Raw genomic sequence first — 115,343 nt, 5'->3', positions numbered from 1 at the left:
GGGGTGAAATGGTAGCGACTCGCGCCGGTGCATCACCACGTGCTCGCGGTGGTCGAAGGAGATCTCGTGCGTCCCCAGAAGGCGCAGCTTCAACGTGGAGCGGATTTCCGCCTCGCGATCCTGCGCGACGAAGGGATCGATCCGAGCTGGGTGGTTGCCCTCCAATCCGAGCATCACGGCTTTGTCGCTGCCGTGCCCCTTTCCGGTGGCGCCGAGCGACCCGTACAACTCCGCGCGCACCGAGGCGGTGCCGGCGAGCAATCCGTCGTCCGAGAGTCCGGTGACGAACATCAGCGATGCGCGCATGGGCCCGACGGTGTGAGAGCTCGAGGGGCCTATTCCGATCTTGAACAGATCGAAGACGCTGATGGGCATGTCGGGGTTCTCATTATCATACCGCGGTTAACGCGGCAGGTTGGATTGGACGCGTTTCGACTGCAATGTATTGGCGCGCGCGCCAATGTATTGGCACGCCCACCACTTCATCGGCGTTTTGCCTTACAACGCGACCTGTCCGCGATCGAACCACCAGAGGCCGTCCGCCTCGCATGTCACGCGAAGTTCATGGAATCGTTCGTCTTGCCATAGCAGGCTGTAGGGAAATTCGTCGGTCCAGGAGGAGCCTTCGAGCTTCCAGAAATGGTCGTCTTCCGCGAGCTCCCGTGCCGCTGCCGTCTGGCGGAAGTGCGCGAGCGCGTGACGCGCTCCGTCGTTCAACCGATGTTCGGGGGGCCATTGGATCATGCTGCGGGTACACGCAAAGCGAGCGCCAAAGTGCTAGCGTGCTCGTCGTGCGCTTCGGTCTCGGTGCCATTCTTCTCCTGGCGGCGTCTGCTTTCGCGATGGTCGCCTTGAACCGCACGCGTGCCGATGTGATCGACATCCAGCCGCCATTCCTCGTGTTCGTGCAGCCGATCGACGCGGAGACGGCCAAGTCGATGGACGGCGTGTCGTGGCGACCGGGCTGCCCCGTGCCCATGGAGGACTTACGCGCCATCGATATGACGTACTGGGGCTTCGACGCCAAGCCGCACGCGGGGCGTCTGATCGTTCACCACGAGGTGAGTGCCGCCGTGGTGCGCGTGTTCAAAAGCATGTATAGCGCACGCTTCCCCATACGCCGCATGGAGCCCATCGACAAATACGGGGGCAGCGACGAGGCGGCGATGGAGGCGGACAACACGTCGGGCTTCAACTGCCGCCCCGTCACCGGCGGCACCGCGTGGTCCAATCATTCTTACGGGCGGGCTATCGACATCAACACCGTCGAGAACCCCTACATCAAAGGCGAAATCGTGCTTCCCGCCGCCGGCGTCCCCTTCGTCGACCGCACCAACGTGCGTCCCGGCATGATCCTCGAGGGCGACGCCGTCACCCGCGCGTTCGACGCCGAAGGCTTCACCTGGGGCGCCCGCTGGAAGACGCGCCAGGACTACCAACACTTCGAAATCCCTCCGCCCGGCGGCCACGCGGCCGGCGATTCCCCGCCGAATTAGCTCCGCACGCGGTCCCAGAGCTCCCGGACCTCGAGCTCGTCGAGCCATTGCTCGATGTACGCGAAGTCCAAGGCATTCCCTTGCGTATCGAGGATGCCGCGCACATCCCGAAGCTGCCGCTCCGACTCGCCCAGCTTGGCCCACTCGAGCTTGGAAAGAATCGTGTCTTCGGCGGAGGCGGCGAACATGCTGACGCCCAGGATGTTCATGGGAACGCGGCGCGCGAGTTCCGTTCGGCTAAAAGGCCGCGATTTGCGGAAGATAAAATCGACCTTCCAGCCACTGGCCTCGTCGATAACGTTGAACTGACTGTGCCGGCGAAACTCGTCGCGAGCAACGTCGGCGTCGACGTAGCATTCGTCCCGCGCCAACAAGGCCAAGAGCGCGTTCAGGCTATCGAATGTTGGTGCAATGACGATGTCGACGTCCTGCGTGGCGCGCGGGATGCCGTAGATTGAGCTTACGAACGAGCCAGCGACCATGTATGGAACGCCCGCCGTTTCGAGGGCGCTCTTCAGTCTGGATAAGAATGAAGCCGGTTCACTCACGGCGAGGGGACGGGATCGCCGGGCCAGAGTCGCTGGGCAAGGGCCGACCCGTAGATGAGCGCGATGAGGGCCCGACGAACTTCCTCGTTCGAATACTCGGGGTGGCGTTGGCGAATGCCCTCGCGCGCGAGACATCGCACGCTCTCACTGAGGTCGCGCACGATGCCGGATTTTCGCTCCGGGCTCATCCGCCGGTAGACCTCGAGCTGTGCCTGGTAAGCGGCAGGATGCGTGTCTTGGGGACGCATGCCTATGCTTTACCTCGGGGCCTACGAAATTCTAGCCGCCAGGAAAACCCTCTCGGGGTTTCGGGCGTGCAGGGCCCCTCGGACAAAACCCCTCTCGGGTTCTTGGGACGGCACGGCCCCTTGGACGAAACCCCTCTCGGGTTTCTTGGGCCTGCAGAGCCCCTTGGACGAAACCCCTTCTCGGGGGCTTGGGGCGGCGGAGCCCCCCAAAACCAGAAGAGGCGTGGATGGGATTCGAACCCACGTATGATGGTTTTGCAAACCATTGCCTAACCACTTGGCTACCACGCCATCGCTGTCTTCGCGGGAACCGACACTAGCGTACCGGAAGGGCCCGCGTCGATAGCAGATTTTGGGAAAACCTCCTCCCCTTATTTCCCGCCTCGCTCCAGTTTGGTGCGGCCGTTCATGTAGGGGACCAGCGCCTTGGGCAGGGTGATCGAGCCGTCGGCGTTCTGGTGGTTCTCGAGCAGCGGAATCAGGATGCGCGGGCTCGCAATGGCCGTGTTGTTCAGGGTGTAGGGGTACACCAAGGTGCCGTTCGCCAGGCGCAGGCGGATGTTCGAACGGCGCGATTGGAAGTCCCCCAACGTCGAGCAGGAGTGGGTCTCCGAGTAGGCCTTGCGGCTCGGCATCCAGGACTCCACCTCGTGTTTGCGCGTCTGCCCCAGGCCGATTTCGCCCGTGCAGGCCAGCGCCACCCGGTACGGGATCTCCAGCGCGTGGAGCACCGCCTCGGCGTTGTCGAGCAGCTGGTAGTGCTCTTTCTCCGCCACCGCCTCGTCCGGCAGACAGAAAACGACCTGCTCCACCTTGGTGAATTGGTGCACGCGGTAAAGGCCGCGCGTGTCCTTCCCGTAGGCGCCCGCCTCGCGGCGGAAGCACGACGAAAGGCCCGCGTAGCGAATGGGCAGCTGCGCCTCCTCCAACGTGTCGTCCGCGTGCAGCGACACCAACGCCACCTCGCTGGTTCCCACCAGGTAAAGCTCGTCGGCCGTGATGGCGTACGCTTCCTCGCGTCCGAGCGGGAAGAAGCCCGTGCCCTGCATCGCGCGCTCTTTCACCATCACCGGCGGAAGGACCATGGTGAGTCCGCGCTCGACCAAAATGTCCGCGGTGAGCCGCGTCAGCGCCATTTCGAGCAGCGCGCCCATTCCGGTCAACGCGAACGAGCGACCGCCCGCGAATTTGCGCGGCCCGTCGAAGTTCACCATCCCGAGGCTCTGCATCAGATCGAGATGGTCCTTCGGCTCGAAGTCGAACGTGCGCGGCGTGCCGACCTTGCGGATCTCGACGTTGTCTTCCTCGCCGGCACCCACAGGCACCTCGGGCCGCGGCACGCTGGGGATGCGCAGCATGAGGTCGTCGTAGACGCGCGTGATCTCGGCCAGTTCAGGCTCGAGCTTCTCGATGGCGCCCTTGACCTCCTTGCCCTCCTCGATGAGCTTCGGGCGCTCCTCCTTGGAGGCCTTCGGGATCAAGGCGGCCACCTGGTTCTTCCGGGCGCGCTTTTCGTCGAGCAAAGTGATGACCTCGCGGCGGCGCTTGTCCGCGGACAGCAGCTCGTCCAAATCAAGGTCGAAGCGCTTGTTGCGAATGGCGGCGCGAACGAGGTCGGCATTCTGGCGAATGAAGGCGATATCGAGCATGCGGGCCCCTTCTATATCACCCGCCGAGCCGGCCGCGTTCTCCAAGACACACCGGCGCCACGGTACGGGCTGGCACCTCGGAATGGCCGCCGTCAAACCTTGTGCTACGGAAATTCCTCCACATGCCGAAACCGCGCTCTTCTTACTTGCTTCCCCTACTCGCGGCCGCTCTGACGGCGGCGTACGCTTCTTCCTCCAACGCCGAGGAAGATACCGGCTCCACCTCCCAGCCGATCATCTCGGGTTCTGCGTCCCCCGCGTCGCAAAATTCGGTCGTGATGCTCGTGCACCTCGCAAATGGAGGTGGTGGCGAGACGTGTACGGCCACCTTGGTGGCGCCCAACCTGCTCGTCACTGCGCGCCACTGCGTTTCCGCGACCGGAAAGCAGCCGTTCTATTGCGATAAGAACGGCAAGGTGCAGAACGACGGAAACGGCGGTGGGGAGGTTGGCGCCGACCACAAGCCGTCCGATTTGTACGTCTTCACGGGGACATCTCGGCCGGTCCTCAATGGCACGGCGCCCGCGCAACCCAGCGCCCGCGGGAAAAAGATCTTTCACGATGACGCCACCGCGGTGTGTGGTCACGACCTCGCACTGCTCCTGCTCGAGAACAATGTGTCGGCGCCGCTCGCGACCATCCGGCTCGATTCGCAGGCGGGCAAGGGCGAGAAAATTACCGCCGTGGGGTGGGGTGTCACACTCGACACGCAGCGCCCGTCGCAGCGTCAGCAGCGCACCGGCATCCCGATTTTGCAGGTGGGGCCTTATTCGGACGATCGGGTCGACGTTCCTGGCAACGACTTCCTCGTTGGCGAGTCGACATGTTCCGGTGACAGCGGCGGCCCAGCCTTCTCGGAGGACACCAATGCGCTCATCGGCGTCGTCTCCCGGGGAGGTAACGGCAAGGATGCGACGAATCCGGCCGACGGCTGCACGAACGCCGACAACGACTACACGCAGACATCGCCGTTCAAGAGCCTCATCGAACGTGCATTTACCGAATCCGGCTACAGCGCCCAGGTCGAAACGGGCCGGCCGACCAACAATGGATCGGGTGGTGACGGCGGCGGCGGATGCTCAGCCAGTCCCCTTTCATCATCGCGGTCGATGGGCGCCGCTGTGGGCTTGATGGCATTGGGCATCGCGTCCGTCATGGTTCGTCGCACACGCCGTCGCCAATCGTAGAAGAGCGTCCTACGTTTGGCTCCGTGACAATGCGATCACGGCGGTTTTGTCATTGTTCGGATATCGAAGCCGGATAACGTGGGCGGCCATGTCCCGCTCGAGAATCCTTGCTTCGATGTTGGTCCTTTCCGCCCTTGCTGGCGGTGCCTATTTGATGGCGTGCGGCTCGGACTCCTCGGAGTTCGACGACACCAAGAAAGACGACGGCGGTGGCGTTCGCGGTGGCGACGCCGATCTCGGGGGCGGCTTCGGCGATGGTAGCCTCAATCAAGAGGGTGGCAACGGCGGTGGCGACGCCGGGCCGTGCAACCGCACCGTCAAGGCGATCATTCGCGACTTCAAGCCGTGCTCCGAGACGTTTGGTGGGAGTTGTTCGACCAGCATCGGGCATCCGGATTTCGAGCATTACACGGGAGAAGGACCGACGGAGGGGATCGTCGAAGAGGTCCTCGGTGCCGATCTCAAGCCCGTATTCGTGGATGGTCCTCACTATTACAACAACGATCAAAATAGGCCGCAGACCACCGACAGGAATCGCTTCAATGAGTGGTACCGCGACACGGCCGGGGTCAACATTGCCATCGAGTACCCGATTACCCTCGAGGAGACGTCGACCCCGGGGCACTATCGCTTTGCGCCGAATCAATTTTATCCCGTCGACGACAAAGGCGGCGTGAAGACGGGTTGGGGCAACGCCCCGGCGGACAAGAATGGCAACCGCCCGCACAACTACGGATTCACGACCGAGGTCCACCTGACCTTCGTGTACCGAGGCGGCGAAGTCTTTACGTTCAACGGCGACGACGACCTTTGGCTCTTCATCAACAAGAAGCTGGTCATCGACCTGGGTGGCCTTCACCCGTCACGGCGTGGCGAGGTCAAAGTGGACGACTTGGGTCTCACGAAGGGGCAGCGCTACCCCATGGATTTGTTCCACGCGGAGCGTCACACGGACCTGTCCAACTTCGTCGTCGACACGACCATCGAGTGCCTCGACAACGAGCCGCCCGTTCACTGAATTGGGGTCTGATCACCCAAGTTGGGGTCTCGCGCCTGGACGGCGTTTCGTTCGTAACGGTTGGTTGCGGCGACGCCGTCCTACTCTGGCACCGTGACAATACGATCACAGCTATTTTCTCGTTGTTCGGTTATCGAAGCGCGATAACTTGATCGGTTATGTACCGCTCGAGAATCTTGGCTTCCGTGTTGTTCATTTCCGCCGTCGGTGGCGGCGCGTACTTGATGGCCTGCGGGTCGGACGGGTCGGAGTTCGACAATACGAAGAAAGATGGTGGCCTGGGCGGCGATGGATCCGATAACGGCGGGGGCATCGGCGACGGGGGCATTGGCGGAGATGGCGGCGGAGGTGGCGACGGTGGGGAGTGCGAGCACGTCATCCAGGCGGTGATTCGCGACTTCAAACCGTGCAATGCTCAAATTACGGGAGGCGAGCAGGCGGACCTGGACGGGTGCAAAGACAACCCCGCGGGCCATCCGGATTTCGAGCATTATCAGGGAGATGAGGCCACGACGGGCATCGTGGCCGCGGACCTGAGTTTGCCCGATCGCAAACCGGCGTACGTGGGCGACGGACCGCACCACTATCCCAACCAGCCGAACAAGTTCGAGACGACGTCGAAGGTGGCGTTCGAGTCCTGGTACCACGACGTGGACGGCAATGGCCTGAACGCCAACAAGCGCATCACCGTTCCTCTCGAGCTCAAGGAAACGGTCACCGACGCCGGGGCGAAACATTACGTCTTCGACGATCGAACATTCTTCCCCATCGACGGCAAAGGTTGGGGAAATGGCCCGAAACCGCAAAACGGAAGCGCCGACCACAACTTCGCCTTCACGACCGAGGCGCACTTCTCCTTCGTCTACAAAGGCGGCGAGGAATTCACCTTCCGCGGCGACGACGATCTCTGGCTCTTCATCAACGACAAACTCGCCATCGATCTCGGCGGCTTGCACCCCGAGCTGTTGGCCACCGTGAACCTCGACGACGAGGCGGCGCGGCTAGGGCTCGTCAAAGGGCAGCGCTACCCGATGGATCTTTTCCACGCCGAGCGCCACACCACCGCATCGCGTTTCCGGATCGATACGACCATCGAGTGCGTCTCGAACTCGCCCGTTCACTGAGACATCATTGCATCCCAGAGCCCACGATGCGCAGCAGCGCTTCGCGGGCTCTCGCGTCTGCGGGGAACAGTGTCTCGATGCGCAGCTCTTGCAGCGTGATGTCGAGCGGCGTGCCCAACGTCGTGATCGTCGTGAACAAGTCGAGCGCGACGTCGCCCTTGCGCATCTTCATCGAGACCAGGATCGAGGGGGCGCGTGCCGGCTTTCCGTCGCGTCGCAGCTCGGCCTCGGCGGTGACGAGATCGCGGAGCAAAGCCTCGTCGGTCTCGTCGCGGGTTTGACTCGAGGCGAGCTCGTTGCGCGTGCGGTGCACCACGTCGGTGGCGATTTCGTGCCAGTTCTGCACGTAGGGGCGCAGGCCATCGGGCGCGAGGAGCATGCGGATGATGTTCGGCCCCCCACGCCAATCGGGCACGAAGAACGATGTGAAGCGCTGCGCGGCGTCGTTGGCCATCAGCAGATCGTAGCGGCGGTTCACCACCAAGGTGGGATTGGGCTCGCTCGCGCGAAGGATGTGCGACAGCGCCTCGCGCACGTCGTTCATCACCGGCGCATCGAGCGGCGTCTCACGATAGACCGCGGCAAATCCTGCCGCGGTGAGCAAGGCATTGCGCTCGCGCAAAGGGACCTCCAACGTCTCGGCGAGGGTGAGCACCATCTCACGGCTCGGGCTGGAGCGCCCGGTCTCCACGAAACTCAAGTGCCGGGAGGAGATGCCCGCCTCCAGCGCCACCGCCAGCTGACTCTTGCCCCGCGCCGTTCGCCACGCGCGCAGCAGCGTTCCCACCGTGCTTTCTTCGCTCGTCACCGCCATCGCCCGAGAACGTAGCCGCCCCGGGGAACGCTGGCCATGACCTCCGAGGTAATGGCGAAGCGTTCTCGGGTGCGCGGCCCGCCGCTGCGGTGAGTCAGCTCGCCTTGAACCGCATGGGCATGTTCACCATGCCGTGCAAAAGGTAGCCCGGCACCGGTGCGAGCTCCGTACCTTCGACGAGTGCGAGCTCCGGCAGGCGCCGCAAAATGGCGGGCAGCGCAATGCGTGCTTCGAGCCGGGCCAGCGGTGCGCCCAAGCAGTAGTGGGCGCCGTGGCCGAACGACACCTGGCGCGCGGCCTTGCGTGTGAGATCGAGCCGGTTCGGATCGGGGAACGCGTCCTCATCGCGATTGGCGGCGCCGAGCCAACAAATGACGCGCTGCCCGCGTTCGAGCTTCTTGCCGCGCAGCTCGTAGTCGTGGCGAATCCATCGCGGTGCCGCGAGGACCGGTGAGTCGTAGCGAAGCAGCTCCTCGATGGCGCCGGGCATCTGGGCAGGGTGGGCGAGGAAATGCGCTTGCTGCTCCGGATGCTCGAGCAGAGCGCGGATGCCATTGCCGATCATATGGGTGGTGGAGATGTTGCCGGCGATCAAAAGGAGCATGCAGAAGGCCACCAAATCGGGCTCCTCCAGCGACTGCCCATCGATTTCCGCCGCCAGGAGGCTGCCCATCAGATCGTCTTTGGGCTGCTTCCGGCGCTCCGCCACGGCGCGCCGCACATAGTCCTCCATGGGGGAGAGTGCGTCACTCAAACGGCGTACACCGTTTTCCGGATCGAGCACCAGGGCGTTGGCCCGCTCGCCCACTTCGTCCGACCAGCGGCGGAATTGCTCTTGGTCCTCGGCGGGAACCCCCAGCATTTCGGCAATGACGATGGTGGGCAGGGGGCCTGCGATGTCCGCCACCAGATCCAACTGGCCCGTTCCAGCGACGGCGTCGATCAACCGATCGACGATGGTGGTGATGTGATCTTGCAGGCGGGCGACGGCCGCCGGCGTGAAGGCCCGCAGGGCGAGGTTGCGAAGGCGCGTATGATGAGGAGGATCGAACGCGTTGATGCTGAAGAGGCGCCGCCACTCGGGGGCGGGCAACACGCCCTCCTCGATGGTCGACGTGGGGAAGTTTTGATGGTCGCCGAGAATGGCCGTCACGTCGGCATGACGGTAGACGGCCCATAGGCCCGCTTGCTCGTCGAAGGCGACGGGATGATTCCGCCGCATCTCTTCGAAAAAGGAATATGGGTTCAAAAGCTCGGAGCCCGCCGGGAATGTGCGCATGGTGTGGTGACATAACGACGACGTGGTTTGTCTGCAAGGTCGCCCCCTATCGTTGATTGGGATTTCCGTGTCGCGCGTTCGGACGACTACCGCGCACGTCCCGTGCCGCGTAGCTTACGAGGCGGCAGTGCACGAGCGATTCTCCTTCCGATGTTTCCCATGTTTCGAGCGGGCTTTTCCACGTCGAACGATGTCCTTGCGACGCGGACGCTTGCCCGGCAGGTAGCAACGGCAGATGGGATTGAGGACTCCGGTTGCCTAGGCAACAGTGGTCTCCGGTAGCCGTGATCGATGTCATCAGGATGGGAAAATGAATTTCCCATTTTTGATTTGACTTCATGTGTCAAAAATAGAAAAAGTCGAACCCAAGTACCTAAGTTCGAATTCGATTCATCGTGCTTCGTTCTTTGGATTGCACGAAGAGAAAGCCTCTACGGGGAATGAGCGGAATTCTCGACAAGTTGGACAAGCTCGATCCGGCCAACCGACGATTGCTGGCGGAAAAACTGCGCCAGACGAAGGAGAAACACGCGACGCGTGCGGGACACATCGAGCCCATTGCGGTGGTGGGTATCGCTTGCCGTTTCCCCGGAGGGGCACGGAACCCCGATCGGTTTTGGGAGCTCTTGATGCAGGGGCGAAGCGGCGTTTCGCGCGTGCCTGCCGATCGTTTCGACATCGACCATTACCACGATGAAGACCCCGCGGCGCCGGGGGCGATCCTCAGCGATCGAGGAGCCTTCATCGACGGGGTCGATGCCTTCGATGCCGCATTTTTTGGCGTATCGCCGCGTGAGGCGCGGCGCATGGATCCGCAACACCGTCAGCTACTAGAGGTGGCGTGGGAAGCGCTCGAGAATGCCGGTTTGACCCAGGCCTCGCTTCGTTCGGATGACGTGGGCGGTGTCTTCATTGGCCTGATGGGCAACGATTACTTTGCCACCGTGCAAGAGAGTCCGGCGAACATCGACGCTTACGCCAGCACGGGCACCCATTATAGTTTTGCGGCCAATCGCCTGTCGTTCCATTTGGACCTCAAAGGTCCGAGCATGGCCATCGATTCGGCCTGCTCCTCGTCGCTCGTGGCCGTGCACCAGGCCTGCCAAAGCCTTCGCGTTCGCGATTGTGACTTTGCGCTCGCCGGGGGGGTGAACCTCGTTTTGTCCCCCACCTTGAGTATTTCCTATTCCAAGTGGGGAATGCTCAGCCCCGATGGCGAATGCAAAACGTTCGATGCCTCCGCCAATGGATTCGTGCGCGGCGAAGGCGCGGGCGTCGTCGTTTTGAAACGATTGGACGATGCGCTCGCCCATGGCGATCCCATCCTCGCGGTGGTGAGGGGGTCGGCGGTCAATCAAGACGGTGCGACCAGCGTCATTACCGCGCCCAATGGCCTCGCGCAGCAGACGCTCATCCGCCGCGCATTGAAGGTGGCCGGCGTCGATGCGGGCGCCGTCGGATACGTGGAGACGCATGGGACGGGGACCTCGTTGGGCGATCCCATCGAAGTCGAGGCGTTGAACGAGACGTACGGCAAGGCAGCGGGCGAGGGCGCCTGCGTACTGGGGGCCGTGAAAACCAACGTGGGCCATTTGGAAGGCGCCGCGGGCATTGCCGGTTTCATTAAGGCGGTATTGGCCGTGCAGCATGGCCAGATTCCGCCCAATCGCAATTTCCGGCAGCTCAATCCCTTGATTCGACTCGAAGGGTCGCGGCTTTGCCTGGCCGGCGAGGTCACGGATTGGACGACGCCCAAGGATCAGCGCTTTGCCGCGGTCAGCTCATTCGGCGCGGGGGGAACCAATGCGCACGTGATTGTGCAGGGGGCCCCGGAGCCGGCGCCCCGCACGGAGAATGCGCCGGCGGGGGCTTCGTTCGTCTGCGTATCGGCCAAGAGTGAACGCTCGTTGCGCAAACAAGTGGAGCGGCTGGGGGGCTGGCTGCGTCGCGAGGGATGCCATTCGCGCATCGAGGATATGGCCTACACGGCGTTCCAACGGCGCAATCACTTCGAGCACCGGGCCGCCTTTACGGTGGATTCGCCCGAGGGGCTGCTCGAGGCGGCGGAATCCTTTTTGGCAGGGCGCGCGGGTCCGAGTTGGAGCCGCGGTGTGGGGACGGCCCAGTCCGAGCGGCCCGTGTTCGTGTTTTCCGGCCAGGGATCCCAATGGCGCGGCATGGGGCGCGGCTTGATGGCGCATTCGCCGCGGTTCGCTGCGGAGATTGCGGCGATCGATCGCGACTTCCTCGCGCTCGCCGGCTGGTCTATCGCGGAATGCCTGCAGAGCGGCCGCGAGCTCGATGCGACGGAGATCGCGCAGCCGTGCCTCTTTGCCGTGCAGATGGCCCTGGTGGCGTGCCTCGAGGAGATGGGCATCCGGCCAGCGGCGGTGGTGGGCCATAGCGTGGGCGAAATCACCGCGGCGTGCGTGGCTGGCCTGATGGATCGCGCCGCGGCGACGGCGCTGGTGTTCCACCGTGCCCGGTTGATGCAGCGGCTGACGGGCGCGGGGAAAATGGCGGCCATCGGCCTTGCGCCGGAGGATGTAGAGGCGCGCCTCGGCGTGGAGCTCTCCGTGGCCGCGGTGAACGGTCCGCGCTCCGTGGTGGTGGCCGGCGAGGCTGCGCCGCTCGAAGCCATGGTGCAGACCCTTCGCGCCGAGGGCGTGTTCACGCGGATGTTGCCCGTGGACTATGCGTTTCACAGCCCCCAGGCCGATGCGATCCTCGAGGAGCTCCGGCGCGCCGTGGACGGCATTTTCGGTGCGGGCGTGCGCATGCCTGCGCCCCGTCTTCCCATTGTTTCCACCGTCACGGGGGCGGAGCTCTCCCCGGGCACCGCGCACGGCGATCACTGGACCCAGAACGTGCGGCGGCCCGTGGTGTTCGCGCAGGCCGTGGCGCAACTGATCGGGCAGGGCCATGACGCGTTCCTCGAGGTGAGCCCGCACCCGGTGTTGAATGTCGACCTGCGGGAGTCCTTTCAGGCGCACGATGCGCACGCCCAGGCGGTGGCCACGCTTCGCCGCGAGCAGGACGAAGCGCTGTGCCTGCGCGCCGTGCCGGCGGCGCTCTACACGGCTGGCCTATCGCCCGACGTGCTTTCCGGCCCGCGGCAGGGCAGCCTGATCGCGCTTCCGAACTACGCGTGGGAACATCGGCGCCATTGGCTCGATACGGCCAAATCTGCCCGGTGCAGCTGGGTGCACGCGCTCGATTGGGACGATGTGCCCGTGCCCCCGGCCTCGCCGCGAAAGGCGTCGTGGTTGGTGGTGGGCGCGGCCACGGAGTTCGTCGAAGCTTTGTGCGCGCACTTGCACGCGCATGGGCACGCCGTATCGCGTGCGACGCCGGATGCGGTGCGCGCGGTCGTGGCGGTCTCCGAGTTCGATCGGGTCGACTTCGTCGTGTACGTGCCGGAGAGCGACGAAGAGAGCCACGTCGCGTCGAGCTGCCTTTCGCTGCTGCGCCTCGTTCAAGCCTTGGAAAAGGCGTCGTCGCCGTCCAAGGTGTGGGTCGTCACGCGCGGGGCACAAGCCGTGGTGCCGGGGGATGCCGTTCGACCTTTCGCCGCGCCCGTGTGGGGCCTCGGGCGGGGGCTCGCGCTGGAAGCCCCGCGGTCCATGGCAGGGCTCATCGATCTGTCGCACGACGAGGTCGCCCCGCTGGTGGAGGCGATGCTTCATCCGGGCGGGGAGGACCAAATCGCCCTGCGCGGCGATCGGCGGTATGCGCTGCGGCTGCGCCCTCGTTCGGAGGATGCGGGCCATTCCGCACAGCCCTGGGAGCTGGATGCCGCGGGCCTCTACCTCGTGACCGGCGGCACGCGAGGCCTCGGGCTTCTCGCGGCGAAGCGCTTGGCCGAGCGCGGTGCGCGGCATCTCGCGCTCGTGGGGCGCCGAGCCCCGGGGGCGGACGCGATCCGCGAGCTGGAGGACCTCGGTGCATCCGTCTCGGTCCATGCCGCCGACGTGAGCGATCCCGCGGCCATGCGGGCCCTGTTCGAGTCCTGGAAACGGCCGCTCAAGGGCATCGTGCACGCGGCCGGTGTTTCACGCGACGTGCCCTTCGCCGAGGTAGACCAGGTGCTGCTCGCGGAGACGTTGGCACCCAAGGTGGCGGGCGCGTGGTGCCTACACCAGCTTTCGCTCGAGCACCCGCTGGACTTCTTCGTCATGTACTCGTCGGCGGCCTCGGTGTGGGGTTCCTCGGGCTTGGCGCCGTACGCGGCGGCGAACGAGTTCCTCAATGCCTTGGCGGCGCACCGGCGTGGGCTCGGCCTGCCCGCGCTCAGCGTGTGTTGGGGCATGTGGGACGCAGAAGGCATGACCACCGCGGAAAGGCGCCAAAGCTGGACCCGTCTCGGCTTGCGTGCGATGGCGCCCGAGCGCGCGCTGGATGCCCTGGAGGACCTTCTCGCCTCGCGCGCGACCGTCGCCGCCGTGGCCGACGTGAAATGGGCCACGTTCCGGCCCATCTACGAGATGAACGGCCGCCGCCCGCTCCTGGCGGCTCTCGCCGAGGGCGCGCCGGCGCCGGCGCCCCCTCGCGAGGTCGAGCCGCCGGTCTCGCTCAAGGACCAGTGGCAGCGCGAGCCCGTCGCGCAGCAACGCGAACGCGTGCTGGCGCTTCTTCGCGAGACGGCGGCGCAGGTTCTCGGCCTGGATGCGCGCACCACCATCAGCGCCGAGCAAGGGCTCTTCTCCATGGGCTTCGATTCGGTCACCGCGGTGGAGTTCTCCATCCGACTCAATCGGCTCCTGAGCACGGGCTATTCCGCGACCATGGTGTTCGATCATCCGACGCTCAAAGAAATTTGCGACCTCGTCCTGCACGACTGCTTCGGATGGACGTCCGAGCCGGCGGATGAGACGCAGGGCCACGACTTGGAGGCGCTCCTCGCCTTCGTCGAAAACGTGAACGACGACGACGCCGAGCGAATGCTCGCTCAACCGACATGAATTCCATCGACGACCGCATCAAGAATCTGTCCCCCCAAAAACGCGCCCTTCTCGAACGGCAACTCGAACAGAGCAAGGCCGCGGCCGTGCGCGAGCCCATCGCCATCGTGGGCATCGGTTGCCGGTACCCCGGCGGCGTTCATGATCTCGCGAGCTTCGGACGCCTGCTCGACGGCGGGGTCGATGCCGTGGGGGATGTCCCGGCCGATCGCTGGGACGTGGACGCGCACTACGCGCCGGATCCTTCCGCGAAGGGAAAGATGGTCACCAAGCGCGGTGGCTTTCTCCCTGACGTGAAGACCTTCGATGCCGACTTTTTCGGTATCTCGCCGCGGGAGGCCGAGAGCATGGACCCGCAGCAACGGCTCCTCCTCGAGGTGTCGTACGAGGCCTTCGAAGACGCGGGCATCCCCACGACGAGCTTGGGCGGTTCGTCCACTGGCGTCTACGTGGGCATCACGCTCTCGGAGTACGCCGCCCGCGTGGCCGAAGATCCGCGAGCGTTGGACGTCTATTCGGGGACGGGTAGCTACTTGAACGTCGCGGCGGGCCGCCTGTCGTACGTCTATGGGCTGCAGGGGCCCTGCATGGCCGTGGACGCCGCGTGTGCGTCCTCGTTGGTGTCGGTGCATCTCGCGCTGCAGGCCCTGCGCAACCGCGAGTGCCACCTGGCGCTCGCCGGGGGCGTCAGCTTGATGCTCGCGCCGGAGACCACGATTTATCTCTCGCAGACCGGCGCCTTGTCGCCCGACGGTCGCTGCAAGACGTTCGACGCGCGCGCCAACGGCTACGTGCGCGCGGAAGGCTGCGGCCTTCTCGTGTTGAAACGGCTCTCCGATGCCCTGCGCGACCGCGATCGCATCCACGCGCTGCTCCGCGGCTCGGCGGTCAGCCAGGATGGGGCTTCCAGCGGCCTGACCGTCCCCAACGGGCGCGCGCAGCAGAAGGTGATCCTCGCGGCGCTCAAGGATGCCGCCGTTCGAAGCGAGGACGTCTCCTACGTCGAAGCGCACGGCACGGGCACACCGCTGGGGGATCCCATCGAGCTGCACGCGATTCAGGCGGCCTACGCCGCGTCGCCGCTTTACGTCGGCTCGTTGAAGACCAACTTCGGCCACGCCGAGGCCGCGGCGGGGGTCGGGGGAATCATCAAGACCGTGATCGCACTTCGCGAGAAGCGCATCCCGCGGCATCTGCACTTCGAGAAGCTCAATCCGGTCATCGCGATCGATCCCGCGCGCGTCGTCATCCCCACCGCGCCGGTGCCTTGGTCCGTGGCCGCGGATCGCAAGCGGCTCGCGGGGGTGAGCTCGTTCGGCTTCAGCGGTATCATCGCCCATGCGGTGCTGGAAGAGGCTCCGCCTGCGCCGGTCGATACCGTGCCGTCTCCGTCGGTGGGCGTTCTGCCCGTGACGGCGAAGCATCCGCGCGCGCTCGGGGCCTTGCTCGCCTCGGTGCGCGCGAGCGTGGCGGCCTTGGACGAGGCTCGCCTTCCCGACGTGAGCTTTACCGCGTGCCGCCGCCGCACGCACCACGGCCAGCGCGCGTGGTTTGCCTTTCGCAACAAGGAGGAGCTGCTCCAGCAGCTCGACGCCGCGGCGCGCGGTCATGCGTTGCCCGGCGCGGTGCTTCTCGGGCGCGAGGCGCGGGATGGCGTGAAGGTCGCCATGGTGTTCCCCGGCCAGGGCTCGCAGTGGGTGGGCATGGGGCAGCAGCTCATGAAGAGCAGCGCCGCCTTTCGCGAGGCGATCCACGAAGTGGAGCGCGCCTTCCGTCCGTGGGCGAACTTCTCGCTCTTGGAGGTGCTCGATGCGAAGCCGGGGACCGATCCGTTCACCGAGGTGTCCGTGGTGCAGCCCACCTTGTTCGCGGTGCAGGTGGCGCTGGCGAAGCATTGGGAAGCGTGGGGCATTCGCCCGCACGCCGTGATCGGGCACAGCATGGGCGAAGTGGCCGCCGCGTACGTGGCCGGTGCACTTCGTCTCGAGGATGCGGCCGCGGTGATCTGCCGCCGCAGCCAGCGCGTGCAGGCGACGCGCGGGCGTGGGGCCATGGCGCTGGTGGAGTCGAGCGCCGCCGAGGCGGCCGAGGTGCTGGCGCCCTACGGCGATGCGCTCTCCCTTGCCGCGTACAATGGCCCGTCCACGGTGCTCGTGTCGGGCGAGCCTTCGGCCATGGACGCGCTGCTCGCGACGCTGGATGCCCGCGGCGTGTTCTGCCGCAAGGTCAAGGTCGACTACGCGTCGCATTGCGCGCAGATGGCCCCGTTGCTCGATGGCATCCGCGCCGATCTCGCGCACGTGCGACCGCAGCGCGGGCACGTGCCGATCTACTCCACCGCGCGCGGTGCGATCCTCGACGGTGCGCAACTCGACGCCGAATATTGGGCAGAGAACCTGCGCCGTCCCGTGCTCTTTCACGAGCGCCTGGAAGCGTTGCTCGCCGACGGCGTGCAGGCCTTTCTCGAGATCAGCCCGCACCCGGTGCTCCTGCCGGCGATTCAAAAGACCATCGACGCCTTCGAGGGCGAGGGGCCGGTGGCCTTGCCCAGCCTGCGCAGGGACGAGGACGAGGTCGCGAGCCTGGCGACGTCGCTGGGTAGCCTCTTCGCGATGGGCCACGCGGTGGACTTCTCCCACGTGTGCCCGCCCGCGGGAACGCTCGTCGATGGCCCATCGTACCCGTGGCAGCGTCGCGAGTTCTGGCTGTCCAAGTCGCGTCCGCGGCGCCGCGCCGAAGGGCATCCGTTGCTCGGGACTGCATTTCGTCCGGCGGCGGGGCCGGAGGCTCACTATTGGGAATTCGACGTCGATGAGGATGGCCTGGCATTCGTCACGGACCACCGCGTTCGTGGCATGACGGTGCTGCCCGGGACGGCGTATTTGGATTTCGCCCTTTCGGCGGCCAAGAGCGTGTGGGGGCTCGGCGCCGTCTCGCTGGCGGACGTCTCGTTCCGCGAGGCGCTTACGTTGTTGCCTGGGCAACCACGTCGCATGCAGCTCGGGCTGGTGTGCGGAGACGGCGTGCAGGGGACCCTTGCAAGCCGCGATGCCTCGGCAGCCGACGAATGGACGGTGCACGCGACCTTCCGGGTGCAGGTGCATGAGTCCGCCCACGCGGAACGAACGGTGTTCGTCGTGCCCCCGGCCGGCGCCGTGTTGCGCGACGGCAAGACGCATTACCGGCTGATGAACGAGGGCGGCCTCGGTTACGGACCGCGTTTTCAGGGGCTTGCCGAAGTTCATCTCGCCCCGGGCGAGGCATGGGGACGGTTGCGTGCCAGCGAGGAGCTCGACCCGGAGGCGCACGTCTTTCATCCCGCGTCGTGGGATGCCGCGCACCAAGCGGTGGCTGCGCTGCTGACGCAGAGCGAGCATGCCTCGCATACCTGGATCCCGCTGGGCATCGAGCACGCGACCGTGTTCGACGCTGCGGGGACCGCGGCGTGGGTTCGTGCGACGGCGGAGGTCGTCGAGGATGGCACCACCGCCCGGGGCAACGTGCTCGTGCTCGACGCGTCGGGGCGGGTGCTCGTGGAGACGCGCGGTTTGACCTTGCTTCGCAGGGATGCCGATGGCCTCGATGACGTGGGCCAGTGGTTCTTCGAGCCGTCGCTGCGGGAAGTGCCTCTCGCGGGCGAGGGGACCGCGGAGGCCGGAGCGTGGGCCGTTCTCGGTGCGGCCGATGCGCTGCACGCGCAGGTGGTCGCCCACCTGAAGGAGCGCGGTGCACGCGTCGTCGACTCCGCGAAGGAGCCATCGCTCGGCGTGATCGATCTGCGCCCCTTCCAGCGCGCGGACGCGCCACTTTCGGAGTTGTACCTCGAGGCCGTCCAGCAGGCGCGGCTCCTTCAGGGAACCGAGGGGCGTGAGCCCAAGCTGGTCCTCGTCACGGCCGCGGGATCGCTTGCCGCTGCATCGCTGCAGGGGGTCGGCCGGGTCATCGCCACGGAGTTGCCCAGGCTTCGCTGCGTGCGCATCGAGCTTTCGGGCCCCGAGGACACGAAGGCGCTGGTGCGTGAGCTCTATGCCGGCGACGACGAAGACGAGATCGTGCTGCGTGAAGGAAAGCGCTTCGTGCGGCGGCTCGCGCGCGCTTCCTCCGCGGCCGCAAAGGGGGCGGCGATCCACGGGGACGGGGCCTATCTTCTCACCGGAGGCCTCGGCGGCTTGGGCCTCACCTTTGCCGATTGGCTCGTGGACCGTGGTGCGCGCACCCTCGTTCTCGTGGGCCGGCGTGCGGCGTCGCCCGATGCAGAGGCTCGCATCGAGGGACTGCGCGCGCGCGGCGCGGAGGTGTGGGTCCGCCAAGTGGACATGGCCCAGGCCGACGCGGTCACGGGGCTCTTTCGCGAGATGGACGGCGCCCTTCCGCCGCTTCGAGGCGTTCTGCACATGGCTGGCGTTCTCGATGACGCCACCTTGTACCAGCAGGACGCGCGGCGCTTTGCCAGCGTGGCGGGGCCCAAGGTCGTGGGTACGCAGCTTCTCCACGAGCACACCCGTCATCGAAGCTTGGACTTCTTCGTTCTGTTCTCCGCGGGCGCGGCCTTGCTCGGGGCGGCCGGGCAGGCGAACTACGCTGCCGCCAATGCTTTCATGGATGCCTTGGCGGTGCAGCGCCGGGAGGCAGGCCTTCCCGCGCTGTCGATCAACTGGGGCATCTGGGACGAGGTGGGCCTCGCCGCCTCGAGCGCGCAGCGCGGACAGCGCCTGCAGGAGCAAGGGCTCGTGTCCATCTCGCCCGCCCTGGGCCTTCAGGCCTTCGAGCGCGCGCTTTCCCAGACGCGCCCCAACCTGGCCATCTTGCCGATTCGCCTGGCGCGCTGGTTCGCGCACCACCCGGAAATGGCGCGCGCGTCGTTGTTCAAGGATCTCGTGCGCGGCGCGCTCCAAGCCGGTGCCGAAGCCGAGGTGCCGATCCTCGAGCGACTCCGCGCGATGACCGATGCGCGCGAGCAGCGTGAGGCGTTGCGCCACTGGGTGCAGAGCCAGATGGCCGCCGTGCTGCGCCGCGATCCTGCCTCGATGGATCGCCAGCAGAACTTCAGCGCGATGGGCGTCGACTCGCTGATGGCGTTGGAATTCCGCAACCGCTTGGAGCGAGCCCTCGGCGTGCGGCTCCCTCCGACCATGGTGTTCAACCATCCCAACCTGGATGCGCTCGGCGGCTTCATGGAGACGAAGCTCTCGCTCGTCGCGCCCGCCGAGGCGGCACCCGCCGAGGTGGCGCCGCCCGCCCCCCGCATCGACGCGCACGATGGCGCAGCGTTGCTCGGTGCTCTGTCGCGTTTGAAGCGTTTGAAGCCTCCCTCTCCCAGGAACCAGGCCGATGTCGATGCTGAATGAGCTTCAAGAGGTGGTGGAAAGCCTCACCCCCGAACAGAGAACCCTCCTCGCGGAGCTGCTCGCAGGGGCGGCAAGCACGGCCGACGAGCCCATCGCCATCGTGGGCATGGCCGGCCGCTTTCCCGGGGCGCCCGATGTCGATGCATTCTGGCAGCTGCTCGTCGAGGGCCGCGACGCCATCTCGGAGATCCCTCGCGGGCGCTGGAACGCGGACGCGTTCTATCACCCCGACAAGGAGACGCCGGGGAAGATGGCCACCCGATGGGGAGGCTTTCTCGAGGACGTCGAGCGCTTCGACGCGGAGTTCTTCGGCATCACGCCGCGCGAAGCGGCGGCCATGGATCCGCAGCAGCGTCTCTTCCTGGAGACGGCGTGGGAGGCGCTGGAAGATGCCGGGCTGCCCACGGCGTCGCTGCGCCGAACGGCGACCGGCGTCTTCGTCGGCGTGTCCAACTTCGACTACGTCTGGCACCAGTTCCGCAGCCTTCGGGACGTGGACGCCTACGCGAGCTCGGGCTCCGCGCACTGCATCATCGCCAACCGAATCTCGTACCTGCTCGACCTCACCGGCCCGAGCGTGGCGGTGGACACGGCGTGTTCGTCGTCGCTCGTGGCGGTGCACTTGGCCTGCCAGAGTTTGCGCGCCAAAGAGTGCGATCTCGCGCTGGCCGGCGGTGTGAACCTGGTGCTCACGCCGCACCTCACGGTGAGCCTTTCGCGCTGGGGCATGATGGCGAGCGATGGCCGCTGCAAGACGTTCGACTCCCGCGCTGACGGGTTCGTGCGCGGCGAGGGGAGCGGGGCGGTGGTGCTCCAGCGCCTCGTCGACGCCGAGCACGGTGGCGCACGCATTTTGGCGGTCATCCGCGGGAGCGCGATCAACCAGGATGGGAAGACCAATGGCCTGACGGCGCCGAACGGAGCGGCCCAGCAAGCCGTGATCCGCCAGGCGCTGGCCCGCGCCGGTGTGAGCCCCGCCGACGTGTCCTTCCTGGAGACGCACGGCACGGGCACCTCGCTGGGCGATCCCATCGAGGTCGAGGCCATCCACGAAGTCTTCGGCGGGCACACGGCGCATTGCGTGCTCGGCGCGGTGAAGACGAACATCGGGCACCTGGAGCCGGCGGCGGGCATCGCGGGGCTCATCAAGGTCGTGCTGGCGCTCCGCCATGGCACCATCCCGCGCAATCTGCATTTCCAGGCGCAGAATCCGCATCTCACCCTGGCACCGGGCATCGAGCTCGCGAACGAGACGCGTCCCTGGGCGGGACCGCGCATGGCCGGTGTGAGCGCGTTCAGCTTCGGCGGAACCAATGCGCACGTGGTGCTCGAGGAGGCGCCTGCGCGCGCACTCGAGGCGACGGAGGTTCCCGCATCGCCGCACCTGCTTGCGCTGTCGGCACGCGATGCGGAGGCGCGGCGCCAGATGGCCGTACGGCATGCTCAGGCTCTCGAGACCGCGAAGGACCCTGCGCTCACCGTGGAAGGTGTCGCCGCGCTGCGGGCCCTTCACCGCGATCACCTCGACGAACGACTCGTCGTGCTCGCCGACGGTCGCGCCGGTGCGGCGGAGGCGCTGCGCAGCTTCGCGGAAGGGCGCCCGCACCCCGACGTGGTGTACGGGAGCAAGCGCCCGAACGCGCGATGCGTGTTCGTCTACACGGGCCAAGGACAGCCCTGGCTGGAGATGGGCCGCGAGCTCTGGCGAACCGAGGCCGTCTTTCGCGAGGCCGCGGCGGAGGTGGACGCCGCCTTTCAGCGCGTGTCGGGCCGGGCGTGCGCCGAGGGACCGCTCGAGCGGACCGACGTGGCGCAACCGGCGATCTTTCGGCTGCAGATCGCGCTGACGAAGACGCTCGCGCACTGGGGGATCCGCCCCGACGCGGTCGTGGGGCATAGCGTCGGCGAGGTGGCCGCGGCCTGGGCGGCGGGCATCTTGACTTTGGACGAGGCGGCCCGCGTGGTGCACCACCGTGCGCGCTTGATGGAGCGCACGGCGGGCCTGGGCGCCATGGCCTCCGTGGCATGGCCGCTCGCCGAAGCCGCCGCCTTTCTCGAAGCGCACCCCTCGGTGGTCATCGCCGCGCACAACGGCGCACGTGACGTGGTGCTCTCGGGGTACCCCGAGGCCCTGGAGAAGGTGCTTCGCGCGCTCGAGGCACGCGGTGCGCGATGCAAGAAGCTCGCGGTGGCCTATGCCTTCCACAGTCCGCAGATGGACGCGTTGCAAGGCGAGCTCGTTGGCGAACTGCAAGGACTGCGGCCCAAGGCGCCGCGCATTCCGTTTTTCTCGACGGTCACCGGCCAGCGCGAACGCGACGCGGTGGGCACGCCGGAATACTGGGCCAAGAACATGCGCGAGCGGGTGCGCTTCGCGGAGGCCATTGCCGGCGCGCACGCGGACGGTTGCTCGAATGCGTTTCTCGAGCTTGGACCGCACCCGGCGCTCACCCCGTACATCACCGATGCACCGACGGCGTATGGCATGCGTCGCGGGCAGGACGATCGGCGCGGGTTGCTCTCGGCGGTGGCATCGCTCTACGTCCACGGCATCGAGCCGGATTGGTCGCGACTCGTAGGCAGGGCGGACCGGCGTTGGTCGCTTCCCGCCTATCCCTGGCAGCGACAACGCCACTGGCTCGCACTTCACGAGACGGCCTCCACGTACCGCACCGAGTGGATCCCCGATGCGACGCCGTCGGCGGCGGTCGCGCCAAAACGCTACCACCTCGTCGCGGACGATGGCGCGCTGGCCGAGCACCTTCGCGCGGCCATTCAGGCTTCCGGTGGCGTCTGCGCGGCGGGCTCCTTCGACGTCGACGAAGTGCTTCTCGCGCTTCCCTCGCTTCAGGCCGCGCGCGCCTTCGTGCAACGGCTGCTCGACACGGAGCACCGTCCCCGTGTCACCTTCCTCACCCGTGCCGCCATGCACCTGGACGGCGACGCGGAGGTCTCTCCCGAACTCGCCGCGCTCTGGGGCTTCGGTCGCGCGCTCGCGCACGAAGAGCCAAGCCTCGGCGCGACCTTGCTCGATCTTCCCGCGTCGCCGCACGACGGTGAGGCCACCGCCGTTCTTGCGCGGCTCGCCGGTGCGCCGGCGGAGCGGCAAGCGGCGTGGCGAAAGGGTCAATGGCACGTTCCACGGCTCACCGCGTACGCGCTGCCAAGCCCCGCGCCCCTCGATGGCGAGGGCACCTTCCTCGTCACCGGTGGGCTGGGCTCTCTCGGTCTCGCCACAGCCCAACGGCTCGTGTCCTCGGGCGCAAAAACGTTGGCCCTCGTCGCACGGCGCGCACCCAACGCCGAGCAGCGAAGCGCGATCGCCGCACTGCAGGCGAAAGGCGCACGCGTGATGACCGTGCAGGCGAACGTCGCCGACGCGGGCGATCTGGCCCGGGCGCTCGAGGAGCTGCGCGCATCGGCGCCGCCGCTTCGAGGCGTGTTCCATGCTGCGGGCGTGCTCGAGGATGGCTTGCTCGCGGGCTCGAGCCGTGAAGCGTTCGACCGCGTTCTGTCGCCCAAGGTCGAGGGCGGATGGAACCTGCACCGGCTCACCAAGGACATGAACCTGCAGCACTTCGTTCTGTACTCGTCGGCCACCGCGGTGCTGGGGGCGGCGGGGCAGACGAGCTACGCGGCGGCGAACGCCTTTTTGCAAGGCCTCGCCGAACATCGCCGGGCCCTCGGGCTGCGTGCCGTGTGCGTGCATTGGGGCGCGTGGGCCGAGAGCTCCATGGCTTCCGATGCGGTGATGGCCCAGCTTCGAGGCCGCGGGTTCGACACCATGGCGCAGGAGCTCGCGCTGGACGCCCTCGAGGGCGCACTTCGCGACGGCGCGACGGACGTTACGGTGGTGGACGCGAATTGGAAAACGGTGCTCGAACGGCATCCGCTGCTCGAGCGCTTTCTCGAGCGGCTTGCGCGTGCCGAAGAAAAGAAGCCGAGCGCCGTCGATCCCATCGTCGCCGTGCTGGCGGCCACGCCCGCCGGACAGCGCGCCAAGGTGCTCTACGGGCACGTGCGCGCGGTGGTGCTCTCCGCCATGGGCATGCACCCCGGCACCGACGTACGGCCCGACCAAGGTCTCGTCGAGCTCGGGCTCGACTCGCTGCTAGCCGTCACCATCGCGAACCGCTTCTCGCGCGATCTCGCCCAGCGGCTGCCCAAGACGCTCATTTACGATCACCCTACGTTGCAGCGGCTCACCGAGCACCTGCTCGGCGTCCTCTTTCCGCCCGGGGACACCGTGCAGACCGCGCGCGCCGAGGCCAACGCGCTTGGCGCGCTCGCCGGTGCGAGCCACGAGACCATTCAGAGCCTTCTCGACGAGGAGCTCGCCAGCCTTCTGCCCTCCGCGGAGTTCGTTTAATCGTGGATACGACTGCCCTTCTCGAACAGAACAAAAAAGCCCTCGTCGCCATCAAGGACCTCAAGGCACGGCTCGCGCGTGCCGAGTCCGTGGCGCGTGCACCGATTGCCGTGGTGGGCATGGCGTGCCGATTTCCGGGAGGCTGCCGCACGCCCGACGATCTGTGGGCCCTCTTGCGTGAAGAACGCGATGCCGTGGGGGAGGCGCGGTGGCCCGACGCGCTGTTCGACGCCGGTGCCATCACCACCCGCGCCTTGGGGCGCATCGACCACGAGGCCGATTTCGATCCGGAGTTTTTCCACGTCTCACCGCGCGAGGCGGCGAGCATGGATCCGCAGCACCGGCTCTTGCTCGAGGTCGCGTGGGAGGCCTGCGAAAATGCAGGGATATTGCCGGAGAAGCTGCAGGGAAGCCGCACGGGTATCTTCGTCGGAATTGGCAACAACGATTACGGCGATTTCGAATTACGCAATGCCGATTTGAATGCCGTGAGCGCACACGCGGGAACGGGAAACGCCGCATGCCTCGCGGCGGGGCGGCTCTCGTTCTTCCTCGGGACCAAGGGCCCGGCGCTGGTCATCGACACCGCGTGCTCGTCGTCGCTCGTGGCCATTCACCAAGCGTGCGCGAGCCTTCGGCAAGGGGAGTCCGAGGTGGCACTCGCCGGCGGCATCAACCTGGTCTTGAGCCCCAACGGCAGCGTGTTCCTCACGCGGTTCGGCGCGCTCTCCCCCACGGGGCGGTGCCGCGCCTTCGCGGAGGCCGCCGACGGCTACGTGCGCGCGGAAGGTTGCGGCGTGGTCGTGCTCAAACGGCTCGACGACGCGCAGCGCGACGGAGACCCCATTTGGGCGGTCATCCGCGGCTCCGCGTTGAACCACGATGGCCGCAGCGGCGGGCTCACCGTTCCCAATGGTGCGGCCCAGCGTGAGCTCCTCCTGGCCGCACTCGCCAACGCGGGGGTCGCGCCGCAGCGCATTGGCTACCTGGAGGCCCACGGAACCGGCACACCCCTGGGCGATCCCATCGAAATGGGCGCCATTGCCGCCGTCTTCGGCAGCGCACCGCGGCCCGACGCCCTGCGCGTGGGCTCGGTGAAGAGCAACCTGGGGCACACGGAGGCGGCCGCCGGTATCGCGGGGTTCATCAAGGCGGCCTTGTGCCTGCGGCATCGCGCCATTCCCGCGCATCTGCACTTCGAGACGCCGAGCTCCCGCATCGATTGGAACATGCCCGTGGCGGTCCCCACGCGCCTCGAGCCTTGGACGGCCGAGGGACCTCGCATGGCCGGGGTGAGCTCGTTCGGCTTCAGCGGCACCAACGCGCACGTCATTCTGGAGGAAGCTCCGCCCCGCGAGGCCCGCCGTGCCTCGCGTTCGGGCACCCAGCTTTTGTGCCTGTCCGCGCACCATGAGCGCTCGCTGGTGCAACTCGCGGCAGCCTACCGCGATCGTCTCTCGGAAGAAGACGGCGTCGCAGACGTGTGCCACACGGCCGCGCGCCGCCGCGTGCACCATCGCAACCGGCTCGTCGTGCAGGGCACGACCGCCGACGATCTGCGCCGTGCCCTGTCCGACTTCCTCGAGGAAACGCACCACCCGGCCGTGGTGCGGGGCGAGACCGTGCTGGATGGCATGTCGAAAACGGCCTTCGTCTTTTCGGGGCAGGGGAGCCAATGGATCGGCATGGGGCGCGAGCTCCTGGCCAGCGATCCGGACTTCGCGAGCGGCCTGCGCTTCATGGACGTGCCATTTCGCGAGGAGTTCGGCTGGTCCCTGGTGGACGCGCTCCTCGCGGAGCCGTCGCAGTTGGACCGAACGTGCATCGCGCAGCCGGTCATCGTTGCCCTGCAGATCGCGCTCGCGGATCTCTGGCGGCGTTGGGGCGTGGTGCCCGATGCGGTGCTCGGCCACAGCCTGGGCGAGCTCACGGCCGCGTACCTCGCCGGTGTGCTCCCCCGCACCGAGGCGCTGCACCTCGCCGGGCTGCGAGGTCGCTTCATGGACGAGGCCACCGGTCGCGGAAAGATGGCCGAGCTCTCGTGCAGCGAAGCGGACGCGCGGCGCTACGTCGAGGGCCACGAGGACGAGGTGGCCATCGCCGCGCTCAATGGCCCCGAGACCACCGTGCTCGCCGGGGCGACGGAGGCGCTGGGCCGGATCCTGGAGCGCGTGGCCAGCGATGGCATCAAGCATCGCCTCCTTCGCGTGGACTACGCCTTTCACTCGCCGCAAATGCGCGCCTTCCGAGAGCCCTTCGAGGCCGCACTGCGCGGGTTGAACCCCCGCCGCGCGGAGCTTTGCCTCTACAGCAGCGTCACCGCCGCCCCGGTGCGTGGCGAGGACCTGACCTCGGGCTATTGGGGCAGAAACCTCACCGACGCGGTTCGTTTTCACCCGGCGCTCGTGGCGATGCTGCGCGACGGCTACCGCGCCATCGTCGAAATTTCGCCGCACCCCGTGCTGTTCGCGTCCATCCAGGAGACCCTTCGCCGCGAAGGCGTCGCGGGGGCGGCCGCCTACTCACTGCGCCGTGGCGTGGCGGAGGCCCCGACGCTTCTCGCGAACGTGGCCGCGTTGCACGTCGCCGGTTACCCCATCGACTGGAGCGCCATCTACCCGGGTGAGGCGGACGCCGTGTCCTTGCCCGCGTATCCCTGGCATCACCGCCGCTTTTGGCCCGCCTCTTCGGAGCTTGCCTCTTTGGAGAACGCACCCGCCAAGGCGCCCGCGCAGGAGCCCTCGTCGAAGCTCTGGAACGAGCTCCAGGCCCTGGGGACGCTCGCCCGTCCCCCGCGCATCGAGCGGCACGTGCGCGAGCAGCTGGCCCGCGTGCTCCACCTGGCGCCTGATGCCGCACCGTCCAAGCGCACTTTGTTGAGCGACTTGGGCATGGACTCCGTGGGCGCCGTCGAGCTCTCCAAGGCCCTGCGGCTCACACGCGGGCACGAGCTCACGCCAGCCGTGGTCTTCGAGCGACCGACCATCGAGGGCCTGACCGACTACCTCGCGCGCGAGTTCGACCGCCTTCGCGGCGTCGAGGTTGCGGTGGCTGCACCCGAGGCGACCGTGTCCGTGGCGTCCTCGTCGGAGCCCATCGCGATTATCGGAATGGGCTGCCGCTTTCCCGGCGGCATCGACGACCCGGAGTCCTTCTGGCAATTCCTCGAGGAAGGTGCAAACGGCGTTCGGGAAGCGCCCAAAGAGCGTTGGGACCTCGCCCGCTATTACGATGAGGAACCCGGCACGCCGGGCCGCATGTACACGGCGCACGGTGGCTTCTTGACGCGCGTCGATGGTTTCGATGCGGAGTTTTTCGGCATCTCGCCGCGCGAGGCCCAGAGCATGGACCCGCAGCAGCGCATCTTCCTGCAGACGTGCTGGGAGGCCCTGGAGAATGCGGGCATCGCGGCCGAGACGCTGGAGGGCACCCGGACAGGCGTCTACGCAGGCATCGTCAATCAGGATTACGCGATGATGCAGATGAAGGACACCGCGCACGGCGAAATGGATACGTATTTCGCCACGGGCCACCCGCACTGCGTGGTGAGCGGGCGCGTGTCGTACCAGCTTGGCCTGCGCGGGCCGACTTTGTCCGTGGACACTGCGTGCTCGTCGTCGCTGGTGGCGTTGCACCTGGCCTGCCAGAGCTTGCGGCTCGGGCACAGCGATCTCGCGCTGGCCGGGGGCATCAACCTGCTGCTGATGCCGGAGATCTACATGATCCGCTGCCAGGCGCGGATGCTCTCTCCGAGCGGGCGTTGCGCGACCTTCGATGCGTCGGCCGACGGCTACATCCCGGGGGAGGGCAGCGGCGTGGTGGTGTTGAAGCGCCTCGGCGATGCACTTCGCGACGGCGATCGCATCGACGCGGTTCTGCGAGCGACCCACGTGAACCACGATGGACGCAGCAACGGCATGACCGTTCCCAGCGGCAGCGCCCAGCGCGAGTTGATGCTCGCCGCATTGAACGAAGCGGGGCTCGAGCCGCACCGCGTGGGCTACCTCGAGGCGCACGGTACGGGCACGAAGCTGGGCGATCCGATCGAGATGGCCGCGATCCAAGACGTCTATTGCGCGGATCGCCCCGCGGAGACGCCGCTTCTCATCGGCTCGGTGAAGACGAACTTCGGCCACCTGGAGTCGGCGGCGGGCATCTGCGGTCTCATCAAAGCGGTGCTCGCGCTCCGGCACGGCGCCGTGCCGCGCAATTTGCACTTCACCGAGCTCAATCCGCACATTGAATTGCACGCGGCCACGCGCATTCCCACCGAGCTTACGCCGTGGCGCGCGGCCGGTCCGCCGCGGTGCGCGGCGGTCAGCTCGTTTGGCATGAGCGGCACCAACGCGCACGCCATCCTGGAGGAGGCCCCGCCGCGCGCCCCCAAGTCTCAATCTGCAACGACGGACGTGCGGCTCGTTCCCCTCAGCGCGCACCATCCCGAAGCGCTGCGCGCGCACGCGGCGCGGTTGAAGGCGCACTTGGAGGCAAGGCCCGAGCTCTCGCTCGACGACGTGCTGCACACGTTGCACAAACGCACCCCGCATCGCCAGCGCGCCGCCTTGCGTGCGGGCTCCTTGGCGGAGTTGCACGAGCAGCTGGCAACGGTGGCCGCCGGCGAAGACGACGCGCGCTGCGTTCGGACCGACGAGGTGGCGCTGGGCGATCCCAAGGTGGTCTTCGTGTTTCCCGGGCAAGGCTCCCAATGGATCAAGATGGGGTGCCAGCTTCTGGAGCGCGAGCCCGAGTTTGCCGCGGAGTTGCAAGAGGTCGACACCTGGATTCAAACGTACGCGGGTTGGTCGGTGCTGGCGGAGCTGCGCGCCGATGCGGAGGCCTCCCGGTTGGATCAGGTGGACGTCATTCAGCCGTGCATCTTTGCGGTGCAAGTTGGTCTGGCGCGGCTATGGCGCTCCTGGGGCGTCGTTCCGAGCGCGGTGATCGGGCACAGCATGGGCGAGGTGGCGGCGGCCTACGTCGCCGGGGTGCTCTCGCTCGAGGATGCGGTGTGCATCATCACGCGGCGCAGTCAAATCGTGAAGCGCACGCGCGGTAACGGCGCCATGGCGCTGGTGGAGCTCGGCCGCGAAGAGGCCGAGCGCGCCCTTACAGGACAGCCCGAGGTCGCCGTTGCCGCCGAGAACGGCCCGCACACGGTGCTGCTCTCGGGGGCGCCGGGGCCCATGGAGCAGGTGCTCGAAGAGCTGCGGCGGCGGGACGTCTTCTGCCGCGCCGTGAAGGTCGACTACGCGTCCCACTCCCCGCAGATGGACGCCCTTCGTCCCGTGCTGAACGATGCGCTCGGCCAGGTGCGAGCGCGCGAGGCGAAGGTCGCTTTCTACTCCACGGTGACCCATCGCGTGGAGGACGGCCTCGCGATGAATGCGTGCTATTGGGCCGACAACCTGCGCGAGCCGGTGCTTTTCTGGCCGGTCCTTCGGAAGCTGGTCGAGGACGGACACAACGTCTTTCTGGAGATCAGCCCGCACCCGGTGTTGGTGCCGGCGATGACGCAGGGCTTGCAGCACCTCGAGGCCAAGGCGCTCACCCTGCCGTCGTTGTACCGCGACAAATCCGAGAGCGACTGCCTGCTCGAGGCGCGCGCCCGGTACTTCTGCGCGGGCGGGCGGCTGGCTTGCGTCTCGCCGGAAGGTGCCGAGGTGCTCGCGCTGCCGAGCTACCCATGGCAGGAGCAGCGTTTCTGGTACACACCGAGCGCGCAGGCGGCAGGCGCCAGTGCGGTGGGCCGCATGCTCGAGCGGGTCGCGACGACGGCGGATGGGCGGCGCATCTGGGAGAGCGCCATGAGCCCCGCCATGATGCCCTCGCTGGCGGATCACCGCGTGAATGGCATGGTGCTGTTTCCAGGTGCCGGGTACGTCGAGTTGGTGCTGGAGGCAGCCGCCGAGCTCGGGCTGTCCGGCGCGACGCGCATCGACGCGCTGGAGATCCGGGCGGCGCTGGTGCTTCGCGAGGACGGGGCGCGCACCGTGCAGGTGGAGCTCACCCCGCTCGACGAGCGGACGTTCGCGTTCGCCATCGGCAGCCGGGACGACGACGGCGCCGTATGGACGCGCCACGCCGATGGCCTCGTGACGCGTGAGGCGGGCGAGGCCGTCGGATCGACGGAGCCGCTCGAGGCTCTGCGCGGGCGTCTTTCGCAGCGCGTTTCCGCGGAGGACCATTACCTGCGTACGCGGGAGCGCGGCCTCGAATATGGCGCGGCGTACCAAGTCGTGGGGAGCCTTTTCTGCAGGCCCGGCGAGGTGCTGGCGGAGCTCCAGGTGCCGGCCGCCGTTCAGGGGGAGCTTTCGGGATGCCAGGTGCACCCAAGCTTGCTCGATGGCGCGTTCCAAGTGATCGACACGGCGCTTTCCGGGTTGGATCGCGTGGACGAAGGTGCGGTGTACCTTCCGTCCGCCCTTCATGGGGTGCGCCTTCATCGCAAGCCGGGGGCGCGCATCGAGGGGCTGCATGCGCACCTGAAGCTGCTGGAGACGGCCGCCCGGGATCCTGCGACGGTGGAGGCGCAGCTTTGGCTTCGCGACGCCGACGGAGCTCCGGTGCTCAGCGTCGAGCGGTTCGTCATCCGCCGCGTGGAAGGCCAATCCGAGGTTCCGAGCGAGTGGTTTTACCAGCTTCACTGGCAACCGCTGGAGGCATCACCCCGGCCTGTGGCGAAGCGCGATGAATCGTGGCTCGTGTTCGCGGACGCGGGAGGTCTCGCGGCGGCCGTTGCCGATCGGCTGGCGCCGGTGGGCGTGAAGACGACCCTGATTCGCAAAGATACCAAGGTCGCATTTCGCGAGCTCTTCGAGCAGCATCCACCGAGCGCGTTCACGCGGGTGCTCTATTTCTGGGGCCTGGATGCACCGTCGCTCGAGGCGGAGCCCGACGTTCTGCCCGCGGAGCTCCCCGAGACCGAGTCGCTGCTCGAGCTGGTGCAGGCCCTCGCGGCGACCGATCCGCAGCCTTGCCCGCGCCTCTGGGTGATGACCTCGGGCACGACCCCGCGGCAAGCGCCCCTCTGGGCCATGGCGCGCGTGCTGGACTACGAGCATCCCGAGTTCAAGACGGTCTCGTGCGAGCTGGATCGGCGCAGCGTGGACCTGTTCGTCGCGATGCTCTGCGCCGAGCAGGTGCCCGACCAAATGCGTCTGCGCGCTGGCATCGCCCACGAGGCGCGCCTCACGCGCTACGTGCCGCCTGCCGCCCCATCGGCCGCGCCCGAGATCGATCTTGCGCAGACCTTGACCTTGCTGCGCCGCCTGGCCCCCTTCGAGCGGGGTCGCACGTGGCTCGTCCTCGGCGCCGAGCCGCGACTGCACGAAGCCATCACGCGCGAGGCCGCGTTGCATGACACGCGCGTCCTCGCCCACGCGGAGGATCCCGTCGACGTCATCGTGAACCTCGCCGCGCCGGCCACCGCCGCCCGCATGGGCTCCTTGCTCGACGCCCGCGGAACCTTCATCGATTTCTCGGCCTCCAAAGCGCCTCCGACGCTCCCATCTTCGGCCACCTTCATGTCATTGCGCCTCCCTCGTCAGCCCGTGGCGGAGGAGGGCCAGGGCTGGGGAGACGCATCCGGCAGCTACCTCATCACCGGCGGCCTGGGGGCCCTCGGCCTCCGCGTGGCAAGCTTCCTCGTCGATCGCGGCGTACGCCATCTCGCCCTGCTCGGCCGCTCCGCCCCCGACGCGCGAGCCCAAGAGGCCATCCGCGCCCTTCAGGCCCGGGGCGCCCACGTCCGCATCTTCGCCGCCGACGTCGCACGCCGCGACGATCTCCAAGCCGCCCTCCACGTCATCGCCCAAGGCGGCGCCCCGCTCCGCGGTGTCGTCCACTGCGCCGGCATCCTCCGCGACGGCGCCTTGCTCCAGATGGACCGCGCCAAGTTCCGATCGGTCCTTGACAGCAAGGTTGCCGGTGCCTGGAACCTCCACGCGCTGACGCGCAACCTGCCCCTGCAGCACTTCGTCCTCTTCTCCTCCGTCGCCTCCATGCTCGGGTCCCCGGGCCAAGGAAACTACGCCGCGGCCAACGCCTTCATGGACGGCCTTGCCGCCCACCGTCGTGCGCGCGGCCTTCCGGCCCTGGCCATCCAGTGGGGCGCCTTCCGCGACATCGGCCTCGCCGCCAACGCCGAGCGAAGCGGCATCGCAGGCATCGCACCCGAGAAAGGCATGAAGGCCCTCGAGCTCGCCCTGCGCGGGGGCGAGACGACGCTCGGGGTCTTTCCGTTCCCGTTTCTTCTCTGGCGCAAACTCAATCCGCAGATCGCCAAGAACAGCCTCTTCGCGACCATCCGCGCCGAGAGCCGCTACCGCGACGACGAGACCTCCCGTGATGCTTCCATCGCCGAGGCCCTCGCCGCCGCCGCCCCCCGCGCGCGCCGCGACCACCTCGACGGCTTCCTCAAGCAGAATCTCTCGCGGGTCCTCAAGGTTCCCGTCGAGCACGTCAGGCCTCAGCTCACCTTCAAGGAAATGGGCTTCGACTCCCTCATGGCCATCGAGCTGCGCAACCGCCTCGAGGCCGGCCTCAGCGTCTCGCTCTCCTCCACCTTGATCTGGCGCTACCCCACCTTGGACGAGCTCGCGACCTTCCTGCTCGAGCGCGTCGCAGGCCACGAATCCACCGCAGCACCGGCGCCCTCCGCGGGCCGCTGGCTCGTGCGCGAGCGGCCGAACCCATCGGCCAAGCTGCGTCTCCTCTGCTTTCCCCACGGCGGCGCCGGAGCATCGGCCTTCCAGGGATGGTGGCAGCAGTTTCCCGAGGACGTGGAGATCCTCGCCTTCCAGCCCCCGGGTCGTGAGGAGCGCCTTCAGGAAGAACCCGAGCGCAGCATGTCCGCGTACGCGTCCGCCATCGTGGACGAGCTCGAGCCGCTCCTCGACACGCCGTTCGCCGTCTTCGGATACAGCCTGGGAGGGCTCACCGGCTTTGCCACCCTCGCGGAGTTGCGCCGGCGCACCGGGCGCACGCCTCGGCACGTGTTTGTCTCTTCGTGCTTCGCCCCGCACATCCCCTTTGCGGAGACGACCTTGAGCCGCGTCTCCACGCAGCAGTCCGCGCTGAAGGCGATGGCCTTCTACCAATCCACGCCCGATTCGGTGTTTCGCGACCCCGAAATGCAAGCACTTTTGGCGCGATCCATGGACGCCGACAACTCCGTCGTTGAGTCCTACCACTTTGGCGACGAACGCCCGCTCGAGTGCCCCATCACGGCATTCGCGGGCCGCGCGGACGACCTGGCGCCGCTCGAAGAGCAACAGCGCTGGCGCGAGCTCACCACGGGTCGCTTCGACCTTCTGCCCTTCGAGGGCGATCACTTCTTCTTCCTGCGCGACAAGCGCGCCGTCCTGACCGAGCTGCAACGTCGCCTGCTCCCGCTTCGATCGAAATGAGAACGTCCACCATGTCCGCTTCCGTACTCTCCCGCGATGCCCTTCAGGCCTGGATCGCCGCCTGGATTGGCGAGCAACTTGGTCTCTCCACCGCCGCCGTTTCCGTGCACGCGCGCCTGCGTGATCTCGGCCTCGACTCGGCCCGCGCCACGCAGCTCGTGGGCGAGCTCTCCGCGCAGGTGGGCCGGCCGCTGGCACTCACGCTCCTATGGGATCACCCCACCATCGCCGAGCTCTCGACGCACCTCACCGAACCACGAAGCCCCGCCCCGTATTCTCCTCCCACCCTGCAGCGAGGGGTTGGGGAGGGAGCCAATCTTTCGGTGGCCATCATCGCGATGGCCTGCCGTTTCCCGGGCGGCGCGGAGACGCCCCAGGCCTATTGGGACCTCCTGGTGCAGGGGCGCGATGTCGTGGGGCCCGTGCCCGCGGATCGGTTCGACGCCGAGGCGTTCTACGATCGCGATCCGTCGGTACGCGGCAAGGCCGTGACCAAGTGGGGCGGCTTCCTTGAGCGCAGCGACACGTTCGATCCGTACCTCTTCGGCATCTCGCCGCGGGAGGCCGTCGAGATGGATCCGCAGCAGCGCATCCTCCTCGAGCTGGCCTGGGACGCGTTCGAGGGCGCGGGCATCGCCAAAGAGGCACTTCGCGATCGCGCGGTCGGAGTCTTCGTCGGGTCGATGTGGAACGACTACGCGCGCCTTGGGCGCGGCGGCCCTCGCGCCATCGAGCCGTTCACCGCGACGGGGCAGGACGATAGCATCATCGCCGCGCGCATCTCGTACGTCTTCGGACTGCGCGGCCCCAGCATGAGCCTCAACACGGCCTGCTCGTCGTCGCTCGTGGCGGTGCACCTTGCGTGTCAGAGTTTGCTCGCGGGCGAGTCCGAGCTGGCGCTCGCGGGGGGCGTCAATCTGATCTTCGGCCCGGACAGCACGCTCGCCATGTCCAAGTTCGGTGGCATGGCCCCCGATGGCCGCTGCAAGGCCTTCGATGCGCGCGCCAATGGCTACGTCCGCGGCGAAGGCGCCGGCGTGGTGCTGCTCAAACCCTTGCAGCGCGCGCTCGCCGACGGCGACGTCGTTCACGCGGTCATCCGCGGCTCGGCGGTGAACAATGACGGCTTCTCCAATGGCCTCACTTCCCCGAGCCCCGCCGCGCAGGCGGAAATGCTGCGCCTCGCGTACGCGCGGGCCGGCGTCAGCCCTGGGGACGTGCACTACGTCGAGGCGCACGGAACGGGGACCATGCTCGGCGATCCCATCGAGGCGGGCGCCTTGGGCGAGGTGCTCGGGCGTCATCCGGATCGCAGGCAGCCGCTGCGCATCGGGTCCGCCAAAACGAACCTCGGTCACCTCGAGGCGGCGGCCGGCATGGCAGGCCTCATCAAGACCGTGCAGGCGTTGAAGCACCGCCGGCTGCCACCGTCGCTGCACTTCGAGACGCCCAACCCGAACATCGCCTTCGACGCGCTGAACCTCGCGGTGCAGACCGCGCTGACAGCCTGGTCGCCGGAACCGGATAACGCAGATAGGCCGCTTCTCGCAGGCGTCAGCTCCTTCGGCTTTGGCGGTACCAATGCGCATGTGGTGTTGGAGTCGTTCCGCACCGACCCGAGTCCGGTCTGCGCCGCGAAAGGGGAGGGGACCCGGCCGGTCTTCGTGTTCACGGGCAATGGCTCGCAATGGCCGGGCATGGCGCGCGACCTGATGCAGCGCGACGCCGTGTTTCGCGCGGCCGTGCAACGATGCGACGAAGCCTTGCACGCCCACGGTTGCGAAGGTGTGGCGCGAGCCTTGGAGAGCGGGCGCTTCGACGTGCAGCAGGTGGACTTGGTGCAGCCGCTGCTATGGGCCGTGCAAGTCGGCCTGGTCGCCATGTGGCGGGGCTGGGGAATCGAACCCGCGGCGGTGGTCGGGCATAGTGTCGGCGAGATTGCGGCGGCATGGGCCGCGGGCGCGCTGGACCTCGACGAGGCGGCCCGCGTGGTGGTGCATCGCAGCCGATTGCAGCAGCGATGCGCCGATCAAGGCGGCATGGTGCTCGTGGAGGCGCATGTCGGGGCGGCGCAGGAGCTCATCGACGCGAGCGCGCCCGGGCGCCTGGCCGTGGCCGCACACAACGCGCCCGCGCAAACCGTCGTGAGCGGCGAGCTGGCTGGTCTTCGCGACTTCGTGGCGGAGGCCACGAAGCGCGGCGTGTCCGTGAAAACCGTGCGCGTGAACGTGGCGTACCACGGCCCGCAGATGCATCCGCTGCGCGACGAACTGCACCGCGCCCTCGAAGGCATCGCCCCCATCGCTCCGCGTATTTCGATGGTCTCGACGGTGACGGGCTGCCCGATCGACGGTCCGCTGGACGCCGCATATTGGGGCCGCAACATGTGCGATCCGGTTCGCTTCGGCGAGGCGATCAAGGCCCTGATCCGCGACGGGCACCGCATCTTCCTCGAGGTGGGCCCCCACCCAACCCTGGCCAAAGCCATCGAGGCGCAGCTCCATGATGGCTTCGTGGGGGCGAGCCTGGAGCACGAGCGCGAGAGCCGCACCCGCTTGCTCGAGACGGCGGCGCACTTGTTCCAGCACGGGGTGACGCCGGTGCCGCCTTCGCCGCGTCCGCGCCTCCTGCCGCTCTCCGCCCACACCGAGGCGGCGCTCGAGCAACGGCTTTCCGACGTGGGCCGCCACATCGAGGCTCACCCCGACGTCGATGTCGAAGCCTTGGGCCGTACGCTCGCGCGCGGGCGAAGCCATTTGCCCCACCGTGCCGCCTTGGTGGCGTCGTCGGTCACGGAGATGGCGGAGCTTTTGCCGCTCCGTGCCTCGGCCTCGCTCGAGGGACGTCCGCGCATCGCCTTCGTCTTCCCGGGGCAGGGATCGCAGTGGGTTGGCATGGGGCGGCAGCTCCTGGAGACGGAACCCGTCTTTCGCAAGGCCATCCATCGATGGGAGCCTCTGCTGGGCGAATTCACCGATTGGTCCCTCCTCGAGCAGCTGCAGGCCGACGAGACCACCTCGCGCCTCCACCAGGTCGACGTCATTCAGCCCGCGATTTTCGCCATTCAGGTGGCCCTGGCCGTGCTTTGGCGCTCCTGGGGCGTGCACCCGGACGTGGTCATCGGCCACAGCATGGGCGAGGTCGCTGCGGCCTATGTCGCCGGGGCGCTCGATGCGCGCGACGCCGCGCGCATCATCTGCCTGCGCAGCCGCATCGCTCAGAAGACCAGCGGGCGCGGGGGCATGGCCATCGTCGAGCTTTCGCCCGAGGAGGTGCGCACCGTCCTCGCGCCGCACACGGCCACGGTGAGCCTTGCGGCGTGCAACGGCCCCACGTCCTGCCTGCTCTCCGGCGACGTCGAGGCCTTGGAGACCATCGGCGAGGCGTTGCGTGCGCGCGACATCTTCTTCCGCCCCGTCAATGTCGACTACGCATCCCATAGCCCGCAGATGGACGCGATCAAGGACGAGCTCGAGCAGGCCCTGCGCGAGACGCGTCCTCGCGCCCCCTCGGTGCCGTTTCACTCCACCGTGGATGGCACCCTCGTCGACGACGCGCGCTTCACCGCGGCGTACTGGGCGCGGAACCTTCGCGAACCCGTTCTCTTCCACCAGGGCATCACCGCCCTCGAACAGGGCGGCTTCAACGTCTTTCTGGAGATCAGCCCGCACCCCGTGCTCACGTACTCGATCGCCAAGACGATCGCCGAGAGAGGGCGCGCGGAGAGTTCGCTCATCCTTGGCTCGCTCAAGCGCGACGAGGACGAGCTGCGCGCGCTGCTGACGTCCCTGGGGACACTCTTTGCCGCCGGCGGAACCGTGGATTGGTCCGCGCAGTATCCGCACACTGGCACACCGCTCGATCTGCCGGGGTACCCCTTCCAGCGTGAACGCTATTGGTTCGACCCGCCGCGCGAGCAGGCGGCGACGGGGACGCGGGGCCATGCGCTGCTGGATCGCTTCGTCCGTTCCACCTTTCCGCGCGAGCGCCTCATTTGGGAGGCCGACGTGGGCCTCGAGCGGTTCCCGTACCTCGCGGATCATGGCGTGGGTGGCGTGGCCGTCTTCCCAGGCACGGGCTACATCGAATGCGTCCTTGAGGCCGCGCGAGAGCTTCACGCCGGCGCCCCCGTCGAAATCGCGCGCATCGTCTTCGAGAAGGCGCTGTTCCTCGAGGCCGACGCGAAGACCTTGCAGCTCTGCATGGAGGCCGAAGGCGCCGGCCACCGCTTCGCGCTTTCGAGCTACGATCCGGCCACCGATGCATGGACGCGCCACGTCACCGGCGAACTGCATCGCAGCGCTTCCTCCTCCGAGGGCGACGACGCCCCCTTCATCGCCACGGGCGAACCCGTCGACGTGGCGACGTTCTACGGGAACCTCGAGCGCGCAGGCAACGGCTACGGTCCCCGCTTTCGCGCCGTGCAGAGTCTGCACGCGCGGGGCGACGGTGTCGTCGGCCGCATCGTTCTCGACGACGCGCTGAGCACCCAGGGCGCGCGCATCCACCCCGTCGTCTTCGACGCCTGCTTGCAGGTGATGGCCACCCCCATTGCCCTCCGCACCGCCAACGCCGAGGGGCGCGAGAGCGCGTTCATGCCCACCCGCGCCGAGCGCATCCGCGTCTTCCACGACGCAGGCCGCGCCGTCCAGAGCCATGTGCGCTTTCTCGGGCGCGGCCCCATCGCCGACGACGCCGGCGATCTCTACGCCGACATCGACGTCATCGACGACACCGGACGTCTTCTCGCCCGCGTCGAGCACATCTGCTTCCACTTGCTGGAGCACGCCACCTCCGCGCCGCGTCCTTCGAGCGAGCTGCTCTACCGCGTCAGCTGGGAAGAGGCGCCAGCGCCTCCGCGCGACCCCGCGACGAAGCGGCAACGCTGGTTGATCGCGGGCGATCCCGGCGGCCTCGCGGACGCCGTGGCCGATCGCCTCCTGGCCGCGGGCCATGTCGTTCGCATCCGCCAGCCGGACGACGACCGCGCGTGGACCGAATCCGTCTCCGGCATCGTCCACCTCGGGAACATCGATCTGAGCGAACCGTCGACCTCCGGGTGCCGAAGCGTCGCGCAGCTTCTGAAGACCCTCGACCACCTGCCGACGGCACCGCGACTCTGGCTCGTGACGCGCGGCGCGTGGGGCGCTTCCCCTGCGCAAACCCCGATATGGGGCCTCACGCGCGCCATCGCGCAGGAGCACCCTGCGCTGTGGGGCGGCATCGTCGATCTCGATCCGGAGGATGCGCTCGAGCTCCAGGCGGAGCGGCTCGTCGCGGAGCTTCTTGCAAAGGCTCCCGGCGAGGATCGCATCCTCTATCGGGACGGGCGTCGCCACGTCGCACGTTTGCTCCGCGACAGCACCCCGGGCCACACCCCTGCGTCCTTCCGCCCCGATCGCGCCTACCTCGTGACGGGCGGACTCGGAGCCCTCGGCCTGCGCCTCGCGGCCTGGATGGTCGCCCACGGTGCACGCCACCTGATCCTGCTCGGGCGCACGCCGCTCCCGCCCCGTCGAACCTGGTTGCACGAAGGCCACCCCGCGGACCTTCGCGCGAAGGTCGACGGCATCCTGCACCTCGAGCGCCTCGGTGCCCACGTTGCCACGCCCGCGCTGGACATTGGCGATGCGGCGGCGTTGAACGCGTTCCTCGACGGGTACGCCCAGGAAGCGCGTCCGCCCATCGCGGGCATCGCGCACCTGGCGGGCGTCATCCGCCCCGAGCTCTTGACCGCGTTGCGCGAAGACGCCCTCGAGGAGGCGTTCCAATCCAAAGTGCACGGCGCCTGGAACCTGCATCGCGCCTTCCCCGGCGACACCCTCGAGTTCTTCGCCCTCTTCTCGTCCGCCTCCGCGGTGCTCAACTCCCCGCTCTTGGGAAGCTACGCCGCCGCCAACGCCTTCCTCGACGGACTCGCCGCGTTCCGGCGCACCCGGGGCGAGCCCGCGCAGTCCTTCAACTGGGGCTTCTGGGCCGAAGCCGGCATGGCCACCCGCGATCTTCACTTCGACGGCGAGTCGCAAGGCATGCGCAGCTTCAGCCCGGCCACCGGCTTGGATCTCTTCGGCGCGCTCCTCGCCCGCAACCCGGCGCAGACCGTCATCATGGACGTCGACTGGCCCGTGTGGAGCCGTGCCTACCCCGACGCGGCCGCATCGCCACTCCTGCGAACCCTCCGAGCCGACTCCAGCGCACCCACCGAAGCCGCGCCGCGAGAGCCGGCTCTCCCGAAGCTCGCCGAACTCGCCCCCGACGAGCGCAAAAAGCTCGCCGAAACCCTCCTTCTCGAGGAACTCTCCGCCGTGCTCAAAATGCCCGCGTCCAAGATCTCCCGAACGGCGCGGCTCGGAAGCATGGGTCTCGATTCGATGCTCTCCCTGGAGCTACGCAACCGCCTCGAAAAGCGCACCGCCCTCACGCTTCCCGGAACCCTCGCGTGGAACTACCCGTCCGTGGAGCGCCTCACCGGCTTCCTCCTCGAAAAGCTCGTGACCAAGGAGCCAGAGGTCGTCGAGGTCAGCGAAGCCGCCCCGACGGACATCATCCAGGCCCTGATGCAACTGGGCGTCCTCGAGGTCGACGATCCCGTCCTCCAGGATCCCGTCGCGCTGCGGAGCCTCATCCAGGAAGCGCAACACTACTTGGAGGCGTAGCGCTACGTCTTCTCCGAGGCCACCGGCCAGCGTGTCGTGGCCCACAAATAGAGAAGCAATGTCGTCGACTCCAATCGAGCGTCCACCTTGTCCGCGGGGGTCATGGCCCTCGCGAGGCTGGCCAGGCGCGCGATGCGGGTCAGATCGCACAGGGTGGCCGCGAGCGACGGAAGCTCGAGCAGCAGGTGCGCGCGGAAGGCCAGCGCGAACACCAGTCCGTCGTTCGCCGAGGGCACCGGCTTCGGGTGCGGCTTGCGCAAGAGGCCCTCGGCGAGCTTCGCGGCCCAACGTGCGCCTTTGGGCTGCGGCCCCGCGGGATCCAAATAAGTCTCCAGGCGCGCGGCCTCCGACGTCATGCGCGTTTGCAAGGTTCGCAGCCAGGCGTCGGTCAGTGTTCCGCCTGGAACGCGAAGGCTCGTCGTTGCGCTTTCCAGAATGCGCACCGGATCCATGCCCGGCACGGTCAACACGTCCGCCAAGGCGCGTGCCCATTCCAGATAGCCCGCGCGCGGCAGGCTCCGGGCATCGTCCACGCGGACCTGCGGCGGGACCTGCGGAACGGTGGTGAGCCCTTGCAGCGGATTGGTCGGCCACTCGTCGGCATCCTCGGAACGGTGCACCGTGCGCGCGGCGCAGGCGCATTGCGGAAGGATGCTCACTTCGAACTGATTCCCGCAGTGAACGACCTGCAGCGGATACTGCCGGCACGTCCAAGGCTTTGCCGCGGCGCCGGCCAGCTTGTGAATGCGGCACCCTTCGCCCGTCAGAAATGTGCACCCATCGCCCTCGAGAATGGGCGTCAAAAGGTCGCGCCGGCCGAGCGTCGACGGTGCAAATCCGTCCTCGGGCTTCATCGGAGGCTTACCCGGCTCGAACCGCTTCAAGGCATCCACGGCGCGCCGGCTCTCCTCCGGCGTGGCGGGAATCACGGGGTACTGCGAACAGCACGCGCCCGAGAGATCGCAATCCACCGCCAGCGCGCCCGTCACCACGGGCAGCCCCGGCCGTCCTCCCTTGCCGCGTTCGTTCGCCGTGAGCGTGTGCTCCACGAACTGTGGCGTGCGCGGCGCCAGATCGCGCGCGGCGTCGTACGCGGGCAGCTCCGGCGGATGATCCATGTCGTCGAACTCGAGGGCAGGACCGAAGGGCCGCAGGACCAAGAACCGCCGCAGCCGTCCGCCTTCCCGTCGATGCACCAGCTGGGTATAGGCCTTTTCCGCCATGTCCAGCCGCGTGCTTAGCACGCGCGCCCTCGCGACGGAAAGCCTTGGTTCTTGCAGGCTCGTTAGCCGATTTGCTTTCGAAATCGCCATGACGCCCCCGCGAGCAACCCCACGCCGAGGATCGCGAGCGATGTCAGTGCTCCGAGCACATCGCCCAACGACGCGCGGCGCAAGAGAACGGAGCGGCAGATGTCGACGAAGTATTTGACGGGGTTGATCCAGGTGATGGGCTTGATCCAACCCGGCATGGCATCGACCGACGTCAGAAACCCGGACAGCAATATCGCCGGCAGCAGGAAAAAGAAGCCGCCCATGAGCGCCTGCTGTTGCGTGCGGGCGATCGTCGCAATGAACAGACCGATGCCCAACGTGGCCACCAGGTACACGGTAGTCGCCAGAAAGATCAGGCCCACGCCGCGAAGGGGCACATCGAACAAGAGATTGCCCGCGAGCAGAATGAGCATCTCGTCCACCAAGCCGAACATGGCATACGGAATGGTTTTCCCCACCATGAGCGTCACGCTCGACATGGGCGTCACCAAGAGCTGCTCCATCGTTCCCACCTCGCGCTCGCGCGTCAGCCCCATCGCCGTGACGATGGACGTCACAATCACGAGAACCGCCGCCGCCGTGCCGGGCACCATGAAAAGCCGGCTCTTGAGGCCCGGATTGAAGAAGAACCGCGGCTCCAGCACCATGACGGGGGCTGGGCGCATGGACGGTGCGGCCTGCATCGCGACGAATTGCTCCAGCGCATTCATGGCCGACTGCGCCTGCGAAGGATCCGATCCGTCGACCAGCGCCTGCACCCGCGCGCTCTCCCCCGTGCCCAGCTTGCGTGAAAATTCTCGCGGAATGACCAGCGCCATCGACGCTTCGCCATCGCGAAGCGCCGCTTCCGCATCGCGGACAGCCTTCACGTGCCGCAGGTGAAAGGTGCCCTCCGCCCCGAGCGCCTCGGTGAACTCCGTGCTTTCGCGCGAGCGGCTTTCGTCGACCACGACCCCCGTGACGCGCGTGAGCTCCAGGTTGGCGGCGTACCCGAAGACGGTGACCTGGAGCACGGGGACGACGAGCAGCACGGCGAGCATCCGCTTGTCGCGAAAGACCTGGATGAACTCTTTCTTGATCAAGGCCACCAGTGTGTACGGACGGATCATGCGATGACCTTTCGGAACGACTTGGTGGACATGGCCAGCATGGCCAGCGCAAACAGCGCGAGCGCACCCGCGTCGGGAAGCATCGACACGAGCGAACCATCGCGCAGGAGGATGGCCCGCAGCGCGCTCACGAAATGCCGCGCGGGCAGCACCTGCGTGAGGATCTGCAGGACGCGGGGCATGTTGTCGATGGGGATGATCAACCCGCTGAGCAGCGCCGCCGGCAGCATGGAGGTGACCGCAGCGAGCTGCGTAGCCACCATTTGATTGCGCGTGGCCACGCTGATGAGAAGCCCCTGGCCCAGGCACGCGGCAAGAAACAAGGACGAGACGGCGAAGAGCACCAGCAGCGATCCGCGAATGGGGACGTCGAAGAGCCACGTTCCGACGGTGAGGACCAGGAGCATCTGGACCATGCCCACGCCGAAGTAGGGAAGGAGCTTGCCCACCACGATCTCCAGCCGCGAGACCGGCGTGGCGAACAGCTGCTCCATGCTGCCGCGCTCCCATTCGCGCGCGACGGTGAGGGCGGTGAGGAGCACGCCCATCATCGATTGAATGAAGGCAATGAGCCCGGGCACGAGGAACACCGTGGAGCGCAGCTCAGGGTTGTACAGCGCACGCACCCGTGCCTCGATGCGTGCCGGCTCGTCGCCGAGCACCTCGAGCCTCCGCGCGCGGTTCGTATTCTCGGCAAAGCGCGATACGTAGCCGACGGCGGTGCCGGCCACCACGTTGTCCGCGGCATCCACGAGCACCTGCACGCGCACGGCTTCGCCCCGGGCCAAGCTCGCGCTGAAGCCCTTGGGAATGACCAAGGCCATCTGCGCCTCGCGCCGTCGGAACATCGGTTCCACGTCGGCCTCGTGCTCGAGGTCCGCGGTTCGATCGAAGGTCTTCCCCGAGAAAAGATGTTGCGCGAGCAACCGGCTCTCCGCCGAGTGATCGCGGTCCACGATGACCGTGCGAATGTGGTCCAGATCGAACGAGACCGCGTACCCGAAGAGAACGAGCAGCAGCAGCGGCATCACCAGCGCGAAGTACAAGGTCGCGGAGTCGCGCCCGATGTGCATCCACTCCTTCTGGGCCATGGCCCACGTGCGGCGCAGCGCTGCGAGGTTCACGGCGCCGCCTTTCGTGTGACCACGGCGAGGAACACGTCCTCCAAGGTCGCCGAAATCGGTTCGATGGTGGCCTCGCCTGCGCCGGCCGACCCGAGTGCTCGCGCAATGGCGTCGGCGTTCAGCCGTGCGTCGCCGCCCACGTGAAGCCCTGCGCCGAAGGGCTCGACCCGTGTGACACCGGGCAGGGCGCGCAGCGGCTCCTGCGGCAATGCCGGGCCGCGTATCTCGTAGATGACGCCGGGGACGTACGTCTCTTTGAGGCGCGACGGCGTGTCCAGCGCGACCAGCTCGCCGTCCACCATCAGCCCGACGCGATGGCAGGACTCGGCCTCGTCCATGTAGTGCGTCGTGACGAAGATGGTCACGCCCGACTCGGCGATGCGGCGAATCGTGCGCCAGAACGTGCGCCGCGCCGCCGGATCGACGCCCGCCGTGGGCTCGTCCAAAAAGACGATGCGCGGCTCGTGAAGAAGCGCCGCCGCCAGCGCCACCCGCTGCCGCGTGCCCCCGGGCATCGCGCCGGTGAGCGTCGCATCGCTCGGATCGAGTCCCACTTCGTTCATCAAATCGCGCGCGCGTTTTCGGCGCTGTGCGGGCGGCAGGCGGTAGGCGCCGCCGAAGAAGTCCAGGTTCTCGAACGCCGTCAAATCGGGATAGAGCGAGAACTTCTGCGACATGTACCCCACGGAGAGCCGCACGCCCTCCGAGTCCGTCGCCACGTCGTGCCCCGCCACGATCGCCGTTCCGCCCGACGGCACGAGCAGCCCGCACAGGATGCGGATGGTCGTCGACTTCCCCGCGCCGTTCGCCCCGAGGTACCCAAAGATCTCCCCCTGCTCGACGTGAAACGACACCCCGCGCACCGCACGAAAGTCGCCGAACCTCTTCTCGAGCCCACGAACCTCAATGGCGGGAGCACCGGTCCCATGGGGCATCATGGAAGCACCTCTGGTGCTCCCTCCCCCCCCGCCGGAGGTCCGTCGCTTGCGGCGGCCGACTTTCCACGCAGAGGGCTCGGGGAGGGGGAGTCTACGACGCTCAGGTAGAAATCTTCGAAATCGTGCCGGGCACCCGGCACGTGCTCGAGCGAGGCCACCAGGGCTGCTGGCGCCCCCTCGGCAAGCACCACCCCGTGCGAGAGCAGCACCACGCGCCCGCACCGCGCAGCTTCGTCCATGTATGGCGTGGCGATGAGCACGCCCATGCCCTGGCCGACGAACTCGTAGAGCAGCGCCCACAGCTCGCGCCGGCTCACGGGATCGACCCCGTTGGTCGGCTCGTCGAGCACCAGCGCCCGCGGTCGATGCAGCAGCGCACACGCCACCGCCAGCTTCTTGTACATGCCGCCCGACAGCTTGCCCGCTGGCCGATCCCGTGCCCGATCGAGCAAGGTCATGGTGAGCAGCTGCTCTCGCCGCTCCTCGAAGACATGGCGCTTCAAGCCGAACAGCCGCGCGAAGAACGTCAGATTCTCCTCCACCGACAAATCGGGATACAGGCTGTACTGCTGCGGCATGTACCCGAGCGACTCGCGTGCATCGCGCCCGGCCCCGTCCCACGTCGCGCCGCCCACGGTCACCGTGCCGCCATCGATGGCCACCAGGCCCACGAGCGCGCGAATGAGCGAGGTCTTCCCCGCGCCATCGGCCCCGACGAGCCCCAAAAGCTCACCCTCGCGCAGCGTCAGCGACGCTCCCGAAAGCGCCCGCGTGTCGCCGAAACACTTTGTAACATTGAGCGCTTCGAGCAACGTCTTGGCTCCCTCCCCCGCAGGGGGAGGGCTGGGGTGGGGGACGGTCACGGCAGCGTGACCTCCGCCGGCATCCCGGCGCGCAGCGATCCGTCGTCATTGTCGATGTGCACCTCCACGGCGTACACGAGCCGATCGCGGTCCTCGCGCGTTTGCACGTTGTGGGGCGTGAACTCCGCTTCGCTCGCCACGCGCTGCACGCGCCCTTCGAACACGCGTTCCGGATAGGCATCCACTCGCGCCACTGCGCGCACCCCGATACGTGCACGTGCGAGCTCCGCATTGGGCAAGAAGAACACGACCTTCGCCGTCGACAGGTCGATGGTCCCTGCCACCCGGCTGCCTGGCGCCACCACCGCGCCCGGCTCGAGGAACCGATCCGTCACGACGGCGTCGCGTGGGGCGAGCAAAGTGCACTCCGCCACGCTCGTCTCGGCGCGCGTCACCTCGGCCCGCGCCGACTCCACGGCGGCCCGTGCGGCCTCCACCCGCGTCCTTGCAGCCTGTGCCGAACTGCGGGCGCTTTTGGCGGAGAGCACCGTGGTTTGCAACGCGGCGAGCGCAGCCCTTCGCTGCGCATCGAGCTGCTCGCGCTGCGTGTCCGTCCGCTCCCATTCGACGGCGGCCACCACCCCTTCGCGATGCAGACGCGACGTGCGATCCGCCTCGCGAGCGGCCTGCTCCGCGGCCGCCATGGCCGACGCTCCTTCGGCCCGCGCCGATGCCGTCTTCGACGCCACCACCAATGCGTTGTCGTGTGCGTCGAGCGATTGCGCCTCGGCGACATCGACATTCGACTCCGCAACGCGAAGTTGCGCCTGCGCGGAGCGAAGGCTAGCCTCTTGGTCGATGCAATCGAGCCGTGCAATCACCTGCGATCGCTTCACGGTGTCGCCGGCCTGCACGAGCACTTCGCGGATGCGCCCTTGCACGCGCGAGCTTACGACGACCTCCGTGCCCTCCACCGTTCCCGAACCACCGGAGGGTTTTCGAAGGTCGGCCTGCTGTGCATGCACGCGCCACCCGAGCGCCCCCGCAAGTGCTATAGCGCCGAGCACCGCCGCAACCGCACGTTTCGGTGGCGCGAACCGACTTCGCTCTTTCATCGCCCCGTCCTCTGCAAGTTTCTCTGCAGGTTTCTCTGCAAGTTCGCGACGCTGAGCCGTCGCCCCACCAGGTTTTGGTGAGCACTTACTTACCAACAAGTACTTACTTACCAACCCACCATCTGTCAAGATAGAGTCGTGACTGCAACGAACGAGACCCGTCAGCGCATACTTGCGGCCGCGCTCGAGCTGTTTGCCGAGCGAGGCTTTGCCGCAACCACCACCGCCGCCCTGGCACAACGTGCCGGCGTTGCCGAGAAGACCCTCTTCTCGCAATTCAAGAGCAAGGAGAGGCTCTTCGAGGAGACCGTCAGCCCGGCGGTGCTCGAGCTCGTAGCTCCTCAAGTTCTATCGAGCGTGGCCGACACCATGACGATCCCATGGGATCGTCTCGAGGACTTCCTGCGCGCGTTGTTCCTCAACCGCCTCGAGTTCGCGAAGACCCATCGCGCCAAGCTCAAACTGATCGTGCAAGAGGTGCTCTTGCGCCCCGAGCTCTTCGATCGGTTCTTCGAGCGGGGCCAGCGCGACATCTATCCGCGCTTCATCAAGCTCGCGGAGCACTTTCAGGCGAAGGGCGAGCTTCGCCAGATGCCGCCCGCAGCGCTCCTTCGCATGGTGCTCTCCGTCGTCGGTGGATACCTCGTCACGCGCACCATCCTGATGCCCAACGCGCAGTGGGACGACCCGGCCGAGATCAACATGATGCTCAACGTGCTCACCGAGGGCCTACGTCCGCGGGCCCGTGCCTCGACGGAGCGCCTGGCCACGCCGCTCCCGAGCAAGAGTCCCCTCAAGACGCCCCTCCCGACGAAGGCGGAGCGCCTCGCCACACCGCCGCCCTTCAAGGCCACGCGCATCCCCACGCCCTCCCCATCGAAGGCGCCGCGCATTCCCACGCCGCCGCCCTCCAGGGCGCCGCGCATTCCCACGCCTGCACCGTCGAAGGCCCCGCGCATCGCCACGCCGCCGCCCTCGCCCGCGAAGCGCTTTCCGAGCAAGCCCTGAAACGGCAGAAGAATTCACAGCGAGGCGGGGAGTTTCGTGGTCCGAGTCGCGTAAATTGTCGGCGCTCGAACCCCTGAAAATCTCCCCGTCTCCTCGTCCTCGTGGTCTCTTCTCTTCGCAGTGCTTGACACGACCCGCCCAACGCGCTACCGGTGCGCACCTTGGCAAGAGTCCCCTGGCGTCCGTCTTGCTTGCGGATTCTTGTCTCCTGAGCTACTTTGCGCGGCCCGTCGTTCAAACGTGCTGACGTAGCTCAATGGTAGAGCACCTGTTTTGTAAACAGGTGGTTAGGGGTTCAACTCCCCTCGTCAGCTCTCCAGACCCTTCTCGCAATCGGATTTGAAGCACCCCCTACTCAAGAGAAAGTTAATCGCGTAAGAAGTCCAAAAATTCTGGAGGGTTGCCCGAGCGGCCAAAGGGAGCAGACTGTAAATCTGCCGGCTATGCCTTCGATGGTTCGAATCCATCACCCTCCACTCCCGTTTGCTTCAAGTTCGCAGCAGGTCAAGGTTTTCGCGGGAGTAGCTCAGTTGGTAGAGCGTCAGCCTTCCAAGCTGAACGTCGCCGGTTCGAACCCGGTCTCCCGCTCCAACTGGTTTCTTCATCGATCGTTTCTTCTTCATTCTTTTCTTTTGAGGCCCTCGATTTCGGATCCCCTATCCCCGACATAGAGACCTCACCCTGGCAACCACCAGGGTTGATGGGTCGAAAGATCCATCAAAAAGCCCACCTAGCTCAGTGGTAGAGCACTTCCTTGGTAAGGAAGAGGTCACGGGTTCAAGCCCCGTGGTGGGCTCTCGTCGTAGTCCCCCGCAGCACCGCCTTTTGGCCGCCTCAAGCGTTGCCCGTTTCGAATCGTTTCTCGGAGAAAGTCATGGCGAAAGAGAAATTCAACCGAAGCAAGCCCCACGTGAATGTGGGCACCATCGGCCACATCGACCACGGGAAGACGACCTTGACGGCAGCACTCGTGAAGGTTCAGTCCAAGAAGAACCTGGCCAAGGTCATCAGCTACGCCGACATCGCCAAGGGCGGCACGGTTCGCGACGCGACCAAGACGGTCACCATCGCGGCTTCGCACGTGGAGTACGAGAGCGAGAAGCGCCACTACGCCCACGTCGACTGCCCCGGCCACGCCGACTACATCAAGAACATGATCACGGGTGCGGCGCAGATGGACGGCGCCATCCTCGTGGTGAGCGCGCTCGACTCGGTCATGCCGCAGACGCGCGAGCACGTTCTCTTGGCCCGTCAGGTCGGTTTGAACCACATCGTCGTTGCGCTCAACAAGTGTGACGCGGTCGACGACCCGGAAATGCTCGACCTGGTCGAGATGGAAGTCCGCGAGCTTCTGACGAAGAACAAGTTCGACGGCGACAACGCGAAGGTCGTCCAGGTGGCGTCGTTCCCGGCGCTCAACGGCGAGCCGAAGTGGGAAGAGTCGATCGGGAACCTGATCAACGCTCTCGACGAGGCGATTCCGGAGCCGCAGCGTGACGTCGACAAGCCGTTCCTGCTCGCGGTCGAGGACGTGTTCTCGATCAAAGGCCGCGGCACCGTCGCGACGGGCCGCATCGAGCGCGGCGTGATCAAGGTCGGCGAGGACGTCGAGATCGTTGGCTTTGCCGATTCGCGCAAGGTCACGGTCACGGGCGTCGAGATGTTCCGCAAGCTGCTCGACCAGGGCCAGGCAGGCGACAACGTCGGCCTCCTCCTGCGCGGCATCGAGCGTACGGACATCGAGCGCGGCCAGATTCTCTGCAAGCCGGGCTCGGTTACGCCGCACAAGAAGTTCGTGGGCGAAGTGTACGTCCTGAAGAAGGAAGAGGGCGGCCGCCACACGCCGTTCTTCACGAACTACCGTCCGCAGTTCTACATGCGCACGACGGACGTGACGGGGACCTGCGAGTTGCCGGAAGGCACCAAGATGGTCATGCCGGGCGACAACATCACGATGACGATCAGCCTGATCACGGCGGTGGGTCTCGAAGAGCAGATGCGCTTCGCGATCCGCGAAGGCGGCCGTACGGTCGGCGCCGGCATCGTGACGAAGATTCTCGAGTAAGGGAATCTTCGGATGGGTGCACGCGTCACGATGACGCTCGTTTGCACCGAGTGTTCGTCCCGAAATTACAAGACGAACCGAAAGGTGACGCAGAAGGGGCAGCTCGAGCTGAAAAAGTTCTGCCCCTCCTGCAAGCGCCACACGGTTCACAAGGAAACCAAGTAGGGCTTCCGAGGCAGAAGCAGGCAGAAGCAGAGAAGAGCCGAAACAAACGCGACCGTTTAGGGGTTTAGCTCAGTTGGTAGAGCAGCGGATTCCAAATCCGCAGGTCGTGGGTTCGAGTCCCCCAGCCCCTGCCCATACCGCACGCCATGCTGTTTGAGCACGTGCGTTGCTGAGAAAGCTGGCGTCTTCCGCCACCCGTGCTATGGCACGGTCCCCGCAGGGCGCATCGCTCTGCCTCCCGAACCTCCCCCCAACCAAAAGGGGAGGTGGCTCTTTGAAACCACCATGTCGATCACGCAAAAGTACAAGGAAAAGGACGGCGATTCGCCGGAGGAAGGGCAAGAAAGCTCGGAATCCGAAGAAACCTCCCAGTCCGAGAACGTGGAAGGCGCTGAGTCCTCGCCGTCAGGTGCGGCCCGCCCGACCGGCATTGGTGTGCGTAAAACGGATGAGCTCGCCAACGGCAAGACCGACGCGTTGGCCACATCCGAAGAAGAAGAGGACGACGAAGACGAGGGAGACGAAGCCGTTGCCCCGGCCCAATTTGGGACGGCTCGGTTCGTCTTTGCGGCCTATTTTGGGGGCGCGATCCTCATTGCCTTCATCGTCTCGAAGGTGCTTGGCGCCGCTTGGTTCCGGCTCTCGCAGTACAAGCCGCAGATCGGCGAGCCCCACGACGAGGTGGTGATGCCGGTCGCCGGCGCCGTCGGATTGGCAACCGCCATCTACTATTGGAAGAGGACGCGCGCGCGGGAGCTTGCCGAAGAAGTCGCGGATGAGCTTTCGAAAGTCACTTGGCCGAGCAAGCAGGAGGTAACGAACTCGACAGCGGTCGTTCTGGTGACCACCGCTCTTGCCACCATCTTTTTCGCGCTGATGGATCGGTTCTGGGGTTTCGTCACCAACCTCGTCTACGGAACGTAACGCGATGGTGTCACACCAAGCAAGAGGCCGGTCGCCTGACAGCGCCGTCCAAACCGTCGCCAAAGGGGCGCCTGAAGAGGCCTCAAGTCACGTGAAGGCATCAGCCATGTCCAAGAAGTGGTACGTCATTCAGACCTACTCCGGCTACGAGAACAAGGTCCGCGAGGCCCTGCTTCAGCGCATCAAGGAACACGGAAAGGACGCTCAGTTCGGTGAGATCCTGATCCCGACCGAGACCGTGCAAGAGCAGCGCGCCGGCGGCAAAGCCCGCGTTCGTCAGAAGAACAGCTTCCCGGGCTACATCTTCGTCGAGATGGAGATGAGCGAGGACGCTTGGCACCTCGTCAAGGACACCCCGAAGGTCACCGGCTTCATCGGCAACCAGCGCCCGCAGGAGGTCAAGCCTCCGCAAATCGACGATCTTCGCAAGATCATCGTGGAAGGCGCCGTCAAACCCAAGCCGCGCGTCTCCTTCGAGGCGGGCGACGAGATCCGCGTCATCGACGGAGCATTTGCCAACTTCAGCGGCACCGTCGAAGAGGTCAAACCCGACAAGCAGAAGCTGAAGGTCAAGGTTTCCATTTTTGGTCGCGCCACCCCGGTTGAACTCGATTTCAGCCAAGTCGAAAAGCGCGTCTAAGTCTCCCCTAGGTTTCCGTTTCCCTAGTTTTCCACCAACTGGGGCCGTTTCCCCGCGGCTCCCATGCGCACTACGGACTTTCGCTTCAGGTCCCCAAATAAAGGGACCCGAAACCCGAGAACACCCGTAGGAGCAAACGAAGAGTCATCCCATGGCGAAGAAGGTCACTGGACAAATCAAATTGCAGCTCCCCGCGGGCAAGGCCAACCCGGCCCCCCCGGTGGGCCCGGCGCTCGGCTCGCACGGCGTGAACATCATGCAGTTCTGCAAGGAGTTCAACGCCAAGACGGCCGGCGGCGACATGATCATCCCCGTGGTGATCACGGTCTACTCCGACCGTTCGTTCTCGTTCATCCTGCGCACCCCGCCCGCCAGCGTCCTCCTCAAGAAGGCCGCCGGTTTGGCCACGGGCAAGAAGCCGGGCAGCGGTTCCAAGGAGCCGAACAAGAACAAGGTCGGCAAGGTGACCCGCGCGCAGGTCAAAGAGCTCGCCCAGCAGAAGATCGGCGACATGAACTGCACGAGCCTCGAAGCGGCCGAGCTCACCATCATGGGCACCGCGCGCTCGATGGGGATCGACGTGGTTTGAACCCGTAAACGTGCCCGTGCCCATGCCCGATTCTTCGGGGAAACGGGCAAGGGCACGGGCACGGGGCAGGTTTGACAAAGACTTGAATCAACCACCGCGCCGCGATGCTCGCGGCCAACGGTGGGAGGTCAGAAGGACCGCAAAGGAGGAAAATGCCCAAGGTACCCAAGAACCGCGCAAAGGCCGAGTCGGTAGTCGACCGGTCGCGCAAATACACGACGAATGAGGCGTGTGCGTTGGTCAAGCAGGCCAAGTACGCCAAGTTCGACGAGACGGTCGATCTCGCCGTCAGGCTTGGCGTGAATCCAAAGCACGCCGACCAGATGGTGCGCGGAGCGATCGTTCTTCCCCACGGCACCGGACAGGCTGTCCGAGTGCTCGTCTTCGCGAAGGGCGAGAAAGAGCGCGAGGCCAAAGAGGCCGGCGCCGATTTCGTCGGTAGCGACGACATGGTGGCGAAGGTTTCCGAAGGGTTCATGGACTTCGATCGCGTGATCGCGACGCCCGACATGATGGGCGCCGTCGGTAAGCTCGGTCGTATCCTCGGCCCCCGGGGACTCATGCCGAACCCCAAGGTCGGCACCGTCACCTTCGATGTGGGCAACGCCGTTCGCGAAGCCAAAGGCGGCAAGATCGAATACCGCGTCGAGAAGGCTGGCATCGTCCACGCCCGCATCGGCAAGGTTTCCTTCGAGGAACTCGCCCTGGCCGAGAACGCGGCCGCCCTCATCAATGCGCTCGTGCGGCAGAAGCCGTCGACCGCCAAGGGGACGTACCTTCGGAGCATCTCGGTCTCTTCGACCATGGGCCCCGGAATCAAGATCGACCCGGCTCAGTACATCGGCCGGACGGAGGAGGCGTGATCATGGCTACGGAAGCTGGTGCGACCGTGAAGAGCCAGATTGCCGAAAAGAACGCGGAAATCGCAGAAGTCCGCGCTCGTTTCGACAAGATGACGGCCGCCGTTTTCCTCGACTACAAGGGGATGACGGTCGAAAACGTAACGAGGCTCCGCGCGCAGTTCCGCAAAGCGGGCGTCGAATACAAAGTCGTCAAGAACACGCTGGTCAAGCAAGCGCTGAAGGGTGAAGCCTACAGCGACAAGCTCAAGCCCGTCCTCGTCGGGATGACCGGTATTGCGTGGAGCTACGAAGAACCCGGTGCCGCCGCCAAGGTGGTGAAGGCTTTCCGCAAGGACGGCCCCCTCGGGGAAAAACTCCAGATCAAGGCGGGCCTCATCGAGGGTTCCGTGATCGACGCCGCGGCGGTCGAGAACGAACTCGCGACGATGCCTGGCAAAGACGAGCTACGCGCCAAGCTGCTCGCGACGTTCCAAGCGCCGCTCCAGCAGTTCGTTGCCCTGCTCAATGCTCCTGCACAGAACTTCGTCTACTTGCTTTCGGCCAAAGAGCGCCAGGCAAACGGCGAGTGATTGGGCTCGAGCTCCTCAAAGTTTCTAAAAATTTCAAAGTTTTAATATCGAATACGGAGAATTGAAAAATGGCAGATCTCAACAAAGAGCAGGTCGTCGAATACCTCTCGAACCTGCCCGTCATCCAGATTGCAGAGCTGATCAAGACCCTCGAAGAGAAGTGGGGCGTCAAGGCAGCTCCGGCAGTCGTTGCCGGTGTCGCGGGTCCGGCTGCGGCCGCGGCCGCTCCGGCTGAGGAGAAGACGGAGTTCACCGTCGAGCTGAAGGAAGCGGGCGCGAGCAAGATCAACGTGATCAAGGTCGTGCGCGAGATCACCGGTCTCGGCCTCAAGGAAGCCAAGGACCTGGTCGAGGCAGCGCCCAAGCCCCTAAAGGAAGGCGTGTCCAAGGCCGAGGCCGAGGACTTCAAGAAGAAGCTCGAAGAGGCTGGCGCCAAGGTCGAGCTCAAGTAATTGATTTCACACGCTTTTTATCTGTAGTGCCGACAACGGGACGGTGCGACGGGAGAGATCTCGTCGCATTCGTCCCTCTCGGCGTTTCGGCTTTTAGACGACGCTTATCTTAGTGGCCTCCAGGTAGTCACCCGGCAAGGAGCAGCGATGGCGAACGCTATCCAATCCAACTTCCGCATCCGTAAAGACCTCGGGCGCGTCCCGCGCTTCATCGAGGTGCCCAACCTCATCGACATCCAGAAGTCGTCTTACGACAAGTTCCTGCAGGCGACGGTGCCGCAGCCGGACCGGGTCGAGGTGGGCCTCCAAGCGGTCTTCCGCTCTGTTTTCCCCATTAAAGACTTCAACGGGACGAGCGAGCTCGTCTTCGTTAGCTACAACCTGGAGAAGCCGAAGTACGACGTCGAGGAGTGCCGACAGCGCGGCATGACCTACGCGGCGCCGATCAAGGTGACCACCCAGCTCATGATTTACGACACGCGCGACGGTGGCGACCGCATCGTGCGTGACATCAAGGAGCAGGAGGTTTACTTCGGCGAGATTCCGCTGATGACGGACACCGGTACGTTCATCATCAACGGGTCCGAGCGCGTCGTCGTTAGCCAGCTCCACCGTAGCCCCGGCGTCTTCTTCGACCACGACAAGGGCAAGACGCACTCGAGCGGCAAGCTCCTCTATTCCGCGCGCGTCATTCCGTACCGCGGTTCGTGGCTCGACTTCGAGTTCGACCCGAAGGACATCATCTACGTCCGCATCGACCGCCGCCGGAAGATGCACGCGACGGTGCTTCTGCGCGCCCTCGGCTACTCGACGCAGGACCTGCTCAACTACTTCTACAACACCGAGACGGTGTACCTGGACAAGGGTGGCAAGATCGCCAAGAGCGTCGAATACGAGCTCTTGAGTGGTCAGCGCGCCACGCGCGACATCAAGGTCGGCAACGACGTCATCGTCAAGAAGAACACCAAGTACACCAAGGCCGCCATCCGCAAGCTGCGCGACGCCAAGGTGGACCGCCTCCAGGTCGACGTCGAAGAGATCGTCGGCAAGGTGGCCGCGCACGACATCGTCGACAAGGAGACCGGCGAAGTCCTCATCGAGGTGAACGAAGAAGTCACCGAGGGCAAGATCGAGAAGCTCCGCGAGGCCGGTGTCGAGCAGTTCCGCGTGCTCTTCATCGATGGTCTGAACGTCGGCTCCTACCTCCGCGACACGTTGCTCGCCGAGAAGGTGAAGACGACGGAAGACGCGATCATGGAGATCTACCGCCGCCTGCGCCCGGGTGATCCGCCCACGCTCGAGACGGCGAAGACGCTCTTCAACAACCTGTTCTTCAACCCGGAGCGCTACGACCTCTCCAAGGTCGGCCGCCTCAAGTTGAACTACAAGTTCTACCGCGACCTGCCCGAGGATCAGCGCCCCGCGCTCGATACCCAGGTGCTCACGGCCCAGGACATCCTCGAGACGGTTCGCCACCTCATCGAGCTGAAGAACGGCCGCGGCTCGGTCGACGACATCGACCACCTCGGCAACCGCCGCGTGCGCGCGGTCGGTGAGCTCATGGAGAACCAGTACCGCATCGGCCTGGTCCGCATGGAGCGCGCCATCAAAGAGCGCATGTCGATGTCGCAAGAGATCGACACGCTCATGCCGCACGACCTGATCAACGCCAAGCCGGTCAGCGCCGTGGTGAAGGAGTACTTCGGCTCCTCGCAGCTCTCGCAGTTCATGGACCAGACGAACCCGCTGAGCGAGGTCACGCACAAGCGTCGTCTCTCCGCACTCGGCCCGGGTGGTCTGACCCGCGAGCGCGCAGGCTTCGAGGTCCGCGACGTTCACATCACCCACTACGGCCGTATTTGCCCGATTGAAACGCCGGAAGGTCCGAACATCGGCCTCATCGCGTCGCTGTCGACGTTCGCCCGCGTGAACGACTTCGGCTTCGTCGAGACTCCGTACCGTAAGGTGGCCGACGGCCGCGTGACGGACGAGTTGGGCTGGTACTCGGCGCTCGAGGAAGAGGGCAAGTACATCGCCCAGGCCTCGGCCGACGTCGACGAGAAGGGGCGCTTCCGCGAGTCGCTCGTCTCGGCGCGTATCAACGGTGACTTCCACTTGGCCACGCCGGACATGGTGCAGCTCATCGACGTGGCGCCGAACCAGATGGTGTCGGTCGCCGCGGCGCTGGTGCCGTTCCTCGAGCACGACGACGCAAACCGCGCGCTCATGGGCGCCAACATGCAGCGTCAGGCCGTGCCGCTCATCCGCTCGCACGCGCCGTACGTCGGCACGGGCATGGAGGGCAAGCTGGCCCGTGACTCGGGCGTCTGCGTGGTCGCCAAGCGCGAAGGCATCATCGAGAGCGTCGACGCACAGCGCATCGTCGTCCGCGCCGAAGGTGACAAGGCGGAAATCCCGGACATCTACCACCTCAACAAGTTCCAGCGCTCGAACCAGTCGACCTGCTTCAACCAGAAGCCGATCGTCCGAGCCGGTGAGCGCGTGAAGGTGGGCGACGTTCTCGCCGACGGCCCGTCCTGTGACATGGGCGAGCTCGCGCTCGGCCAGAACGTGCTCGTCGCGTTCATGCCGTGGCAGGGCTACAACTTCGAAGACTCGATCCTCGTGTCGGAGCGTATCGCCAAGGACGACGTGTTCACCTCGATCCACATCGAGGAGTTCGAATGCGTGGCCCGCGACACGAAGCTCGGCAAGGAAGAAGTCACGCGCGACATTCCGAACGTCGGCGAGGAAGCCCTCAAGGACCTCGACGAGTCGGGCATCGTGCGCATCGGCGCCGAGGTGAAGCCGGGCGACATCCTCGTCGGCAAGATCACGCCGAAGGGCGAGACGCAGCTCTCTCCGGAAGAGAAACTGCTCCGCGCCATCTTCGGTGAGAAGGCCGGCGACGTTCGCGACAGCTCGCTGCGCGTCCCCCCGGGCGTGGGCGGCATCGTCATCAACGCCCGCATCTTCTCCCGCAAAGGCACGGAGAAGGACGAGCGCGCGAAGGACATCGAAGACCACGAGCGTCAGCGCCTCGAGCGCTCGCGCGACGAGGAGATCAAGATCCTGCGCGATTCGTTCTTCCGTCAGATCAAGCGCCAGCTCGTCGGTCAGACGACGAACGGCAAGCTGGTCGACGACAAGGGCAAGGTCCTTCTCCAGAAGGGCGCCGTGCTCGACGAGGCTTCGCTGTCGGAGATCCCCCAGAAGTACTGGGGCGAGCTGCCGGTGGAAGGCGCCGAGGAGCTCGCGGAGAAGCTTCGCCAGCTGGAGGAGATCATCCAGGTCCGCGAAGAGCACTTCCGCGACAAGATCGACCGTCTGTCGAAGGGCGACGAGCTCCCGCCGGGCGTCATCAAGATGGTGAAGGTCTACATCGCCATCAAGCGCAAGCTGCAGGTCGGCGACAAGATGGCCGGTCGCCACGGCAACAAGGGCGTCATCTCCCGCATCATGGCGGAAGAGGACATGCCGTACCTGCAGGATGGTCGCCCCGTCGACATCGTGCTCAATCCGCTCGGCGTTCCCTCGCGTATGAACGTCGGTCAGATCCTCGAGACCCACCTCGGGTGGGGCGCGCGGGTTCTCGGCTGGCAGTTCCAGTACATGCTGGAGACGAAGTTCAGCCCACAAGCCATTCGCGAGCACATTCTTCGGATCTTCGAGGGCGACTCCCAGCTGCACAAGTGGCTGAGCAAGTTGTCCGACGACGAGATGAAGAAGGTCGCGCAGAAGCTCCGCGGCGGCGTTCACTACGCGAGCCCCGTGTTCGACGGCGCTCCGGAGCGCGGCATCAAGGACGCGTTGGCCCTCGCGGGTCTGCCGGAGAGCGGCCAGGCGGTGCTCTTCGACGGCCGCACGGGCGAGGCGTTCGATCAGGAGGTGACCGTGGGCGTGATGTACATGCTCAAGCTCCACCACTTGGTCGACGACAAGATCCACGCGCGTTCGATCGGACCGTACTCGCTCGTCACCCAGCAGCCGCTGGGCGGCAAGGCGCAGTTCGGTGGGCAGCGTCTCGGAGAGATGGAAGTGTGGGCCATGGAAGCGTACGGCACCGCCTACGCGCTCCAGGAGTTCCTCACGGTCAAGAGCGACGACGTCATGGGCCGCACGCGCATGTACGAAGCGATCGTCAAAGGCGAGCACACCCTCGAGCCGGGTCTCCCCGAGAGCTTCAACGTTCTCATCAAGGAGCTCCAGGCTTTGTGCCTCAACGTCGAACTCGTCGAGCCGGGTGCACTCGGGCGCACGAGCGACCACGCGGCAGAGGAGTAGCGGAACGGCCCCCCCCACCCCAGCCCTCCCCCTCCGGGGGAGGGGGCCCTTGCGGGCGGGGGGAGCAGGTCGCCGGGCCCAATGGATTTTCGATTTTCGTCTAGGTTTTTAGAGAGATAGGAACCACCAAATGCGCGACATTTTCAGCTTCTTCGAGAAGCCCAAGGATCCGCTTTCGTTTAGCGCGATTCGTATTTCGCTCGCGTCGCCCGAGAAGATTCGTGAGTGGTCGCACGGCGAGGTCAAGAAGCCGGAGACGATCAATTACCGCACGTTCAAGCCGGAACGGGATGGTCTGTTCTGCGCCAAGATCTTTGGACCGGTGAAGGACTACGAGTGCAACTGCGGCAAGTACAAGCGCATGAAGCACCGTGGCATCGTCTGCGAGAAGTGCGGTGTCGAGGTCATTCAGAGCAAGGTGCGCCGTGAGCGGCTCGGTCACATCAACCTGGCCACGCCGGTTGCGCACATCTGGTTCTTGAAGAGCTTGCCGAGCCGCATCGGCAACATGCTCGACATCACCTTGAAGGACCTGGAGAAGGTCCTCTACTGCGAGGCGTACATCGTCATCGATCCGAAGGAGACCGGCCTGGCGCGCGGCGACCTTCTGAGCGAGGAGCGATACCTCCAGCTGCTCGAAGAGTACGGCGACGACAAGTTCGCGGCCGGTATGGGCGGCGAGGCCGTACTCGAGATGCTCAAGCAGGTCGACGTGCACAAGCTCTCCGAGGAGCTGCGCCAGGAGATGCGCGCGGCGACGAGCGAGGCAAAGCGCAAGAAGATCGTGAAGCGCTTGAAGGTGTGCGAGGCGTTCCGCGAGAGCGGCAATCGTCCGGAGTGGATGATGCTGACGGTGATCCCGGTTCTTCCGCCGGATCTGCGTCCGCTCGTTCCCCTCGACGGCGGCCGGTTCGCGACCAGCGACTTGAACGACCTTTACCGCCGCGTCATCAACCGCAACAACCGTCTGAAGCGCCTCCTAGAGCTCAACGCCCCGGAGATCATCATCCGCAACGAGCGGCGCATGCTGCAAGAAGCGGTGGACGCGCTCTTCGACAACGGCCGTCGCGGCAAGACCATCACCGGTCCGAACAAGCGCCCCCTCAAGTCCCTCAGCGACATGCTCAAGGGCAAGCAGGGCCGCTTCCGTCAGAACCTGCTCGGCAAGCGCGTCGACTACTCGGGTCGTTCGGTCATCGTCGTCGGTCCGCAACTGAAGCTGCACCAGTGCGGTCTGCCGAACAAGATGGCCCTCGAGCTCTTCAAGCCGTTCATCTACAACAAGCTGGAAGAGCGCGGGTACGTCAACACCATCAAGAGCGCCAAGAAGATGGTCGAGAAGGAGCGTCCCGAGGTTTGGGACATCCTGGAAGAGGTCATCAGCGAGCACCCGGTTCTCCTGAACCGCGCTCCGACCTTGCACCGCCTCGGCATCCAGGCCTTCGAGCCGGTCCTCATCGAGGGCAAGGCCATCCAGCTTCACCCGCTGGTGTGCGCGGCGTTCAACGCCGACTTCGACGGCGACCAGATGGCCGTCCACGTGCCGCTCTCGGTCGAAGCGCAGATGGAAGCGCGCGTGCTCATGATGAGCACGAACAACATTCTGTCGCCCGCCAACGGCAAGCCGATCATCAACCCGACGCAGGACATCGTGCTCGGGCTGTACTACGCGACCCGTGAGAAGAAGTTCGCCAAGGGCAGCTACCGTGAGGGTGGCCTGTATCTCGACAAGAAGGAAGAGCACTTCGAAGGCTGGCTGCGGGGCGTGTACTCGTCGCCGGAAGAAGTGCGCATGGCGTACGACAACGACGAGGTCACCATCCACACGGGCATCCGCGTCCGTGTCATTGATCCGGAGACCAACCAGCGCCGCGTGGTGAACACCACCGTCGGCCGCTGCCTCATCTCGGAGATCCTCCCCGAGGGTCTGAGCTTCGACCTGGTCAACAAGACGCTCGACAAGAAGGCCCTCTCGGCCCTCATCGACGCGTGCTACCGCAAGCACCGCAACAAGGCGACGGTTCTTCTGGCCGACCGCCTCCGTTCGCTCGGCTTCGAGCACGCGACCCGCGCCGGCGTGTCGATCTGCATGGATCACATGACCATCCCCGCCGCGAAGCAAGTGCTCCTCGGCGAGGCGCAGGACGAAGTGCAGCGCGTCATCGATCAGTACCAAGAAGGTCTGATCACCGACGGTGAGCGCTACAACAAGATCGTCGACATCTGGGCAGGCGTGGCCGACAAGGTCACCCAAGTCATGATGCAGGAGATCGGCAAAGAGAAGGTCATTGACCCGGAGACGGGCAAGGAATCCATCGAGCCGAGCTTCAACCCGATTTACATCATGGCCGACTCGGGTGCCCGCGGTTCGACCCAGCAGATTCGCCAGCTCGCCGCCATGCGCGGTCTCATGGCCAAGCCCTCGGGCGAGATCATCGAGACGCCGATCACGGCGAACTTCCGCGAAGGTCTCAGCGTGCTCCAGTACTTCGTCTCGACGCACGGTGCGCGTAAGGGTCTCGCGGACACGGCGCTCAAGACGGCCAACTCGGGTTACCTCACGCGCCGTCTCGTCGACGTCGCGCAGGACGCGATCATCGCGGAATTCGACTGCGGCACCTTGGACGGTATCCGGGTGACGAAGCTCGAGGACGCGGGCGAAGTCATTCAGCCGCTGGGCGACCGTATTCTTGGTCGCGTGGCCCTGGAAGACATCGTCGATCCGCTCACCGGCGAGGTCCTCGTTCCGCAGAACACGGAGCTCGACGAGCCCACCGTGGTCTCCATCGAGGAAGCGGGCATCGAGGAAGTGGTCATCCGCTCGGTGCTCACCTGCCAGAGCAAGCGCGGCGTGTGCGCCAAGTGCTACGGGCGTGACCTCGCCCGCGGCTACAAGGTCAACATCGGCGAGGCGGTGGGTATCATCGCGTCGCAGTCGATCGGCGAGCCCGGTACGCAGCTCACGATGCGCACGTTCCACATCGGTGGTGCGGCCGCCCGCGGCAAGATCGAGCAGAGCTCGGTCGAGGCACGCAGCGAAGGCTTCGCGCGCATCCGCAACGCGAACCTGGCGAAGAAGCACGATGGCGTGGTGACGGTCATGAACCGCCACGGCGAAATCGTCATCGTCGACGACACGGGCCGCGAGCGCGAGCACCATCGCCTCGTGTACGGCGCCGTCCTCAAGGTCAACGAGGGCGACAAGGTCAAGGCGGGGCAGCTCCTCGCCGAGTGGGACGCGTTCGCGATGCCGATCCTCACCGAGCGCTCCGGCGTGGTGAAGTTCGGCGACATCGTCGAAGGCGTCACGATGGTGGAGAAGCTCGACGAGGTTACTGGCCTCTCGCGCAAGGTCATCATCGAGTCGCGTGCGGCGGATCTCCGTCCGCGCGTCACCATCAAGGACCCGAAGACGGGTGAGACGCTCAAGCTGCCGAACAGCCAGCTCGAAGCGCGTTACCTGCTCCCGGTCGGCGCGAACATCGTCGTCCAGGACGGCGACATCATCGACGCCGGCGAGGTTCTCTCGAAGATTCCGCGCGAGACCACGAAGACGCAGGACATCACCGGTGGTCTCCCCCGCGTGGCCGAGCTCTTCGAGGCACGCAAGCCGAAGGACCACGCGATCATCGCGGAAGTCGACGGCGAGGTTTCCTTCGGCAAGGACACCAAGGGCAAGCGCAAGGTGCTCATCACGCCGTTCGACCAGAACGGTGTGCAGCAGACGGACCAAGCGCGCGAGTACCTCATCGCGAAGGGCAAGCACATCCAGGTTCAGCCGGGCGACCGCGTTCGCGCGGGCGAGCCTCTGATGGACGGCCCGGCGAACCCGCACGACATCCTTCGCGTCAAAGGCGAGAAGGAGCTCGCGGCGTACCTGGTCAACGAGATCCAGCAGGTTTACCGCCTGCAGGGCGTTGCCATCAACGACAAGCACATCGAAGTCATCGTTCGCCAGATGCTGCGCCGCGTGCGCATCAAGGACGTGGGCGACACGAACTTCCTCACCGACGAGCAGGTGGAGAAGCACATCTTCGAGAAGGAGAACGAGCGAGTCATCGAGCGCGGCGGCCGTCCTGGCATCGCCGAGCCGCTGCTCCTCGGCATCACGAAGGCGTCGCTCTCGACGGAGTCGTTCATCAGCGCGAGCTCCTTCCAAGAGACGACCAAGGTGCTCACCGAAGCGGCCATCTCCGGCAAGACCGACCATCTGCGCGGTCTCAAGGAGAACGTCATCATGGGCCGCTTGATCCCGGCTGGTACGGGTCTCCCCGCGTACAAGCAGCTCCACATCGTCATTGAAGGCGATGCGGAGCATCGTGCGCCGCCCGTCGCGCCGCCGCGCCCCCCGGTGGCGGAGCCGCTGTCCGCGGTGAACGAGGAATAGCTGTAATCTGCAGCTAAGCGCGAAAAGGCGCGGACCCTACCGGGTTCGCGCCTTTTTGCTTGTGGGGTGGCGCTCGGGGTGGATTCCGATGGCGAATCGGATTCCGATGCCGATGTCGAGTCGGACGCCGACGCCGAGTCGGCATCGGATTCGGCGTCGGCATCGGCGTCGGCATCGGGTTCGGTCTCGGATTCGGATTCGGGGCCCTGACCCGGTGCAGCGCTCCACCGCCCCGCTCGTTTTCAGGTTCTCGAGCTCGCCCTTCAAGCCATTGAGGTCCTCCGGCCCGTCGTGGTACGTGTCCGCCGTCAGGACCGCGATCTCGGCGAACAGTCGCCGCCCGGCTCCGGCCGTCCCTCGACGTGCCACTAGCGAAAGGCCACGCTCGCTGCACCGTTTGCCTGTGTGACGCTTACCGTAAACAGTTTACTCGTGGCGTCCCACGTCAGCGGGCCCACGGCGCCGACGGAGGCCACCGCTGTGGGGGCGGTTGGCGCGTAGCCTCGCAATGTCACCGGGCCTTCGCTCGCGGCGAAGGCGAGATCCACCGCGAGAGTGCCGTCGTCGGCGACGTGCGTGACGCGCTTCTTTCCGAGGGACACGTACTTCCCGGCGTCGCCCACCAGCGCGATGCCTGACGGTCCTACGGGCACGATGATGTAGTAGCTGCGAGGGCCGTCGCCACTGAAGCTGAGATCCTCGGTGAAGGCGGTGCCGGCGTCCTGCACGTGGCCCTTTCCGCGGAACCAGTTGTAGACGAACACGTTCCCCGTGTAGCCGAGGGTGGCGGGCGCGAAGGTGAGCGGGCGGTTCCCTCCCACCTGCGTGTACGCCCACACGTACGACGCCCGCATCGCCGGCGAACCTCCGAAATCCGTGTAGGTTGCAGCCACAGTGGGGGCGTCCGAGCGTCTCGCGCTGTTTACGAAGGTCGTATCCAGCGGAACGAGTGGCATGTCCGGCTTGACGATGACGCCGTCGCTGCGAATGGACCGTGAAATGTTCGCCTTGTTCACGCTGCCGATGGCGTCGCCCGCGCCGAGCATGCCCGCGGACAACGTGGCCATGATCAGGTTGTTCTCTTCGCTGCTCATGAACACGTCGGTCCACGGCCAGATGCCGAGCGCGCTCACGAAGCGGGAGCCATACAGCTCGTCGGCCCATTTCTCGCGGCTGAATCGATCTCCGCTGACCCGCGACGTGACGAGATTGTCGTACTTCGTACCCTGCAGAACATGCCGCGGAAGCTGCAAACAGTATTGCATCGTGATGCCCTTCGCGGCCATCGCGTGCGCCATGTTGTCCATGAATGCGTCCTGGTCGTGCAGGTTGTTCGTCAGCGGTAGCGCATTGATGTTGAGCCAATCCTGCTCGTAAACCTCCACCCCATTCGCCGACAGGTATTCGGCCACCGCCTTCCAGAAGGCGGGATCCGTCGAAACGTTGTTGGACATCGTGTACCGCTGGCGATACGGACTCGCCGGATCGATCCACCGCGAATGCGTGACGAACGGCAGCCCGAGCTCCGTTCGAAACGGCCCTAAATCGTTCGGGAAGAGCGTCTTGTCGGCCACGTACTCGTAGATGCCGCCCGATTTGTCCCTCCAATCCACGTTGGGACCCTTGGGGTACCACCAGCTGTCGAGCTGCATGTAGGCCAAAGGAATGCCCTGCTGTTCGAAGTAGTTCCTTACATCGAGAAGCGTGCCCTGGTAGCCCTTGGCGGCATCATAATTGTAATAGTACGTGGCGCCATTGTCGGTCCAATAGCCAAAACGCTCCAGCGAAGGGACAGCATCGCTTGATGGCAGGTTCTTTCCCGACCAACGCGTGAGCGCCCGGCCCCATGTTTCGTAGGCGGCATTGATGCCCGGCTGCGCCACGAGCACCGTTTGGAATGAAAAGCCCGACGGGATGCTCGTGACCGCGGGATCCACACCGGTGGTCATGGCACCCCCCGCGAGCTGCGTCGATGCATTCATGAAATGGTTGGCGGCGGAAAGCACGAATGCATTCGCGTCGTCATCGAAGAAGACCCACGGGCTGTCTGCGGCAAGTTCGGTAAAGGAGTGCCGCGAGAACTTCCCGTTGTACGTGAGGTGATTCGGCACACTCGGGAATTTCGTGAGCTTCGGAAACGACGTCTTGTTCGGCGAGTCCTCCCGATAGTCGACGGTGAAGAGCACCACCGGCACATCCTCGTAGGCACGAATGGCCGCGCTTTTGAGCCCGAAATCCGCGTACACGAACCCGAGCTCCGTGTAGCTGCCCAGCGAATCCGAGCCTTTGATACCGGTGTCAATTCGCAGCGGACGGACGCCGAGGCTACCTCCGAAGGACCACCCCGGCTGCTGGAACGTCACGAGGTAGTCGCCGCGGCTGGACATCGAAACCTTCGTCCGCGCACTCTCGATTTCGCCACCGGCCAACGTGGCATTGGGCTCGCCCCCCGCGACCGAGCCATCCTCGACGCAGGCCGTGAGGGAAAAGGCCGTGAACATGCCCATCGTCATTTTGTGGAAGATACGCATCTTGGCGATTGTGGCCGATGCCCCGCGTCGGTCAATTCGCCGGCGCCGCCATATTTCGATATTTGCGATGTCGAAAGGCGCGGTTTGCGCCAATGGCGATAAGCGTCGCTAATGGTCTATTCAGAACATGCCTGCGGCGTCGGTCGTCAAGCCTCCCTGGGGCGGGGCAATGCCCATGCTGAAGCTCGACGGGCGTGGGCGGGACGCTCGGGCTGCTCAGCCTCGGACCAGACCGTATGAGCTCGCCTGAACTGTCGCGACGCCACGAACAATTCGGCCCGCGACATTTGCATCTCGATGCAGCGTTCGGATGAATGGTGAAGCATGAAACGCTTACCGTTCGTTGCTTCGCTTTTCGCGGTTGTCGCACCCGTGATCGCCTGCCTCGGAGACTCTGCCATGTCGCCTTCGCAGCCTCCTCCGAAGGATGGGGGGTTGCCAGAGGATGGAGGTCCTCCGAAGGACGGGGCCCCGCCGACGGATCGAGACGCGTCGGGTTGCGTCGATCTCGCCGCGTTGCCCGTCTGCTCTCCAGGTGGATGGTGTTGGGTCGACCCACTGCCACAGGGTTCTCTGATCTCATCGATCCACGGGCTCGCACCGGACGACGTATACGTGGCCGCCCAATCCATCCTCCATTGGGACGGGAAAGGATTCTCGCCCGTCCACTCCGATGCGACAGTGCCGTTTGTTCGGGTCTACGAGGCCGCACGTGGCGAAGTCTGGGCCGTGGGCAATCGGACCATGGATTACTCTCCCGGCGGTCGCATCGTGCGCATACGTGACGGGGTTGCCGAAACGATGCGCGAAACGCCGGCCAGTTTCGTTGCCGGAACAGGGCCGAACGATATCTGGTTTGTACATGGCAATACGGCCACGCATTGGGATGGCAGCACGTTCACTGATTCTACGGTCGCCCCCACCCCTGACGCCACCGCAACTTCACTCTCCGTGGCCGGAGGCCGTGCGTGGATCACGGTGGGCATCGAATACAGCACGAAGTCTTTGCTCTATTCATTCGCAAATGGAGTCTGGTCCTTCGAGACCAACGCGGATTTCGTGCACGCTTTCAATGCGAATGACGTGTGGATCTCCAACAAGAACCGCGCGGGTAGGCTCGGTTCGACGCTTCTCGAGAGCGAAGACCCTTACGACCGCTTTTACGAAATCGCGGGGGCCTCGCCGACCGACGTCTGGCTGCATCGCTTCACCGGAAAGTCGTTGGTGCACTCGGATGGCACATCGCTTCGTCCTGTTCCCGGACTCAATGATAGCTTCACGGATCTGTTCATTGGCGGCACGGATTGGGGATTCATAGGGGGGCCGGGCGGAGGATTCCTGAAGCGTGATGGAGCAGAGTCGTTCGTGCCGACGAGCCCCCCACCACTTCCTGGCATCATGAACACGAGCATGTGGGGGACAGGGCCTGCCGACGTGTACAGCGTCGGGAGTAACGGCTCTGTGGGCGTCGGTTTGGCCAAACATTGGGACGGGTGCCAGTGGAGCGTCGTGGACTTTGGCCGTAAGATCGGAACCCTTCGGGGCGTGTGGGCGACGGGCAGCGACGTCTGGATCACGGGATACGAAGAGCTGCCCGGCGACAGGAAGGATGGATTCCTGCTTCACAAGGACGCGTCGGGCAAGTGGACGTATCTCCCACAGGACCCCCATTCCTACTACGTCGGGGTGTGGGGCAGCGCCGCAAACGATGTCTGGTTCGCGGGCCCAAACTTCATGCATTGGGATGGCTCGACGTTCACCAAGGTGCCGCTACCCGACGAGCGTAGACCCACCGCGGACCTGCTATCCGGCTCCGCAGCGGACGATATTTGGGCCGTGCACTTAGGCAAGTCGAATCCGCTCTTTCATTACGATGGCCGGGCGTGGACGGCCCAGCCAGGGCCAGAGGTCAACTTCATCCGGTCCATTGCGAAGAATGACGTTTGGGCGACCAGTGCGGACGGCTCGGTTCATCACTACGACGGAGCGACGTGGAGGTCCGTCGGGCTTCTTCCCGGTAAGCGGTGGTCGTCGATCGGCTCGATATGGGCCAACGGTCCGAACGATGTATGGTTCGGCGAAAACGCGCACTGGGATGGTTCGGCCATCCAGTTCGTGCATCCGATCAGCAGCAGCGAGGATTTCATGAACCACTCGATGTGGGGTGACGGGACTCTCGTCTGGACGTCCACGGGTCATGTTCATGGAACACGCTGAATCATGAGCCGTCCTGGTTCGGCGAAAGCCTGCGCTGGGATGGCTCGGCCATCCGTCTCGTGTCTCCGATCCGGGGTCGGCAGCGGATGACGCTGCCTGACACCTCGCGCGCCTCGTAGAAGCCGCCTCGTTCCCGACAAAGGAAACGCGGCGGACGTTACGCGGGAAGGGCGGCCGCGGGTCGGTTGTCGTAGAACGAACCGATGGCACGCATCGACAGCATTCTCGCGGTGGTGGTTCAACAAGGGGCGAATGAGCTGCGGGTCGGCACGGATCGCGAGCCCAAAATGCTCGCGTACGGGACGGCGAAGCGCTTTCACATGGTGTCCACCTCCGAGCAGGAGCTGCGCGAGCTCCTCGGGGAGATTCTCTCGGACGAGCGAAGCGAGGCGCTGCGGAGTGCGCGCCGGCTCGACGTTTCGTACGAGGCGGGGGAGCTCGGGCGCTTCCGCGTCACCTTCACCGGGCGGCAAGACGGCGGGTTCGACGCCGTGTTCTTGCGCGATCGCAGTCGCCCAGCGCCTGCCGCGGCCGTGGCACCGCCTCGCGACATCCCCGCCGTGCGCGAGCGCGACATCGCACCGATAGCAGCGCCCGAGATGGCAGCGCCCGCCGAGGCACCGCCGCGTCTTTCCGTGGTGCGCTCCGCGGCCCCCACCGCGGGCGCGACGTCGGGGCCGCTGCCCTGCGAGCCGCTGCTTGCGCGTGCGCTAGGCATGCGTGCCAGCGATCTTCACCTCGTCGACACAGATGTCCCCGTCGTTCGGGTCGATGGCCAGCTGCATCGCCTGGAGGACGAGGGCATCGAGGACGTCGGCACGCGCCTCGGCCTCGATGCCACCACGCTCGGCGCCGTGACCTCGGGGCGCTCGCTCGACTTTGCCCTCGAAACGGCGGAGGGTGGGCGCGTGCGCGTCAACGTCTACCGCACCTCGGACGGCACCGCGGCCGCGCTTCGCTTTCTCGCGCGCAGCGCGCCGGCGGTCTCCTCGCTCGGTTTTCCTCTGCCCATCGACGATCTCGTGGACGGCAATCACGGCCTCGTCCTGGTCTGCGGCGCAACGGGCTCGGGCAAATCGACGACCTTGGCCGCCCTGGCGCAGGCCGCGCTCATGCGCCGGTCCATCGTATTGCTCACGCTGGAGGACCCCATCGAGTACACGCTCGCCGCTGGCCCCCGCGCGCTCGTTCGCCAGCGGCAAATCGGACGCGACGTCCGCGACTTCGCAAGCGGCCTGCGCGATGCCCTGCGCGAGGATCCCGACGTGCTCGTCCTCGGGGAAATGCGCGATCCCGAGACCATCTCCCTGGCGCTCACCGCGGCGGAGACCGGCCACCTGGTGCTGACCACGCTCCACTGCGGCGGGGTCGCGTCGGCCGTCCAGCGCATCGTGGACGCGTACCCCGCGGAACGGCAGCTCCAAGTGCGCACGCAGCTCGCCGACGTGCTCCGGGGCGCCATCGCCCAGCGCCTCGTCCCGCGTGCACGCGGAGGGAGCGGACGCGTCCTCGCCGCCGAAGTCCTTCGCGCGACGCACGCGGTCACCAACTTGATCCGCGAAGGCAAGACGGCACAAATGGCCAGCGTTCTCCACTCGGGCCGGCGCGAGGGCATGATCGCCCTCGAGCGCCACCTGGCCGACCTCGTGCGCAACGGCGAGATCCGCGGTGAAGACGCACGCGCCGTCGCCGGGGATCCCGATTCGCTCGCGATGTTCTTACGCAGCGCTACCTAGCGACCATCACGCGGCGCTTTCGACCAGGCCGAACGCGGCGACGCCATGGCGTCGGAGCTCGCGTTTGAGCCACTCGAACTTCGCCGGTGCCCCGATCATGCGCGCCAGAAAATCGGCAGACCACTCGTCGAACGTGCGCGCACCGCACTTGGAGAAATCGCCGCCCTCGCCGGCGAGCACGCGGCGCCATTCGGCGGCGACCCGCAGGAACGCGGCGGTGGCGAGGAGCTCCTCGCCGTCGAGGCGCGCGATGTTTCCATCGGCCAAGGCGGCTGCCGCGCTGGTCGGAAACGCCGCATACGGCGCGCGTCCCTCGTTGATGAACACGCGAAGCGCCTCGAGATGAATGAAAATGCTCGCGCTTTCGGCGGCACGAACCAGCGCTTCGAGCCACCCGTTGAACGGATCGTCGTCCGCCATCTTCGCGGTATCGACGACCTCGATCAGGAGCTCGATCGTCTCGAGCTCCACGGTCTCGGGCTCGCGCCCTTCTTCCACCATGGCTACTGGGGCATCGATCCACGTCGCATCGTCGCCGGCGAGCACCACGACGTCGGGGGACGAGTCGCTCTCCACCAAATGATTTTCCAGCGCGGTGGCAAAGTCGAAGGCTCCATCGAAAGCATCCTCATCGTCGAAAAAATCCGTTGAGGAAGCACGAGGTACTAGGGTCGTCATGGTCCCGAATCATTCGGGATCCGAGCGGCGCGGGCCAAAAAAATGGCCTGGTCCGCGCCGCCATCGAGACGCCGCGTTATTCGTAAAAGCCGGGCGCGTGGCGCAATGTCGCGCTCTGCTCGTAATCGTGCTGGATCCAGAGCGTCGCGTGGTTCGCCTGCAGGAACTGGTCGGTCTCCTGCATCGTCTTGATGGTGCGCTCCTTATCGAAGTTCCACGCCGGCACGCCGCGCGCCTTCCAATTGTCCGTGAAGTGCACCAAGTCGCCCGAGAGCAGAATGTTTCCGGTCTTGGGCAGCTTGAGGAACAACGCCTGGTGCCCCGGGGTGTGCCCGAGCGCTCGCTTGATGACCACCGAGCCATCGCCGAAGACGTCGAAGTCGCCCTCCAGCTTCTTCACCGGATTGGCCTTGAGCGTCGGGTAGGCCGCCGGATCGTTTCCAAACTTGAGCGAGTCCGGGCCGAGCACGGACTCGTACTCCTCTTTCTGCACCAGCAACGTGGAGTGCGGGAAGAGGCCGACGTTGCCGCGGTGATCCTGGTGCATGTGCGAGATGCCCAGGAATTTCACCGAGTCGGGCGCCACACCAATGGCCTGGTACTGCGAGGCGACCGTCTTTTTCACGCGAAGGGTGAAAAGATCCTTCATCGCCTTGATGCCCTCCGGCTTGGTCGCCAGCTCGTCCGGCAAACCCGTGTCCCAAGCCATCGTGCCCTTGGGATGCACGATGAGGTAGCACGAGCCAATCAGGTGGCGTTTGACGCCGGGGGTGTTCAGGTTCGCGTGGAAGATGGCATCGTCCGACACCTCGATGTCGCCGCACTCGAAGACATAAAGGCGGAGTCCCTTTTCCGCTGCGGCAGGACCCGGCGTCCCCTCCGCTTTACTGGCCGAAGTTTCAGGCGTTTGGGCAGGTTTCTCCGTTGCGCAGCCCATTCCCATCAAGGAGATGGCGAGCGTCCCGGTCAGCGCGGTGGCGCGAAGTGTGGTTTTCATGTGCGCAAGACGATGTGTCGCTCGTCGCCTTTGGCAAGAGCGCACGGGGCGTTGTGCCTCACGCGTGCGGCTGCGCCACGCAATGGTCTCGCTCGCTTGAGGCGATTTTTTGCGCCATTCGTGAAGAAACGCCCGCAGCCCAGCGGCCCAACCTTGCGGCCGAGGTTCGCACCGTTCTTGCGTTCGGCCCAGGACCAATATGGCTGTAGCAAATGGAACAACGAGCGATCGGGACGGAAACGGACGGGTTCAGGGGCAGGTGAATCAAAGCCTCGAACAAGTCCGCGAAATACTCTTCGGCGCTCCTTTTAGGGACTTGGAACGAAAGCTTTTGCGCGTGGACTCGCACCTCGCCAGCGAGGCGGAGGAACTGCGCAAGGAGATGAGACGCCGTCTCGGTGTTCTCGAGACGCACGTGCAGCGAGAGTCCGAGGCGCTTGCCGCGCGCTTCGAGGCGGAGCGCACGGCGAATGCCCAGGCACTCGCCTCTGTGAATCGCGATGCACGCGATACCGTGGTGGCGCTCGAACAGCGCGTGACTCGGCTGGAGGAGGCACTGGCCCGCGCGCAGCGTGAGTTGCGGCAACAGATCCTCGACCAGGCGAAGTCGTTTCTCGACGAAGCGCGGCAGACGCGCGACGAGATGGCGGCAGCCATGGAGCGCGAGCTCGCGGCCCTCACGGAGCCGAACGAGTCCGCGGATGCGGCCGATGTGAGTGGCGCGCGGTACATTGGCTCCGAGGCGCGCGCGCAGACTTCGGATCATTGAAGAGCGTGCAGGAGCAAAAGCGAAACAGCCAGGTCGTGCCCGCGCGGCGTTTGCGGCGCTTCGCGAACGACCGCGACGACCTCGAGGATCTGCGGCGGATCCTCATGGGGCCCGATCGCGCACGCCTCGAGAAGCTCGAGGGGCATATGTCGCCCGACGCCTTGGGGAAGGCCCTCCCCGAGGCGGCGGTGGCGAGCCAAAAGCAGGGTGAAGACTTGGCCTGGGCGCTGCGTCCCACCGTGATGGCGGCCATCCGCGATGCGGTGAAGACCGAGCCGCAGATTTTCATCGACGCGCTGGTTCCCGTGATGGGGCCGGCGATCCGCAAAGCGGTGACGCACGCGTTGCGTTCGTTGCTGCAGCAACTCAACGAGACGCTCGCGCACGGTCTTTCGCTGCGCGGGCTGAGATGGCGCGTCGAGGCGGCCCGCACCGGTCGCCCGTTCGCGGAAATCGTGGTGCTGCGAAGCTTGCTCTACCGCGTGGAGCAGGTCTTCCTGGTGCACCGCGAGAGCGGTCTGGTGTTGCACCATTTGGTCGCCCCCGGGAGTCCGCCGCAGGATCCCGATCAAGTGGCCGCGATGTTGAGCGCGATCGACGCATTCGTGCACGACGCGTTTCGCGAGGACGCCCGCCTGGCGCGCTTTCACGTGGGCGAGTTGGTTGGTTGGGTGGAGCACGGCCCGATGGCGGTGCTCGTCGCCGTCGTGCGCGGGACGGCGCCCGACCATTATGGAGATGTGATGCGCGAGGTGCAGGAGCGCATCCATCTGCAATTCCGCTCGGATCTCTCGTCGTTCCGCGGTGAGGTGGAGCTCTTCGAGCAGACCGAGTCGCTGCTGCAGCAGTGCCTGCAGAGCGAAATGCGTCCCGCGGCGAATCCGCGGCGTTCGCGGGCGTACTCCCTCGTGGCGTTGGCCCTGGTGGCGGTCGTGATAGGGCTGGGCATCGCGTGGAAGACGCATGTGAACCACGTCGAGGAGGCGCGGTTTCAGAGTGTGGCGACTACGTTGCGACAGGAACCGGGACTGATGCTGACGGACGCGCGCCGCGATGGGAAGCATTACGCCTTCGCGGGGCTGCGCGATCCGCTGGCGCCGGAGCCTGCGTCGCTCGTGGCGCCGCTGGGGATGAAGTCGGGCGATGCATCGTTCGACTTCGGCGCCTTCTATTCCTTGGACCCGCGGCTGACGGAGCGCCGCGCGATTCGCGTGCTCCAGCCGCCCGACGGCGTGACGTTGGCGGTGGATGGCGAGACGCTCGTGGCGCGAGGAAGCGCGCCCCGGGCCTGGATCGATACGTCGCGCGTTCTCGCGCTGGCCCTTCCCGCGGTATCGCGCTTCGACACGAGCGCGCTGCGCAATACCGATGCGGAACGCGACTTCGAGGGCGCGAGCGAGACGCTGACCTCGTCGATGGTGCTCTTTCCCTTGGGCTCGGCGGAGATTCGCCCCGAGCAACGCAGTGCCCTCGAGCATGTGGCCCGCGCGGCCGCGAAGCTGTTCGCCGTGTCCCGCGAGACGGGAAAGACCGTGAATTTGGTGGTGACGGGCCATACGGACGCGCGCGGTGCGGAGGGGCTCAATCAGTCGCTCAGTTCGGAGCGCGCGGATCGCGTGGTGCGTGAGTTCGTCGCGTTGGGCGTTCCCGCCGAGAACATTCGCACCGTCGGGGCAGGGGTGACGATGGTTCCCGATTCGGAGGCGTGCGCCCCGCCCGCCGTTTCCATCGGGACGTATCGCGGAGCGTCGTGCGCGCGTCGCGTCGATTTTCGAGTCGAGCTTCGCTGATGGCGACGAAGAAAAAGAAGATTTGCATGCTGGGCGCCACCGGCGTGGGCAAGACGAGTCTCGTCGCACGCTTCGTGCACAGCATCTTCTCGGATGCATACCGCACCACCGTGGGGGTCACCATCGACAAGGCGCACGTGCGCGTGGACGACCACGAGGTGGATCTCGTCATGTGGGACTTGAGCGGCGAAGACGAATTTCAAAGTGTGCAACTTGCCTATCTGCGCGGCGCAGCGGGATACCTATTGGTCGCGGACGGAACACGGCGCGAAACGGTGACCACGGCGCTGTCCCTCCAAGAAGCGGCGGTCCGTGTCGTGGGCAACATTCCTCTCGTGCTCGTTCTGAACAAGGCGGATGTCACCGCCACGTGGGATATCGACGAGGACATGGAGAAGCAGCTTCAGGAAAAGAAGTGGACGCTGGTGAAGACGAGCGCCAAGACCGGCGATGGCGTCGAAAGCGCCTTTTCCTCGTTGACCCGCGCGATGCTCGCGGCGGACGGGCTCGTCCAGGACAGTGAGGGCCGAAGATGATCGAAGGCGCGGGGATTCTGACGGCGCTCGACATATTGGTGCTCGAACGTCACGAAGGGCCATGGTTCGTCCCGCGCGGTGAGCTGCCCTCGTGGTGCGATTCGCTAGGAACCGGGACCATCGTGCGCGACGTTCCGTTTCTCGCATCCGACGTATTTCCGTTTTTCGCGCTCTTCATCGCGGATGCCGAGGGTACGTGGGCGGGGCAGGGGTCCGCGAGGCTGGACTCGGGTGGCTTTACGCAGATCGTCGACGGAGGCTCCGAGCTGCATCTGGTCGCCACGGCGTTGCGGGTTCCGGAGGCGGAGAAGGCGCTGTCGCTGCTCGTGGTGGCGGAGAACGAGCGAATCTTTCGCGAGGAGCGCACCATGCTGCAACGCGCCCGCGAGCTGCGTTTTGCGCACGACGCGCTTTCGCGCGAGGTGGAGCAGAAGGAAGTGCTGGCCCACTGCATCGTGCACGATCTGCGCAATCCTTTGAGCAGCATCCTCGGGGCACTGGCCCTGCTCGAAAAGCAGCCGCTGCCAAAACCGGATGCCAAATTGGTCGAGGTGGCCCTTCGCGCGGCGAGCCGCCAGGACGAGCTCATTCGCGAGATCCTTGCGGTGTTCGCCGCCGAACACGATACCGCAGCCGCCGCGGGCGAGGCCCCACGCGCCGACGTTTGCGCCGTCGTTTTGCAAATTGCCAATGTGCTCTCGCCCAAAGCGCGCGCCCGCAGGGTGGAACTCTTGCCGCGTATTCATATTGCGCACGGCGATACCCTCGTGGCGGGCGACGAACTGCGGCTGTTTCGGGTCATTGGTAATCTGGTGCAGAACGCACTGAAGTACAGTCCCGCCGACGCCGTCGTTCGCATCACCGTCGACGACGATGTGGAGGGCTTCATTCTCGTCGGCGTCGAGGACTCTGGCACCGGCGTTCCGGCGGCATTGCTGCCCCATTTGTTTCGCAAATTCGCCCGCGCCGGCGATGGCACGCCGGGCACGGGCCTGGGGTTGTATTTCTGTCGCATTACCATCGAGCGCTGGGGCGGCACCATCGGCTACGAACCGCGCCCCGAGGGCGGTTCACGCTTTTGGTTCCGCTTGCCGAAGCGGCGTGGCATTGCGCGGCCCTCCTAGGGCTTGGAGATCGCCACCACGTTGTAGGAAGTCGTCGGTGTCGGGTCGGTGGTGAGGCGCCCGTTAGGGAGGTACAAGCGTGGTCCGAAGGAGGCAACCGTGGTTGGGACGTCGAAACGCGAATCGGTCAGATGACCGACGACCTTGCCCGAGCTTGCAGAATCGTCGAGTTCCACCACGGCCACCTCGGCGGGGACCAGACGATTGCGTACCACGTACAGCGTGTGACCCTCGCGAAGGAGTCCGTCGCCGAATGTCAGCGATTCACCGCCGACATCGATGAGCCGCGTCACACCGGTCTTCGGATCGACTCGATAGAGTTTTCCGACATTGGTGGCCACGACGATCAGCGAGCGACCATCGGGCGATGTCACGATGCCATTTGCATTGAATCCTTGCGCAAATACGAGATCGCCGGTCAATGGGACGGGGACGGCTTGTGCAGGCAAAGCGCCATTTGGTCCAAGGGGTAGCTTGTACAGCGTCGGCGAGTACGAGTCGGTGAACCATGCCGCGTCGCGCGTGAGAAGGACGTCGTTCACGAAGGTGGGGGAGCTGTCGAACGAATAGCTCTGCAGTACCTTTCCAGTGGTCGCGTCGATGACCCGCGCATTGCCTGCGATTCCGCCGGCGACGAAGAGCCGATTCCGGTCATCGATCTTCAATCCCTGCGAAGGCGTTCCTGGTCCGACGCTCAGAATCGAACCCCGGCCCGTGCGCAAGTTCACCTGATAAATCGAGCCGTCTTTCCGCGAGCCGAAGTAGGCTCTCGGCAACCTGCCGATGGCGATGCCTTCGGGCTGGAACCCATCGGGGAGTGAAAAATTCGCAGGCCACGGCGCACCGTCGACGGGGGCGTTCTCCGCATCGATGCGATTCTCGACATCCGTTCCCGGGTCGATGTCATCGGCCGCCGCCGAACATGCCATCCCCATCATGGCGCACATGGCCATCGCTACGAGTCTGTAATTCATGGTTCCGATTTTCTCCCAAAGTTGCATTCATTCGCATTTGCGAGTGCCGCATGAGATTGGCACCACGCGATCGGGGAACGGCACCGTGGAGGGGGCGAACGGACATGGAGTGCGGTGAACGGAATGGTGTTTAGCGCCATGGCATGCAGTGCCGGATGGAGAAAAATGCCGTTTGCCGCCTTGGCAGACCGTTCGACCGCAATCGGGGGCCGTTCATCGACGTGGGTTGGAAATGTCGTGTCGCGCGCTGCATCTCTTGGTGTCAGGAGGTGAACGCATGGGAAAGAAGTCGATTTCGATACGTATCGTCGGCATGGCCTTTGGGTGCATCCTGCTTGCAGGTTGCGATCGGGCCGCCCGCCCCGAGGGAGTCGCGACCACCACGACCACGGCGGCCAGCGGCCAGGGGACTGCCGAAGTGGGAAATCCGGCGCCGGACTTCTCGTTGCGAGACCTCGACGGCAAGACGATCAGCCTTCGCGACTACCGCGGCAAGATGGTCGTGCTCGAATGGTTCAATCCAGATTGCCCGTTCGTCCGTGCATCGCATACGAAAGCATCCCTCAAGACGTTTCCGTCGACCCAGCTCGCAAAGGGGGTGGTCTGGCTCGCGATCAATTCGAGTGCACCCGGCAATGCGGGGCACGGCGCCGCCAAGAACGCCGAAGGCAAGAAGCGTTATGGGATGACATACCCGGTACTGCTCGATGAATCCGGTGAAACGGGAAAGCGCTATGGTGCGACCAACACGCCGCACATGTTCGTGATCGATCCTCGCGGGGTGCTCGTTTACCAAGGTGCCATCGACAACTCTCCCGACGGCGAAGGCGAGTCGCCCGAGGGCGGAAAGTTGGTGAACTACGTCGGAGCTGCCCTCGATGCGGTCGCGGCTGGGCGGCCGGTCACGGTGAAGAGTACGAAGGCCTACGGGTGCGGTGTGAAGTACTAATGCGCCAAGCCGCGGTGGGAAGTCGCATATCACACGATCCGAATCTCGATTTTGCATTCGCGTGATTGCGTACGGCGCACGTATTGTGAAGGCCATGTTGCGAACGGTCCTCGCGTGGTCGATGGTGGGCGTCGTTACCGTGTCCGCATTGGCGTGCCAGTCATCGGACGGCGCGCCGTCGGCGGAGACGCGGCAGCAAGCTTTTCGCGGGGCGGCGCAGGAGTTCGGTGTGCCTGAGAGCGTGCTTCTCGGCGTTTCGTACATGGAGTCACGGTGGGACTCGAACGGTGGGCGGCCCAGTCGTGCAGCGGGCTATGGCCCCATGCACCTCACGGGCGCAGGCTCGCTCGCGCGGGCTGCGGCGCTGACCGGTTTGGACGAAGCGACGCTTCGCACGGACCCCGAGCAGAACATCCGGGGAGGCGCCGCCCTGCTCGCGGAGTATCAACGCGAGCTTGTCGCCACGGGGCCGCATGCGGATCCTGCCGAGTGGTACGGCGCGGTCGCGCATTATAGCGGGGCGATGGACCGCGGAGCCGCGCGCCAGTTCGCCGACGATGTGTACGACGTCATCGCGGAAGGGAACCAGCGCGTCACCGACGATGGGCAGCGCGTCGAGCTCACCGCGCAAGCGAGCCTCCAACCGCGGAAGGCGCAGCTGGACATCCTAGGGCTCCGCGCGTCGGTGCAGGGCGACGTGGAGTGCCCGCCATCGCTCGATTGCGAGTGGATTCCGGCTCCGTATCAGGAACTGGGCGAGGGCAAATTCGGAAATCACGATTTGTCGGATCGGCCCCGCACGCAGCAGATTACGCACATCGTCATTCACGATGTCGAAGGGTCGTATTCGAGTGCGGTGAGCGACGAGATTCTCGACCCTCACGGCGTGAGTTGGCACTACACGATTCGCTCCAACGACGGACACGTCGCCCAGCACGTGAAGACCAAGGATGTCGGTTGGCAAGCTGGCAATTGGTACATCAATTCCAAGTCCATCGGCATCGAGCACGAAGGTTTCGCGGCGCAAGGCACCTGGTACACTGAGGCCATGTACCGCAGCTCGGCCAGGCTCGTTCGATACCTTGCCGCGCGGTACGGTGTTCCTCTGGACCGCGCGCACATTCTCGGCCATGACACGGTGGCGGGCCCGACTCCAGATGCGATCAGCGACATGCACTGGGATCCGGGGCCGTATTGGGATTGGGCGCACTACTTCGCATTGTTGGGAGCACCGTTCCGTGCCACCGGCGGTCCGCACTCGGGCCTGGTGACGATCGCTCCCGATTGGGCTCGGAATCAGCCGTCATTTTTCGGCTGCGACGACGCGCATCCCGAGGCCGTGTGCCCGGCCCGCCCATCGTCCTCCGTGATTCTGCACACCGAGCCGCGCGTCGACGCCCCGCTGCTCGATGACGTTGGGACGCACCCGACGCATGGAGCGAGCTCGATGCACGTATCGGACATCGGAAGTCGCGCCTCGACGGGGCAGCAATACGCCATCGCGGACCGAAGCGGGGATTGGACCGCCATTTGGTATCTCGGGCAGAAAGGCTGGTTCTACAATCCGCCGAGCGCCCCAAGTGCGCTGCCGGCGAGCGGTTTGACCGTCACGCCCAAACCGGGAAGGGCATCGATTCCCGTTTACGGGCGCCCGTATCCCGAGGCGGAGGCGTATCCTTCGCACGTACCCGTGCAGGCCATCGTGCCGCTGCAATACGAGCTACGTGCCGGCCAGCGCTACTCGGTTGGGCACTTTCCCTCGACGGAGTACCTGTGGGCCGGCACCTTCGACCCCTCGGAGCACGTCGTGGTGCGTGGCCGTACGCGGTATTTCCAGATCCAATTCGGCCACCGCATTGCGTACGTCATGGCGGACGACGTCGAGTTGCAGCCTTAGGTCTTGGTCGAGCAGCGGCCCTCCTTGGGGGGGCGTCGCGGCATTCGCGAATCGCGAATCGCGAATCGCGAATCGCGATTCGCGATTCGCGAATCGCGAATGAGGCACGACGCCCTCTGCCCAGCAACGTCTACACGGCTGCGCTAGTCGGGTTGCGGGAAAAGGAAGTTCCAGAGCTCGCGGGTTCGCTTGGTCATGGCTTCCGGTGGGGGGAGATGCCATTCGCTTCTCGGGGCGTAGACCTTGGCGTAGATGGCTTCGAAGACGCGCTTGGGGCGGTTCGGCTCGATCATGTCGACGTCCCACGCAGGCATGATGCCGACGATTTGAAAGCCGTATCGTTCGGCAATGACTTGCTGGTGCCTCGTCTTCATCGTGACGAACGAATACGCGACGCCGGCGCCCATGGCGCGCGCCGCAGCGTCGAGAAGCAAAACGCCGAGAAACCCAACGGCCCCCCGTCGATGTTCCGGTGCGAGCGCTCCCATGCGCGATGTCACACTTTGGCTTTGCGCATCCTTGGTGAGCATCATCAACCCGACGATGGTGCCCTCGAAGCGCAAGACCAGTCCAAGCGTGTCACGCTCCTCATCCGCCCGGGCGAGTTGTACGTTGCGATAGTAGAAATCCTCCGTCAAATGGTGGCTTTCCGAACCGATAACGACATCTGGGTACCACTGCTCCAACGCACGCGTGACGAACGGCACATCGGACTTGGACAAGAGGTCGAGACTGTATCCCTGAGGGAAAGAGAGCTTGCTCGCAAGCTCGTCAACGGTGCACCAACGCATGACGGATGCGGGCTACACTAGCACTACTTCGGACGACCGACGGCGCATTGGCTGCCGCTTTCCGTAGGCGAGTGTGCGCCATACCCACTCCATCGGCCCGAGCTCGTAGCGACGGAGCCAGAGCGTGGCCATCGTGACCTGCACGGCGAACACCGCAAGGCCAATGAGTCCTGCCTTCGGTCCCTGCACGTGGTGTGCAAGGCCAAGGCCCCAGCCATAAAACAAGAATGTAGCCATGATCGATTGCGAAAGATACGTCGTGAGCGGCGTTTGGCCGATCGGAATGAGTACCGACAACCAGCGCCGCCACCGTGAATTCTGCATCAGTAAGACGACCAGTGAAATGCCCAGCGCGACGGAGGCCACGACCGAGGTGTCGTCGACCAATCGCACGACCACCTTGCGCGTCGGCCCCAGCTCCCGACCCACGACCGCGATGCGGATCGCCGCTCCGATGAGCGCGATCAGGAATCCGGCCACGGTAAGCTTGCGAAAGAGCTGCAGATGATTTGCCCCATTCTTCTGGAAGATCCGCTGTCTGCCGGCGGCGAATCCCAGAACGTACCGTCCCGCAAGCCAAGGAAGAAACCAAGGCAGCGCGCGCACGTGGATATAGAACAACGTGCGCAGGTGCGCTGCGAACATCTGCGCGTGGTCGCTTCCGTGGATGGCCGCGAGCATGCTCTCCCTCGTCTGTTGCATGATCGCTTTGTCGGGCACGAGCGCGGTCTCGATAGCAGGAATTGAAACGATGACACGCGGCAAGATGGCAAGCGCCAAACCGACGCCGATGAGCGTGCGCGTGCCGGCCCTACGGCATGGAAGTAGCACCAACCCCGTAAGCGCGTAGATCCAGAGAATGTCTCCCCACCACACGAGCAAGACATGGCAAACGCCGAAGGCGAACATGATCGCGAGCCGTCGCAGATACATCGCCGTGACCTCACGCTCCTTGGCGCGCGTGAGTTGGATGGAGAATCCGACGCCGAAGAGGAAGCTCATGACGGTCATCGACCGAAGGCCTACGAGAAGGCGAAACAGCATTCCCGAGAGGCCTTCGTTGTGGATGTAGTCCGATGAGGTTCTCGGCAGAAACGAGGAACCGCTGAACGTCGTCATGACGTTGTCTGCCAACACGACGCAGAGTGCCAGCGCACGTAGCACATCGAGCAGAGGTTCGCGGTCGGCTCGATGGATGGGGACAAGGGCAGTCATTCGACTTGAATGTCGGCCTCGTCTCTCTAACGTTGCTTGAAAAACGCCCCTGGGCTAGCCAAGTCCTGACGCGAGTTCCTGAACGATGTGCGCGGCCGGTTCGACGGAGTGCACGAGGCCCACACCTTGGCCGGCATAGTGCGCCATGGCCTCCGTATTCCCCTGGGCAGCGCGTGTCGGGGAGCCGAAATCGTAACGAAGCATGTTGGCCCCGTTGGCGCGTTGGCCCACGATTTCGCCTTCGCCGGGGCGGTTCGGTGCGGAGGGGCGTCCGGCGGCTTCCCATGCGCGCACCGTGCTATTTCGCAATGTGCGAAGTGCGGCGTTTGGCCACCCCAGGTCGAAGAGTTCCGAGTGCACCGTGTCTTCCTCGGACGACGCGAGGATGCGCTCCTGATAGATGGAATGGATGTCGGCCTCGCGGGATGCGAGAAAGCGGGTGCCGACCCATACACCCGCTGCGCCGAGTGCAAGGGCGGCGGCCACGCCGCGGCGATCGGCGATGCCACCCGCCGCGATGACGGGGATATCGCCTGCGACGTCGACCACGCGTGGAACGAGGACCATCGTCGACGCGGTGCCGCGAACGTGGCCTCCTGCTTCGTACCCTTGGGCGACGATGGCATCCGGGCTAACTTTGACCGCGTCAATGGCTTCTTGGACCGAGCCAATGACCTGAATGGCCAAGGCGCCCGCCGCGTGCACGCGCGCAATATGCTTTTCCGAGACGCCCCAGAAGAAGGAAACGATGCGCACGCCTTCTTCGAGCGCAATCGCCAGGTTCTCCTCGATGGGAAACTCGAGCACGAAATTGACGCCGAACGCGCTCGTGTGCGCGCGCACCTCGCGAATGCGACGGCGAAGATCGTCCGGCTTGTCCCAGGTGCATGCCAGATGCCCCACTCCGCCGGCCTGCGCGACGGCCGCAGCCAACTCCGGCGAGGCAATGCGCCCGATCGGCGCTTGAAAAATGGGAACGCGAACGCCGAGTCGCGCGCACAGCTTCTCGGCGGTACTCATGGCGTCGATCCGCCCCGGGCGACGACGAGCCGCTCCACCACCTGGCCAAGCATCGCCGCGTCGACAATCTCGTCCACGTCGTCCACCGTGACGTGGCCATAGACGACATGCTCGGGCTCCTGCACGATGCTGACCCCTGATTCGCACATATCGAGGCAACTCGCCGTGCAAGCGCGCACCGTGCGCGCTACGCCCTTCGCTTTCAGCGCGCCTTTCAGCTTGGCGGCGATGATCTCCGAGCCTTTTTGCGCGCACGAGCCGCGCGGATTGGCATCATCCCGCCGATTGATGCACACGAATAGATAATGCTCTCGGTGCGGCATGTTCCGATTATACCCGTTTCCAGTGCCGCCCCGGCCGGTCCGTGACCATATGCGCCTCGTAGGCTGCATCCTGCTCTTCCGGATAAAAGACGCGATCGGTCGCATCCTTCCGCTCGCCAATGGTGAGCAGGGTGCAATCCTCACTACCTCGATTGACGAAGGTATGCGCAATCCCCGTTCCCGCCGGGAACGCCACCGTATGCCCCGCCCGCAAGGCGTACTCCCGCGGAGCCTGCCCAGGCTCCACGAGCCGCACGGCACACTCCCCGGCGACAACGTAGACGAGCTCCTCTTCCTCGGAATGCGCATGCGTAAAGCTCGTACGCCGCCCCGGCGGAAGCCGGGTTTTGCTCATTCCGAGGTTCACCGTCCCCGCAGCCCGCCCAAGATCGCGATCCCAAGAGAGCGCCTCCCCGTCGAAAGGCGCCCGATAGCGCCCTTCGACCTCGGGAACGTCGTCCTCGTGCACGATGAAGGGAGGCACTTTGCTCATTTGGCGTTGCCCAACAGGTTCTCTTTGAAGAATCGCAAAATGTGCCCGAACTGCAGCACGCGGTTGTCGCGTTTCTGCGCGCCGTGCCCTTCGTCGGCAAAGATGATCAGCTGCGAGGGCACATTCTTCTTCTGCAGAAGATCGTACATCTGCAGCGACTCCCCGACGGGCACCCGAGGATCGCTGGCACCCTGGATGATCTGCAGCGGTGCCGACAGCTTGTCGATGTGCGTGCTGGGCGAAAGCTTGATCAACGCATCCTTGTCGCGCTCGGGGTCGCCATATTCGCTGATGCGCAGAATGCGCCGATAGGGCGCCGTGTTCTGCAAAAAGGTCATCAGATTGCTAATGCCCACGTTGGACGAGCCTGCATCGTACGCCCCGGCGAACATCGTCATGGCAACCAAGGTCGAATAACCACCGTAGCTGCCGCCCCAGACTCCAATCTTGGGAGCTTTGCCTCCCTCCCCCCAATTGGCGCGGATGAACTTCGATACGTCTTCGATGTCGGTGATGATGTTGAGGCGCTTGGGCCCGTCGTCGGCATGAAGCCACGTTTTCCCATAGCCGCTGCTTCCTCGGACGTTCGGCTCCACCAGGATGAACCCCGCATCGACGAAGGCCTGCAGCACCGGCGAGAAGCCCGGGACAGCTTGGCCCTCCGGGCCGCCGTGGAACATGACGAGCACGGGGCACGGACGCGCCGCGCAACGTGACGGTTCCGGCCTCCGGACGAACATTGGAATGGCCGTTCCATCGCGCGCGGGAAAGCTTTCCAGCTTGGCGGGCGCGAACGTCGCACCGTCGACCTCCGGCGAGCTCGGAGTGTGCCATGCGGTGAGCGAGCCCGCCTTCCAATCGTAAATGTAGCTCGTCCGTGGTCCTTTTCCGTTATCCACACTGACCGACAGATACCGGCCGTCGCGTGACACGGTTCCGAAGCTGACGTGGTCGCCCGTGAGCTTCGCGATGGCTGGCGGCGTGATGTCCTTGTACGTGCGGGCATCGATGATCTTGAGGCGTGTATAGCCCTGATCGTTGATCGTGTAGGCGATTCGCGTCTTCGCGTGGTCCACTTCGAAGTTGGAGATCTCGTGCGGAATCTCCGCCACGATGGGCGTGAACTTCTTCTGCGCAAGGTCCCAACGATAAAGTCGCTTGAATTCGCTCAGGTGGGACGTCTGCACCAGGATTTCGCCATCTTTGGCGCCGTACGTCGCCTCATAATCCTCTTTCTCGCCCTGACCGAAGAGTGGCGTGAGCGTCTTTTTCGACGTGTCCCACTCGTAATACTCGTTCATGTCGCCCCCCACTTCCTTTTGGAGGAGGAGCTTCAACTCCGGCGAATTGGGAGCGGCCGGCCGATGGTCGGCAATGCCCCAAATGCCTTCTTGATCGAAGACGACCTCGCGCGCGTTCTTGGCGCGGTCGTAACGATAAAGGACGTACGAGCTCGGTTTGACGTCATTCGAGCGATAGTAAATGTACTTTCCGTCGTCGCTCAGGAACTGGAACGTCGACTGCACGCCCGGCTTGTGGGCCACCACGGTGAGCTTTCCGCCCTTGGGATCCTGAAGGTAGATCCCCGGGTTCTCCTCGCCTTTGCGATCGCGTTGGAGCACGAGAAAGCTGCCATCGGGCGCGACATCGGCCAAGGTCGTCTGATCTTCGCCGCCCGTCATTTGAACGGGAAAGTGCTGCGCCCCGTCCACCCGCCAAACCTGACTCGTCCCGGTGACGTTCCAGGTCATGTACAAGGTCTTGCCATTCGGGCTCAGCCGCCCACCCGAAGGTGCTCGCACGTCGAGCATCGACTGGAAGGTGCGCGACAGGTCCTCGGGAAGGGGAGGCGCCGCGAACTTGGCAATGACCTCTTTCGGCACACTCGACGCACCGTGGCCCGAGTACGCATGCGACGCCGCTCCCGCATCCGCTTCCGTGGTCGCCGGCTTGGTGGCGTCCTTCAGCGCATTCGTAAGCGGTTGATTCCGATGCGGTGCCTCCGCAGCGGGGGTCTCACCGCCACACGCCGCGGCCACCGCAACGATGGGCACGAGCGGCACGAGCGGCACGAGCGACAGCAAGCGACGACGAAAGGACGGCGAACCAGGGTGAATCGGGCGGATCATGGCGGAATCCGTGATACACCCGCCCCCGGCCGAACGATAGAGGAAAGGCCGGGGTAGGTCCCCCTTTGCTTGGCGTTGCGATGTTCGCGTCAGTGCTTTGACGCGTCGGGACCTTTCGCCGGTGAAACCTGGCACTTCAGCGACGTCATTCGAGCGTGCGCAGCCTGGCTCGTGGTTCCTTCCGACCAGCGCTGCACGACCTGCCGATACAGATTGCAGGCTCCGCCTACGTCGCCTTTCTGTTCGAGCAGCTTTCCATAGTTCAACAATGCCCAGGTATGTTCGAAGGGATTGTCGAGCGCGGCGCAAGACCTCGTCGCACGTCGTAGGTACCGCTCCGCATTCTCGAGATCTCCGACGAGAAGATATGCCCGGCCAATGGCTTCGTCCGTTTCGAGAGCTCGCGCAGCGCTGCTGGTCAATGGCAGGTATTCGGGCAACACCGCGAGCGCCTCGCGAGCATCTTGTTGGTCGCGAATCGGACGCGCATAGGCGGTGTCCCATTGCTTCGATTTGAAAACAAGCGGTTCTCGTGACGCTTCGACCTTCAACCAAGTATCCCGTTGATGGTGATATTCTTCGCGCGTCGTTATGCCCGCAAAGTAGAGGGCCGATTGTGGAATGATTTCATGATTGAAATAGCTTCCGGGCCGCCATGCGGTCCGATGCTCCTGATGCTCGCGACCCAGTGCGGCGATTGCAGCAGGGTTGCCCATTTCATACTCGAAGAACATGCTCATTCGCGTGAACATCATGTGAGACTCTTCGTCTCCGGCGCATTCGGAAAGATTAGTGCGCCGGGGAGGCGCAGCGTAAGTTCTGGAACCGTTTGCGTGCCTCGTTAGCTGTCACGCTCCGGGATTCCTTTCCCCATCGCCTGAGTACAGTAGTGTACGCTTCGCATGCATGCGGTAAGTCGCCGAGCCGTTCGTAGGCTATGCCGAGATTCATATGCGCCCAGGTGTGCTCGAACGGAAGCCGGGTTGCCCTACACGAGTTTGCGCCGCGTTGGAGATAGGTCACGGCAGTTTTTGCATCGTTATTCAGCAAGTACACGCGTCCTATCGCGGCGTCTGCTTCGACATCGCGATCGAGTTTGTCGGGGAGCGGCAGGTAACTCGGTAAGACGCGAAGCGCCTCTGCTGCGTCTTCGGGCGTCAAGGCCGAGCTCGCGTATGCCGCAATCCAGCGAAGGTTGGTAGAACCGACCAGGTTTGGTCGCGTCGCCTGCTGTTCGAGCCAAGTTGCGCGACGTTTTTCGAGGAGATCACGTGGGAGTCGTCCCGCGAGATACTGAATACGAAGCGCCATCATTGCTGAATCGTTGATTGCGGTGGAAACCAGTGACTGGCGTTCGTGCAGTTGCTCTGACGCAAGTCGAGCGGCCAGTTCGTACTCACCGAGCTCGAGTGAGATATACAAGTCTAGCTTTACAGCCCTTGTTCGCGGAGTTTCATATCTGGTCCCCGAGAGGGCATTCCTCCACTCCTTGACGGTGCGCTTGGCGTCAAGAAACTCGCCTGCGAGTACATGGATCAAGGCCTCATCTTGTAGTCGCGCGACTTCACGTTTCGGTCCTGAACTAAGCTGCCAACCCTGCTCTAGAGTACGGAGTACGCTTTCCAGTGAGCCGCCGCGGGCATAGATTGTTGCGGCAAGAAACGTAGGCCAATAGTTGGCTGGATTTGGCATCGCCATGAGCGTGCGAAATCCTTGTTCAGCCTCCGGACAACGGCCTTCATTCATGTCTAGCTTGGCGAGAGTTTCCAGGCATGAAGATGCATATGGCGATAGTTGGATGCACATGCTGAGCGAATCACGTGTGCCCTCGATATCCTCGAGCAGCCCTAATGCGATGGCCTTTGCCTCCCATGCGAGCGCAAGAGAAGGGTCAACTCGCATCAGCTCATCGAGCACCTCGATTGCTTGGGAGAGCTTACTCGTCCTGATGAGCATGTCCGCTAATGAATACAGTACGAGCCAGTCAGATGGGTAAGATTCCTTAGCGGCAAGTAGGTGCTCTACGCTAGCGGCCAGGTTGGGCGGCACTGCCATCGCTGGAGTGTAGGCTTCGAGTAGGATTCGGTCGCGGGGACTCAGGAGATTACGATTTAACGAGGCGGAATGGTGGTGGGCGCGCGTCTCTTCGGCCGTCCACGTCGACAGCATCGCGAGATACAAGTGAGCCGAAGCCAAATTAGGGTCAAGCTCGAGTGCATGGGCAATGGTTCGTTCGGCGCCCCACATCGAGGCATCGCGCCAACTCTGAACACCCGCGGAGAGTTCTCTAAGAGCCGCCGAATTCGCCCCTGAAGTGGGGGATTCAGTCGGCGCGAGGGGTTCGTTCTTCGTTGTCGTACGGGCGGAACTCCCGGCTGCCGCGTGCAGTGCCAAGAAACCGGATACGGCAAGACCCAGTGTAATGATGATGCCGACTAAACTATTCCACACACGGGTAGAAGGGCGACCGAAACCGGCGGCTGTTTGGGGAGGGTCGCCGACGATGCCCTCGGGCGTATGAGCGCCGTATTCTGCTGAAGGCGCGGGTTTCAGATGTTGAGGAGTTGCTGGCGGGGACAATGGCCCTTGGGCACCATCGTCGTGCTTCGTACTCCCGCGTTGAGTGGCAGAGTCGTCGTGATACAGCGAAAATTCAGCGGTTATCTGCGCGCGCAGCTTAGGAGCGACGGTGGCGAGAGTTTCGCCAAGTGTCTCTTCGAAAGCATTTAGCAATGCTTCTCGCATCTCGTAGCCCGTGCGCCAACGGTCAGAGATCTCGAAAGCGAGAGACTTGTCGACAAATCGTACGATCGAAGCAGGGATGGTCGTGCTGACGCTAGCAAGTGAGCGTGCGCGTTGCGTGGCTGCTGACGCGAGCAGCGCTTCTGCGCTGTTCGCCACGTGAACGAGCTCACCGGACAATAGTGTAAAGATAGTGGCACCGGCAGCCCAGCAATCGCTAGCCGGTCCGATCTCCTCTCGTTTTCCGAGCGCCTGTTCAGGGGGCATAAAAGCCGGCGTCCCTATCATGCGACCTGTAACGGTTGCATTGGCCTCGGTATCAATATGACGCGCAATTCCAAAATCGAGCACACGGATATGGCCGTTCGAGTCGACGAAGAGGTTCTCCGGCTTGATGTCTCGATGCACAATCCCTTTGCTGTGCGCGGCCGCGAGAACATCAAGAACATCCCACATCAGCACGCCGACTTCCGCCACCGACAGTCGTTTGCCGGTGCGCTCCCATCGGGCGCGCAGCGTCTCCCCATCGAGGAGCGGCATGATCAGGAGTATGCATCCATGTTCATCCTCGGCGTCATCGAGTACAGGCACGACACCGGGGTGATCGACTTCGTTTGCTACGTATGCTTCGCGGCTGAAGAGCCTCCGGATGTCAGCATCGTCTGACAAATGCTCGTGCAAGTACTTGATGGCGACGCGATGGCCATTGCGGTGTGTTGCGGCATATACTGCGGCCATCCCGCCGACGCCGAGCAGTCGAGTGATCTTGTATTTCTGCAGGACCACCTTCCCAATGCGAGTCAGAGCACGCGCGGAACTTGAAACCTGGGAATGTGGCGGCATGAGGAAGCTCGCGAGAGCGCGTATGATGGCGTTCTGGCGTAGAATGCGTCAAGGGCCGCGCTCCGCTATCGGGTCTGTCGCATCGCGGGGATTCTACCCGAGAGGTAGTGTCAGGTGAGGTGTTGTGGGGGGGGCGTTGCATTTTTGCGCGGCTCGACTCGTCGAACGATAGAGGAAAGGCCGGCACACGCTGCGGCGTGCCGGCCTTCCGTTGCCGCTCTTGGAAGCGGGAACTCGGTTACAGGATGTTCGACGCGGCGGCGATGCGCGACATGCGCACGCCGCTGTTGGTGCCGCCGCTCGAGGTGCAGCCGCCGTTGGTGTGAACGCCAACGACTTGGCCCGATGCGTTGAGGATGCCGGAGCCGGAGCTGCCGCCCTGCGTGTCGATGTTGCCGTAGGTGTGGTAGTCGCCGCTGTTGCCGGTCTTGGTGCCCGCTTCGATCTTCTTGGGCAGGCGGGCCGGGTGCTGGATGATCGCCAGGGTGCCGCCTGCGGCGACCTCGGTGGCGTTGGCGGGCGTCGTGCCGAAGGTGGTGCCCGGGGAGCCTTGCAGGCGGACGATGGCGTAGTCGAGACCGCCCAGACCATCTTCGACGATGGCGGTGATCTTGACGTGGGTCTGCGTCAAGACCGTCGTGGAGCCCTTGGCGCGCTCGTAGTTGAATGCGATGTAGTCGTTCGCCACCGTGCTGCTGTCGATGCAGTGGCTGGCGGTGAGGAACAGATCGTTCGCAATCAGGGTGCCGGAGCAGTATTTCGCGCTCGAGGCGTCGCTGGCGCTGCTCTCCATGGCGCCGACGGGGTTCTTGTGCGCGTTGACGTACGCCGTCGAGACGCCCAGGTTGCCCGTGTAGTCGTTGACGTATACGGAGTCGTCCGTCGAGCCGCAGGTGCTCAGGACACTCGAGCCGCGGTGCTCGGCCGGCTCGCGGGTCACCTTGTAATTCGTCGGGTCGGCGACCTTGCGCAGGAAGTCCGGGTGATCGAGCGTGCCGTTGCCCTCATCCACTTGCGGTGCGGCGGGGGAGTCGGCCTCGTTCGTCGCGGTTTGGTCCGCGCTGCTGCACGCCACCAGAAACAATGCCGGCACTGCTGCGATTGCAATGAGCTTCTTCATAGGTGGAACCTCCGCCTTTACGCAATAGGAAATAGGTTGATCACGTGCGAATGATCGAAGAATCGATTCATCACTAATTCGAATAGTAAAGCGTGTGCGCCGTTGTCGAATTCGCATCGACGGAGAAGCCGCAGGTCGGCGAAACGCTCCAGCGCTTCGGACCATACGCCGGCGACAGCGTGGTGCTTCCCCGGCGGACGACCAATTGCGAGAACGTGATGTCCCCGTCCGTGGGATAGTGCGCGCATTGGCTCACGCTATAGGCCTCGAGCACCGCGCCCTGGGCTTGGGTATACACTTTGCCGTCGTTGGCGTGATTCAGCACCGTGGAAACGCCGGTGTTGACGTCCGTGCTGGTGATCTTCCAGGTGCACGCGCCCGAGGACGAGCAGTTCGAGCCTTCCATCAGCCCGTCGATCACGTCGCCGGAGGAAACCCGCCGGAGCGCGCTATGTTCGGCATGTCCCGCGTTGTCGACGTACCACGATGCAATGGCCCAGTATCTTCCGCCACCGGCGGCGCCTACACCCCATTGCAGCACGGGCTGAATGATGGCCGTGCCGCCGGAGGGCTCGAGGCTGGGGAAGAAATAGAGAAGCTGGTTGCCCGCCGTCCGCGGCGCCGCGGGCACGGTAAACCGGCCATGCATGTACGTGGCCCCGCTGGAAAGCGTGGCCCACGAGGCTTCCACCCAGCCATTCGTCGCGGGCACCTGCCCGCCGGCGGCGAATGATGCGTCGGCGCTCGCAACGCGCGGGTGTGCGCACGTTTCCTGCGCATTTCGCGCTGGTGCATTTTCATCGACTTCATGCACGCAATCGGGATGCACCAGCCCAAATGGCGTGCGCAGATAGCCCGCGCTAAGGGCCTGTTCTTCGCTGATGGCGACGGTTTCCTCCGCGTCGGACTCGGATGCCGATGCTTGGCAGCCCGCGGCGGTGAGCGCCGAGCTGCACGCGATGGATAAATAGACGAAGGTCGAAATCGAAGACCGATGTCTCATGTGCCACTCCGTGGACAAAGCTCGCCGGCGTGACCGGAGAGCGCGTGGAAAACCCTAGAAAAACGGAATGCACCGCGGCCGTCCAAATACCGCTTTCGGGGACGGCTTCGGCTTTCAGTGCAACTTCCGCAAGGGCATTCGCAGTGGTTGGCGTTGGGGCATCACGCCGCTGCAAACCCACTCATCCGGACCGGGCACGGTTACCATCTTGGTGATGGCGCCGCTACTTTTTTATGAGCTGACAACGACAATCCCAATGAATCATGTCGCCCATTGCACCGGCATGTGGGCTATGCACAACAATGACGCGGCGCGCTCGCGCTAACGACTATCGTGCCAGCTCCGCGAGCATCTCGCGGGCATTTCCCGCGCTGCGCGCGAGCTCCATTGCAAAATAGCGTGTAAGTGCACGTTCATTGGCCGCAGTGATGGAAATGGACGCGGCGAGCCGGCTGCGTTGGTCGGCACAATCCCCGACGCTGGACCGCAAGAGTTTCCCTCGGTGGAGTCTCAACAGAGCCAGCAAATCCAATGAGGCGCCATTGTAGGCCTCGAGCTGCTCCACGAGAAAGGTCGCGAGGGATGACGCCATCCGCGTCCCCGGCCGCACGTCCAGCAGCGTGTACTCGAACACAGCGCCCTGGTGCGATGGGTCGAACGTCGTGTGATCGAGCGCGTCATCGCAGCCTTGGAAGACTTGTGTCGTGGGCAACAGAATGCGTGGCTTTTTGCGTCGCGCTGGATCTTTCGCACTCGCGAGAAGGGGGCGAGGCTCCCAGGCGGCAATGGTGTGGTTCCAGGTTGGCCAAAAAAGACCAACGCCGCGGACCTCGAGCTTCGTGGCGAGGAATGCCGTGAGGGCGGATATCTCATCGCACTCCGCGGTCACGCTGGGGGCGCCCTGCAATGGCGGCGTCTCTTTTTGCCACGATTGCCAAATGGCCTTCGACGTCGGCTCGCGGTTGGTCACGGCCCAGCGCACGCGCCACATTCCGCCATCGCGCGTGGCTTCGAACACCGATTGCAATCGCACGAAATCGCGAAACAGCTCCGCGGAGTTCGGGTCCAGGCCATGCCGTTGGCACATGGCCTCGAAGGCGGGTCGCCATGCCGCGTGATCCGTGCGGTCGATGGTGTCGCGCATGCGCGCCACGACCTCGTCGAAGCGGACCGTGTCCTCCGCGGCGTGCGCAGGAAACGCGGCCAGCGCGGCCAGCGCGAGCAGCGCCGCGATGGCGGAAACGCTGCGCCTCAACGCACCCCCGCTGGCGCGAAGTTCGTGCGGCGCACTTCGCGAATGCGGCCCTCGTCCTGGCGCCCCTCGACGATCTCGTATCCGAGCAGGGCGAACACCCTCCCGCGCAAAAAGATGGGGCGCGCATTCCCATACCAATCGACGCACGAAGCTTTGCACCCATCGTCGCGACCCGAGCCCGCCGATCCCGATTCGAGCTGCCCGATGTCGCGGAATGCGAGGCGCTCGTTGCGCACGAAGAGAATCGACGCCGAATCGTGCTTCAGATGCGCATACCCCGGCTGATCGCCGCCTCGAATGGGCAAGCCGAAGACCCCGCGCTGTTCGCCGTCCGGCTTGTAGAAGAAGCCATGGCTGCGAAGCTCACCCTGCGCGGCACCGGTGCGTATGTACTTCCCGCCCAGCGCCGGCGTCGCCCCGAGCGCCACGCTCGAGAAGTGCAAATCCTTGCCGTCGCCGCCCACGACCACCGCATCGCTGCCCATCGCCTCGATGCGATCCACGCCATGGCCCAAGGAGAGCTCGCGCGCCGGAGCATTCGACCCGTAACGGTAGGCCACGAGCTTGCTCTCGGTTTTGGGCGAGCCATATCCCCAACTCGCGCCCGTGCCGTAAAGTAGGTAATCGCCGACGAAGCGATTTTGCATCACGTACCCTTCCGCCTTGGGCAATCGCGTATACGCCGTAGAGGGAGCTTCCTCTGCGGCGCGATTGAACGACGTCAAAGGCACCCGCAAGAGCGCAAGCTCGCCGCCCGTGGCCTCGGGAAGCCACATGGCCTCGCCCGCGGTCTCGCTGCGAACGAGCACGTTGAGCTTTCCGTCGCCGCCCTCCAAAAAGGAAAATTGATCGATGGGCCCACCGCTCACGCGCAGCACCGACGGCTCCTCGCCCGAAAGCGGCAGGCGATAGAGCAGCGACCGCGAACGCGCGCGTTTCTCCCCCTCGTCCTCACCGTGCGACCACGGCGTCATCCACACGAAGACGGAGTCTTGCGACACGTAAAACACGCGCCCCGGCGGCCCCATGACCGCGCGCGCGGTGCATGCGAAATCGCCTTTCGCAAGATCGCACGTGGTCACCGTGTGGAGCGCGAGCTGGTCGCTGGGATCGATCGGGCGATACACGCGCGAGGGCTCGAGAATGGACACGAAGTCGTTCGGCGTGGCGGCGGGCGTCCAGCGCCGCACGGCGGGAAGCCACTTCGCCGTATCCCGTTCGGCCAATGGCACGTAGAGCGGTGCATAGAAGACGAGCTTGTTCCCAATGAGACGGCTCGCATAATTCCGCGACGAGTAATAGTCGTTGGAACGAAGGTGGTACGTCGCGCGGTACGAAATGCGTCCGTTGCCGTCGATGTCGAAGAGCCCGACCTCCGTCCCGCCGCGTTGGTAGCTGTATCCAATGACCGCGATGGTGTCGCCCGAGACGAGCATCTCGTCGTACCACGCGCCCGCGGGGCTGACCCCCGGCCCATAGCAATCCGCGGCCGAAACGGGGGTGAGCGACTCGTCTCCGACCTTCAACGAAAAGAGGCGGCCCCGCCGGAGCACGACCAAATGGTTCCCGTGCACCTTGACGATTCCGCCTTCGTCGACGCCCGCATGCTGATTGTTCGTGATGGACTCGTCCTTGTCGGCCGCCATCTCCGAAGCCGCCGACGCCGCGGGCGCCATCGCCGCATTGCCCGCGCTCTCTCTGGCGCGACGTGCCAAGCGCTGTTTGCGCTCTTGAGCCTCGGCCGCGTCCTTGAGGTACTTGTCGAACTCGGCCCGCGAACCGAAGGGGACCAATTTGGTCGCCCCGGGCGCGCGAACCAACTTGCTGGGCTCTGCTTCCGCCTCGCGACTACAGCCGCTTCGGCAACCAACCACCGTGGCCACGAGCAACATCAACGCGCCCGCGCGGCGGGCAAAGTCCGAAGGTTTCATGGGCGATGCCCAATCCGACGGGCACCGCCCCGAAAAGTTCTTCGCTCAGTGCGACGTCACGCGCGCGTGCTGTAGTGCTGGCGCGCCCACTCGTTCATCACGATGCCCGCGGCGATGGCGAGCGGAAACGAGTGGTTCACCCCATACATGGGAATCGCGATGATCTCGTCGGCACGCGCGATGAACTCCGGCGCGAGCCCGGCGCGCTCGCTGCCGAAGGCCAGCACCACCCCACGCGGGAACGCGTGCACGTCGTACAAGCTTCGCCGCGCGTGATCTTTCTCCACGGCCCACACCGGGCGCCCCGCCACATGGGCGAAGAAGGCCTCGTCGTCGGGAACCGCGACGATGGTCTCGTACTTCTCCATACCCATCGAGGCTTTCTCGTAGTAAGGCGCCCCTCCTATAAGGATGATCTCCCGGACGAGGAAACTATGCGCCACCCGGATGATGGCGCCGACGGCGAAGGCATTGCCTGCCGTGTGGAGCGCCACCGAGAAATCGTTCCGAAGCGGGCGCAACGCTTCGCGGACCTCCTCGGGGGAGGCATCGAGCGGGGGAAACAGGGCCACGGTGGCCTCTCCTTATAATGGGGGCTGGCGCCAACCCACCTGGAAAGAGGTGCGCCAATCCATGCTTGACAGAGGCGGGGCCACGAGTAGAGTGCGCGCTCCCATGCGGGCCATGGTCTGCCCGCTGCCTCAGCTGACCGTACGAGGATTTCCGAGGATATAACGTGCCGACCATCAATCAGCTCATCAACCAGGGCCGCGAAGCCGCCCGGTTCAAGACGGCGTCGCCCGCGCTGAAAGCATGTCCGCAAAAGCGCGGCGTCTGCGTGCGCGTCTACACCACCACCCCGAAGAAGCCGAACTCCGCGCTCCGTAAGGTTTGCCGCGTGCGGCTCACCAACGGGATGGAAGTCACTTCGTACATTCCGGGCGAGGGCCACAACCTTCAAGAGCACTCCGTCGTGCTCATCCGTGGCGGCCGCGTTAAGGACCTGCCGGGCGTGCGTTACCACGTCGTCCGCGGCACGCTCGACGCCTCGGGCGCCATCGGCCCGTCGTCGACGAACAAAGTTAATCGCAATCGCAAGCGCTCGAAGTACGGCGTCAAGCGTCCGAAAGGCTGATCGAGGAGAACCATGCCCCGTCGTCGTGAAGTTCCGAAACGCCGGATCATTCCGGACCCGAAGTACAAGGACAAGCTCGTCTCCAAGTTCACCAACACGCTGATGTACGGCGGTAAGAAGGCGACGGCCGAGGGAATCCTCTACGGCGCTTTCGGCATCGTCAACGAGCGTTTCAAGGAGGACCCGATCGAGGTCTTCCGTAAAGCCCTCGACAACGTCAAGCCGAAGCTGGAAGTGAAGAGCCGCCGCGTCGGTGGCGCCACCTACCAGGTGCCGGTCGAGGTTCGTCCCGAGCGTCGCGTTGCCCTGGCCATGCGCTGGCTGGTCAACTACGCCCGCGAGCGTGGCGAGAAGACGATGCGCGAGCGCCTCGCGGCCGAGTTCGTCGATGCGGCGAACGGTCGTGGAAACGCCGTCAAGAAGAAAGACGACACACACAAAATGGCCGAGGCCAACCGTGCGTTCGCTCACTATCGCTGGTAATCGGCTGGAATGGTCGCCTTTGGTGAGCTAAAGAAGGCGCCCTCAGTGGAGAAGCAGTCGTAAGGAGATACGAAGCGGAGATGACGAAGCCGACATAAGGACCGGGTCTCGACAATTGATCGATCCCCGGCACCCTCTCTGGACTCACCGGTCAGTCCTGCGCGACTAACCGGCCCCTTCCAAAATGCGGAAGGGATGGCCAGAGGGGGTTTCGTGCATTCAATGCACGAAAAAGTCGTCCCCGCAGCGTAAACTCCCAGGTTTTCGCCCCCCGAATCAGGAGAAGTCCCGTGGCCCGCGAATACTCACTCGAAAGAACCCGCAACATCGGAATCATGGCCCACATCGATGCGGGCAAGACGACGACGACGGAGCGCGTTCTTTATTACACCGGCGTCAATTACAAGATTGGCGAGGTTCACGAGGGCGCCGCGACCATGGACTACATGGTTCAGGAGCAAGAGCGCGGGATCACCATCACCTCGGCGGCGACCAACTGCTTCTGGCAACCGGCCGAGGGCCCGCACGCGGGCATTCGCCACCGCATCAACATCATCGACACGCCAGGTCACGTCGACTTCACCATCGAAGTCGAGCGCAGCCTCCGCGTGCTCGACGGCGCGGTGGCGGTTCTCGACGGCGGCAACGGCGTCGAGCCGCAGACCGAAACGGTCTGGCGTCAGGCCGACAAGTTCCGCGTTCCCCGCATCGTGTTCGTCAACAAGATGGACAAGGTCGGCGCGGACTTCGAGATGAACGTGAACTCCATCAAGGAGCGTCTCGGCGTCACCCCGGTGGCCATCCAGTGGCCGGTGGGCGAGGAAGATCAACACAAGGGTGTGGTCGACCTCATCAAGATGAAGGCTGCCATCTTCGACGAGGAATCCAAGGGCCAGAAGTACACCTGGACGGACATCCCCGAGAACCTCGTCGAGAAGTGCAAGGCGGCGCGCGAGCACATGATCGAAGCGTGTGCGGACATCGACGAAGGCATCATGGAGAAGTTCCTCGAGGGCAACCTCGATGGGATCCCGGAGGCCCAGATCGTGGCCGCCCTCCGCAAGGGATGCACCTCGTTCAAGTTCTTCCCGGTCCTCTGCGGTTCGGCGTTCAAGAACAAGGGCGTGCAACTCCTGCTCGACGCGGTGGTGAACTACCTCCCGTCGCCGCTCGACATTCCGCCGGTCAAGGGCGTGAATCCGGACAAGCCGGAGCAGGAAGACACCCGCCTGGCCGACGACAAGGCGCCCTTCGCGGGCTACGCCTTCAAGATCATCAACGACCCGCACGGGAACCTGACGTTCTTCCGTGTCTACTCGGGCACGATCAACTCGGGCACCATGGTGCTCAACTCCACGCGCGGAAAGCGCGAGCGCATCGGTCGCATCCTCCGCATGCACGCGAACAAGCGTGAAGAGCTGACGGAAGCCGACGCCGGAAACATCTACGCCGCGGTGGGTCTCAAGGACACGCGCACCGGCGACACGCTCTGCGACGAGAAGCAACCGATCCTCTTGGAGAAGATGATCTTCCCCGAGCCGGTCATCTCGATCGCCATCGAGCCGAAGACCAAGAGCGACGTCGAGAAGCTCGGCGTGGGTCTGCAGAAGCTCGCGGCCGAGGACCCCTCCTTCCGTATGCACACGGACGAGGAGAGCGGCCAGACGATCATCAGCGGCATGGGCGAGCTGCACCTCGACATCATCGTCGACCGCCTCCGCCGCGAGTTCAAAGTCGAGTCCAACGTCGGCAAGCCCGAGGTTGCGTACCGCGAGGCGATCGCGAAGAAGACCGCCTGCGAGTACAAGTACGCGAAGCAGTCCGGTGGCCGCGGTCAGTATGGCCATGTGCTCATGGAGATCGAGCCGGGCGAGCGCGGAACGGGCTTCGTCTTCGAGAACGATGTCGTGGGCGGCGTCATCCCGAAGGAGTTCATTCCTGCGGTGGAGAAGGGCGTGCGCGAGGCCATGGCCCGCGGCGTTCTCGCCGGCTATCCGCTCGTCGATATGAAGTGCCGGCTGTACGACGGCACGTACCACGAGGTCGACTCGAGCGCCCAGGCGTTCGAAATCGCAGCGTCGCTCTGCTTCCAGGACGGCGCGAAGCGGGCAGGGTTGCACCTGCTCGAACCTGTCATGAAGAACGAAGTCGTCGTTCCCGAGCAGTACATGGGCGACGTCATCGGAGACGTGAACTCGCGCCGTGGCAAGATCCTCGGCATGAGCCAGCGCGGCAACGCGCAGGTGGTCGACGCGGAAGTTCCGCTCGCGACCATGTTTGGTTACGTGACCGATCTGCGTTCGATGACGCAGGGCCGCGCGACCTCGTCGCTCCACTTCTCGCATTACGCACCGGTTCCGGTCGCGATCCAGGAAGAGATCGTGGCCAAGGTTAAGGGTACCTCGAGCCACTGAGTGGCGCGGGAGCCCATGGATATGCAGTACTGAGCCCCCTCGGAGAAAGTCATGGCGAAAGAGAAATTCAACCGAAGCAAGCCCCACGTGAACGTCGGCACCATTGGTCACATCGACCACGGGAAGACGACTTTGACGGCAGCGCTCGTGAAGGTTCAGTCCAAGAAGGGCCTGGCCAAGGTCATCAGCTACGCCGACATCGCCAAGGGCGGCACGGTTCGCGACGCGACCAAGACGGTCACCATCGCGGCCTCGCACGTCGAGTACGAGAGCGAGAAGCGTCACTACGCCCACGTCGACTGCCCCGGCCACGCCGACTACATCAAGAACATGATCACGGGTGCGGCGCAGATGGACGGCGCCATCCTCGTGGTGAGCGCGCTCGACTCGGTCATGCCGCAGACGCGCGAGCACGTTCTCTTGGCCCGCCAGGTCGGTTTGAACCACATCGTCGTCGCGCTCAACAAGTGTGACGCGGTCGACGACGCGGAAATGCTCGACCTGGTCGAGATGGAAGTTCGCGAACTGCTCTCGAAGAACAAGTTCGACGGCGACAACGCGAAGGTCGTCCAGGTGGCGTCGTTCCCGGCGCTCAACGGCGAGCCGAAGTGGGAAGAGTCGATTGGGAACCTGGTCAAGGCGCTCGACGACGCGATTCCGGAGCCGCAGCGTGACGTCGACAAGCCGTTTCTGCTCGCGGTCGAGGACGTGTTCTCGATCAAGGGCCGCGGCACCGTCGCGACGGGCCGTATCGAGCGTGGTGTGATCAAGGTCGGTGAGGACGTCGAGATCGTCGGCTTCACGGACTCGCGCAAGGTCACGGTCACGGGCGTCGAAATGTTCCGCAAGCTGCTCGACCAGGGTCAGGCAGGCGACAACGTCGGCCTCCTCCTGCGCGGCATCGAGCGCACGGACATCGAGCGCGGGCAGATCCTCTGCAAGCCGGGCTCGGTGACGCCGCACAAGAAGTTCACGGGCGAGGTCTACGTCCTGAAGAAGGAAGAGGGCGGTCGCCACACGCCGTTCTTCACCAACTACCGCCCGCAGTTCTACATGCGGACGACGGACGTGACGGGCACGTGCGAGCTGCCGGAAGGCACCAAGATGGTCATGCCGGGTGACAACATCACCATGACCATCACCTTGATCACCGCCGTTGGTCTCGAAGAGCAGATGCGCTTCGCGATCCGCGAAGGCGGCCGTACGGTCGGCGCCGGCATCGTCACCAAGATCCTCGAATAAGGAATTCACGGAAAGGTGGGTCGCTCGCTCTCGGTCTTCGGAACTCTGGCTCTCACGCTCAGTGCATGTGGCGCCAGCGCCTTCGAAACGGCAGCACACCAGAGAGCAGCGACCGACTTTGGATGTCCCGATAACTTGGTGAAACTGACCAGCGTCGGGGAAAAACAATTTCACGCGACAGGCTGCGGGAAATCCGACGTTTACAAATGCCTGAAGACTGGCGCGAGCGAGTCGGACGTCGCTTGCGAACCTCAAGACGTTCAACAGGGGAATAGCCCTCCGACTCCCTAGAGCCTGAAGAAGCAACAGACTGAAGAAGGTTAGACCATGGCCAGTGCCACCAAGATTCGTATCCGCCTGAAGGCGTTCGATCATCAGCTTCTCGATAAGTCCGCGAGTGACATCGTGGAGACGGCAAAGCGGACCGGCGCGCGCGTCGCAGGCCCCATCCCGCTCCCCACGCACATCTCGCGTTACACGGTTCTCCGCGGACCACACGTCGACAAGAAGTCGCGTGAACAATTCGAAATCCGCACGCACAAACGCCTGCTCGATATCCTCGAGCCGACGCAGCAGACGCTCGACGCCCTGATGAAGCTGGACTTGTCCGCCGGGGTGGACGTCGAAATCAAGTCGTAGAGTTCAGGAGTTTTCCAATGGCAACCGTCGACGTCTACAACATGAAGCGCGAAAAGGTCGGTTCGCTCGACCTCGCGGACGAAGTGTTCGGCGCAGAAATAAAGGAGCACCTCTTTTGGGAGGTGGTCAAAGCGCAGCTCGCTTCTCGCCGCCAAGGCACCGCCTCAGCGAAGGAACGCTCCGCAGTCAGCGGCAGCACCAAGAAGCTTTACAAACAAAAGGGTACCGGGCGTGCGCGTCACGGTTCGATCCGCGCTCCGATTTACGTCGGTGGCGGTCAGGCCCACCCGCCGCGTCCGCGCGACTGGAGCTACCGCCCCCCGCAGAAAGTCCGCGTGGGTGCGCTCCGTAGCGCGCTGTCGAAGTTCGTGAAGGAAGGCCGCCTCGTCGTGGTCGACCGCTTCGACCTTCCCGAGATCAAGACCAAGGGCCTGCTCTCCGCGCTCGACACGCTCAAGGCGGAGAAGAAGACGCTGGTCGTTGACCATCGTACGAACGAGAACCTCGTGCTCTCGATTCGCAACGCAAAAGATCATCAGTTTCTCCCGCCGGAAGGCGTCAACGTGTACGACCTCCTTCGCCACGACACCCTCGTGCTCTCGAAGGATGCGGCCAAGGCACTCGAGCAGCGTCTCGTCGCGGGATCCAACTCGGACGGAGGCGCCGAATGAATCCGGAACAAGTCATTCGTCGGCCGATCGTGCTGACGGAAAAGTCGAACCTGTTGCGCGCGCAGAATCAGGTCATCTTCGAGGTGTCGCGCAACGCCAACAAAATCCAAATCCGCAACGCGGTGGAGAAGCTTTTCAACGTGAACGTCGTCAGCGTGAACACGCTGCTCGTGCGCGGTAAAGAGCGGCGCATGGGGCGCGGCCACGCCAGGATGCAAAATTGGAAGAAGGCCATGGTTACCCTCAAAGAGGGCGAGACCATCGATTTCTTCGACTCGAGCGAATAAGCCATGGGCATCAAGAGCTATAAGCCGACCTCCCCCGCGCGGCGTTTCTACTCCGGCTCCGACTTCAAGGAGCTCACCAAGGGCGCGGAAGCGCCGAAGCACCTCACCGAGCACCAGACGTCGACCGGCGGGCGCAATGCGCACGGCCGCATCACGTCGCGCTTCCGTGGCGGTGGACACAAGCAGCGCTACCGCATCATCGACTGGAAGCGAAACAAGATTGGCGTTCCCGCCAAGGTCGCGTCCATCGAATACGATCCGAACCGCACGGCGCGCATCGCGCTGGTCAACTACGCGGACGGCGAGAAGCGCTACATTTTGGCCCCCGAGGGGCTCAAGGTGGGTGACCAGGTCATCTCGAGCCGCAACGCGGACATCAAGCCGGGCAACGCGATGATGCTGCGTTACATCCCGCTCGGCACGACGATCCACAACGTCGAGCTCAAGAAGGGCAAGGGCGCCCAGATCGTGCGCTCCGCCGGTTCGGGCGCGGTGCTGATGGCCAAGGACGGCGATTACGCGCAGGTCCGTTTGCCGTCGGGCGAGGTTCGCATGGTGCACCTCGATTGCCACGCGACGGTGGGTCAGGTTTCGAACGTCGACCACGCGAACATCTCGCTCGGCAAGGCCGGACGTTCGCGCTGGCTGGGTCGCCGCCCGCACAACCGCGGCGTGACGATGAACCCGGTCGACCACCCGATGGGCGGTGGTGAGGGTCGTACCTCGGGTGGACGTCATCCGTGCTCGCCGTGGGGTCAGCTCTCCAAGGGGCTGAAGACCCGCAACAACAAACGAACCGACGGCATGATCGTCAAACGCCGCGGCCAGAAGGGCTAATTTAGGAGCATACGATGGCTCGTTCAGTCAAAAAGGGTCCGTTCGTCGACGGTCACCTCGCCGAGAAGATCGCCGCCGCCGGTGCCACGCAGAGCAAAAAGGTCATCAAGACCTGGTCGCGCCGCAGCACCATCACCCCCGACGCCGTCGGCCTGACGTTCGCCGTGCACAATGGACGCAAGTTCGTGCCGGTCTTCGTCACCGAGTACATGGTCGGCCACAAGCTGGGCGAGTTCGCCCCGACCCGCACCTTCCACGGCCACTCTGGCGACAAGAAGGGTAAGGTCAAGGGCGGCGGACCCGGCGGCGCCAAGAAGTAAGCGCACCGGTTCTTCCGGAACCAAGCCCGCACGAAGGGCCGCGTTGGCGACAGATCGTCGCCAGCGTGGCCTTTCTGCATTTAAGGCGCGAGCAAATCGATGACCACGTCGTCGACGAGTAGGTCCCAGCCGTTGTTCGTCAGCTCGGGCTGCACGATGCCGAGCAATACCTTGGCGCTGGACGCCGGCGAGATGACCACCGCGAGGTTTCCTTCGTTGGTCGAGCCATCGAAGGCCACGACGACGCGTGTGGGCGTGCCGAACGTGATTTCCAGGCTCACGCGCACCACGCTGTCGATCGGAAAGGGCACCTTGACGCCGAAGCCGCTGTCCTTGATGCCGCCGTCCGCGTAGCGATGATGCTCCTTCACGCGGGCCGCGAGGTGATCGGGCGTGTCGCTGTCATCCTCCAGGGTGAGCGAGATCTGGCTGGTTCCGCCGCCGTTCGGTAGCTCGATGCGGACCGTCTCGTACGCCTTCGACTGGCCTGCGAGCGAAGGGGCGGTGAGCGCAAACTCGAGGGATACGCCGCCTGCCTTCTGCGTGAAGTCCTTCTCGAGGTACGCGTACGCGTTGGTGCCGCCGCTCGGAACGCGGATGGCCGCGGCGCGTTTCGCGGGCAGCACGGAGCCACCGCCTTCCGCGGTGGTGCGCCAGCTCGGATCGAGGCCCTTCTCGAAATCGTCACAAAATGTGGCCTGGTGCGAGAGCGTGGCGCAATACGAGCCGCCCGGCGCCCCCTGGCCTTGGTCGGACCCTCCGGCGTCGGAGATGTCGCCCCCACCACCGTTCTTGCCGAAGTCGCGCGAGAGGTACTCCAGCGAACACGCGAAAAGAAGGCTTCCCGCGAGCAACATCGCAACGCTTCGAGCAGCGGATTGTCGCATCCCGCGTGCGAAATTAGCATACTCACCCACGCCATATGCCCAGGTTACATCCACGAAGCCAAAGGGGGGATTTGCTCGGCGTTGCATTGGCAGCGTCTCTGGTCGCCGTGTTCGGCGGGATGTCACGACCGGTTCACGCCGCCGACGATCCGCGGGCCGCGCGATGCGTCGCCGCCTACGAGCAAGCGCAACGCGAACGGCGCGAGGGCAAGCTTACCGCCGCCCAGGAGCTGCTGCGCACGTGCACGGAGACGTGCCCCGCGCGCTTCTCGCGCGACTGCCAGCGCTGGCAATCGGAGATTGAGTCCGCGATCCCGACGGTGCGATTCCGCGTCGTCGACGACCGTGGTCGCAAGGTGGAGTACGCGCGCGTCCTCGTCGACGGTGTCCTGCTCGGCAACGAGATCCCCGCGGGGCCGGTACCCACGGATCCTGGAGAGCACGAGTTTCGCTTCGAGCGCATAGGTTCGCCGCCCGCCACCGTGAAGGTCACCCTCAAACCGGGCGAACGCGATCGAGAAATTGCCGCGTCCATCGCGCCATCCTCCGCGTCATCCGTTGAAGTGGCGCCCGGGAGCTCGGCACCCCCGGGCGAGGTTTCGCACTCCGAATCGGGCAACCGACCTGTCGCCTACGCCTTCGGCATCGTAGGCATTGCCGCACTCGCCACCTCCGGAGTGCTGCTCGTGAAGGGACACCTCGATCGCGGCGATTTGTCGAGCTGCGAGCCAAGGTGCAATCCCGACGACGTGGATCCGATACGGACGCTCTGGTGGCTCTCCGCCGCGAGCGCCGGCATCGGCGTGCTTTCACTGGGTATTGCCTATTGGCAATGGCCGCGGATCAACACGTCGCCGAAGACGACCGTCTCGCTCGTGCCCCTCCCCGGAGGCCTCGCCATTCGCGGCGAGATGTAGTCACCACCATGCACCGCAGTGGCGGACCCCCCTGCCGCTGATTTGGCACACCCTGAAGAGCAACCGGTTGATCCCCTTGTAGGGGCTATTGAATTTTCCGACTCTCCCGCTCGTGACGCGTCGAACGCCGAGGTCACGACCATCGAATTTCGCCTGCAGCACCGCACCGTGGGAGGCGCCGTAGAGAACACCTTTGTAGGTACCGTGGTAGCCTTTTTCGCCTTCGTGCTTGTACCAAGTCTTTTTGATGGTCGCATGCTCGTCACCGAACTTGGCCCAGAGCGTCGTGGACGCCCAGCTCTGTGCCTGCACATCTCCGTCTCCGGATTCGGGGGACACCCCCTCCGCTTCGACGGTCTCCTGCGCATCCTCGGCATCGGCTCCTTCCGCCCACTCGAAGCTCTCGTCGGATGTCGCAATGTCTTGATCCGTTGATTCCACGGGGTCGTCGATTGTCCCATCCGAGCCCGAGCAACCTGCGGATGCCATCGTGATGGCAAGCATGACAACCGGCGCGCAAATCGTTTTGAACATGATCGTGTTTCCTCCCAATCAACGTCGCTTCGTCGTCGATTGGAATATGGAAAAAGCACGGGCCATGCCGCCAATGTGTTTGAATGATCCCTCGACGAATGGCCAAAGGTGTACCGGGTGTACCCGACAACCCGTCATTGAATTCGACCACTAGATGGATAACGAATCAGACCTCACCCGGTCGCAAACCATATCGCTCGAGAAGTCGATAAATCATCTGCCGCGACACGCCCGCAGATTGCGCCGTTCGCCCGACATTGCCCGCGTGGTCCTTGAGCTTGGCCTCCAAGTACGACGATTCGAATCGCTCCACCAAGTGTTCACGCGCCTCGCGCAGGGGAAGATCGAACAATTGGGACCAGGCTTCGGCGTCGTTGTCTTGTGCACCCGGGGACGAAGTCCGCGTGCGAATCGGTTCCAGGGCGTCGAGGCCGAGGCGCGGAAAGAGGGCCAAACGGGTCAGCACGTTGCGAAGCTCGCGCACGTTGCCGGGGAAGGCGTGGGAGCGCAGCATCGCCATGGTCGTCTTTGGCAAATCGTGGCGGGTGAGGGGCGGCGTCTGCGATGCGAGGAAACGGTCCACGAGGAGCTCGAGGTCGTCTTTGCGTTCGCGAAGCGGAGGCACCCGCGCCTCGATGACCGCAATGCGGTAATAGAGATCGCTGCGGAACGATCCATCGCGCACCGCCGCCCGCAGATCGCGGTGGGTCGCCGCCACGATGCGCGCGTTGAAGGGCTGCCATTTGTTGCTGCCTACCGCCCGGAACTGCCGCGCCTCGAGGGCGCGCAGCAACTTGGGCTGCACATCGAGCGGCAGCTCGCCGATTTCGTCGAGAAACAGCGTCCCGCCGTCCGCGTGCTGGAGCAGCCCCACGCGCGCGTCCACCGCACCGGTGAAGGCTCCGCGCACATTTCCGAACAACTCGGCCTCGATCAAGTTGGGCGAAATCGACCCGCCGTCCATGACCACGAAGGGCCCGTCGCGTCGAGGGCTTGCATCATGGATCCCTTGCGCCAAAAGCTCCTTGCCCGTGCCCGACTCGCCCAAGAGCAAGATGGTCTCGTCGCTCTGGGCCGCCTCCGCGAGCCGCGCAAACAGCGCGCGCATCACCAGCGAGCCGCCCAGCGCCTCGCCGAACTGTGGCGTGGGATGGAGCTCCAGCACCGAGGGCGCGCCCGAAACGCGCACGGCCAGCTGCGTCATTCCCACCGTGAAAAGCACCTCCGGCACGAGGACCGCTTCCCGCACCGCGATCTCGCCCAAGAACGTGCCGTTTTTGCTCGCGAGATCGCGCAGGACGATGCCGTCGTCGCCCAAGGCAATGCTACAATGTCGCCGCGAAACGCGCCGATCGCTGAGCACCAATTGGCACTCATCGGATGAGCCGATGGTCACGGGCTCGAGGCCGAGGGGCACGGAAACCTCGGGCCCTTCGCCGACGATGGCCACGCGCAGGGCCGGTACCTCGATGGTGTTCGAGCGTAATACCGTAATGGTGCTGCCCTTGCTTCGATCCGTCATGTCGCTACCTCGGCGGTCGTTGTCACATCAGCATTTTCAGCATTTTCCGCGACGGGCGTACCCTACGGGACGGCGGCCCCCAAGTGCGCTAAAGAACCTAAGCATGGCCGTTTCCGACCCGCGAAATGTAGCGCGCGTCGAACACCGCATTGGGCGGTACGAGATGTATGGCGAGATCGCGTCCGGCGGCATGGCGACCGTGTATTTTGGCCGTCTTGTCGGGGATGCGGGGTTCGTGCGTACGGTGGCCATCAAGCGCCTTCATCCTCATTACGCCAAAATTCCTCAATTTTCCTCGCGCTTCGTCGAAGAAGCGCACCTGGCCGCGCGCATTCGTCACCCCAATGTCGTGGCCACCCTCGATACGGTGGCCGAGGGAGACGAGCTCTTGCTCGTCATGGAGTACGTGCCCGGCCAATCGCTTGCCGAGCTCCAGCGCGCTTGCCGCGAATCGGGTGAGCGCATTCCCGTCGGCGTTGCCTTGCGCCTTGCGGCCGACGCGCTCTACGGCCTGCACGCGGCCCACACGGCCACGGACGAGGCCTTGCACCCGCTGTTCATCGTCCATCGGGACGTGTCGCCGCAGAACATCCTCGTCGGGGTGGACGGAATGGCCCGCGTGCTGGACTTCGGCATTGCCAAGGCGCGCACCAGCGTCGATACGACCCAGCAAGGACAACTCAAGGGCAAGCTGCGCTACATGTCGCCCGAGCAGGTGTTCAACGATCCCATTTCGGCGCGCACCGACGTGTACGCGCTATCGGTCGTCCTCTGGGAAATGCTCACCGGCGATCCACTCTTTGCCGGCAGCAACGACGCGGCGACGCTCGCGCAGGTGCTCTCCGGCGTGGTGCGCAAGCCGAGTCTCCTTGCGCGGCAGGTTCCACCCCAGGTCGACGACATCGTCCTGCGCGGTCTGCAGCGCGATCCGTCGCTTCGCTTCGAATCGGCGCACGACATGGCCGTCGCCCTCGAGTCGGTGATGGTGCCCGCGCTGCCGCGCGAAGTGAGCCAATGGATGCAGCGCATCGCCGCCGGCGCCATCGCGTGGCGCGCGCAAGCCGTCGCAGCCATCGAGCGATCGGCGATGGTCGAGCGGCCTGTCACGCTGCGCGCGCCGAAGGAAGCTCCGTCGGCGCCCGCACCTGCCGTGTCGGCGCACGCCGTATCGGCGCACGTACCCATCGCAGCCATCGCGCCCGCGTCGCGGTCGGAGATAACCGAGCAGAATACGATTACCGACTTGGGGCGCAAAGGCGTGTCGTATTCGCAAGAACTCGGCGCCCTGTCCCATGGCTCGCACGGCGCGCCCGAATCGAAGGCCGCGTCCCGATTGAAATGGGCCTGGGGCCTGGCCATCGTGAGCGGGGCCGTTGCAGTGGGGTTGGGCCTGGGATCCTTCGCCGGCCGGCCGGAGGCGAGTTCGCAGCCATCGGCCGATCCCATCACGGTGACGTCCAGCGCGGCCGCAAGGCAGGCGCCAAGCGTGGGCGTCGTCGTCGCGTCTTCGGCGTCGGCCTCCGCCTCCGCCTCCGCCTCCACCGAGGCCAGCGCGCCGTTGCCGCGTCCTTCGGCCAAGACCGCGCCCAGCCCACGTGCCGCCAAAGCGTCGAGCGTGGTTCGTGCCGACGACGGCCGCTCGTGCAATCCGCCCTATTACGAAGATGCGCAGGGCATCCGGCACATCAAGCCCGAGTGCCTCAAGTTCGAATAAATCGGGTGAGCTGTAAGGTCGCCTAGCGTACAACGTTTCCTCGAAACGAGGACTCGTCCATGTACATTCGGATTACGCTTATCCTTCTTCTTGCGCTTTGCGCGCTCGGTTGTCCCGGTGAGTCCAAGGTTCCCGTTTCGCCCATTGCCAAAAAGGACGGGGGATCGCCCATGTGGAAAGTCTCCAAATCGGGTGTCGGTTTTCGACTGAGCAACGCCGAGGCCGTGGAGGACCGCACGCCCACGCCGCCCGCCGCGTCGCAGCCGCTCTCCGCGAACGACACGCGCAAGGTGCTCGACCGCCTGCCCAAGTTGGCACCTGTGCCCGGGGACGAGAAGGACTTCGCCCTGCGCGCGGGCAGCATGCCCGCCCCGCGCACCGGCAAGACCGTGTCCGAAGCTTTTCCCCCGCCGCCCTCGACGGCATCGCAACCTGCAGCGGCCGAATCGGGCCCCGCCCGCGTGCTCCGGCACCAACCCGACGGCGCCGTCGATCTGGCGCGGCAGCTCTCGGTCACGTTTTCGAAGCCCATGGTGGCCGTCACTTCGCACGGCGACCTCGCGGGGCAAGCGCCGCCGGTTCGCATCGCGCCGCAGCCGCCTGGCCAATGGCGTTGGGTGGGCACGAAAACGGTGCTCTTCGAGCCAACGGCGGAACGCTTCCCGATGGCCACGGACTACGAGGTGGAGGTCCCCGCGGCGTCGGAGCGTTGGCGCTTCTCGACCCCTCCGCCGAAGCTGGTGGCGTCGTATCCGGAGCCCCATACGCCGGTGCGGTTCGACCCGATTCTCTTCCTCGCCTTCGACCAGGCGGTGGACCCGGCGGCCGTGCTCAAGAGCCTCGAGGTCACCGGAAACGCGCGGCCGGTGAAGCTTCACCTCGCGACCGCCGAGGAAGTGGAGTCCGAGCGCGAGCTCGCCGCGCGCATCAAAGACTCGCAGCCCGGGCGCTGGCTCGCCGTTCGCCCCGACGAGCCGCTCTCGCCCGGCGTGCATTTGACCGTCCACGTGCGCGCAGGCACGCCCTCGCGCGAGGGCCCGAAGAAGACGACGGCCGCTCAATCGTTCACCTTCGAGACGCATGGCCCGCTTCGCATCACCGGGCACCAGTGCGGGTGGGGTCAGACATGCCGGCCGCGGATGCCGTTCGAAATCACCTTTTCGAATCAGCTCGATCTCGCCGCGTTCGACAAGAATCTCGTGCGCGTCGACCCGCCCATTCCGCAGATGAAGGTGGTGGCGCAATACCAGAGCATCTCCATCAGCGGTCGCACGCGCGGCAAAACGAAATACAAAGTGGCCATTGGCGGTACGCTCCGCGACGAATTCGGTCAGTCGCTCGGTCGCGAGGAAAGCGTATCGTTCACCACCGAACGCAGCGAGCCGGAGTTGTTCCGCTCCGAGCGGGAGATGACCGTCCTCGATGCGGCTGAGGGCACGAAGCTGCCGGTCTACAGCGTCAACCAACCCTCGCTTTCGGTGAGCCTCTACGCTGTGACGCCGCAGGACTGGTCCAAGTACACGGCATGGACCGCCAAGGCCTACCGTGAGCGTTCGCCGGGCCCGCCGCCCGGCGAGCTCGTGTCCAAGCGCACGGTGACGCCGGCCAACAATCCGGACGAACTCGTCGAAACGAACCTCGATCTCGCGTCCGCCCTCAAAGGTGGCGTGGGTCACGTCATCGTGCTGGTGGAGCCCACCACGCCGGCACCGAAGGATCGATTCAGCACTCCGTTCCGAACTTGGGTGCAAGTTACACGCATGGCATTGAGCACCTTCCGAGACACCGAGGAGCTCGTGACCTTCGTCAGCGAGCTCTCCACGGGGGCGCCGCTGGCGGGCATCGACGTGCAGATCGCTGCCTCGTCCGCGAAGACCGGCGCCGACGGCATCGCGCGGCAACCGGGAGGGAACGACACCGTCATCGTGCGAAAGGGAAACGACGTCGCGTTCTTGTCGTCGATGGTGCCGTGGCAGGGAGCCGTCACCACGCGCCCGGAGGTCAAAGACGACGTTCGCTGGTTCGTCTTCGACGATCGCAAAACCTACAAACCGGGCGAGGAGGTGCATGTCAAAGGCTGGATCCGGCGCTTGGGCATGAAGAAGGGGGGCGACATCTCTCTGGTCGACGGCGCGTCGAAGATTGGTTGGGGGGCTGCCGACGCACGGGGAAACGACTTTTCCAAGGGATCCGCGGACGTCGACAAGACGGGGGCTTTCGACCTCGCCTTCAAGATTCCGGACTCGGCCAACCTGGGGCATGGGCAAGTGAAGTTGCACCTGTTCGGTGCGGCGACGTCCGTCGTCGGCGCCGACGCGACGCACAGCTTCGTCATTCAGGAGTTCCGCCGACCCGAATTCGAGGTCACCACGGAAACGACGGAGGGGCCCCATCTGGTTGGCGGTCATGCCGAGACCACCATGACGGCGGCCTATTACGCGGGCGGTGGCCTTCCCAACACGGAGGTGAATTGGACGGTGACGCGCGACCAAGCCGTCTACACGCCGCCAAATCGCAGCGATTACATTTTCGGGAAGCAGCCGGACATCTTCGAAGGGTTTGGAATGCGGGGAAAGGCCTTTGGCCCGCACCACGGCGAGTCGGTTTCGGAGTCGTGGAAGTCCATCACCGACGGCCAGGGCAAGCACCGCCTGCGCATCGACTTCGAGGCGATGGAGCCTGCGTATCCCATGAACCTGCACGTCGAGGCGCGCCTTCAGGACGTCAATCGGCAGACGTTCGCGTCGAGCTCGAACATCCTCGTGCACCCCGGCTCGGTCTACGTGGGGATCCGCCGTGCGCGTGCGTTCGTGCGTGCCGGTGAGGTCATCGATGTGGCTACGATTGCCACGGACATCGACGGGCACGCAATGCGCGGGCGCAAAGTCACCGTGTCGAGTGCGCGCCTCGATTGGGAGCAACGAGGGACGGAGTTCCACGAGGTCGACAAGGATGTGCGCACCTGCGAGGTGACCTCGGCGGACGACGCCGTGCATTGCAACTTGCCGACGACCACGGGCGGCCGCTACCGCGTGACGACGTGGGTGACCGACGATCAGGGGCGCAAGAACCAGAGCGAAATACTGGTTTGGGTTGCCGGCGAGGACATGCCGTCCGATTCCCGGATGCCCGAGGACACGCTCACCGTCGTGGCCGACAAAGAGGAGTACCAGATCGGCGAGACGGCGGAGTTGTTGGTCATGTCGCCCTTCCCGGGCGAGGCCGTGGTCACGGTGGGGCGCCAGGGGATCGTGCATCTGCAGCGCGTGAAGATGAGCAAGTCGAGTACGACGGTGCGCATTCCCATCGAGCCCACCTGGCTGCCCAATGGGCACGTCATCGTGCAGGTCACCGGCCTCGCCCCGCGCAAGAACGAGGCAGGCGAGGTGGACGCGCGCCTGCCGAAGCGCCCCGCCTACGCGACGGGGCAGCTCGAGCTCAAGATTGCGCCGCGCGATCGCAAGCTGGCCATCACCGTGAAGCCGCGCGAGGCGAAGATCGAACCCGGCGGTCGCACCGTGGTGGAGCTCGATGTGCGCGACGCCAGCGACCGTCCCGTGGCGAATACGCAATTGGCGGTCATGGTGGTCGACGAGGCCATCCTCGCACTATCGAATTACAAAACGCCCGATCCCATCCCGACGTTCTACGGATGGCGGGCGGGCTCGGTGGAGGCCGCGACGTTGCTCGAATACGTCCGCATCGCGAAGGTGACATCGCCGGAGGCGAACGTGGCGCAGGACATGGCCGGCGGTGGGGCCATGCGGCGAGCGGGCTTTCCCGCGCCGCCTCCGCCGCCCATGGCGCCCTCCCCGGTGATGCTGTCCGCCCCCGGGGGGATGGCGATGGAGAAAGCCGCGGGCGATGGCGGTGCTTCAGCCCCGATCCACCTGCGCAGCGATCTCACACCGCTGGCGGCGTTCGTGCCGCGGGTGACCACCGATGCCAAAGGCCACGCGAGCGTCGAGGTGAAGCTGCCCGATAGCCTCACGCGCTACCGCATCATGGCCATCGCGGCCGAAGGGGCCGCACGCTTTGGCTCGGGCGAATCCGCAGTGACGGCGCGGCTGCCGCTCATGGTGCGGCCCTCGGCGCCGCGCTTTCTCAACTTCGGCGATCGCTTCGAGCTGCCCATCGTCGTGCAGAACCAGACGGACCAAGCGATGAGCGTGGACGTGGCCGCACGCGGCGCGAATGCCGACGTGGCGGCCACCGGAAAGCGGGTCACCGTGCCGGCGAACGACCGCGTCGAGGTGCGCCTGGCCGCGAATGCGCGGCGGGCGGGCACGGCGCGCTTTCAGGTGGGGGCCGTCTCGGGGCGCTGGGCCGATGCGAGCCAGATCGAGCTGCCGGTGTGGACGCCCGCCACCACGGAGGCGTTCGCGACGTACGGGCAGATCGACGAAGGGGCCATCGTGCAGCCGGTGAAGGTGCCCTCGGGCGTCGTGACGGAGTACGGCGGCGTGTCGGTCACCACCTCGTCGACCGCACTGCAGGCCTTGACCGACGCCGTGCTGTATCTGGTGAATTATCCCTTCGAGTGCAACGAGCAAATCGCCTCGCGGATCATTGCCATCGCCTCGCTGAAAGACGTCCTCGCGGCGTTCCAGGCGAAGGATCTCCCGCCGCCGGACAAGCTGATCGAGCGCGTCCAGGCCGATGTCGAGCAGCTCCGGCGCTTCCAGCAGGCGGACGGCGGCTGGTCCTTCTGGGGCAACCAGCTGGAGAGCTGGCCGTACCTGAGCGTGCACATCGCCCACGCGATGGCGCGTGCCAAGGACAAGGGTTTCAAAGTCGATGCCGGCATGTTGGAGCGCTCCAAGAAGTACATGCGCGACATCGATCGGCACCTCCCGTCGTGGTACTCGGTCGATGCGCGTCGTGCAGTCAAGGCGTACGCGCTCTTCACGCGGCACCTGCTCGGCGACACGGACCGCGCGGGCGCGCGGCGTTTGGTGGCCGAGGCGGGCGGCGCGGCGAAGTTGCCCATCGAAGCCGATGGCTGGCTTCTGCGCGTGTTCACCGGCGACGCGGGCTCGCAAGGGGAGGTGGCCGCCATTCGGACCCACCTGAGCAATCGCGTGAGCGAGACCGCGGGCGCAGCCCACTTCGTCACGCAGTACGAAGATGGCGCCCACGTGCTGCTCGCCTCCGATCGGCGCGCCGACGGCGTCATCCTGGAGAGCCTCATCGCCGACCAGCCGAAGAGCGATCTCATTGCCAAGATCGTCGCGGGCCTTCTCGCACACCGCACGGCGGGTCACTGGACGAGCACGCAGGAAAACGCCTTCGTGCTGATCGCGCTCGACCGCTACTTCCGCACCTACGAGGGCACCAAGCCGGACTTCGTCGCGCGCGCCTGGCTCGGCGACAAGATGGCCAGCGAGCACGCCTTCCGCGGGCGCTCCACGGACCGCGTGAACACGGACATCCCCATGCGCCTGCTCGACGCGGGGTCGAAGATCACCTTGGCCAAGGACGGCCCCGGGCGTCTCTATTTCCGAATCGGCATGACGTACGCCCCCTCCGATTTGAAGCCGCTGCCCGCCGACCATGGCTTCACCGTTTCGCGCAGCTACGAGGCGGTGGACCGACCCGATGACGTGCGGCGCGACGCCGACGGCACCATCCGCGTGAAGGCCGGCGCACGCGTTCGCGTTCGTCTGACCATGGTCGCGCCCTCGCGCCGCTATCATGTGGCGCTGGTGGATCCGCTCCCCGCCGGGCTCGAGCCGTTGAACTCTGCGCTGGCCGTCACCGAGTCGGTTCCCGCGGATCCCAAGGCTCCGGCCAATGGCCCCATGTGGTTCTGGACCCACAATTGGGTGCAGCACGAGAACATGCGCGACAACCGCGTGGAGGCCTTCGCCACGTTGGTATGGGACGGCGTGCATCCGTACACGTACGTCGCGCGCGCCACCACCCCAGGTACCTACGTCGTTCCCCCGCCGAAGGCCGAGGAGATGTACAATCCGGAAACCTTTGGCCGCGGTCCCGGCGACCGCCTCATCGTCGAATGAAACAGAAGCTCCTCGCCTTTTTCGCGCCCATCGCGTTCGTCGCGTGTACGCATGCCCAAGAGACGAAGTCGCCCGAGCCGTCAGGCAACTTCGTCTCCATCACGGACATCGACCCAACCATCGTGGTCGAGGCGCGTTACCACGGGGGGCATAATTTCCTCGGCACCCCCGTGCGTGGCTACAACGCACCGAAATGCCTTTTGACGCGCCCCGCAGCCCAAGCGTTGGCCAATGTGCAAGCGGAGCTGCGCCCCATGGGGCTCGCTCTGAAGGTCTACGACTGCTACCGCCCGCAGCGCGCCGTCGACCATTTCGTCGAATGGGCCAAGGACGTCAACGACCTGAAAATGAAGACCGAATTCTATCCCCAGGTCGACAAATCCAACTTGTTCCACGATGGCTACATTGCCGAAAAATCGGGCCACACCCGCGGCAGCACCGTGGACATCACCATCGACGGTCTCGATTTCGGCACCGAGTTCGACCTCTTCGACCCGCGCTCGAACACGGCCGATCCTCGCCCCAATGCATCCCAACGCGCCAATCGCGCGCTCCTCAAAGCCGTGATGGACAAGCACGGCTTCAAGGGCATCAAGACCGAGTGGTGGCACTTCACCCTACGCGACGAACCGTTTCCAAAGACGTACTTCGACGCCCCCGTGGAGTGACGGAAGCCGCACATCAAGTGCTGGGGTAACGACAGCTACTTTGTGGAGCTAGATCGGCGAGGCCACGTAAATCGAGTGGCGGCCATGGTCCGTAATCCGTCCGACGAGATGCGCCATTCCGACGCGTGGCGACGGCATCGTAAATTTGGTCCAAGGGATCGATGTCGCGCGATGGCCACTTCGTAATCTTCCATGAATGGAAACGAGGCTCCGGTGCCGTTGTACCGAGAGTCGGCGACTTTTGTCGTATGCGAAGGAGAATGCGATGATCCAGTTCAAGAAGATGGGCATGCTCTTTGGGATGCTCTCGCTCGTCGGGACGATGGTGTGTGCGTCCGATTCGACCGCCGGCGAGGCGACGAGTCATGACCAGGCGACCGCGCTGGCCGAGGGCACCTACCGCGTCGAGGCGAACAACCCGGATGGTGACGTTTCGGTGCAGACCGTCTTGACCTTCCAGAATTCGTGCGCGCCGGACGCGTGGGTCACGACCGATGGCGTCGCCGTATACGAAGCCGGTGCGTCGTGGTGCCTACGGCGAGATGGGTCCAAGCGCTACAACCCGTACTGGTCGGGGTACTGCACGGGCAACGTGAACAACAACAACGGCGAGATCAACTGCGGCCCGTAGTCGGTCATTTCGGTAGTCCGAGTTGGGAGCGCTTTCATTCTGCAGGGTGAAGGCGCTCCTGCATCGTGACGGTCTGGTTCGCTCGCCGGCTACGGCGCGCGGCCCGTCGCTTCGATGATGCGCTTGAAGTCGCAGTACGAGGCGACGATTTTCGGAGAGCCCCAGGTTTGCTGCGCCATCGAGCGCAGAAGTGGGACGATGCCCTCCTCGATCTGCTGTTCCGTTTCGGCGTTGGGAAAGTCGCACCATACGTGCGCTTTGGCCCCGCGCAGGCGCGGCTCGTCCGCTGCGACCGTGTGTCCGCCCTGGAAGCGCGGCGGTGCCCACGACTCGTAGGTGTACGCGTCATCCGGATGCCGAATCCCCAGCACATAATACGTCGGCGTGTAACTCGCGTTGAGGATGGTGTGCCCGGCGTCCAGATGCTGCTGGGGTGTGAGCCCCAGGTTGAACCAATATTCGATCACGATGTTCGGATTCGGCCGAATCGTATCGCTCCCGGGCGCGTGAATCCCATCGTTCCAGATCCGCGTCGTCTTCCCCGCCGCGCGCACGATACCGTTGGCCCAGTTGATGAAACCGTAATACGTGTCCCGCCCGGTGGCGTTGGGGCCATAGTGACTTCGCGCGTACGCCTGAAGCTGCGGATACAGCGCGTACATGCTCACGTATTCGTCCGCGCCCAAGTGCCAAAACGGGGCAGGGAAGAGCGGCAGGTACTCGGTGATCAGATCCTTCATCAACGCGTACGCGCCATCGAGCGACAGATCGATGAAATCGGTATCGCGAATCCCAAGCGCGTTCTTCAACTGCAACTCGGGGTGCGACTCCAGAATGCCGCCCATGTGCCCCGGCATGTCGATCTCGGGCACGATGAGCACGTGGTACTTCTGCCCTAGCTCGACCAGCTCGCGGATTTGGTCCTTCGTGTAGTGCTGGGCTGCAA

Annotated in this window: 76 protein-coding genes and 6 tRNA genes (2 of these 82 cut by a window edge); 47 read left to right on the top strand and 35 right to left on the bottom strand. The window is 65.1% G+C overall.

Going from position 1 to position 115,343, the window contains the following annotated elements:
* Positions 1-375, bottom strand: partial view of an L-serine ammonia-lyase gene (locus tag LVJ94_38820; GenBank protein WXB02848.1) — the beginning only. Its footprint begins 1,017 nt before the window's first position; 375 of the gene's 1,392 nt are visible here — the first part of the coding sequence; the start codon lies at positions 373-375; its stop codon lies off the left edge, out of view.
* 123 nt (positions 376-498) lie between these two features.
* Positions 499-744, bottom strand: a complete 246-nt coding sequence (locus LVJ94_38815; protein ID WXB02847.1) for a hypothetical protein — start codon at positions 742-744, stop codon at positions 499-501.
* Positions 745-791: 47 nt separating this feature from the next.
* Between LVJ94_38815 and LVJ94_38810 the strand changes: the two genes are divergently transcribed.
* Complete coding sequence (locus LVJ94_38810) at positions 792-1,496, top strand: M15 family metallopeptidase (GenBank protein WXB02846.1); 705 nt, start codon at positions 792-794, stop codon at positions 1,494-1,496.
* Here the strand turns inward: LVJ94_38810 and LVJ94_38805 are convergent.
* The 4 genes from LVJ94_38805 to serS all read right to left on the bottom strand — a co-directional run bounded on the left by LVJ94_38805 (position 1,493) and on the right by serS (position 3,941).
* Complete coding sequence (locus tag LVJ94_38805) at positions 1,493-1,978, bottom strand: hypothetical protein (GenBank protein ID WXB02845.1); 486 nt, start codon at positions 1,976-1,978, stop codon at positions 1,493-1,495. The two genes, LVJ94_38810 and LVJ94_38805, sit on opposite strands and share 4 nt — an antisense overlap.
* A gap of 62 nt (positions 1,979-2,040) precedes the next feature.
* Positions 2,041-2,292, bottom strand: a complete 252-nt coding sequence (locus tag LVJ94_38800) for a hypothetical protein (GenBank protein ID WXB02844.1) — start codon at positions 2,290-2,292, stop codon at positions 2,041-2,043.
* 219 nt (positions 2,293-2,511) lie between these two features.
* Positions 2,512-2,583: transfer RNA gene (locus LVJ94_38795), tRNA-Cys, on the bottom strand.
* A gap of 80 nt (positions 2,584-2,663) precedes the next feature.
* Positions 2,664-3,941: a serine--tRNA ligase gene (gene serS, locus LVJ94_38790; protein WXB02843.1), complete on the bottom strand. Its 1,278-nt coding sequence runs from the start codon at positions 3,939-3,941 to the stop codon at positions 2,664-2,666.
* A gap of 122 nt (positions 3,942-4,063) precedes the next feature.
* On the opposite strand from serS, the gene LVJ94_38785 reads away from it, so the two are divergent.
* The 3 genes from LVJ94_38785 (at position 4,064) to LVJ94_38775 (ending at position 7,270) form a co-directional block, all read left to right on the top strand.
* Positions 4,064-5,128, top strand: a complete 1,065-nt coding sequence (locus tag LVJ94_38785; GenBank protein ID WXB02842.1) for a trypsin-like serine protease — start codon at positions 4,064-4,066, stop codon at positions 5,126-5,128.
* Between the two features lie 115 nt (positions 5,129-5,243).
* A complete protein-coding gene (locus LVJ94_38780; GenBank protein ID WXB02841.1) occupies positions 5,244-6,146 on the top strand; it encodes a fibro-slime domain-containing protein in 903 nt (300 codons plus the stop codon).
* 185 nt (positions 6,147-6,331) lie between these two features.
* Positions 6,332-7,270, top strand: a complete 939-nt coding sequence (locus LVJ94_38775; protein WXB02840.1) for a fibro-slime domain-containing protein — start codon at positions 6,332-6,334, stop codon at positions 7,268-7,270.
* Between the two features lie 4 nt (positions 7,271-7,274).
* On the opposite strand, the gene LVJ94_38770 is transcribed toward LVJ94_38775, so the two are convergent.
* Both LVJ94_38770 and LVJ94_38765 read right to left on the bottom strand, forming a co-directional pair.
* Positions 7,275-8,084, bottom strand: coding sequence for a helix-turn-helix transcriptional regulator (locus tag LVJ94_38770; protein WXB02839.1), 810 nt, complete (start codon positions 8,082-8,084; stop codon positions 7,275-7,277).
* A 94-nt stretch (positions 8,085-8,178) separates the two neighbouring features.
* The gene (locus LVJ94_38765; protein WXB02838.1) at positions 8,179-9,363 is read right to left on the bottom strand and encodes a cytochrome P450; all 1,185 of its coding nucleotides are present in this window, start codon (positions 9,361-9,363) and stop codon (positions 8,179-8,181) included.
* 440 nt (positions 9,364-9,803) lie between these two features.
* On the opposite strand from LVJ94_38765, the gene LVJ94_38760 reads away from it, so the two are divergent.
* The 5 genes from LVJ94_38760 to LVJ94_38740 are packed head-to-tail and all read left to right on the top strand — an operon-like array spanning position 9,804 to position 40,104.
* Positions 9,804-14,324 carry a type I polyketide synthase gene (locus LVJ94_38760; protein WXB02837.1) on the top strand — a complete coding sequence of 1,507 codons (4,521 nt, stop codon included), beginning with the start codon at positions 9,804-9,806 and terminating at the stop codon, positions 14,322-14,324.
* On the top strand, positions 14,321-19,672 hold the full coding sequence (locus tag LVJ94_38755) for an SDR family NAD(P)-dependent oxidoreductase (GenBank protein WXB02836.1): 5,352 nt from the start codon (positions 14,321-14,323) through the stop codon (positions 19,670-19,672). The genes LVJ94_38760 and LVJ94_38755 overlap by 4 nt, the downstream gene beginning before the upstream one ends.
* Positions 19,656-24,041: a type I polyketide synthase gene (locus LVJ94_38750; GenBank protein WXB02835.1), complete on the top strand. Its 4,386-nt coding sequence runs from the start codon at positions 19,656-19,658 to the stop codon at positions 24,039-24,041. The genes LVJ94_38755 and LVJ94_38750 overlap by 17 nt, the downstream gene beginning before the upstream one ends.
* Before the next feature lie 2 nt (positions 24,042-24,043).
* Complete coding sequence (locus LVJ94_38745; GenBank protein WXB02834.1) at positions 24,044-33,448, top strand: SDR family NAD(P)-dependent oxidoreductase; 9,405 nt, start codon at positions 24,044-24,046, stop codon at positions 33,446-33,448.
* An 11-nt stretch (positions 33,449-33,459) separates the two neighbouring features.
* A complete protein-coding gene (locus tag LVJ94_38740; protein ID WXB02833.1) occupies positions 33,460-40,104 on the top strand; it encodes an acyltransferase domain-containing protein in 6,645 nt (2,214 codons plus the stop codon).
* A 2-nt stretch (positions 40,105-40,106) separates the two neighbouring features.
* Here LVJ94_38740 and LVJ94_38735 read toward each other — a convergent pair whose 3' ends face one another.
* From LVJ94_38735 to LVJ94_38710, 6 genes are read right to left on the bottom strand one after another with little or no spacing between them, the layout of a single operon-like run.
* Positions 40,107-41,348: a hypothetical protein gene (locus tag LVJ94_38735; GenBank protein ID WXB02832.1), complete on the bottom strand. Its 1,242-nt coding sequence runs from the start codon at positions 41,346-41,348 to the stop codon at positions 40,107-40,109.
* Positions 41,349-41,389: 41 nt separating this feature from the next.
* Positions 41,390-42,487, bottom strand: a complete 1,098-nt coding sequence (locus tag LVJ94_38730) for an ABC transporter permease (protein ID WXB02831.1) — start codon at positions 42,485-42,487, stop codon at positions 41,390-41,392.
* Positions 42,484-43,611 carry an ABC transporter permease gene (locus LVJ94_38725; GenBank protein WXB02830.1) on the bottom strand — a complete coding sequence of 376 codons (1,128 nt, stop codon included), beginning with the start codon at positions 43,609-43,611 and terminating at the stop codon, positions 42,484-42,486. The genes LVJ94_38730 and LVJ94_38725 overlap by 4 nt, the downstream gene beginning before the upstream one ends.
* Entirely contained in the window at positions 43,608-44,549 is a 942-nt protein-coding gene (locus LVJ94_38720) for an ABC transporter ATP-binding protein (GenBank protein WXB02829.1), read from the bottom strand. Before LVJ94_38720 ends, LVJ94_38725 begins: the two co-directional genes overlap by 4 nt.
* Positions 44,546-45,412, bottom strand: a complete 867-nt coding sequence (locus LVJ94_38715) for an ABC transporter ATP-binding protein (protein WXB02828.1) — start codon at positions 45,410-45,412, stop codon at positions 44,546-44,548. Before LVJ94_38715 ends, LVJ94_38720 begins: the two co-directional genes overlap by 4 nt.
* The gene (locus LVJ94_38710) at positions 45,409-46,467 is read right to left on the bottom strand and encodes an efflux RND transporter periplasmic adaptor subunit (GenBank protein WXB02827.1); all 1,059 of its coding nucleotides are present in this window, start codon (positions 46,465-46,467) and stop codon (positions 45,409-45,411) included. Before LVJ94_38710 ends, LVJ94_38715 begins: the two co-directional genes overlap by 4 nt.
* 138 nt (positions 46,468-46,605) lie before the next feature.
* On the opposite strand from LVJ94_38710, the gene LVJ94_38705 reads away from it, so the two are divergent.
* The 16 genes from LVJ94_38705 to rpoC all read left to right on the top strand — a co-directional run bounded on the left by LVJ94_38705 (position 46,606) and on the right by rpoC (position 62,413).
* The gene (locus tag LVJ94_38705; protein WXB02826.1) at positions 46,606-47,475 is read left to right on the top strand and encodes a TetR family transcriptional regulator; all 870 of its coding nucleotides are present in this window, start codon (positions 46,606-46,608) and stop codon (positions 47,473-47,475) included.
* Positions 47,476-47,717: 242 nt separating this feature from the next.
* Positions 47,718-47,789, top strand: a tRNA-Thr gene (locus LVJ94_38700).
* An 80-nt stretch (positions 47,790-47,869) separates the two neighbouring features.
* Positions 47,870-47,951, top strand: a tRNA-Tyr gene (locus LVJ94_38695).
* Positions 47,952-47,990: 39 nt separating this feature from the next.
* A tRNA-Gly gene (locus LVJ94_38690) sits at positions 47,991-48,066 on the top strand.
* 133 nt (positions 48,067-48,199) lie between these two features.
* Positions 48,200-48,271: transfer RNA gene (locus LVJ94_38685), tRNA-Thr, on the top strand.
* A gap of 78 nt (positions 48,272-48,349) precedes the next feature.
* The gene (gene tuf, locus LVJ94_38680; protein ID WXB02825.1) at positions 48,350-49,540 is read left to right on the top strand and encodes an elongation factor Tu; all 1,191 of its coding nucleotides are present in this window, start codon (positions 48,350-48,352) and stop codon (positions 49,538-49,540) included.
* Between the two features lie 12 nt (positions 49,541-49,552).
* Positions 49,553-49,705, top strand: a complete 153-nt coding sequence (gene rpmG, locus LVJ94_38675) for a 50S ribosomal protein L33 (protein ID WXB02824.1) — start codon at positions 49,553-49,555, stop codon at positions 49,703-49,705.
* Between the two features lie 58 nt (positions 49,706-49,763).
* Positions 49,764-49,836: transfer RNA gene (locus LVJ94_38670), tRNA-Trp, on the top strand.
* Positions 49,837-49,990: 154 nt separating this feature from the next.
* On the top strand, positions 49,991-50,629 hold the full coding sequence (secE, locus tag LVJ94_38665) for a preprotein translocase subunit SecE (GenBank protein ID WXB02823.1): 639 nt from the start codon (positions 49,991-49,993) through the stop codon (positions 50,627-50,629).
* A 106-nt stretch (positions 50,630-50,735) separates the two neighbouring features.
* On the top strand, positions 50,736-51,269 hold the full coding sequence (gene nusG, locus LVJ94_38660) for a transcription termination/antitermination protein NusG (protein ID WXB02822.1): 534 nt from the start codon (positions 50,736-50,738) through the stop codon (positions 51,267-51,269).
* Between the two features lie 151 nt (positions 51,270-51,420).
* Positions 51,421-51,858 carry a 50S ribosomal protein L11 gene (gene rplK / locus LVJ94_38655; GenBank protein ID WXB02821.1) on the top strand — a complete coding sequence of 146 codons (438 nt, stop codon included), beginning with the start codon at positions 51,421-51,423 and terminating at the stop codon, positions 51,856-51,858.
* A gap of 152 nt (positions 51,859-52,010) precedes the next feature.
* On the top strand, positions 52,011-52,721 hold the full coding sequence (gene rplA, locus LVJ94_38650; GenBank protein WXB02820.1) for a 50S ribosomal protein L1: 711 nt from the start codon (positions 52,011-52,013) through the stop codon (positions 52,719-52,721).
* A 2-nt stretch (positions 52,722-52,723) separates the two neighbouring features.
* Positions 52,724-53,290 carry a 50S ribosomal protein L10 gene (rplJ, locus tag LVJ94_38645; protein WXB02819.1) on the top strand — a complete coding sequence of 189 codons (567 nt, stop codon included), beginning with the start codon at positions 52,724-52,726 and terminating at the stop codon, positions 53,288-53,290.
* A 68-nt stretch (positions 53,291-53,358) separates the two neighbouring features.
* On the top strand, positions 53,359-53,742 hold the full coding sequence (gene rplL / locus LVJ94_38640; GenBank protein ID WXB02818.1) for a 50S ribosomal protein L7/L12: 384 nt from the start codon (positions 53,359-53,361) through the stop codon (positions 53,740-53,742).
* 147 nt (positions 53,743-53,889) lie between these two features.
* Complete coding sequence (rpoB, locus tag LVJ94_38635; GenBank protein WXB02817.1) at positions 53,890-58,026, top strand: DNA-directed RNA polymerase subunit beta; 4,137 nt, start codon at positions 53,890-53,892, stop codon at positions 58,024-58,026.
* Positions 58,027-58,156: 130 nt separating this feature from the next.
* Positions 58,157-62,413: a DNA-directed RNA polymerase subunit beta' gene (rpoC, locus tag LVJ94_38630; GenBank protein WXB02816.1), complete on the top strand. Its 4,257-nt coding sequence runs from the start codon at positions 58,157-58,159 to the stop codon at positions 62,411-62,413.
* 368 nt (positions 62,414-62,781) lie between these two features.
* On the opposite strand, the gene LVJ94_38625 is transcribed toward rpoC, so the two are convergent.
* On the bottom strand, positions 62,782-64,920 hold the full coding sequence (locus LVJ94_38625; protein ID WXB02815.1) for a hypothetical protein: 2,139 nt from the start codon (positions 64,918-64,920) through the stop codon (positions 62,782-62,784).
* 975 nt (positions 64,921-65,895) lie between these two features.
* On the opposite strand from LVJ94_38625, the gene LVJ94_38620 reads away from it, so the two are divergent.
* Positions 65,896-67,161 (top strand): hypothetical protein, encoded by a 1,266-nt coding sequence (locus tag LVJ94_38620; GenBank protein WXB02814.1) that lies wholly within the window; start codon positions 65,896-65,898, stop codon positions 67,159-67,161.
* A gap of 203 nt (positions 67,162-67,364) precedes the next feature.
* The gene (locus LVJ94_38615) at positions 67,365-68,897 is read left to right on the top strand and encodes a PilT/PilU family type 4a pilus ATPase (protein WXB02813.1); all 1,533 of its coding nucleotides are present in this window, start codon (positions 67,365-67,367) and stop codon (positions 68,895-68,897) included.
* A gap of 6 nt (positions 68,898-68,903) precedes the next feature.
* On the opposite strand, the gene LVJ94_38610 is transcribed toward LVJ94_38615, so the two are convergent.
* Together LVJ94_38610 and LVJ94_38605 are read right to left on the bottom strand one after the other, a co-directional pair.
* The gene (locus LVJ94_38610) at positions 68,904-69,575 is read right to left on the bottom strand and encodes a hypothetical protein (protein ID WXB02812.1); all 672 of its coding nucleotides are present in this window, start codon (positions 69,573-69,575) and stop codon (positions 68,904-68,906) included.
* Between the two features lie 76 nt (positions 69,576-69,651).
* Positions 69,652-70,572: an N-acyl homoserine lactonase family protein gene (locus LVJ94_38605; protein ID WXB02811.1), complete on the bottom strand. Its 921-nt coding sequence runs from the start codon at positions 70,570-70,572 to the stop codon at positions 69,652-69,654.
* A 337-nt stretch (positions 70,573-70,909) separates the two neighbouring features.
* On the opposite strand from LVJ94_38605, the gene LVJ94_38600 reads away from it, so the two are divergent.
* From LVJ94_38600 to LVJ94_38585, 4 genes are read left to right on the top strand one after another with little or no spacing between them, the layout of a single operon-like run.
* Positions 70,910-71,341 (top strand): hypothetical protein, encoded by a 432-nt coding sequence (locus LVJ94_38600; protein WXB02810.1) that lies wholly within the window; start codon positions 70,910-70,912, stop codon positions 71,339-71,341.
* A gap of 5 nt (positions 71,342-71,346) precedes the next feature.
* On the top strand, positions 71,347-73,131 hold the full coding sequence (locus LVJ94_38595) for an OmpA family protein (GenBank protein ID WXB10785.1): 1,785 nt from the start codon (positions 71,347-71,349) through the stop codon (positions 73,129-73,131).
* Positions 73,131-73,667, top strand: coding sequence for a GTP-binding protein (locus LVJ94_38590; GenBank protein WXB02809.1), 537 nt, complete (start codon positions 73,131-73,133; stop codon positions 73,665-73,667). The genes LVJ94_38595 and LVJ94_38590 overlap by 1 nt, the downstream gene beginning before the upstream one ends.
* A complete protein-coding gene (locus tag LVJ94_38585; GenBank protein ID WXB02808.1) occupies positions 73,664-74,791 on the top strand; it encodes a HAMP domain-containing histidine kinase in 1,128 nt (375 codons plus the stop codon). The genes LVJ94_38590 and LVJ94_38585 overlap by 4 nt, the downstream gene beginning before the upstream one ends.
* Here the strand turns inward: LVJ94_38585 and LVJ94_38580 are convergent.
* On the bottom strand, positions 74,788-75,765 hold the full coding sequence (locus tag LVJ94_38580) for a hypothetical protein (protein WXB02807.1): 978 nt from the start codon (positions 75,763-75,765) through the stop codon (positions 74,788-74,790). The genes LVJ94_38585 and LVJ94_38580 overlap by 4 nt on opposite strands.
* A gap of 277 nt (positions 75,766-76,042) precedes the next feature.
* On the opposite strand from LVJ94_38580, the gene LVJ94_38575 reads away from it, so the two are divergent.
* Complete coding sequence (locus LVJ94_38575; protein WXB02806.1) at positions 76,043-76,714, top strand: thioredoxin family protein; 672 nt, start codon at positions 76,043-76,045, stop codon at positions 76,712-76,714.
* 94 nt (positions 76,715-76,808) lie between these two features.
* Positions 76,809-78,611, top strand: a complete 1,803-nt coding sequence (locus LVJ94_38570; protein ID WXB02805.1) for an N-acetylmuramoyl-L-alanine amidase — start codon at positions 76,809-76,811, stop codon at positions 78,609-78,611.
* A gap of 143 nt (positions 78,612-78,754) precedes the next feature.
* Here the strand turns inward: LVJ94_38570 and LVJ94_38565 are convergent, their stop codons facing one another.
* The 13 genes from LVJ94_38565 to LVJ94_38505 all read right to left on the bottom strand — a co-directional run bounded on the left by LVJ94_38565 (position 78,755) and on the right by LVJ94_38505 (position 94,048).
* Positions 78,755-79,333: a hypothetical protein gene (locus tag LVJ94_38565; GenBank protein ID WXB02804.1), complete on the bottom strand. Its 579-nt coding sequence runs from the start codon at positions 79,331-79,333 to the stop codon at positions 78,755-78,757.
* Between the two features lie 81 nt (positions 79,334-79,414).
* Positions 79,415-80,617 (bottom strand): DUF418 domain-containing protein, encoded by a 1,203-nt coding sequence (locus LVJ94_38560; protein ID WXB02803.1) that lies wholly within the window; start codon positions 80,615-80,617, stop codon positions 79,415-79,417.
* A 54-nt stretch (positions 80,618-80,671) separates the two neighbouring features.
* Positions 80,672-81,637: a nitronate monooxygenase gene (locus tag LVJ94_38555; GenBank protein WXB02802.1), complete on the bottom strand. Its 966-nt coding sequence runs from the start codon at positions 81,635-81,637 to the stop codon at positions 80,672-80,674.
* Positions 81,634-81,960, bottom strand: a complete 327-nt coding sequence (locus LVJ94_38550; GenBank protein ID WXB02801.1) for a (2Fe-2S) ferredoxin domain-containing protein — start codon at positions 81,958-81,960, stop codon at positions 81,634-81,636. The genes LVJ94_38555 and LVJ94_38550 overlap by 4 nt, the downstream gene beginning before the upstream one ends.
* A gap of 7 nt (positions 81,961-81,967) precedes the next feature.
* Positions 81,968-82,453: a cupin domain-containing protein gene (locus tag LVJ94_38545; protein WXB02800.1), complete on the bottom strand. Its 486-nt coding sequence runs from the start codon at positions 82,451-82,453 to the stop codon at positions 81,968-81,970.
* Entirely contained in the window at positions 82,450-84,582 is a 2,133-nt protein-coding gene (locus tag LVJ94_38540) for a prolyl oligopeptidase family serine peptidase (protein ID WXB02799.1), read from the bottom strand. Before LVJ94_38540 ends, LVJ94_38545 begins: the two co-directional genes overlap by 4 nt.
* 89 nt (positions 84,583-84,671) lie before the next feature.
* A complete protein-coding gene (locus tag LVJ94_38535) occupies positions 84,672-85,322 on the bottom strand; it encodes a hypothetical protein (protein ID WXB02798.1) in 651 nt (216 codons plus the stop codon).
* A gap of 49 nt (positions 85,323-85,371) precedes the next feature.
* A complete protein-coding gene (locus LVJ94_38530; protein WXB02797.1) occupies positions 85,372-88,110 on the bottom strand; it encodes a protein kinase in 2,739 nt (912 codons plus the stop codon).
* 295 nt (positions 88,111-88,405) lie between these two features.
* Positions 88,406-89,287 (bottom strand): serine protease, encoded by an 882-nt coding sequence (locus tag LVJ94_38525; GenBank protein WXB02796.1) that lies wholly within the window; start codon positions 89,285-89,287, stop codon positions 88,406-88,408.
* 73 nt (positions 89,288-89,360) lie between these two features.
* Positions 89,361-90,290: a hypothetical protein gene (locus LVJ94_38520; protein WXB02795.1), complete on the bottom strand. Its 930-nt coding sequence runs from the start codon at positions 90,288-90,290 to the stop codon at positions 89,361-89,363.
* A gap of 328 nt (positions 90,291-90,618) precedes the next feature.
* Positions 90,619-91,545, bottom strand: coding sequence for a hypothetical protein (locus LVJ94_38515; GenBank protein ID WXB02794.1), 927 nt, complete (start codon positions 91,543-91,545; stop codon positions 90,619-90,621).
* Complete coding sequence (locus LVJ94_38510) at positions 91,542-93,476, bottom strand: beta-propeller domain-containing protein (protein WXB02793.1); 1,935 nt, start codon at positions 93,474-93,476, stop codon at positions 91,542-91,544. The genes LVJ94_38515 and LVJ94_38510 overlap by 4 nt, the downstream gene beginning before the upstream one ends.
* Before the next feature lie 56 nt (positions 93,477-93,532).
* Positions 93,533-94,048 (bottom strand): TrmH family RNA methyltransferase, encoded by a 516-nt coding sequence (locus tag LVJ94_38505; protein ID WXB02792.1) that lies wholly within the window; start codon positions 94,046-94,048, stop codon positions 93,533-93,535.
* A 164-nt stretch (positions 94,049-94,212) separates the two neighbouring features.
* On the opposite strand from LVJ94_38505, the gene rpsL reads away from it, so the two are divergent.
* From rpsL to rpsS, 9 genes are all read left to right on the top strand, one after another.
* On the top strand, positions 94,213-94,611 hold the full coding sequence (rpsL, locus tag LVJ94_38500) for a 30S ribosomal protein S12 (GenBank protein WXB02791.1): 399 nt from the start codon (positions 94,213-94,215) through the stop codon (positions 94,609-94,611).
* A 12-nt stretch (positions 94,612-94,623) separates the two neighbouring features.
* A complete protein-coding gene (rpsG, locus tag LVJ94_38495; protein WXB02790.1) occupies positions 94,624-95,094 on the top strand; it encodes a 30S ribosomal protein S7 in 471 nt (156 codons plus the stop codon).
* Positions 95,095-95,429: 335 nt separating this feature from the next.
* Complete coding sequence (gene fusA / locus LVJ94_38490) at positions 95,430-97,508, top strand: elongation factor G (GenBank protein ID WXB02789.1); 2,079 nt, start codon at positions 95,430-95,432, stop codon at positions 97,506-97,508.
* Positions 97,509-97,559: 51 nt separating this feature from the next.
* Positions 97,560-98,750, top strand: a complete 1,191-nt coding sequence (gene tuf / locus LVJ94_38485) for an elongation factor Tu (GenBank protein WXB02788.1) — start codon at positions 97,560-97,562, stop codon at positions 98,748-98,750.
* A gap of 327 nt (positions 98,751-99,077) precedes the next feature.
* A complete protein-coding gene (gene rpsJ, locus LVJ94_38480) occupies positions 99,078-99,389 on the top strand; it encodes a 30S ribosomal protein S10 (GenBank protein ID WXB02787.1) in 312 nt (103 codons plus the stop codon).
* Between the two features lie 17 nt (positions 99,390-99,406).
* Positions 99,407-100,060: a 50S ribosomal protein L4 gene (rplD, locus tag LVJ94_38475; protein ID WXB02786.1), complete on the top strand. Its 654-nt coding sequence runs from the start codon at positions 99,407-99,409 to the stop codon at positions 100,058-100,060.
* A complete protein-coding gene (locus LVJ94_38470; GenBank protein WXB02785.1) occupies positions 100,057-100,347 on the top strand; it encodes a 50S ribosomal protein L23 in 291 nt (96 codons plus the stop codon). Before rplD ends, LVJ94_38470 begins: the two co-directional genes overlap by 4 nt.
* A 3-nt stretch (positions 100,348-100,350) precedes the next feature.
* Complete coding sequence (gene rplB / locus LVJ94_38465; protein WXB02784.1) at positions 100,351-101,184, top strand: 50S ribosomal protein L2; 834 nt, start codon at positions 100,351-100,353, stop codon at positions 101,182-101,184.
* A gap of 14 nt (positions 101,185-101,198) precedes the next feature.
* Positions 101,199-101,504: a 30S ribosomal protein S19 gene (rpsS, locus tag LVJ94_38460; protein WXB02783.1), complete on the top strand. Its 306-nt coding sequence runs from the start codon at positions 101,199-101,201 to the stop codon at positions 101,502-101,504.
* An 80-nt stretch (positions 101,505-101,584) separates the two neighbouring features.
* On the opposite strand, the gene LVJ94_38455 is transcribed toward rpsS, so the two are convergent.
* Complete coding sequence (locus LVJ94_38455) at positions 101,585-102,361, bottom strand: hypothetical protein (GenBank protein WXB02782.1); 777 nt, start codon at positions 102,359-102,361, stop codon at positions 101,585-101,587.
* Between the two features lie 149 nt (positions 102,362-102,510).
* Between LVJ94_38455 and LVJ94_38450 the strand changes: the two genes are divergently transcribed.
* The gene (locus tag LVJ94_38450) at positions 102,511-103,308 is read left to right on the top strand and encodes a hypothetical protein (GenBank protein ID WXB02781.1); all 798 of its coding nucleotides are present in this window, start codon (positions 102,511-102,513) and stop codon (positions 103,306-103,308) included.
* On the opposite strand, the gene LVJ94_38445 is transcribed toward LVJ94_38450, so the two are convergent.
* The gene (locus LVJ94_38445; protein ID WXB02780.1) at positions 103,309-103,842 is read right to left on the bottom strand and encodes a hypothetical protein; all 534 of its coding nucleotides are present in this window, start codon (positions 103,840-103,842) and stop codon (positions 103,309-103,311) included. It lies immediately after the preceding gene.
* Between the two features lie 166 nt (positions 103,843-104,008).
* On the bottom strand, positions 104,009-105,364 hold the full coding sequence (locus tag LVJ94_38440) for a sigma 54-interacting transcriptional regulator (GenBank protein ID WXB02779.1): 1,356 nt from the start codon (positions 105,362-105,364) through the stop codon (positions 104,009-104,011).
* Between the two features lie 103 nt (positions 105,365-105,467).
* Between LVJ94_38440 and LVJ94_38435 the strand changes: the two genes are divergently transcribed.
* From LVJ94_38435 to LVJ94_38420, 4 genes are all read left to right on the top strand, one after another.
* Positions 105,468-107,078: a serine/threonine protein kinase gene (locus LVJ94_38435; protein WXB02778.1), complete on the top strand. Its 1,611-nt coding sequence runs from the start codon at positions 105,468-105,470 to the stop codon at positions 107,076-107,078.
* Between the two features lie 59 nt (positions 107,079-107,137).
* Positions 107,138-113,098 carry a hypothetical protein gene (locus LVJ94_38430; protein ID WXB02777.1) on the top strand — a complete coding sequence of 1,987 codons (5,961 nt, stop codon included), beginning with the start codon at positions 107,138-107,140 and terminating at the stop codon, positions 113,096-113,098.
* Positions 113,095-113,766 (top strand): M15 family metallopeptidase, encoded by a 672-nt coding sequence (locus LVJ94_38425; GenBank protein WXB02776.1) that lies wholly within the window; start codon positions 113,095-113,097, stop codon positions 113,764-113,766. The genes LVJ94_38430 and LVJ94_38425 overlap by 4 nt, the downstream gene beginning before the upstream one ends.
* A gap of 265 nt (positions 113,767-114,031) precedes the next feature.
* On the top strand, positions 114,032-114,397 hold the full coding sequence (locus LVJ94_38420; GenBank protein ID WXB02775.1) for a hypothetical protein: 366 nt from the start codon (positions 114,032-114,034) through the stop codon (positions 114,395-114,397).
* 89 nt (positions 114,398-114,486) lie between these two features.
* On the opposite strand, the gene LVJ94_38415 is transcribed toward LVJ94_38420, so the two are convergent.
* Positions 114,487-115,343 carry the 3' portion of a family 20 glycosylhydrolase gene (locus tag LVJ94_38415; GenBank protein WXB02774.1) on the bottom strand. The gene runs 685 nt beyond the window's last position, so 857 of the gene's 1,542 nt are visible here — the last part of the coding sequence; the start codon falls outside the window, past its right edge — the gene reads right to left on this strand; the stop codon is at positions 114,487-114,489.

Source organism: Sorangiineae bacterium MSr11367 (assembly GCA_037157805.1).
Taxonomy (GTDB): domain Bacteria; phylum Myxococcota_A; class Polyangia; order Polyangiales; family Polyangiaceae; genus Pendulispora; species Pendulispora rubella.
This window is presented reverse-complemented; position numbering and strand designations above follow the sequence as displayed.

Coding starts and splice junctions, on each gene's coding strand:
- LVJ94_38575 (WXB02806.1), top strand. CDS start 76,043: ATGGGAAAGAAGTCGATTTCGATACGTATCGTCGGCATGGCCTTTGGG.
- LVJ94_38445 (WXB02780.1), bottom strand. CDS start 103,842: ATGTTCAAAACGATTTGCGCGCCGGTTGTCATGCTTGCCATCACGATG.
- rplB (WXB02784.1), top strand. CDS start 100,351: ATGGGCATCAAGAGCTATAAGCCGACCTCCCCCGCGCGGCGTTTCTAC.
- LVJ94_38755 (WXB02836.1), top strand. CDS start 14,321: ATGAATTCCATCGACGACCGCATCAAGAATCTGTCCCCCCAAAAACGC.
- LVJ94_38580 (WXB02807.1), bottom strand. CDS start 75,765: ATGAATTACAGACTCGTAGCGATGGCCATGTGCGCCATGATGGGGATG.
- LVJ94_38760 (WXB02837.1), top strand. CDS start 9,804: ATGAGCGGAATTCTCGACAAGTTGGACAAGCTCGATCCGGCCAACCGA.
- LVJ94_38590 (WXB02809.1), top strand. CDS start 73,131: ATGGCGACGAAGAAAAAGAAGATTTGCATGCTGGGCGCCACCGGCGTG.
- LVJ94_38435 (WXB02778.1), top strand. CDS start 105,468: ATGGCCGTTTCCGACCCGCGAAATGTAGCGCGCGTCGAACACCGCATT.
- LVJ94_38780 (WXB02841.1), top strand. CDS start 5,244: ATGTTGGTCCTTTCCGCCCTTGCTGGCGGTGCCTATTTGATGGCGTGC.
- LVJ94_38605 (WXB02811.1), bottom strand. CDS start 70,572: ATGAAAACCACACTTCGCGCCACCGCGCTGACCGGGACGCTCGCCATC.
- LVJ94_38805 (WXB02845.1), bottom strand. CDS start 1,978: ATGGTCGCTGGCTCGTTCGTAAGCTCAATCTACGGCATCCCGCGCGCC.
- LVJ94_38510 (WXB02793.1), bottom strand. CDS start 93,476: ATGAAACCTTCGGACTTTGCCCGCCGCGCGGGCGCGTTGATGTTGCTC.
- LVJ94_38470 (WXB02785.1), top strand. CDS start 100,057: ATGAATCCGGAACAAGTCATTCGTCGGCCGATCGTGCTGACGGAAAAG.
- rpsJ (WXB02787.1), top strand. CDS start 99,078: ATGGCCAGTGCCACCAAGATTCGTATCCGCCTGAAGGCGTTCGATCAT.
- nusG (WXB02822.1), top strand. CDS start 50,736: ATGTCCAAGAAGTGGTACGTCATTCAGACCTACTCCGGCTACGAGAAC.
- LVJ94_38800 (WXB02844.1), bottom strand. CDS start 2,292: ATGCGTCCCCAAGACACGCATCCTGCCGCTTACCAGGCACAGCTCGAG.
- rpsS (WXB02783.1), top strand. CDS start 101,199: ATGGCTCGTTCAGTCAAAAAGGGTCCGTTCGTCGACGGTCACCTCGCC.
- rplA (WXB02820.1), top strand. CDS start 52,011: ATGCCCAAGGTACCCAAGAACCGCGCAAAGGCCGAGTCGGTAGTCGAC.
- LVJ94_38420 (WXB02775.1), top strand. CDS start 114,032: ATGATCCAGTTCAAGAAGATGGGCATGCTCTTTGGGATGCTCTCGCTC.
- LVJ94_38450 (WXB02781.1), top strand. CDS start 102,511: ATGTCACGACCGGTTCACGCCGCCGACGATCCGCGGGCCGCGCGATGC.
- LVJ94_38740 (WXB02833.1), top strand. CDS start 33,460: ATGTCCGCTTCCGTACTCTCCCGCGATGCCCTTCAGGCCTGGATCGCC.
- LVJ94_38550 (WXB02801.1), bottom strand. CDS start 81,960: ATGCCGCACCGAGAGCATTATCTATTCGTGTGCATCAATCGGCGGGAT.
- LVJ94_38425 (WXB02776.1), top strand. CDS start 113,095: ATGAAACAGAAGCTCCTCGCCTTTTTCGCGCCCATCGCGTTCGTCGCG.
- LVJ94_38815 (WXB02847.1), bottom strand. CDS start 744: ATGATCCAATGGCCCCCCGAACATCGGTTGAACGACGGAGCGCGTCAC.
- rpmG (WXB02824.1), top strand. CDS start 49,553: ATGGGTGCACGCGTCACGATGACGCTCGTTTGCACCGAGTGTTCGTCC.
- rpoC (WXB02816.1), top strand. CDS start 58,157: ATGCGCGACATTTTCAGCTTCTTCGAGAAGCCCAAGGATCCGCTTTCG.
- LVJ94_38720 (WXB02829.1), bottom strand. CDS start 44,549: ATGATGCCCCATGGGACCGGTGCTCCCGCCATTGAGGTTCGTGGGCTC.
- LVJ94_38555 (WXB02802.1), bottom strand. CDS start 81,637: ATGAGTACCGCCGAGAAGCTGTGCGCGCGACTCGGCGTTCGCGTTCCC.
- rpoB (WXB02817.1), top strand. CDS start 53,890: ATGGCGAACGCTATCCAATCCAACTTCCGCATCCGTAAAGACCTCGGG.
- LVJ94_38625 (WXB02815.1), bottom strand. CDS start 64,920: ATGGGCATGTTCACGGCCTTTTCCCTCACGGCCTGCGTCGAGGATGGC.
- rplJ (WXB02819.1), top strand. CDS start 52,724: ATGGCTACGGAAGCTGGTGCGACCGTGAAGAGCCAGATTGCCGAAAAG.
- LVJ94_38585 (WXB02808.1), top strand. CDS start 73,664: ATGATCGAAGGCGCGGGGATTCTGACGGCGCTCGACATATTGGTGCTC.
- serS (WXB02843.1), bottom strand. CDS start 3,941: ATGCTCGATATCGCCTTCATTCGCCAGAATGCCGACCTCGTTCGCGCC.
- LVJ94_38570 (WXB02805.1), top strand. CDS start 76,809: ATGTTGCGAACGGTCCTCGCGTGGTCGATGGTGGGCGTCGTTACCGTG.
- rpsG (WXB02790.1), top strand. CDS start 94,624: ATGCCCCGTCGTCGTGAAGTTCCGAAACGCCGGATCATTCCGGACCCG.
- LVJ94_38615 (WXB02813.1), top strand. CDS start 67,365: ATGGCACGCATCGACAGCATTCTCGCGGTGGTGGTTCAACAAGGGGCG.
- tuf (WXB02788.1), top strand. CDS start 97,560: ATGGCGAAAGAGAAATTCAACCGAAGCAAGCCCCACGTGAACGTCGGC.
- LVJ94_38710 (WXB02827.1), bottom strand. CDS start 46,467: ATGAAAGAGCGAAGTCGGTTCGCGCCACCGAAACGTGCGGTTGCGGCG.
- LVJ94_38520 (WXB02795.1), bottom strand. CDS start 90,290: ATGAGACATCGGTCTTCGATTTCGACCTTCGTCTATTTATCCATCGCG.
- fusA (WXB02789.1), top strand. CDS start 95,430: ATGGCCCACATCGATGCGGGCAAGACGACGACGACGGAGCGCGTTCTT.
- LVJ94_38770 (WXB02839.1), bottom strand. CDS start 8,084: ATGGCGGTGACGAGCGAAGAAAGCACGGTGGGAACGCTGCTGCGCGCG.
- rplL (WXB02818.1), top strand. CDS start 53,359: ATGGCAGATCTCAACAAAGAGCAGGTCGTCGAATACCTCTCGAACCTG.
- LVJ94_38610 (WXB02812.1), bottom strand. CDS start 69,575: ATGACGACCCTAGTACCTCGTGCTTCCTCAACGGATTTTTTCGACGAT.
- LVJ94_38785 (WXB02842.1), top strand. CDS start 4,064: ATGCCGAAACCGCGCTCTTCTTACTTGCTTCCCCTACTCGCGGCCGCT.
- LVJ94_38455 (WXB02782.1), bottom strand. CDS start 102,361: ATGTTGCTCGCGGGAAGCCTTCTTTTCGCGTGTTCGCTGGAGTACCTC.
- rplK (WXB02821.1), top strand. CDS start 51,421: ATGGCGAAGAAGGTCACTGGACAAATCAAATTGCAGCTCCCCGCGGGC.
- tuf (WXB02825.1), top strand. CDS start 48,350: ATGGCGAAAGAGAAATTCAACCGAAGCAAGCCCCACGTGAATGTGGGC.
- LVJ94_38440 (WXB02779.1), bottom strand. CDS start 105,364: ATGACGGATCGAAGCAAGGGCAGCACCATTACGGTATTACGCTCGAAC.
- LVJ94_38750 (WXB02835.1), top strand. CDS start 19,656: ATGTCGATGCTGAATGAGCTTCAAGAGGTGGTGGAAAGCCTCACCCCC.
- LVJ94_38535 (WXB02798.1), bottom strand. CDS start 85,322: ATGAGCATGTTCTTCGAGTATGAAATGGGCAACCCTGCTGCAATCGCC.
- LVJ94_38730 (WXB02831.1), bottom strand. CDS start 42,487: ATGATCCGTCCGTACACACTGGTGGCCTTGATCAAGAAAGAGTTCATC.
- LVJ94_38525 (WXB02796.1), bottom strand. CDS start 89,287: ATGAAGAAGCTCATTGCAATCGCAGCAGTGCCGGCATTGTTTCTGGTG.
- LVJ94_38545 (WXB02800.1), bottom strand. CDS start 82,453: ATGAGCAAAGTGCCTCCCTTCATCGTGCACGAGGACGACGTTCCCGAG.
- LVJ94_38540 (WXB02799.1), bottom strand. CDS start 84,582: ATGATCCGCCCGATTCACCCTGGTTCGCCGTCCTTTCGTCGTCGCTTG.
- LVJ94_38765 (WXB02838.1), bottom strand. CDS start 9,363: ATGCGCACATTCCCGGCGGGCTCCGAGCTTTTGAACCCATATTCCTTT.
- secE (WXB02823.1), top strand. CDS start 49,991: ATGTCGATCACGCAAAAGTACAAGGAAAAGGACGGCGATTCGCCGGAG.
- rplD (WXB02786.1), top strand. CDS start 99,407: ATGGCAACCGTCGACGTCTACAACATGAAGCGCGAAAAGGTCGGTTCG.
- LVJ94_38560 (WXB02803.1), bottom strand. CDS start 80,617: ATGACTGCCCTTGTCCCCATCCATCGAGCCGACCGCGAACCTCTGCTC.
- LVJ94_38430 (WXB02777.1), top strand. CDS start 107,138: ATGTACATTCGGATTACGCTTATCCTTCTTCTTGCGCTTTGCGCGCTC.